This is a genomic window from Winogradskyella ouciana (assembly GCF_965284585.1).
Taxonomy (GTDB): Bacteria; Bacteroidota; Bacteroidia; order Flavobacteriales; family Flavobacteriaceae; genus Winogradskyella; species Winogradskyella ouciana.
In genome coordinates this window covers 3,229,598-3,344,940 of record NZ_OZ260095.1, presented here as the reverse complement: position 1 = coordinate 3,344,940, position 115,343 = coordinate 3,229,598, and the positions used below count along the sequence as shown (strand labels likewise).

Below are 115,343 nucleotides of genomic sequence, written 5' to 3'. Positions count from 1 at the left end.
CATCTTTTTCTAATAAATCATCAGGTACATAGAGTTTTTCAATTTTACCAATGAGTAAGATAGTGTTATTTGCCTTAATAGGGTACTCTTCAACATAACTCATTGCTAATTGCACAGGGCAACCTTTTACAAAAGGTGCTATAAAATTGTCTTTATATTCTTCTTCTAATGATGTTGCATCAAACTCTGAAATACCTGAATCGTACTTGGCAGAGGTGTGATGTGCATCTTCTAAAATACCATAGTGTATATGATTTAGAGTATATTTCCCTGTAGTTTTAATGTTATCATAGGTGTTTCTAATTACAGTTGTAGGTCGCAAAAAGAAACCTAAAAGCCCAGGATTAGAACCTAAATGTGTTATGGAACTGAATACGGCCACATTACTTACACCAGTATCATCTTTGGTACCAATGAGATTAGCCGATTTATAACCAGAGCAACTATTAATTAAATTAATGCGATACAAATGATGCATTTGGTTAATATCATCTAAGCTGAATTTAGCCATTTTAAAGGTTTGTAAAATTGTTGATTTTAATATTTTCAGCTTTAAGATCGAACATTAAATTATATAACCCAAAGAACGTTCTGTTGATGTAAATAAAGTGTTTAGAACCTCTGTTGCCATTCATATTTCTAAGCTCTGTGCTTTTTGAATATTTCTGACCCATTTCTGATACTTGATTAAAAAAATCAGGATTTGAAAAATCGAATATTTCTTTTTGAAATGGCTGAGTGAACAGGCTGAGTAACTCGTGAAACATTGCAGAAAAGAATTCGATTTCTTCTTTAGAATCATCAGACCTTAGTATTTCCAGCTGATACATTTTCTCAGAAAAAGCATCAGGATTATCGATACAAGCTTTATCTGCTAATTCAAAATAAGGTTTGTAAAATGTTTCAGGAATGGTTTTCATACACCCAAAATCGAGCGCAATTAAATGACCTTCTTTAGATATCAAAAAATTTCCGGGATGAGGATCTGCATGCACCTTTTTTAATTTATGAATTTGATACATATAGAAATCCCAAAGCGCTTGTCCGAGTTTATTGGATACTTCGTGATCTGTGTTGTGCGCCACAAATTCTGAAAGGTGTTCTCCTTTCATATAATCCATTGTTATAATGCGCTCTGAAGAAAATTCTTCGTAATAATTCGGGAATTTTAAATTAGGAATATGCTTACAAGCCTCTACAACGTCTTTACTTTGCTGTATTTCTAATAAATAGTTAGTTTCTTCTGTTAACTTGTTTTCTACTTCTTTAAAGTATTTATCCGAATCTTTACCTTTAATATTAAACATCTTAATAGCAATTGGCTTTACTAAAGCCAAATCTGATGCGATACTCTCCGCAACTCCAGGATATTGGATTTTCACAGCAAATTTTTTCCCATCCTTTTCTGCAATATGGACTTGTCCTATACTGGCAGCATTAACTGAAGTTGCGTTGAAAGTATCAAAAATGTCTTCGGGATGTTTACCGAAATATTTTTTAAACGTTTTTATAACTAATGGCGGCGATAATGGTGGTACTGAAAATTGAGATAAGGAAAATTTCTCAACGTAAGCTTGAGGCAAAATGCTTTTTTCCATACTCAGCATCTGAGCCACCTTAAGGGCGCTACCTTTTAATGTTTTTAGGCTATCATATATATCCTCTGCATTATTCTTATTAAGTCGTTCTTTGGCATCTTCTTTAGAATTTACCATTTTATCACCATAGTATTTTAAGTAGTTTACACCTACTTTGGCACCAGTGGAGACTAATTTACTCGCTCTAGAAATTTTGGTAATGGGTATACTGTCTATTGTCTTCATTTAGTTACTGTGCATTTTTTCTTTATACAAGAATTTACCAAAATCTATTAAACTCTTTAACGGAGTGGTATCAATAAGATCAAAACTTGCTCTTACTGATTTCTCAATAAACAAGTCTGTTTTTTCAAAAGAGGGTGAGGTGTCATCTAACCAAAATTTCATGGTAACTAGTAGTTGTAGCCAAGCTGATTCTTTTAAACCTCTGTTTTGAAGTTTTTCTAATTGCGCTTGCTTCAAATCTAAGGTCTTTATATTAAGATGCTCTATGTAATTTGAAAATCGCTGCTTTAATTTTGCTAAGGTCTTAAGTGACTTTAGCTGATTTTTGTTATGCTCTAAGGCATGCACAACGTAGCTTCTATTGGCGGTAAGAACTTCAAAAAAGGTGTAGTAGAAGCTAAGTAACTTATTTCTAGCATCGAAATTAATATAGTCTTCGCTTTTCTCTAATACTGCATGTGCACTATCAAAAAAGACTTTGAAAATACTTTGTTCTAAGGCATCAAACGAGCCAAAAAATTCGTAGAATTTTTGTTCTTCAAAATTATTATCCTTTGCAAAAGCATAAACAGACTTGGGCTGTTCATTATGAGTTAGTGCATAATCCATGTATAACTCAATGATTTTTGATTCTGTGATTGATTTTTTCTTTGTCATTGTATTTCATTTACAATGTAAAGATACATAATGTTTAACTATTTTAAATAAAAGTTAAACAAAGTTTAACAAGAATATATGAATTTGAAAAAAAAAGTGTTTAACAATTTTCGTCACAGCAATTATCATCTTTAACCAATTTGCAGCTCATAATGGCTAAAAAGGCTCCAATAATTGGTGCGGTCAAATACAACCACAGATGTTGAAGATTACCAGAAATTATAGCTGGTGCTAGTGATCTAGCAGGATTCATGGATGCCTTGGTCATTGGACCAGCAAACATAGCCTCCAATAAAATTACACCTCCTACAGCTATTGCTGCCATGGTGCCGATTTCTTTACTTCCTGTAGAAACATTTATAATAACAACCATTAAGAAGAATGTGAGCAACAGTTCGAGAATAAAAGCTTTATAGGGTTCGAATCCTTCTGCGGGATAAGTGTGCCCAAAGCTGTTGCTCTCAGGAAATAAAACCCATAAAATCGCAACGGCCATAAAAGCTCCCGCAACTTGAAAAAGGATATATTTTGGCACATTTTGCCAATTAAATCGATTGGCTACAGCAAAACCTATGGTTACAGCTGGATTAAAATGTGCACCAGAAATTTCACCAAAGGCATAAATCATGGCCATGACAATAAGTCCCCAGGTTATGGCTACGCCAACGTGTGTAATGCTTCCTCCTGTAATTTCGTTTACGGTCATAGCTCCACAGCCACAGAAAACCATAGCGAACGTTCCGATAAATTCAGACCAAAGTTTTTTATTTAATGGGTATGTATTTAAACTCATATATTCTTAATTATTGAGTTTTATGTTTGAGAAGACATATTTCACCTCGGTTGCAATTTGAAGACTACGCTCTAGGTATTTTTCAGCTTGCTGAGGTGTGCCGTCAAAAGCTTTTGGATCTTCATAGGTTATTGGGATGCGCTTTACAGCACCAGCAATGAACGGACAACCTTCATCGGCACTAGAACAGGTCATAATGGCTGCAAACTCAGATGACGGATTAAAATCTGCATCAAATGTTTTAGAAAACCCAATAACAGGATGAGCTGTTTCAGAATATTTTATGGCATACACAGGATTATCCTCATTGGATAGTTTTTCAATTTTAAATCCAGAGCTTTCCAAAGCTTCAGCAGCCGAAGGAAATAGAGCAGTGGCTTCGGTTCCGCCCGAATAGCAAAATACGTTTTTAATATTAAAATGGTGAGCCATGGCTTGTGCCCAAACTTGAGATAAATGGCTGCGACGCGAGTTGTGCGTACAGATAAAGTTTAGGTTTATTATAGCTTTAGTACCTGCTTTAGTCTTTATAAAATCAATAAAAGGTTGTAACGTTGTTATTCTTTCTTCTGAAATTGAAGTGGTATCTAAGCTTTCTATTTTTTCTGATAATTCTGAAAATATCATTGTGTGTTTATATTTTGATTAACAACAGTTGCCATCTGGTGAGCAACAAGGTTCATCAGATAAATCTGCTAATTGTAATTTTGGTTTAGATTGTTTTTCTGGTATTCCACAATTATCTTTTGCCAAACAATCGGTTTGTTTTGTAGTTAATAGAAAGTTAGTGCCATTAAAGTCTAAACCAAATTTACCAATGGTTTCTCCTTGGTATTCTACTTCGATTTCTAAATCATCAATATTCAAGGTTTTCTGGGATAATTCAATAATATGTAGCAATTTTTCAGGATGTAGTCTATGGTTGTAATCATTGGCTTCCCAAAGTTGAAAATTCACAACCTCTTCATGCCTTACGGTACCTCCACAATCAATAAAGTCTTTGGTGATTTTACCAACTTCGGTTACATGAAAGTGATTGGGAACCAATGTTCCGTTTGGCAATTGAAATGCTATTTTATCTAGTTCCTTTAATTTCGATTTTATTTCTGATAGTTTCATAATTCTAAATTTATTTAACAACAATTAGTATTCTCGTTTACATCTTGATTCAAAAAATCATTTATAATGGTTTTCATTTTAGACCAATTGGCCTTGTCAATGCAATAGCAAACACTTGTCCCTTCGATATTGCCCGAAATGAGACCAACATTCTTTAATTCCTTAAGATGTTGCGAAATGGTGGGTTGTGCCAATCCAATTTCATCTACCAAGTCTCCACATATACAAGAGTTGGTCTTAAACAAATGTTGTAATATGGCGACTCTGGCAGGATGCCCAAAGACTTTGGCAATGCTCGATATTTGATTTTGCGCTTCAGTAAAAATTTCGCTCTTAGTTAATCCCATAATATTTAATTATTATATTGCAATATTACGATTAATATGTTTATTAGAAAAGATTAGAGGGTTATAATTGTTGTTTTTAAGTCTTTCTTAACATATTTCGCTTTTCTTAAGTCGTAACTTTAAGCCACTTTAAACAAAACACTTAACACTATTAAAAAATGAAGAAATTATTACTATTTGCATTTGCGTTAACATTGATGTTTTCGGTAAATGCACAAATTGAAACGCCTGCGCCAAGCCCTTTGAGTAAGGTTGAGCAACAGGTTGGATTAACAGATGTAACCTTGGAATATTCTCGTCCAAGTATGAAAGGACGTAAAATCTTTGGTGATTTAGTGCCTTATGGTAAAATGTGGCGTGCAGGAGCCAACAAAAATACTACCATAACATTCAGCGATGATGTTACTATTGGAGGTAATGAAGTAAAAGCGGGTTCTTATGCTATTTTTATTACGCCTAATGAAAAATCTTGGGATGTATATTTTTATTCAGACACCAATAATTGGGGAACTCCTCAAGAATGGGATGATTCTAAAGTTGCGGCCAAAGTCAATGTAGAGACGTATCAGATGCCTATGGAGGTAGAGACCTGGACTATGACATTCGATAGTTTAACTAACAATTCTGCAGAACTTGGTTTTATATGGGAAAACACCTATGCTGGAGTAAAATTTGAAGTGCCAACGGCTGAAAAAGTATCTGCTTCAATCGCAAAAGTGATGAGTGGCCCTTCTGCTAATGATTATTATGCTGCTGCTGTCTATAACTTATCTGAAGGTAAAGACTTGGATAAAGCTATGATGTGGATTGATAAAGCTGTAGATTTAACTAAAGAACAGCCGCGTTTTTGGTACTTGAGACAACAGTCTTTAATCCATGCTGCAAATGGAGATAAAGACGGTGCGATCGCTGCGGCTAAAAAATCACTTGAAGGTGCACAAAAAGCCGGAAATGATGATTATGTTAAAATGAATAAAGAATCATTAAAAGAATGGGGTGCGATGTAATTGTAACTCAGAATAATTTAGAAATAAAGCGCATCTACTTTGGTTGCGCTTTTTTTGTTTTAGTTTTTAATTGCTTGATTCTTATTTATTAGCTGTAAAATATGTGCAATCAAAATCACCAATACGCAACCAAACAAGTTCAACCATAAATAAGGCATCCAATCCAGCCACCATCCGATAATAACAATAGCTTGTGTAATTAATGCTCCAGTAAAGACGGCATTACCTTTTATATATTTAAAGAAGAAGGCCAATAGAAAAATACCTAAGACGTTTCCATAGAAAATTGAACCGATGATGTTGACCAGTTGAATTAGATTTTCGGCAAGATCGGCAAAGCAGGCTATGATAATGGCTACAATTCCCCAGCCTAATGTAAACCACTTGGTCATTTTTACCATATGCTCTTCTCCTTTGTCCTCTTTTAGATTTCTGCCATATAAATCGATAGAAGTAATGGTCGCTAAAGCGTTGATTTCTGAAGCTGTAGACGACATGGCTGCCGATAGAATAACAGCAAGTAACAATCCTATTAGTCCAGTTGGGAGATGGTTCAATATAAACCGAATGAACATATAATCCCTGTCGTTGGTCTGTGTGTCCTTAGCGGCATCATTGTAAAGTGTCTTTAGCTCACTTTCCTTATTTATAAACTCATCACTAACAGGATTTGCTCTTAGACCTTCCAATTCATTTTGAAGCCTTGAGTAATTATTGGCATATTCATTATCAATAGCTTTCTTTATCAGGAATTTAGACTCTAGTCGATAGGTTTTTTCGATGCTGTCTAATTTAGAAAGTTGAACTCTGGTATGTTCACTTTCATTAGTAGATAGTTTCAGACTCAATTCCTGTTTCTGGGAAAATAGAGTTGTTTGTTTGTCTTGAAGTGCTCTGTATTCGTCACCATATTCCGAAGCTAAAACCGTTTGGGTCGATTTATCGATAAAGTTTAATGGTGCAGGATTAAACTGATAAAACACAAACACCATAACACCCACAAGCAGTATGAAAAACTGCATAGGAACTTTAAATAAACCATTAAAGAGAAGACCCATTTGCATCTCCTTCATGGATTTACCAGAAAGGTAACGTTGTACCTGACTTTGATCCGTGCCAAAATAGGATAACATTAAAAATGTTCCACCAATGAGGCCTGTCCAAACTGTGTAGCGATTTTCTAGATCAAAAGAAAAATCTAAAACCTGCATCTTGCCAGTAGCACCAGCAATATCAATAGCATCAGTAAAAGAAACTTCTTCAGGTATTAAGTTTATAATGATAATTAATGCTGCAACCATACCAGCAAAAATTACAAACATCTGTTGCTTTTGAGTTACCGTAACAGCTTTTGTACCACCAGAAACGGTGTAGATAATAACCAATACTCCAATAATAATATTGAGCGTTACAATATTCCAACCGAGTACAACCGAAAGAATGATGGCTGGTGCGAAGATTGTGATTCCGGCAGCCAAGCCACGTTGAATTAAAAACAGAATAGCTGTGAGGCTTCGGGTTTTAAGGTCGAATCGATTTTCGAGGAATTCGTAGGCTGTATAAACTTTTAGACGATGATAGAGTGGAATAAACACCAAGCAGATAATAACCATGGCAATTGGCAGTCCAAAATAAAATTGAACAAAGCCCATACCATCTGAAAACGCCTGACCAGTAGTAGAGAGAAAGGTAATTGCACTCGCTTGAGTTGCCATTACGGATAATCCAATGGTCCACCATTTTGAGGTGTTTCCTCCTCTTACATAATCCTGAACATTTTTACTACCTCTGGTTTTCCAAGTACCATAGCCCACAATTGTGGCCAGTGTGGCAATTAAAACCGTCCAGTCTATCCAATCTAAAGTTTGCACCATAAAGTTAAGCGAATGAAGCTGTTATAAAGTAAAAGAGAATGATGTACAAGGCATTGGCAATTAATACGATGGTGTACAATTTGTCCCATTTTTGTTTTGGTTGTGGTTGGTTGTTCATTAGTTTAGTTGTTAGTTGTTAGTTGTTAGTTGTTAGTTGTTAGTTGTTGGTTGTTGGTTGTTGGTTGTTGGTTGTTGGTTGTTGCTCTGTATATCTTTCTTAAGTTATCTCATATCTTATATCTTATATCTCATATCTCATATCTCATATCCAATATCTCAATTCTTCAACTTGGTTGCATCCTCTTTTCCTGCGGAAAGCAAATTAGCAAAAAGTCGGTAGGCTCCAGAAACTCCTGCTGGGAATTCCCTAAAGAAACTCAATCCTGTATAAATGTAATTGCCTTTTCCGTATTTAGCGACGAGCAAGCTCCCTTCTTTAGAACTTTCACCTTTGTCGTTCATTGCTAAGAGTGGTGTAAATTTTTCTGACCATTCACCTGGAAAATACAAACCACGCTCTTGTACCCAACCTTCAAAATCTTGTGTTGTGATTTTATTCGGGAAATTAAGAATGGGGTGATTTGGTTCTAAAATTCTCACTTCGGCATTTTCGTCTGTAACTCTGTCTCTGGATAATTGCAGTTCATAAGGAGCGATGTTATCGGTTTTTATACCTCTACTTGTGTTGTACTGCACAATCATGTTGCCGCCTTCTTTTACATAATCCAGCAAAAACTTTTGTTTGAATTTCATTTCATCCAAAATATTGTAGGCTCTAATACCAACTACTATGGCATCAAAATTAACGAGGTTGTCTGCTGAAATTTGTTCGGGTTTAATGATGGTGACATTATAGCCAATCTGTCGTAAACTTTCAGGAACCACATCACCAGCTCCTTCGATATAACCAATATTGTTGCCACGTTTTTCAATATCCAACCGTACCACTTTACTAATACTTGGCATCAATACAGTTTGGTAAGGGATGTGTGCGTAATCAATCTCAACCAATTCGTCGGTGTAGAATTCACCATTAAAATTGACCATTGGTGTGATTAAGCCTTCACTCTGATTTTTTGGAGGAATAACCGTAAACACTAATTTTTGAATATCCCCTTTATTGGCAATTTCAATTTTTTGTTTCTGCGGATAGACGCTCCAATCATTTGGGTAAGCCATTTGCACATAACCTTCAACTGCATCTCTACTAGCTTTTACGGTGACTTCAATTTCTTTTTGCTGATCGTTTTCAAAAATAAAAACCTTATCAGCGATGCTTGCAGAAACTGGAGGTACAATCTCAAAAGGTCTGTACAATTCCCCTTTGTCTGGTTTTGAATAACGATACACCACTGGTTTCGTAATGGTAATTGGCGTGCCTAAAATATTCAGGTTAAAATCCACAAAAACTGCTCTAGGTGTTTCTGGCAATCCAATCCACTCCGGATTTTCAACATGGTACATACCCAAGGTGCTTTTTTTGTTTAGCCAATACGGTGTTGTATAATGAATATCTTTTGGAATGGTAATACCTTCATCAAAATTTAGACGTTGATTTTCTGGCATTGCCATGTTTTTTGAAATTCCGTTTTCTAGTGTCGAAAGGTTATAGGATACCAATTCGATTTTTGCATCACTTCGGTTTAGGGCTTCAATACTTAAGCCTACAGTTGATTCTGGCGATGCATGAGGAGTATTGGCAGAAACTTCAAGATACAAGCCTGCACAAGCTTCAATTATCGTTTTTAGTTCTTTGGTTTTTATGGTTTTCCAGTGTTCGTTTTTTACATTTTGAAGCAATTTGTACGCTTCTAATAGTTGCGGTAGGTGAGTGGCTGGATTTACAAAATTAAAGTTGCTTTCAACTTTATTTAGAATATTACCAATGGCTCGTCCTCCTTCAACTCGGTTCCATGAGGTGTCAATGCCAGCGAACACGTCGTTGCTATCGTCTAAAGGCTCTCCTTTTAAAAACTCAATATATTCGTCTTGAGTGCCACGTGTCATTAAACGTCCAAAACCTTGGCAAAGGTGTTGACTGCTTGCTAATGAAGCTACCTCATTATTAGACATGCCTTTGGTTGGGTAATACACTCCAATATCAAAATTGAGCATATTGCTTTTGTCAATCTTATCAAATTCTTCCCTACTACCATATCGCCACCATGAGGTGTTGTAAAATAGTCGTTTTGGTTGCCATGTATCTGTTAGGTTTAATTGTGATGGATACTTTGTAGCATCATTCGCTAAATCAAAAGCCTCTATACTCAGCATTGCTGAACTGGTGTGGTGGCCATGCGTTCTTCCTGCTCTTCTATGGTCAAAGCGATTGATGATAATGTCTGGTTTAAATTCTCGGATGGCCCAAACGACGTCTGAAAGCACTTCGTCCTTATTCCAGATTTCCAAAGTTTCATCAGGATGTTTTGAGTAACCAAAATCATTAGCTCTTGTAAAACGCTGTTCGCCACCATCAACGCGTCTTGCTGCCAACAATTCTTGTGTTCTGATGACTCCAAGTAATTCTCTGATTTCTGGTCCGATGAGGTTTTGTCCACCATCTCCACGTGTTAAGGATAAATAGGCCGTACGTGCCTTAACTTCATTTGACATGTACGAAATTAGCCTCGTGTTTTCATCATCTGGATGCGCAGCGATATAGAGTACAGAACCCAAAACATTGAGTTTTTGTACGGCTTTGTATATTTCTGAGGAATTAAGTTTTTTGGGTTGTTGTGCTGGTAAGGAAATTACTGTGCCCAAAAGAAAGATGAGGCAAAGTTTAATCTGGCGCATAAGGTGAATAGTTAGTTACTCTTCAAATATAAAAAAGTTACGCGCTTATGCCTTGGTTTTAGGTTTTGTTTAACGGTTATTTATAACCAATTTTTACGCTTAAAATAAATCAATAGACCAATAAAGATTGTAAACATAACTCCTAAAAGGACAAAATAACCGTAGCGGTATTTGAGTTCTGGAATGTACTCGAAGTTCATGCCGTAGAGTCCTGCCAAGAATGATAAGGGTATAAAAATGGAAGACATTATCGTAAGGACTTTCATTACTTCATTCATCTTGTTGCTAATGGTGGTCATGTACATATCCATTAAACTCCAAATCATTTCGCGGTAAATATCGATATTTTCTGATACTTGAATTAAATGATCGTAAATATCTCTGTAATAAGTGATTGTGCGTTTGTAAATTAGTGGGTGATCACCTTTTTCTATACGGTTGATAATCTCACGTAATGGAAATATAGCACGACGTACTTTTAGGATTTCACGCTTAAGTTGCTGCACCTCAATATTGACATCTTCTCGTGCATGGCCAGTAAACAATTCGGTTTCTAAATCTTCAATCTTGTTGCCCAAAGTTTCTATGATGCTGAAATAATTATCTACCACAGCATCGATTAAGGCGTACAATAAGTAGTCTGATTTTAAACCTCTAATTCTTCCGTTGGCATAGCGTAAGCGTTCTCGGATAGTACCAAAAACGTCACCTTCTGCTTCTTGAAAAGTCAATACATAATTTTTTCCAAGCACAAAGCTTACTTGTTCAATAACAATTTCTTCATTGGCATCATAATAGAGCATTTTCAAAACGACGAAGAGGTAATCCTCGTATTCATCAATTTTGGGACGTTGTGTTGTGTTTACAATATCCTCTAAAACTAGTGGGTGCAAATCGTACTGCTTACCAATATCCTCAATTTTATCGATATGCTGAAGTCCATCAACATTAATCCAGGTGACTGAATCTGTGTCCTTATAATTTACGGCATCTTCGATATTGAGCAAAATAGTTTCCTCGATATCATCCTTGGTGTAATCAAAACATTCAACTTGAAAATCTTTATCCGATTTTTTACCAGTATAGACCAGAGTTCCTGGGACTTGTCCGATGTGTTTTTTGTGTTCTTGAGTACGTTTTTTATTTCTCTTTTTTAACATAAGCTACAGTATACTGCTATCGTCTAAAGCATCTTTCTCCATTAAAGTTACTGCTTTTTGAAGAATAAGGTTGTTGGGATAGGTTACCAAGTCACCATTGTCGTCCCTAAGAATTAACTGAAACGCCCTAATGTCTTCTATGATGGCTTCTACAGGATAATCCTTATCATGTATTTTTATTTTGTCTCCCACTTTATAAGGAAATGAAAAGAACATAATAATACCAGAGGTTATATTACTTAAAATAGACCAGATGGCAAAAAGAGCGATACCAATTACTGCAAAAACGGAAGAAAAAACTAGTGAGATTTGATTGATTTCAACACCCAGAATAAAGGCTTCAATCAATATGGCAATGAGTAATAATGTCACCGTAACATAGCGACCGATAAGATTTGCCCTAGCTTCTGTAGTACCACTTCTCCTGCCAATTTTTTTTACTGTAACCACTATAACAGCTCTAATAATGAGAAGTATTATGAGAAGTATTGCCGTTGTAATGATTTCAGATTGGTACGTATTAAAAAAGTTTGACATGTTAAGTAAGTTGGTACTTAACAAATATAACTTAGATTCCTTAAAAAGCTATTGCAATTTTAATTTTTCCCGAAGGCTTTCGTCTGCGTTATTGTTTTTATTCCAATAGGCAGATTTAATCGAGCTAAGTTTTGTGGCTTTAGTGGTTAAAGTCTTTGTAGAAGCACCAAAACCGCTTTCTGATGTTTCTTCCCAGCCTAAAATATCAAAAGGGAATTCATTGTTGAAATTAATCTTGAGTGCTCTGTTTAATTCAGGATACGAAAGTGTGTACATTCCATCGTCTAAACTGGCGATTGCATTATATGCTTTTATAGGTTGGTGTCGCAATCTTGTAAATTCTAATGAAGGAACAATTTTTAGTTCACCAGTTGGAAGACTTTGAGGATCTATTCTGAGTTTTGTCCATAGTTCGTTTTCCGTCCAGTTTTTTTCAATATTGAAATTTTGATCAGCCTCCCCTTGAAAGTATGAATGTGACATGATTTCAAAATCATCACGATTGTTAAGTTGCGCGTAGACTTGTCCACACCATTCCTGTACAGAAGCCGTAACTTTTATGGCATGTTGATTGTTTGCCACGGGATAAAATGTGCTCTGCATTATGGAATAAGGATAAATACCAGTGTTGAAATTTTTTGTGGCATTCAATTTTAAAACAGGAATGTTGGATTCATTATAATTGTCTGCTTTGACCTGTTGTTCTGGTAGAAAATCTTCAGTGACAAATACCATAACAGCTGTGCCTTCCCTAAGTTCTCCATAGCGTGCTTGTTCCAGCTTGTAGGAGGTGATTTCGGCTTCGCCATTGTACCAGTAGTCCTTAAATTCATTTGAAAGCTTTGTTTCGGGAGATTGCTTTTCTTCTTTGAGTTCTGATATGGCAATAGTATCTGAGGTTTCAGATTTGTTTTCTTTACAGGAATTTAGTACAAAAATTATTGAAACAAGTGATAGAATTTGTATTGTCTTCATAGGTAGAGATTTAAAGGTTATAAGACACTTCGACTGCGCTCAGTGTGACAATTTAATATGCCAGAAGATTGTGAACAACAAAGTTACAATCCTAACGACCTTCTGCAATGGCATTTAACGTTTCATAAAGTAAATGGGTTGGTAGTCCGACGACATTGTTGTAAGACCCTTCTATATTGGTTATGCCAATAGCACCAATCCATTCTTGTATACCATAAGCACCGGCTTTATCCAATGGTTTGTATGCCTCAACATAATAACGTATTTCCTCGTCAGATAAGGCTTTAAACGTTACTTTGGTAATAGTATTTACCAATCGTTGCTCAGAAGTTTGCGTAAAACAAATAGAGGTCATCACCTCATGTGTTTTAGCACTCAGCGATTTAATCATTCTGAAAGCATCGTCTTCATCCTTTGGTTTTTCAACGGCTTTTCCATCTAACCAAACAATGGTGTCGCTTGTAATTAGGATGTCCTTGGGTTGAAGCTCATTTATAAAAGCTTCAGCTTTTAATTTAGCTAAGTAATCGGTAATTTCAGTACCCTTTAGATGTCTTGGGTAGACTTCGTCAATGGGTTTTAACTTTACTTCAAAATCTATGTTCATAGATTTCAGAAAAGTATGCCGCCTTGGCGAAGCTGAAGCCAGAATAATGTTGTGATCTTTTAGTTTGTCGTTCAGCATTTATTTTAAAACATAAGAATAGAGTGCCATAGAAAGCATACCAGTTAACATCACTAACTTAAGTATAAGGCTTATATGTTTGTAGTGCGATTTGTGTTCTGCACTAAACAATTTGATTGTGACATAGATTAGAGGTGCAATGACCAATACCAAGAAATAACCTACAAGAAGTTGTTGCTTAAATAGGTTATCCACCACGTAATACACTACAGCAAACAAAGGGATAAGCGATAGCACAAATACTATTTTATTGGCACGTTCTCTACCCAAAACAATAGGAAGTGTTTGCATGCCAGCTTTATGGTCTCCGTCAATATCTTCAATGTCTTTTACCAATTCTCTTATGAAGTTAATTATGAAAGCAAAAATGGCGTAGTCTAAAATAAGTCTGAAAAAGAAAATCTGAATTTCCCTATTGCTGTCATTAATGACTGGCAACAATTCAAAAACCCCTACCAATAAAATACTTAGGGCAACGACCAATGAAACAATCACATTGCCAACCAAAAGTATTTGTTTTAAGAAAGACGAATAAATATAGAGTAGTGCAGAGGCTATAAAAAAGATGACGAAAAATCCTGACTTGCCAATGCCGTTAGATAAATAAAAACCAATCCCAACACCAATGACATTTAAAATTATAAAAAGACGCAATGCAATTTTTTCAGAAATATGTGTGTTGATTATAACTTTACTCGGCTTATTGATTTTATCTGCTTCAACATCATAAATGTCATTGATAACATAACCACCAGCAGCTATGCAAACGGTAGCTAATACCAAAAGGAAAAAAGCTAAAGGACTAAGCGTAGTTATGACTCCATGACTTTCATAAAAGGGTAGCAGTAGTGCATATTTAATTAAGATTTGCACAAGGGCAATCATTAAAAGGTTTTTCCAACGGATTAAATTGAGGAAGTGGGTCATTTAGGAATTTACGATTTTTGATTTACGGATAACGATTCAGTGAAAACTAGTCATATTTAGCACTAAAGTTGCCATTCCATTTATTCTGAACTTTCAATACCTGTTCAATCACATCTCTAACAGCGCCTTTTCCACCATTTTTATGCGATACATATTTTGAAATCGCTTTTATTTCTGGTGCAGCGTCTTGTGGGCAACATGGTAAGCCTACCAATTTCATTACAGGAAAATCAGGAATGTCATCTCCCATATATAACACATTGGTTTTATCAATATTGTTTTTGCTGATGTATTCGTTGAGTTGATCAATTTTATTGTGCGCACCAAGGAAGATATCTTTAATACCCAACCCTTCTAGACGCTTACGTACACCTTCGTTAGATCCTCCGGAAATGATGCAAATATTAAAACCGGTATCAACAGCGGTTTTAAGAGCAAAACCGTCCTTAATACTCATGGTGCGCAACATTTCACCATTGGTGGTTACATTGATGGTGCCATCGGTAAGTACACCATCCACATCAAAAATAAAGGTGGTAATATCTACTAAATATTCTTTGTAGCTTTTGTCGTCGTTCATTTATATTTTGCTATGCGTCACTTCGACTTCGCTCAGTGACCAGTTTCGTTTTTTGGTTTTTTATGGATGCTTTTAGTTTTTCGATGGGTCGTAACACCATGTGTTTTCTTTATTGAAGTCGTCAAAAGTTCGTATATCGCTTTGTGTTCTTCAGATTCTATTTGCTTTAAATGACGTTTAATCGTCTTTTTGTCATTGCGCTTTGCAGGTCCTGTTTGTGCCATGTATGGTGACATATCCTGAACCTTCTTAGCGGTTTCTAAAATCAGAGGCTTTAGAATATCAAAGTTAATGCTTTTGGCATCACTGATTTCATGCGCTATACGATACAACTGATTGGTGAAATTATTCACGAAAACAGCAGAGAGATGTAAGGTTTGCCGTTGTTCAGTGTTTATTTTATAAGGTTTACAATCTACTGCTGCAGCCAAATCCTTCATAAATTGAAGGTTGGGCTTTTCCGTAACTTCAATACAAATTGGTATTTCGCTAAAATTCAATTCGGCTTCTTTAGAAAAGGTCTGTAAGGGGTAAAAAACAGCACGTTGATTTTTTTTATCCATATCATGAATGGAAACACTGCCAGAGGTATGTGCTATCAATCGATTTTCAAAAGGTAAATCTTTAGAAAGCTGAGCAATGCTATCGTCACTAACAGCCATAATATAAATGTCAGCTTCATTTAAATCCGAAAGCTGGTCTGTAGTTTCAACTTCATTGGCATAAGATGATATGCTACTGTAAGAGCGATTATACCATTGTGTTACAGTGATACTTTCCGATGTTTTAAAAGCCCTATATAAATGTGTAGCTACGTTTCCCGCTCCAAGAAGTATTACTGATATCATGTTGTAAAAATACTAAGATTTCGCATTTTACAAGTATATGTTTTGGATTAAAAGAATAACTTTGAATTATGACCAAAACAGACATTAAAACTCGAGACGATATATTTTTGTTAGTTTCTGAATTTTATAAAAAAGTTAGGAGAGATAATGTTCTCGGCCCTTTTTTCAATGACACCATACAGGATTGGGATACACATCTTCAGCATCTTACGACGTTTTGGGAATCGAGTTTGTTTTTAAAGACGAAATATTATGGCAATCCGCTTGAAGCCCACGTTAAGGTGGATAAAGCCCATAATAATAGCATAACTGAGTTACATTTTGGTTTGTGGCTTAATCTATGGTTTGAAACCATTGACGAATTATTTGAAGGGGATTATGCCGAAAACGCTAAACGCAGAGCTCGTAAAATGGGAACTTTTTTATATTTGAAAATCTTTGAAGCAAGATCCATTGATTAATAAATCTGTCATACTTAAAAAAATAAGCTACTATACTTTTGGTGTTCTTTGTGTCAGTATCGGCCTCTATCCAATAATTTATTTTGTTATTGATAGAAAGTTTGGATTATTAGCATCAAAAACGGATACATTACTTTCTGATGTGCTATGGAATTTTGGATTTTATGGACATATTGTTTTTGGTGGTTTGGCGTTACTGATTGGCTGGTTGCAGTTTAGCAGGAAAATAAGGTTAAAAAATTTAAAAATTCATAAAAACATTGGTAAGGTTTATGTGGTTTCAGTTTTAATAAGCGGTACCTGTGGTTTGTATATTGCATCTCATGCTACAGGCGGATTAATTAGTAAAGTAGGCTTTGGCTCTTTAGCTATTGTCTGGTTAACTACTACATTTTTAGGATATCGTTTTGTGCTAGAAGGTAAGATAATTAGACATCAATATTTTATGATATATAGTTATGCGGCTTGTTTTTCGGCAGTAACTTTAAGAATTTGGTTACCTATACTTAGCGCGAGTTTTGGTGATTTTATTCCGGCTTACAGAATTGTTGCATGGTTATGTTGGATTCCTAATTTAATTGTGGCGTATTTAATTATTCAATACCTCAAAAAGAGAAACTTATCTTTATAAATTTTTGTCATTAAAATATAAATTAGACCTATGAAACTCCTAAAAGAATTTAAAGAATTCGCTGTAAAAGGCAATATGATGGATATGGCCATTGGTATCATCATTGGTGCAGCATTTAATAAAGTTATTGACGTGTTGGCAAAGCAAGTATTGTTGCCTCCGTTGTCACTCTTATCTGATGGCACAAATTTTGAAAACAAAAAAATTGTCCTCCGTGATGCTGTAACAAACGCTTCTGGTGAAGTCACCATTACTGAGGTCGCTATCGCTTACGGTAAGTTGTTTGAAGTATTTTTAGATTTTCTAATCATAGGGTTTACGGTTTTTATTGTTGTTAAAGCAATGAACCGTTTGCGAAGCAAGGCCAATGACACCAAAAATAAAACTGTTGCAACTCCTAAGGATATAGAGCTATTATCAGATTTAAAAGAACTGATGGAAGAACAGAATAAATTACTCAAGGCAAGTACTTCTACCTAAAACTTTTATTACATAAATTTTAACGCTTTTGATGATTGCAAAACGGGAGGGGAATCATCAAAAAGCCTTATCTTTGCACGAGCTTAAAATAAGCCTATTGCTATGCAAAAGAAAATCGCGAATTTCCTATTCTCTACAAGACTTACCGCTATTCTGTTTATTGTTTTTGCCGTTGCCATGGCAACCGGAACTATTTTAGATAGAAACATGGAGACCTCTCCAACGCCATATACCAGAACCTTGATATACAATGCATGGTGGTTTGAGACTATTATGGTGTTTTTCGTTATCAACTTTGTGGGTAATATTAAACGGTACAGGTTGCACAAAAAAGAAAAGTGGGCAACACTAATTCTTCACTTGGCTTGGATATTCATTATTGTTGGAGCTGGCGTTACACGATATATCGGTTACGAAGGAATGATGGCTATTAGGGAAGGAGCAACAGAAAGCGAATTCCGTTCCCAGAAGACTTACATCAGTGGACGTGTCCTTGGAGATTATAAAATTAATGGACAATTACAGCAGCGTAATATTATGGAAGAGGTGGATTTCTCACCTCGGTTAGATAATGATTTTGAAAGAACCTATGATTATGGTGATGCAGAAGTGAGTTTTAAACTAAAGAAATTCATCAAAGGGGCAGAAAAGGATATTGTGCCGAATGAAAATGGTGAAAGCTATCTTAAAATTGTAGAAGCTGGTGACGGAAGACCTCACAATCATTTTTTAAAAGAAGGTCAGGTCTCTAATTTGCATAATGTACTTATTTCCTTAAATAAAGATCAAGAAGGCGCTATAAACATCACAAATACCGAAGATGGGTTATTCATTAAATCTCCTTATGAAGGTGAATATATGACCATGGCAACGGGCCAAAGAGGTAAACTGGTTAAGGATAGCTTACAACGTTTGGCTCTGCGTTCGCGTTATGTGGTTGGCAACATGCAATTAGTGTTTCCTAAACCAGTAGTGAAAGGTGTTTTTGACATTGTAAAGAAACCAACAATTCTTAAAGGTGATGAAAGTGGAATTGTTTTAGATATCACGGCAAATGGTGAGACAAAAAGTATAAATCTTTTAGGTGGACCAGGTACTTATGACCAGCTAGAAGAGGTTAATGTTGGCGGATTGGATGTGGCTCTGCGTTATGGTTCAAGATTAGAACAGTTGCCATTTAAGGTGAAGCTAAATGATTTTATTGCCGAAAAATATCCAGGCACTGAAAATGCCTATTCTTCATATGAAAGTAAAGTCACTGTTTTGGATGAGGAGCAAGGAGATTTCGATTATCATATTTACATGAACCATATTTTGGATCACAGAGGATATCGTTTCTTTCAGGCGAGTTTCGATCCTGATGAAAAAGGTACTATACTTTCAGTAAACCACGATCGATGGGGAACGTATATCACTTATACGGGCTATATGTTGTTGTACTTTGGCTTAATGGCTATTTTGTTTGCCAGAAACACAAGATTTGATGATATAAGAAAGCGTCTCGATAAGTTGAAAAAGAAGAAAGCAAAAATAATGACTATGATTGCCTTGTTGTTAAGCTTCACGGGCTTTGCGCAAGAGCATTCTGAGAATGATGGTCATGATCATTCGCAAAATCAAAGACCAACCAAAGTACAGATAGACTCAATTCTAAGAGAAAACATTACGCCACAGGAGCAAGCCGATAAGTTTGCCAAAATGGTAATTCAGGATTACAGTGGACGTATGATGCCTATGCACACGTACGCCTCAGAAATGCTCAGAAAGCTTTCAAAAAAAGATACGTATGAAGGGTTTTCGGCAACACAAATATTTTTGTCTATCCAAGAAAGTCCGTTGTTGTGGTACAATGCTCCAGTAATATATCTTAAACCAAGAAAAGCGGATTCTATTCGTGCTATTATTGGTGTAGATTATGACAAAAAGTATGTAACCTTACTCGACTTTTTCACTCCAGACGGCAGAAATAAATTAGGGCCATATGTAGAGGAAGCTTATAAAGCACAGGTGCCAAATGGATTTCAAAAAGAGGTAAAAGAAGCCTATGGGAGATTGGGATTATTATCTGATGCAATTGAAGGTCGGTCTATTAAAATTTTCCCAGTACCAGATGATGAGAACAACACTTGGATTTCATCTTTAGAATTTCGAGAAGGTAATTATCGGGAAAAAATTAAGGATTCATTGTATGGGAATTTCATTAACAATGGCTTTAGTTCTTATTTAATTCGATTAAACAATGATAAGAAGACTGGTGATTTTTCGAGTTCTCAGGCATTATTGGAAGCCATAAAGAAAACACAGCAAAAATTCGGAGCAGAGATTATGCTCTCAGATGAAAAGGTAGAATCTGAAATTCTATACAATAAGTACGATATCTTCAAAAAGCTCTTTAGTTGGTATATGTATGCAGCGACAGTTCTGTTCATACTTATAATAGTTCAGATATTTAAGTATAAAAGTAGAGGGCTTAAGATAACTGTGAATACTATGGTTGGTGTTGTTGTACTGTTATTTGTTCTTCATACTTTAGGTTTAATTTGGCGTTGGTATTTATCTGGTCATGCACCTTGGAGTGATGCTTATGAGTCTATGATTTATGTAGCGTGGTCTGTGATGTTATTTGGTCTTTTATTGGGTAGGAAAAGTAATCTTACAGTAGCTGCATCAGCATTTGTAAGTTCCATGATTTTAATGGTAGCGCATTGGGCTTGGATGGATCCTGCAATTGCCAATCTTCAACCTGTATTGCAAGGCTATTGGTTAATGATTCATGTTTCTGTTATTGTAGCAAGTTATGGACCTTTTGCTATAGGAATGATTCTTGGTGTGGTCGCTCTGTTGTTGATGATTTTCACAAATAAAGAGAACAAAGCCCGAATGGATATTAACATCAAGGAACTGACCATTATCAATGAAATGGCATTGACTGTAGGTTTGGTGATGTTAACCATAGGCAACTTCCTGGGAGGCATGTGGGCAAACGAAAGTTGGGGACGTTATTGGGGCTGGGATCCAAAAGAAACTTGGGCATTAATCAGTATTATGATTTATGCTTTTGTTATCCATATGCGATTGGTGCCAGGCCTACGCGGAAAATGGATTTACAACCTTATGTCTGTGTTGGCTTTTGGTTCTATACTTATGACTTATTTCGGTGTTAATTTCTACCTATCAGGTTTACATGCTTATGCTAGTGGAGACCAGATATTAAGTTTTCAGTTCATAGCAATCACATTGGCTATTATTGCAATATTAGCTTTCTTGGCTTATAGAAAACATAAGTTATTCTACAAGTAAAATCTATTTTTTAATAGAAGACAAACAATAAATGAATTTTTCATAACTTGAGGGTTTAAACCAACTCTTTAAAATGAATTACTTCAAAAAATTAGGAACTGCAAATTTATTTATGCTATTCTTATGTGCAGTTATAGTTCTTGTTGCTGAATATTTGTTTCTAACCGGAGATCAAATGCATGGATTATTTGTTGGCCTTTGGGCACCAACATTATTAGGTGTTATGATTTATTTAAAACTTGTGGATCATGGCGGGAAATGATATTGTATTTTGGTTTTCTGTTATAGTTATAGTATTAGTTGCATTATGGGCTATTCTTATGATTCGTGCTTATAATAAAGCGAGTCGAAACGATTAAATTATTGAACACATAGTTTTTTAAAAAATAATGCGCATATTTGTGTCATTATGATTGCATAATAAACCCATCTCGGAAAAATTATCACTACTTCATGTGATGTCAGTTGTTAAACAAAACTTTTGTTTAGCTATGTCTTACTTTTTATGAAATAATTATGCAATCCAATAAAATTTCAATAAAACAATTTCTCAGGTATTTAAGAATCGCAGTTTCTGGCAAGGAACAAGATTTTACTTCTGGTAGTATTCGCAAAGCTGTATTTATGCTATCCATTCCAATGATTTTGGAAATGCTTATGGAGTCTATTTTTGCCATAGTAGATATTTTTTATGTCTCGCAAGTCAGTGTTAATGCTGTTGCTACAATTGGCCTAACCGAATCTGTAATTACATTGGTTTATGCCGTTGCCATTGGTTTAAGTATGGCAGCAACGGCAATTGTTGCAAGGCGCATTGGCGAAAAGGATAGGGAAGGAGCATCACAAGCTGCTGTTCAGGTCATTGGTCTTGGGATTTTTGTAGCTGCCATTATTAGTATAATAGGTATGTGTTACCCAAAGGAAATATTAGGACTTATGGGAGGTGAGGTTGACCTGATAGAAGAAGGTTACGGTTATACTCAGGTGTTATTGGGTGGAAACGTTACAATTATGCTTCTGTTCTTAATCAATGCCATTTTTAGAGGTGCTGGTGATGCCTCAATTGCCATGTGGGCATTGGTGTTGTCTAATGGATTGAACATCATTTTAGACCCAATGTTTATTTTTGGTTTTGGGCCAATCCCAGCTTACGGAGTTGAGGGTGCTGCTATAGCAACGACTATTGGTAGAGGAACAGCTGTTGTATTTCAGTTGTTAGTTCTATTTTATGGCTGGAGTAAAATTAAAGTCAGATTTAAGGATTTAGTGCTTCGAGTTGCTGTAATGTTCAATCTCATAAAAGTATCACTTGGTGGTATTGGTCAATTTTTAATTGGGACATCATCATGGGTGTTTTTAATGCGAATAATGAGTGAATTTGGCAGTGAAGTGCTTGCTGGCTATACCATAGCTATTCGTGTAATGATGTTTACCTTAATGCCTGCTTGGGGAATGAGCAATGCTGCCGCAACTTTGGTAGGTCAGAATTTAGGGGCTTTAAAACCACAACGTGCTGAGGATTCTGTTTGGAAAACTGGAAAGTACAGCGCCATTTTTATGGGCTTGGTTTCTGTTGTCTATCTCATATTTGCGCCAGAAATTATTTCGTGGTTTACACAAGAAATAGAGGTCATTAAAAATGGAGCACTCTGCCTCAGAATCATTGCTGCTGGATATGTGTTTTATGGTTACGGTATGGTAATCATTAATGCGTTCAATGGTGCTGGTGATACAAAAACACCAACATGGATAAACTTTATCTGTTTTTGGATGTTGCAATTGCCTTTTGCCTACCTCATGGCATTGACTTTTGATTTTGGACCAGTAGGTGTCTTTCTGGCGATAACTTTAGCTGAAGTCTTAATAACAGTCATTGGTATTCTCTGGTTTAAAAAAGGATATTGGAAAATGGTCAATGTCTAGAGTTATAAAAACCCTTCTTTGCACTCTAAATTATTGAAAATCAACCGTAAAAGGGTATTTTGGTAGTTTGTCGATTATATTGTTCTTTCATCTAAAATTAAGCTAATTTAGATGTATCCCCTGATTAGTAGCTAGAATAACATTTTTAATGGTTTAATTTTTAAAATTAAACCTGTAATCTTTCATTAATTTGGAAATGATATGGGTAAGCTACGTCTTGCAATTATTGTAATTGCAATTATGTTTTACGGAAACATAAATTTATATGCCCAATCAGGCATTTTTGAGAGCTTTGCTATCATAGATAGTGGTTTTGGTAATAACTACTATGATTTAAATCCACATACCCAGACACCCAATTTTGATTTTAATGGAACAAATCTTGGAACTTTTCAAAGTACAGACACCTTTATACTAAATGGTGGGCAAAATAATATTTTTAAGTGTGGCTCTGATGATGTTACTTCAGGTTGGTTACATTACAGAATTTATCCTTCAGGTAGTCCTTCAGGCACTTTTTTATCAATTGACTTAAGTTCAAATGTTCAGAATTTCCCTGGTGCTGCCTGTGGCGGAACTGGCGATAATCAATCTTGGAGTACTACAAATGCTAATATTAATGTTTTGTCAGGATTAACTTCAGGAGTTGATTATACAATTGAAGTTTATACTACTGCAGATTTTTCTGTTGGTGGAACACCTAATCCTTTTCCTCATACGGTTAATAATGGAGGTGCTAATTTTAGTGCTACATTTAGAGTGGATAATCCGCCCACAGCATCTTGTACAAATTATACTGCACAATTAGATAACTCTGGAAATGCTTCCATAACAGCTACAAACGTAGATGGTGGTAGTTCCGATGATTTCGGGATTACAAGTATGACGGTTTCGCCAAATACGTTTAATTGTTCGAATATAGGTTCTAATACAGTTACACTAACGGTTACGGATACAAACGGACAAACAGATACCTGCACCGCAACAGTTACTGTAGAAGACAATATTGACCCAACCACACCAACCTTGGCAGACGTCACGGGCGAATGCTTGGCCACGGCCACGGCACCGACCACAACGGACAACTGTTCGGGAACATTAACAGGAACCACGACGGATCCACTGACGTACAGCACACAGGGCACCTATGTCATCAATTGGACCTTTGACGATGGTAATGGTAACACCATAGTCGTCCCACAGACGGTCATCGTGGATGACGTCACCGATCCAACAACACCGACACTGGCAGATGTGACAGGCGAATGTTCGGCCACGGCTACGGCACCGACCACAACGGACAACTGTTCGGGAACACTAACAGGAACCACGACGGATCCACTGACGTACAGCACACAGGGCACCTATGTCATCAACTGGACCTTCGACGACGGCAATGGTAACACCATAGTCGTTCCACAGACGGTCATCGTGGATGACGTCACCGATCCAACCACACCAACTTTAGCGGACGTGACAGGTGAATGTTCGGCGACAGCTACAGCACCGACCACGACGGACAACTGTTCGGGAACATTAACAGGAACAACAACCGACCCACTAACGTACAGCACACAAGGCACCTATGTCATCAACTGGACTTTTGACGACGGCAATGGTAACACCATAGTCGTCCCACAGACGGTCATCGTGGATGACGTCACCGATCCAACCACACCAACTTTAGCGGACGTGACAGGTGAATGCTCGGCCACTGCCACGGCACCGACCACAACGGACAACTGTTCGGGAACATTGACGGGAACCACGACGGATCCACTGACCTACAACACACAGGGCACCTATGTCATCAACTGGACCTTTGACGATGGTAATGGTAACACCATAGTCGTCCCACAGAACGTGATCGTGGACGACGTTACCGATCCAACCACACCAACTTTAGCGGACGTGACAGGTGAATGTTCGGCGACAGCTACAGCACCGACCACGACGGACAACTGTTCGGGAACACTAACAGGAACCACGACGGATCCACTGACGTACAGCACACAGGGCACCTATGTCATCAACTGGACCTTCGACGACGGCAATGGTAACACCATAGTCGTTCCACAGACGGTCATCGTGGATGACGTCACCGATCCAACCACACCAACTTTAGCGGACGTGACAGGTGAATGTTCGGCGACAGCTACAGCACCGACCACGACGGACAACTGTTCGGGAACATTAACAGGAACAACAACCGACCCACTAACGTACAGCACACAAGGCACCTATGTCATCAACTGGACTTTTGACGACGGCAATGGTAACACCATAGTCGTCCCACAGACGGTCATCGTGGATGACGTCACCGATCCAACCACACCAACTTTAGCGGACGTGACAGGTGAATGCTCGGCCACTGCCACGGCACCGACCACAACGGACAACTGTTCGGGAACATTGACGGGAACCACGACGGATCCACTGACCTACAACACACAGGGCACCTATGTCATCAACTGGACCTTTGACGATGGTAATGGTAACACCATAGTCGTCCCACAGAACGTGATCGTGGACGACGTTACCGATCCAACCACACCAACTTTAGCGGACGTGACAGGTGAATGTTCGGCGACAGCTACAGCACCGACCACGACGGACAACTGTTCGGGAACATTAACAGGAACAACAACCGACCCACTAACGTACAGCACACAAGGCACCTATGTCATCAACTGGACCTTTGACGATGGTAATGGTAACACCATAGTCGTCCCACAGAACGTGATCGTGGACGACGTTACCGATCCAACCACACCAACTTTAGCGGACGTGACAGGTGAATGTTCGGCGACAGCTACAGCACCGACCACGACGGACAACTGTTCGGGAACATTAACAGGAACAACAACCGACCCACTAACGTACAGCACACAAGGCATCTATGTCATCAACTGGACCTTTGACGATGGCAACGGCAACAGTATCACAGTGCCACAGAATGTGATCGTGGACGATGTCACCGATCCAACCACACCGACACTGGCAGACGTGACAGGTGAATGCTCGGCCACTGCCACGGCACCGACCACAACGGACAACTGTTCGGGAACATTGACGGGAACCACGACAGATCCACTGACCTACAATACACAGGGCACCTATGTCATCAACTGGACCTTTGACGATGGTAATGGTAACACCATAGTCGTCCCACAGAACGTGATCGTGGACGATGTCACCGATCCAGCGACACCGACACTGGCAGATGTCACAGGCGAATGCTCGGCCACGGCCACGGCACCGACCACGACGGACAACTGTTCGGGAACATTGACGGGAACCACGACCGATCCATTAACCTACAGCACACAGGGCACCTTTGTCATCAACTGGACCTTCGACGACGGTAATGGTAACACCATAGTCGTCCCACAGAACGTGATCGTGGACGATGTTACCGATCCGACCACACCAACTTTAGCGGACGTGACAGGTGAATGCTCGGCCACGGCCACGGCACCGACCACCACGGACAACTGTTCGGGAACATTGACGGGAACCACGACCGATCCACTGACGTACAGCACACAGGGCACCTTTGTCATCAACTGGACCTTCGACGATGGCAATGGAAACACCATAGTCGTTCCACAGAACGTGATCGTGGACGATGTCACCGATCCAGCGACACCGACACTGGCAGATGTCACAGGCGAATGCTCGGCCACGGCCACGGCACCGACCACGTCGGACAACTGTTCGGGAACCCTAACGGGAACCACGACCGATCCACTGACCTACAGCACACAGGGAACCTATGTCATCAACTGGACCTTTGACGACGGCAATGGCAACAGTATCACAGTGCCACAGAACTTGATCGTGGACGATGTCACCGATCCAACCACACCAACTTTAGCGGACGTGACAGGTGAATGCTCGGCCACGGCCACGGCACCGACCACCACGGACAACTGTTCGGGAACCCTAACGGGAACCACGACCGATCCACTGACGTACAGCACACAGGGCACCTTTGTCATTAATTGGACCTTTGATGATGGCAACGGCAACAGTATCATAGTCCCACAGAACGTGATCGTGGATGACGTTACCGATCCAGCGACACCGACACTGGCAGATGTGACAGGCGAATGTTCGGCAACCGCCACGGCACCGACCACCACGGATAACTGTTCGGGAACCCTAATGGGAACCACGACCGATCCACTGACGTACAGCACACAGGGCACCTTTGTCATCAACTGGACCTTCGACGATGGCAATGGAAACACCATAGTCGTTCCACAGAACGTGATCGTGGACGATGTCACCGATCCAACCACACCAACCTTGGCAGATGTCACAGGCGAATGCTCGGCCACGGCCACGGCACCGACCACCACGGACAACTGTTCGGGAACCCTAACGGGAACCACGACCGATCCATTGACCTACAACACACAGGGAACCTATGTCATCAACTGGACCTTTGACGACGGCAATGGCAACAGTATCATAGTTCCGCAGAACGTGATCGTAGATGACGTTACCGATCCCGTAACACCTAACCTTCCAATAATTACTGGTCAATGTAGTGCTACAGTTCCAATACCAAGTACAACAGATGGATGTACAGGTACTATTACAGGAACAACCAGCGACCCGTTGACCTATAACACCCAAGGATCTTATGCTGTAAATTGGACATTCGATGATGGTAATGGAAATGTAACTAATGTGGTTCAAAATGTAGTAGTGGATGATACGATAGATCCAATAGCTGTGTGCCAAGACTTAACAATTCAATTAGATGATACGACTGGAACAGCTACGATAATTGGATCACAGTTAGATAATGGTTCTTCTGATAATTGTGGACTTGTAAATTTTTCACTATCACAAAGTATATTTGATTGCACTGATATAGGAACCAATATAGTAGTCTTAACTGTAGATGATGGCAACGGTAATACAGATACTTGCACTGCGACAGTGACAGTAACAAGCCCAAATATTGATGGAGGTACAGCTTTAGGATATTTAAATAATACCGAAACTGCTGCTGATTCGGATAATATTATAGAAGTTACGGCCTGTCCTGACGAACCACAAAATGCCACAATTAATTTATCAGGTCATTCAGGAAGTGTTGCTTTTTGGCAGACTTCAACTAATGGAGGTGTAATTTGGTCTGATGTTGCAAATACGACCACATCTTTTTACTATGCTAATATCTTGGAAACTACATTGGTAAGAGCTGTTGTTCAAATAGGTTCGTGCCAAGCCACATCATCGATAGTTGTTGTTGCAGTAGTCCCACCAGATGTTCCGCCTACTATTATTGGGCCATCGGAATATACTATTTGCTTAGGTGAGGCTATTACTGTAGAGGCAGAAAGTTCTTTTTCGGTCAATACAGAATTGAATAACGGAGGGCAATTTAATCAAGCCAATTTACCAGGATGGTTGGTAGATGGTGCAGACGGAGTTAGTGGCTGGAATGCTTCGGGTAGTAATACCAGTCCAACACCTTGGAGAGGTATAAGTAATGGTAACGGTAACAATAGTAGTAATATTACTGAAGGGGTACGTTATAAAAACCAAGGTGGAGGCAAATTTGCCATAACTTATGGTGATTTTAATGGCGCAGACCCATCACCTCCTGTAACAACTTTAGAAACTGCAGTATTCAATACCTTAGGATTGACAAATGCAAGTATTGATTTTCAATCTGCATACTATTTACAGTCTGGAGCATCAGGAATCGTTGAGCTGTCAGTTGATGGTGGGGCTACTTATCCTGTAACATTAATGAGTTTCAATGGACCAGGGGATTCAGGTGGGTTTGTTAATCAAGGTAACGGAGGAAATAATGTTCCAACAGTAAACTTACAGGATGGAATCCATTCGGTTTCATTAGACTTATCAGATTATGTTGGCCTTACGGATCTTCGTGTAAGATTCATATTTACCTCAACAGTAGGAAGTTCTTGGGCAATTGACGGAATTACCTTGCCACAAGCTCCAGTTGACGAAGTCATAGAATGGGAAGATGGCACTGGAACTGTGGTAACAACTGGCTCATCAACAACTATAACACCAGTAACGCCAGGTATTCAGACTTATGGTGTTACTTCGTTGATCAATGGCTGTAGAGCGGATGGTCCGGAGGGAACAGAATTTATTGATGTTAATGCGACATTGGCTTATGCAGGCGAGGACATTGCACAAATTATAGGAGAGTGTGGAGAAGATGTGGAATTAAATGCTTACGATAATAATTTAACTGCAGCTCAGAATATTGCTAATGGTGTTAGTAATGCAGCTGTCTTTACAACAGGTACTTACCCTGGTACTGCAGCAGCTGGCGTATGGTCTGCAAATCTCATATCAAGCTGTGGTGGTAATTATTCTTTTTCAGACTTAGGAAGTCCGAGTTCTAAATTCTCAGCAGATCCTGGTACTTATGAAGTGACATGGACAATACCTTCAATAAATTGTTCTGATACTATGATTGTAACCATTGAAAGTTGTCCGACAATAGACTTTGATGGTACTAACGATTATATAACTTTTAAGGACAATTACGACTTGTCAAACGAATTCAGTATTGAAGTTTGGGTTAAACCAGAATCAGTCACAGGTACCCAAACACTATTTTCTAAACGAGACGCTAATGATTTAACTTCTGGTTATGATTTAAGATTAACAGGAGCTACAGTGCAATTTAATTGGAATTCAACGGAAACAATTCAGTCTTCTTATCCAATTTCTATCGATAGATGGTATCACATTGCGGTTACTAATGATAGCGGTAATTATCGATTGTATATTGATGGTATAGAGGTGAGTTCTCCAGTTGCTGGTATAGCTCCAACAACCAATGCAATGGCTAGTATTGTTGGTGCAATGGATCAAAATAATAATCCACCAAATAAACCTGTAAATTATTACAACGGTTGGATGGATGAACTTAGAATTTGGAGCACAGCATTAACCCAGGACCAGATTAGACAAATGATGAACCAAGAAATAGATGATAATACTTTGGTACGAGGTGCTGTTGTTCCATTAGATATTACAGGTTTGCCTTGGGCAGACTTAGAAGGTTATTACCGTATGGATGTTCTTTGTGGTAAGTTAGTAGCTTATAAAGGTTTAACAGGTCTTCTTAGAAATATGGACTCAGCACAGCAGGAAACAGCGCCAATACCTTATACTTCTAGAGTTGATGGGCAAGAGTGGGCTACAGATAACACTTGGACAAATTTTAATGTTTGGGATGCGCCTAATAGTATAGGTGTGGATAACACAACACCTATTGATTGGAATATTGTAGAGACCTCTCATGATATATTTTCAGGTGATAAGGATATTACAGTTTTAGGCTTAATATCTGATACTGCAAATAAGGAACTTGAGATAAGAGATCCTTCAACACCAAATAACCAGACCAATGATGGGCAAATGTTAAGAGTGACCCATTACTTAGAACTTGATGGAAATATTAAGCTTGTTGGGCAATCACAATTGCTTCAAGATTTTGGTAGTGTACTTGCAACTACTAGTGCTGGTAGCTTAGAGCGACACCAACAGGGGACATTGAATGAAAATAATTATAATTACTTGTCAGCTCCTGTCGGTACTCTTAATACTTCTTCTAATAATGTGGCTTATACAGTGCCTTCTGTCCTTAGGGACGGAACAAATGCGAATAACATAAGCACTATAACCTTTAATGATGGAGCAATAGACCCATCAGGTACTGCAGGAAATCTTACGATGGCTGGATACTGGTTGTGGTACTATAACAACAGGAATGATGTTGAGGATGAACAAACAAATTACGATGCTTGGCAATATTTGGGTTCAAGTACACCTATTGATGTTGGCTTAGGCTATACAATGAAGGGCAGTGGTTTGGTAAGTGCTTTTGGCGAACAGAATTGGGCTTTTGTTGGTAAACCAAACAATGGAGATAATATTAATTTTAATATTAATGCAGATCATCAAACCTTATTAGGTAACCCTTATCCTTCGGCTTTAGATTCCCATAAATTTATTGACGATAATATACCAGGTTCTGGAACTGGTGCAATTGACGGGACATTATATTTCTGGGAACATTACCCAGAAAACCAAACGCACTTTTTAGAAGAGTATGAAGGTGGTTATGCTACGTTAACTAAGTTGGGTAGCGTACCTGCGGCTGTAATCTCATCGTTGATTTCTGGTAACACAACGGCAAACCCTAAACGTCCGGGAAGATATATACCTGTGGCACAAGGATTTTTTGTTCAAGCTCCAGAGTTTGGAAGTGGTGTCAGAACAATTAACTTTAATAACAGTCAGCGTATTTTTTACAGAGAAGGTGTTGATTTAGAAACACCAAGTGGAGATGATTCTGTATTCCTTAGGAATAATTCAGACACCGTTTCTGCATCAAGTAGTCAAAATGATAATGAACAAATTATTAGAAGTATAAGATTCTTCTTTAATTCTCAAGGATATTCAAGAGAGTTGTTATTAGGGTTTACAAGTGATAATGACGCTACCGATGGTGTAGATTTTGGTTATGATGCAGGACGTTATGATGTTATGTTAGATGATATATCTTGGAAGATTGAAGATAGAGATTTTGTTATACAAGGAGTAGGGGAATATGATAGCTCAAAAATTTACCCATTGTATATAACGGTTGCTAATGATGGTGAGATTGTTTTAGAAGCAAACGAAATAGAAAATTTTGAAAATGATATAGATGTGTTTTTATATGATAGTGTATTAAACTCTTATACCAGTATAAAAAATGTTGAGCATACATTTAATCTTAGTCCAGGTGAATATGTCGATCGCTTCTATATTGTATTTGAATCTCAAGCGCTGAACATAGAAGAAAATGATACAAAATCTTTAGGTTTATATTATTTAGAGAATACTAATGAGATTTATGTAAATTGGATCAATACAAATGATATTGTACAGATAGAGTTGTTCAATATATTAGGACAGTCGGTTAAACTTTGGGATGATATTTCATCGGAAAGTAATACGGAGTTAAGAATTCCTGTAATCGAAGTTCCTCATGGTGCGTATGTTGTAAAGCTGAAGTTAAAAAGCGGGTCTATAGTAAGTAGAAAAGTTATTATTAAGCAATAATATCTCAGTAATCACCTTATACAGAAGCGACCGATTAGGTCGCTTTTTTGTTGCATATCTGGCTTTAATTGTTAATAAAAAATGTATTTCGTCGATAAAATAATGTATTTCATAGATTTTATAACTTAGTTTGGTTATATTGGCCTCTTAAGATTTTTATCATTTAACCCAAATCAAATGAAAAAAACTACGTGCCTACTTGTATTAATTTGTGCAACCTTCTTTATTGATCTATCTGCACAAGATATACAGCGAATTTATTTGAATTTTGAAACCAGTACAGGGTTTCAACGGCAGCTATTGTTAGGATTTACCCCAGATAATGCTGCTACTGACGGTTACGATTACGGATACGATGGAGGTACTTTTAATAATTTTGCGGATGATTTTGGTTGGATAATAGAAGGCAATAGCTATGTTATACAAGGTGTAGGTGAATTTGATACCAATAAATATTACCCCTTGGGTATGTTTTTAACTAATTCTGGAGATGTTACAGTTTCCCTTGCTGAGCTAAATAATTTTGAAGAAGAAGTAGATGTATACCTTTATGATGTAGAATTAGACTCCTATGCGTTATTAAATGCTTCAAATTTTACTCAAAATTTACAAGCAGATAATTATATAGATCGATTTTACATTACCTTTTCGACTACTGCTCACTTAGATATTAATAGTAATCTTTTGTCTGTAGAAGATAATGAGATTTATCCTGTCAACATATGGTATTCAAAATCAAATAATGAGCTACACTTAAGTGGAAATTTTAACAACACTAACGCTTTACTTTCTTTATATAGCTTAGAAGGAAAGAAAATTATTAAAGAAAAAATGTCTACAGAAGAACATACTTTAAATACGTCAGAAATCTCTAACGGTATCTATATCGTAAAAATTGATTCCGACACATTTTCATATTCTACAAAAGTTTGTATTGCCAACTAAGTGAGTAGTTAAGCATTTTCATTAATTTTAGCACTTAAAAATTAATGGAATGTCGAAATCTAAATTAGGTTTAAATACCATTTGTACACACGTAGGAGAAATTAAGGACGAACAATTTAAAGGTTCTGTCTCACCAATATATTTAAGTTCGTCTTACGAATTTTTTGATGTAGATGTAAAACGTTATCCACGTTACTTTAATACACCAAATCAAGAATACTTATCAAAGAAAGTAGCTGCATTAGAACATACGGAATCCGCAATGATATTTGGGTCTGGTATGGCAGCAATTAGTACCATGTTCTTAGCATTTTTGCAAAAGGGAGACCATTTGGTGGTGCAGAATACGTTGTATGGAGGCACGGTAAACTTTATAAAGGAAGAATTTCCAAAGTATGGTATAGAATATACCTTTACCAATGGCTATAAAGTTGAAGATTTTGAAGCTGCTATTCAAAAAAACACAAAATTGATTCATATTGAAACGCCTTCAAATCCATTATTAACAATAACAGATATAAAAGCTGTTGCTAAGTTGGGTAAATCAAAAAATATATTAACCTCAATAGACAATACCTTTGCTTCCTCGGTGAATCAGAATCCGATTGATTTTGGGGTTGATATGGTGATGCATTCCGCAACGAAATATTTTGGAGGGCATAGTGATATTTGTGCTGGTGCGGTAGCGAGTTCCGCAGAACATATTGAACGTATTTGGAACGTAGGTAAAAATTTAGGCGGAAGCTTAAGTGACATGACGGTTTGGATGTTAGAGCGTAGTATGAAAACCTTAGGACTACGTGTAAAAGCACAAACTAAGAATGCCATGAAAATGGCTAAATGGTTAAATAAACATCCAAAAGTCAGTAAAGTTTATTATCCTGGATTAAAATCCCATCCTGAACATAAATTGGCAAAATCGCAAATGAAAGGTTTTGGTGCCATGCTTTCTTTTGAATTGACAGATGATTTGGATTCGAAACGATTTCAGGAGGAACTAAAATTGATTAAGTCCTCAATGAGTTTGGCAGGAATTGAAAGCACTATGCTGTCACCACACCTCACATCTCATGCACTATTGAGTCAAGATGAACGTGATCGAGTCGGTATCAGTGACCAGCTGATTCGTTTTTCTGTGGGAATAGAAGAGGTAAAGGATTTAAAGAGGGATATAAATAATGCTTTAGATAAAATTTAAATTGATGAAACTAGACATATTAGCTATTGGATCGCATCCTGATGATGTGGAATTGGGTTGCGGTGCAACACTGGCGAAAGAAGTTGCCAATGGAAAAAAAGTTGGCATTATAGATCTAACCAGAGGTGAATTAGGTACGCGTGGTACAGCAGAAACTCGTGACGAGGAAGCGTTTAATTCAGCGAAAATACTAGGTGTACATGCCAGAACCAATATGCGTTTTGCTGATGGATTCTTTAAAAATGATAAAGAGCATCAAATTGAAATGATTAAAATGATTCGTTTTTACCGACCTGAAATTGTAATCTGCAATGCTATTGATGACAGGCATATAGATCATGGAAAAGGTAGTCAATTAGTTAGTGATGCCTGTTTTTTAAGTGGCTTGAGAAAAATTGAGACCGTACACAAAGATGAAAGTTCTATACAGGAAGCTTGGAGACCAAAAACCGTATACCATTATATACAATGGAGAGATATTGAGCCAGATATTGTTGTAGATGTTTCGGGCTTTATGGATAAAAAAATGGAATCTGTTTTGGCATACAAGACTCAGTTCTTTGATCCTAAAAGTGGTGAGCCAGAAACACCCATTTCTAGTAAAAACTTTACGGATAGTATAGAATACAGAGCTCGAAACTTCGGTAGACTTGTCGGAGTTGAGCATGCAGAAGGCTTTACGGTTGAGCGCTACCCTGCAGTAGATAGTTTATTTGATTTAAAATAAGTTAATAAAACACTTTGTAGAAAAATGTAAATAATTTACATTTGCAGTCCTAATTAAAATGGTGGTTGTAGCTCAGCTGGTTAGAGCGTCGGTTTGTGGTACCGAAAGTCGCCGGTTCGAACCCGGTCTTCCACCCTAAATTAGTAAAGCCTTTCAGAAATGAAAGGCTTTTATTGTTCTATACCTTTTGAGTAAAACTTATTATAATAATAAAGGGAACAAATGATAAACATATTGTTCCCTTTACTTGTTAATGTATTCCATAGTTGGCATTATCCAACGAGTACTATGGGTCTTTTCTCAGCCGAAATGTATCAGCACCCCAATACAACTACGTAAATTTACATAAAAACTATAAAATATCAATATATTTTATAAAAATTTAACATTTAAACTGATAATATCGCAGTTTAAACGATTATTTGGTGCATTATTGCTGTTCTGCTTTGTCAGCTACAATTCTATCAGCTCTATTGGCAACTTCCCATGCTGTGTGGAATACCAATTTTGTTCTGTTTTCCAACAAATCGTATTCAATCTTATCTGGTGTGTCTGATGGTTTATGATAATCTTCATGCGTACCATTGAAATAGAATATCACAGGAATGTTGTTTTTAGCAAAATTATAATGATCAGACCTATAGTAAAAACGGTTTGGGTCATTTTCATCATTATAAGTATAATCAAGTTCTACATTTGTGTATTTGCTATTGACTTCTTCAGAAATATTATGCAAGTCAGTACTTAATTTATCACTTCCAATAAGATAAATATAATTTCTATCACCTTCAGTACGCTTGGGATCAGTTCTACCAATCATATCAATATTTAAGTCAGCAACAGTATTTTCTAATGGAAATATAGGGTCGTTGTCTGTGTAGTATCTAGAACCTAAAAGCCCTTTTTCTTCACCAGTAACATGAAGAAACAGAATAGAACGTTTTGGGCCATGACCAGCTTTTTCTGCCATTTTAAACGCTTCAGCAATTTCTAAAATGGCGATAGTGCCAGAGCCATCATCATCGGCACCATTATAAACTTCACCATTTTTAATACCTTCATGATCTAAGTGAGCTGAGATAACTACAATTTCATCAGGCTTTTCAGAACCTTTTATATAGGCCACGACATTTTCTGAAATGATTTCTTCAGATTTATTTTCAATGGATAAGGTCAATTTTGTATTGACTGTTTTAGATGTTTTGTCTTCAGAAATTGTATTATGTAATGCTTTTCCTAGATTTTCGGTAACCATAAGCATAAACATATCGTCATCATTACTTTTTAATGATAAGCGACCAGAAGCGCCAGCCATTGCTTGTCTTTGAAAAAATGGAGCATATCTTGTAAATAAGTTATTATCCATATAAATAAGTCCTTTTGCACCGTTGTTTGCTGCAGCATCTCTTTTACTAGACAAAGATTGGCGTCCATTGGTCCATTTAGTATCCTCAGTTGTTCCTGATGTAATGTAGTTTCCATCAGCATCTTTAGGCTCTCCTGATTTTGCTAAAACGATTTTACCCTTTACATCTATATTTTTATAGTCTGAATAGTTATCCGTGTCGATGCCATACCCAACATAAACAATTTCATCTGAAGAGATATCTACGTTTCCAGATGCTCTCAAAACAATATGGTCTTCAAAACTTTTAAAGTCAGTTCCATTAACTGAAAATTTAGCTTCTGAAACACTTTGCTTTTCTAATGGAACTTCCTGAAAATAGTCGTCATCACCCAATGGAGTGTTAACTCCCATAGCTTTGTATTGTGCCTTTAAATACTCAACAGCCAGTTTTTGTCCTTTCTCACCAGTTTCCCTTCCTTCAAATTCATCAGAGGCATACTTGTATAGCATTTCTTTTAATTCTTCCGTAGTAATTGTTGAGGCATACTCAGTTGGATCTGCTACTTTGGCCTCATTCATTTGTACAGACGACGAGTTACCTTTGGAAGAAGTACCGCAACTAAAAATTAATCCCATGGCACAGAAGACCAATAAAAACTTTTTCATATCAATAAAAATTAGATGTTAGTTGTTTAAAGCCAGATGGTTATTGACTTTAAATTGATTTTTTGTTAAAATTACGAAAATCGAAGGGTCAAAAGGTTTATGCTAAATTTCTTTTAACAAACTTTAACATTAGATAATCTCTGGATTTAACCGATCTGGAGAGTTCGCTAAATACCATGCTGTAGCGAATATTAATTTTGTGCGCTCTGCTAACAATTGGTAATTAATTTTGTCAGCTGTATCTGTTGGTTTTGTGTAGTCCTCATGTTCTCCGTTAAAAAAGAAAATCACAGGTATATCTTTTTGTGCAAAATTATAATGGTCCGACCTGTAGAAGTAGCGGTTTGGATCGCTATCGTCATTATACTTATAATCTAAACTTAAGCTTGTAAAATTAGAATTTGCTTCTTGTACTATAAAATGCAATTCTGTGCTCATTCTGTCCGAACCAATTACGTAGATATAATTTTCATCATCTTTGTGCCTTTCGTCCACACGACCAATCATATCAATATTTAGCGTGCTTATGGTATTTTCAATAGGAAAAACAGGGTTATTGGTGTAATATCGCGAACCATGCAAACCAACTTCTTCAGCAGTAACATGTAGGAATACAATACTGCGTTTTGGCTTATAGCCGTCTTCTGAAGCTTTTTTAAAAGCCTCAGCCATTTCAAATACAGCAGCAGTACCAGAACCATTGTCATCAGCACCAGGATATATTTCTCCATCAATGATACCTTCATGGTCAGAATGGGCAGCTATATAAATATATTCATCCGGAAATTCAGAACCTTCAATATATGCAATGACGTTTTGCGATTCATTTAACCCTTCTGGCAATACTTCTTTAGGTACTTTTTGATAGTAATCTGGATGAGATTCTGGAGCTTTTATATTTTGAGATTTGTAGTAATTCCGAATATAATCACAGACTTCATTATGACCTTTCTCACCAGTCATTCTTCCGTTATACTTCTCAGAGGATATTTCTTCTACATGGGTTTTTAGCTCTTCGGAATTGATTGTGTTTAGGTATTTTTCAACTATTTTCTTGTCGTCGTATGAAATACTATCCTTTAAATTCTCTATTTTTTCACTATGTCTAAGTGTAGAGCAAGAGCCAACAAGAATAAGCGCTGAGGCAACTAATACTTTCATGTAACTATTTGATTTCCGCAAAAATAAGTTAAATGAGCGAAATAATTTCTGACGTTAAGTCATAAAATTTAAAAATTTTCGTCAATTTCTATATCCTCAAGGATTTCCTTAGAGTCCTCTAGGTTTTCTTCATCCCTTTGCTCTAATTGTTCGGTGTCACCGATTTCTGTGGTTGAGAAAACGCCTTTATAAATAGTGAGTCCTAACGAAATGATTACCAAAATGAAAATGTATTGAATGGTTTTCGTTTTAGTGTTTTGTTTTTTAGAAATAAATAGTACTATTAACCCACAGATAAATGCCGCAACTATTGGTGCTATGGCTAAATTAGAAAGAGGAGTTACAGCTAGTATTACAGCTAAAATTGCTGAAATAAAACCTAAGATTATAAATAGTTTTTTCATTATTAAATTAATGTTTTAAACCTGTGGCAGAAACGATCTTAAGTTCACCGTTTCCAACAGGAATTTTAAACTTCGCATATACTGGTATCTTATTCGCATCTGCCGTAAGCCATAAAAGGTTTGCATTATTGCCTTTTAAAACATCACTATCTTTTACAGATATTGCGAGCTTATAACATTCTTTGCTCCCAATTTTAGTAGATATGGTTTCTTTGCCAATATATTTTATTGTTATGGTGGTTTCTTCATTGTCAAACAGTATTGTGAAATTTTGAGAATCACCAGGACTGGCTTTGTGGATGTCTAAATTTCTGATATGGTATAAGGTACTCACTAAGTCTTTGGTAGAAGCATTGATCTTAACCGTTTTATTTTCGTCCCAAGTTTTACCGTCTTTTCTCTTTTTACGCTTAAGGCTTTTTACGAGCTTGGCCTTATGGTTATACTTGTACTGCATGAATTTATAATAGCCGCCTTCGCTAATGTCTCTTTTATAGAGGTAAGGAGTTAAAGTTTTAGGATTGACATAACTCTCATATAAATCTCTTATTTTAAAGAAGTTATCCCATTTTTTGAAAGTTGTAGCTGTACACTTTAATCGCATTAGCGTACTTTTTGATGTCTTAACTTCACTGGTTTCCATTTTTACCTGAGCAATATCCGTTAATAGACCAGACATATTATAGGATGCGGTATAGACGAGTTTTTCACCTGCAGCAATAGTCTTGTTTTGTGCTATACTGCACAGGCTAATTAAAACTGTGAAAAAGAAAAAGTAATGCTTCATAAAGATTGATTTGAAATAATAACGTTGTAAACAACATATATTATGCCGAAAATACAATGCATAATTTATTGATGCTAATTTTTTTTCAAATCTAAAATCAAAATTTAATAAAAACTAGAAAAAATCTTTGACTACAAAAAAAAGGGTTTTATATTTGCACCCGCTATTGGAGAAATGGCAGAGTGGTCGAATGCACTGGTCTTGAAAACCAGCGAGGGTCACACCTCCGGGGGTTCGAATCCCTCTTTCTCCGCAAAAAAAGTGTTAAACTTTGAAATAAAACCACCAAGTCATCTTGTGTGGTTTTTTTATTTCACCAATTTTTTTCGCATTTAAACAATTAATTATCAAGTAATAAACTTAAAATAATACCTTCGACTTATTATTGCCCTGAATTTTTAGTGATACTTTATACCAAGTCATATTTCTAAAATATATTCAGTAGTTTAATTAAAATCTATGAAATTTGATGATATAATTATCATCATTGTTAAATTATAATTATGCACAAATCATTGTTAGAAATTAGAACAAACTCGCCATCTGATGCGTCAAATGAGATTCATGCTACTGCAATCTTGCATCGTGACGAAACAGAAAATTTAAGAAGACTTGCACCTAAACTTGTTGAGCACCTAAAAGAATCTGGACTGTTTAGAATGGGATTACCAAAATTTCTTGGTGGCTGGGAGGACAATCCTGTAGAGGTTCTAAAAGCTTATGAAATACTAAGTTGTAGCGAAGCTGCTGTCGGTTGGAGTGTATGGAACAACCATTTAGCTTGTACATTTGGTCGTTATCTTGATGAGGAAAGTATGAAAGAAGTTTATAAGGATCCATCTCATGTATATGCCAATTCAGCGCGCCCAGAAGGTGTCGCGGAAATTGTTGACGGAGGTTATAACGTTTCGGGACGATGGACTTTAGTTTCTGGGTGTGAAATATCAGACTGGTTTGTTCTGCGCTGTTTGGTAACAGGAGAAGGTTTGCCATCTACTTTGGGACCAGGTGCTAATTTAAAGTTGTTTTTTATTCCTAAAGAGGCGATTGAAGTTGTAGATACGTGGCATGTTGGTGGGCTAAAAGGTACGGGTAGTCATGATGTTGTAGTGGATAATCACTTTGTCAAAGAAGCATATGCAGTAGATTTTGATAGCCCTGTAGCTATAGATAATCCTTATAGCCGTTTGCCAATTGGTTGTTTAAATTCTGCTGGTAATGCCGCTATTGCTCTTGGGATATTTAAAGCAGCAATGGATGATCTTGTGAGAATATGCTTTGAAAGAGTTACTCCTGGTAAAAATCCTGATTTAAGAGACAGAGATAGAATACAGAGTGTTGTTGCAAAAAGCAAGACTACATTAAGTGCTTTACGTGGTCAATTGCATAATGCAGTATCAGTAATTTGGGAAGAAGCTAAAAAGGAAAATACTTATACAGATGAACAACTTGCAGATGTATGGTCGGCTTCTGTTCAGGCTGCCACTATAGCTAGAAGCATGGTAACTGAGATTTATGCAGCTGCGGGAACAGTTTCTTTATATACAGAAAACAGAATTGAACGTGCCCATAGAGATATACATGCAGTATTGCAGCACGGAATTATACAACCTCACTGGATGAATCAGGCGGGAATGGCGTATCTTGGTATAAAGCCTAAAGGCGCAATGTTTAGAATATAAAATTTAAATAACATTATAATCTTAAAACAATTATACAATTAGCTATTAAATGATTGAAGTCATAAAAGATAAGAAAGTTTGGAAGGAACAAATCGCTTTGGTTTCAAATTCAGACTTTTACCATACATACGATTATCATCAGTTGTCAAAAAGTAATGATGAATACCCTATCCTTATAAAATATGCGGATGGGCAGACATCTTTGTTAATTCCTTTGCTTCTTAGAGATATTGATAACTCTGACTATAAAGATGCTACCTCAGTATATGGTTATGCTGGTCCGTTAGTACAACATATTGATGAAAATTTTAACGTAGATGATTTTCAAGATGAGTTTAATCAATTTTTGCAAAAGAATAATATAGTATCTGTGTTTTCTAGGCTTCATCCTTACATTGAACATCAAGAAAGTATTCTAAAAGGGTTGGGTACAATTACGGCTTTAGGAAATGTTGTGAATATAGACTTAACCGACACCATAGAAAATCAAAGAGCAAAATTCAGCAGACGTTTAAAAACATATTTAAATAAATCGCGAAGGTCTTGTACTGTAATTAAAGGTAACATAGATGAGCATCTTGATGACTTTATACGTCTATACCACGAGAATATGAGGCGTGTTGACGCTGATGATAGCTATTTTTTTACTAATGAATATTATCGTCAAATATTGTCAAGCGAGGATTATGAGTCGGAGTTGTCTTTATGTGTACATACAGAATCTGAAGAAATAATAGGAGCTGCAATGTTTATGAAAAAAGGGGATATTGTACAATATCATTTGTCAGGTCTTAGCGAAGAGCATTTTGAACTCAATCCTATAAAGCTGGTTATAGATGAAATGCGAATCAAATCTACCGAAGAAGGTTATAAGTACTTTAACCTTGGTGGAGGTTTAGGAAGTAATGAAGACTCTCTTTTTAGATTTAAAAGTAGCTTCTCTAAGGATTTTAAGGAGTTTAAAATCTGGAAGTACATTGTTAATGAAAATGTATATAAAGAATTAGTTTCGCAAAAACTTGGTAACGATCATGCACCTGATATTCTCGAAGCAGATTATTTTCCAGCATATCGTGCAGTTAAGAAAGCCACAGAAGTTTAGCTATAGGTTTGTGTTATGCACTTAAATCTGTCTTTCGCTTATTAAACTCATTTATAAAAGGTTGTTTGGTTAGAACTTGTCCTGTAGCAGCTTTTATAGCATTTGCTAGCGCGCCACCAGCTGGAGGTAAACCCGGTTCCCCTAAACCAGTTGGTGATAATTCATTTTCAACAAAATGAGTTTCAACAATTGGAGTTTCTTTCATTCTGATTAAACGATAGGTGTTAAAGTTAACATCTTGTGGTTGTCCATTTTCAAAAGAAAAATCACCGTACATGGCATGGCCTATACCATCAATTACTCCACCTTCAATTTGATTTTTGGCACCAGTTGGATTTACAACAATTCCACAATCTACAGCAACGGTTACTTTTTCTACCATAGGATTTCCGTTTTTCATACTAATGTCAACTACCTCTGCAACATGCGTGTTATGACTGTAATAGGCTGCAAATCCTTGATAGATTCCATCTCTAGATTTTCCCCAATTACTTTTTTCTACAGCTAGATTAATTGTATCGGTCATACGTTTAGCTGAATATTCAATACTAGGGTCTTTACCCTCTTCAACATTGCTCAACAAATCTAACCGTAACCGCACTGGATCAATTTCTAACTCTTTAGCAAGTTCATCAAAAAAGCTCTGCTCGGCAAAAGCTAGAAAATTAGTGTAGGGAGCTCTCCATGCACCAGTTGTTATTTTACTTCTATAATTTCCGGTTTCAACTTTGTAATTTTCTATAGCACCAGCAGGGAAAAAATTAGGAATTAAGCCATACATGTTCGAATTTATCGCGGCTTCTTTTAAATGGTACCCCGTCACTTTTCCATCTTTTATAGAGGCTTTTATTCTATACTTTATTGCAGGTCTATATATACCTGCCGCCATATCATCCTCTCGGGAAAATATAACTTTAACAGGTTGTTTTGTGATATTTGAAATTTCTGCTGCTTCTAATGCAAAATCACCATATAGACGTCGCCCAAAACCACCACCCATTCTTGTCATTTCTAAATGAATATCATCTTCATTTCTATTAATAAGGTTGGCAATACGTCTTGCTGTACCAGCTGGTGTTTGAATTGGGCCAACTAAATGAACCTTATCATCTGTAACGTTAGCATAGAAATTCATAGGTTCCATACAGTTATGAGGTAGAAAAGGAGATTCGTAAGTGTGTTCTAAAACTTTATCGGCTTCGGCAAAAGCTTTTTTCACATTGCCATCTTCGCGTCTTACATCTAATTTGTTGCTGTTTAATATTTTATTTAATTCATGGTCATGATCAGATGTGTTTTCTAAATCATTATCATTGGTCCAATTGACTTTCAAGGCTTTTTTGCCTTTCATTGCAGCCCAAGTATTTGATGCTAAAACAGCTACCTTATCTCCAAATTGTACTACATCAATAACTCCTTTAACTGCTTTGGCTTCAGTAGCATCAAAAGAATCAATTTTTTGCCCAAAGGCAGGAGGACGAGCAACAGAAACATATTTCATACCTTCAGAAGTATAATCTAATCCGAATAATGGTTTTCCGGTTACAATAGCTTCCATATCTACATTAATGGCGTCCTTACCAATAATTTTATAATCTTTCGGTGATTTTAAGGTGACATTTTCGGGTACTTCCAATAATGCCGCTTCACTTACTACGTCACCATAACCTAAAGTATCACCATTGTTATTTGTGATAATACCATTTGAAGCTTTGCATGTTGAAGCATCGACTCCCCATTTTGCAGCAGCAGCATTAACTAACATTTGTTTTGCAGTTGCACCTGTTTGTCTTAAAGCATCCCATCCAAATCTAATGGATTGGCTGCCACCTGCCACTTGTCTCTGAAAATTTTCAGTATCCAGAACACCTTGTTGCACTGAGACATGCTCCCAAGGCACATCGAGCTCTTCAGCAATTATCATGGGCATAGATGTTTTTACACCTTGCCCAATTTCAGGGTTGGGAGAAAAAATAGTTACATAACCGTTATCTGCAATTTTTATAAAAGCATTAAAATCATTGAAGTTCAATTTTGAAATATCCACTGGTGGTTGAGCTGCCTCCTTGCAAGCTGTAAAAAAATTGAAACCTATTAAAAGTCCTCCGCTGGCTAATGCAGAAGTTTTTATGAAATTACGTCTACTAAATGCTACTTTATTTCGATTTTTCATCTCTAGAAGTTTTGCTATCACTTATCGCTAAGTAATATAATTATTTAGATTAGCAGTATCTATTTTTCTGCCAAATGCCCACCTGCCTGTCGGCAGGCAGGTTATGCTTTAAGACATTTTTTTGGCAGCTAAAGCCACTGCTTTTTCAATTCTATTATAACTTGCACAACGGCATAGATTACCATTCATGGCATTTCTAATATCTTCATTATTTGGACTTGGGTTTTGCTTTAAAAATGAAGTAGCTGTCATTATCTGACCTGCTTGGCAGTAACCACATTGCGGAACATCCAACTCTTTCCAAGCTTCTTGTACAGGGTGTAGTTTTTCTTTAGCAAGGCCTTCGATAGTTGTAATTTCAGAATCCGTTAAATTAGAAGCTGGTATGGAACAGCTTCTTATTGCAACACCATCAACATGTACGGTACAAGCGCCACACTGTGCAATTCCACAGCCGTACTTCGTACCTAATAAATTGAGTTCATCACGAAGCACCCAAAGCAAGGGCGTGTCATTGTCCACGTTAACAGTTTTGCTTTCTCCGTTTACTTTTAAGTTAAAAGTTGCCATAATGCCTAGAATATCAGTTCAGCTAAAGTTATAAAATATTTGCGTGATTTTTATCGATGTAAGTATTTAATAATCAACATATACAAAAATGACTTACGTGTTTTTTAAATAATTTAAATAATCTTCTCTTGTATCTATGTCTATAAGTTGATCTTTTGCTTCTACAGCTATGACCGTTTCTGAATTTGAATTCAGGAATATTTTTGCTCCTTTATCACCCTTTAATTGCAATAATTGATCGAAAAATTTACTTGGAAAAATAGCAGGAACACCATAATTGCCTGAATAATTTGATGCGATTATATGTTGTGAGTGCTTTTTTGAAGTGTCAATCAATGTGTTTATATACTCAGTATCAACATTTGGTTGGTCAGCTAATGTGATTAAAACGGCATTGAAGGAATAAGGTTTTATTGATTCAATTCCCTTAATAATACTAGAGCTGAGACCTTTTTCAAATTCAGAATTGAGAATAACTTTTACATTGTAGTCTGCTATGGATTTACTGATGTCTTCTGAATGGGCACCTAAAACACAAAAGACTTTATTAGCTTTAGAATTTAAGGCACGCTCAACTGTAAGGCCTAACATGGTATTGTTATCAATGGGTAGCAATTGCTTGGTTGCTTTCATTCTTGAAGAGCCTCCAGCCGCCAAAATTAGGATAGCGATATTCATTTGCAGAGAATTGGATATAAATTTATTCAAAATATTCCATCTTTGAATATAATTTCACCCTTGAGTTAATTATGTATTTTTACAAAAAATAAGAACATGATAATTGAGAAGTTAAAATGGCGCTACGCCACTAAAAAGTTCGATGTTAATAAACAACTACCTCAAGAAAAACTTAATGTTTTAAAAGAAGCTTTTAATTTAACAGCTTTGTCTTACGGTTTGCAAACTTTAAAGATGGTGGTGATTGAAGATCAGGAAGTTAGAGAGAAATTAGTTCCGCTTTCTTATGGACAGCGTCAAGTAGCAGAAGCCTCTCATTTGTTGATATTGTGCATACAGAATGAAATAGACGATAAAGATGTTGACCAACATTTTGATGCCGTTAAGGCTTTGAGAAATACGCCAGATGATATTTTAAACCCATTTAGAAAAGGTTTAAAAACCACGATTAACAATATGCCTTCAGACAAAAAATATAATTGGGCTACACGACAAGCATATATAGCTTTGGGAAATCTAATGACTGTTTGTGCGGTTGAGAATATAGACAGTTGCCCAATGGAAGGGTTTATACCTTCAGAATTGGACAAGGCTTTAGAGTTAGATAAGCATGGGCTCAGCTCGGTATTATTACTTCCTGTAGGTTATAGAGCTGAAGACGATATGTTCGCAAGCTTAAAAAAAGTAAGAAAACCTTTATCGGATACTATCATTGAATTGTAGTAATTTTAATATCAAAACTTTGGCAGAAACTTAAAATTGTTTTAATATTAAGACTTCAATTTTAAGATAATTTATGCCAGGATTTGAGTTATTCAGCGATTTAGAGCGCAAAGAAGTTAATGATGTTTTAGATAATGGAGTATTAATGCGCTATGGCTTTGATGGCATGCGCAAAGGTCATTGGAAAGCTAAAGAATTAGAAGCTGAACTTCGCTCAACCTTTCAATCAGATTATGTACAATTAGTATCGAGTGGTACTGCTGCAGTTTCAATAGCATTGGCTTCAGCTGGAGTGGGTGCAGGCGATGAAGTTATTATGCCAACATTTACTTTCGTTGCCAGTTTTGAAGCTATTATGATGTTGGGAGCAATCCCTGTACTGGTAGATATTGATGATACCTTAACGCTAGACCCAAAGGCTGTTGAAGAAGCGATCACAGCAAAAACAAAAGCCGTAATGGTAGTACAAATGTGTGGCAGCATGGCCAATATGGATGCTTTACGCACGGTTTGTGATAAACATAATTTAATTTTTGTTGAAGATGCATGCCAAGCCATTGGAGGTAGCTTTAAAGGAAAACCTCTTGGAAGCATCGCTGATTTAGGTTGCTTTTCTTTCGATTTTGTAAAAACAATTACTTGTGGAGAAGGTGGGGCAGTAGTCACAAATAACAAGGATTATTATACCAATGCAGATCATTATTCAGATCATGGGCACGACCATGTTGGTAATGATAGAGGTGCTGAAACCCATCCGTTTTTGGGTTATAACTTTAGAATATCAGAGTTAAATGCTGCAGTTGGACTGGCTCAAGTAAGGAGACTGCCAGAATTTATTTCAATTCAGAAAAGAAACTATACCATTATAAGAGAAGCTTTGTCCCATATTCCTGAAGTAACTTTTAGAACTGTACCAGATGGTGGAGAGGAAAGTTATGCGTTTTTAAACTTCTTTCTGCCAGATTTAGAGTCTGCAAGAAAAGTTTCCAAAGCATTTAAAGATAATGGTATTGATGCCTGTTTTCACTACTATGACAACAATTGGCATTATATAAGAAAATGGGACCATTTAACCAATTTAAAATCTTTATATCCAATTTCTAAAGAAGTAAAAGAAGGTTTGCAATATCTTCAAACCAAGTCTTTTGAACAATCCGACCATTACATCGGAAGAAATATTTCTTGTCTAATAAAACTCTCTTGGACAGAAGAAGAAGTAAAAACCAGGGCTAATAAAATGGCTCAAATTATTGAAACTATTAATTAAATATCTCAAATAAACCTATGAAGAAAGTTTACCTCTCCATTGCGGCAATTCTTTTTGTTGCATTTAATTGCCTGGCTCAAAGTAATCATGAAGAATTTTGGAACAAACTGTTGTCCAATGATAGAGCTGAAGCGGAAAAATTAATCAAGAAAAACAAAAGTTCTGATCTAGAATGGTTGCTTTCTAATGAAATTTTGAGAAATGAAAACGGCAAGATCATTACCAGTAAAAAGTTTTTGGATGAATTTTTGGCCAAAGACGAGTTTGAATATTATCTATTTGCCTTCTGGAACAAATCCTTTTTGTTTCAAGATTATTTAGATGAAGGTTTTAATAACCAGGTTTTTCAAACTATCGATGATATTAGTGATCATGGCATATCGCATGTAGATTTACAAGATGCTGTGTTATATCTCGAAGCCATAAAAGGGCGACACAAAAATGATTGGGATGCTTATTACAGCTTTAATGATAAAATTAATAGTGTAAAGGAATGGCAGTACTGCGGAAGTTTTGAGAATCTTAATAAAAGTGGACTGGACAAATTTTATGAAGCTGAAAACAATCCAAGTTCTGAGAGCATGTTTGATGCGAGAAGTAATGGCTATTTAGGTTGGTACAATGGTACCAATAGTAAAGAGGCTTATCAGTTTTTTACTAACCATAACGAATATGGTTCTGGCGTTAATTACGCTCAAACATTTGTGAATTCTAGTGAAGACCAAAGGATTTTTATCCGTATGGGAAGCGGGTCTGCTTTTAAGATTTTTTTAAATGATGTTGAGATTTTTAAAAATGATAAAGATGTATCAACAGACTTAAATGCCTACGGAGTAACCGTTAACTTACCAAAGGGTAATAACAGATTGTTGGTAAAAACTGCCGAAAGTAATTCTACGTCTTATTTCTTGTTGTCACTTTTTGATGAAAACAAGAAGCCTTTAGAAAACGTAACGATTTCTAGTAATCCGGTTAGTTATAATACTTCAAGTTTGGAAGCTTTAAACCCGGAAGAGCAAGAGAATGATTTCGAGGCCTTTTTTAAAGAGAAGATAGAAGCTAATCCAAATAACTTTCTGTACCATTATGCATTGTACGCAACTTATATAAGGAATTCAAAATATGAAGAAGCAAGAAATGTATTAATGCCACATTACAAAGACTACCCAAAAAGTTCTTTTCTTCGTAATGCTTTAATGCAAACTTATAATTTAGAAAACGATTATACCTCTGCTAATGAACTTAATGAGAATATTGAGCGCGACGACCCTGATTATTATCTTCCGATTTTAAATAAACTGTCTGAATATGGTGAGTTGTCTAGACTAACTATGGATGAGTTTGATGAGTATATCGTAAAACTTAAAAATGCCTTTGATTCTGAACTCATTAAGACTGGTGCCGATTTTATATCTTATGCAAGAAAAGAAGACATTAACGGTATTAAGAATACATTAGAAAACCTAAACACTCTAGCCGAAAAATATGGTAACGATAGTTTTAGACTTAAGTATGCACCATTCTATGATCAGATTTTTCAAGATCAAGACAAAACCATTTCTATTTTAGAGGATATCGTAGAGAACGGGTTCAGTATGGGCGCAGAAAATCAACTTATACAATATTACGAGGATAAAAACCAGAAGAAAAAGTCATTGGCTCTCGTTGTTAAAGATTACGAACATTTAACAAATGATAATACGTATCTAAAACGAATTGTCAATAATTATATGCGTCATCAAATGTATAAGAAAGCATTGCCTTATGCAGAGGAGATGCTTGCAAACTATCCTTATAGTTTTACAACCATGGAGCTAAAAGGGGATATTTTAAAACAATTGGGTAAAACCGATGAAGCTCTAAAATATTACGAAAAAGCGCTAACTCATAACAGTGGCGATTCCCAATTAAGAAATAAAATAAATGATATTTCAAAAAAGGAAAATCTCATTAATGACCTAGTTGTAGAAGAAGCTTATGATTATATAGAATCCAATAGAAACAAAATCACAACCAACAATTATGGGTTTAATATTCTAATGGATGATAGTAATATAGAAATTTTTGAAGAGGGTGGTTTTAAATACCGTTATGTTTATATCTACGAGGTCACCTCTAACAATGGTATTGAAACGTTTAAAGAATACAACTTAGGACTTGGAGGTTCTTATAAATTTTTAAAGTCTGAATTGGTAAAACCTAATGGTAATGTAGTTCCGGCAGATAGAAGAGGCTCTAATCTTGTGTTTAATGACATCAATATTGGTGATGTTGTATATATTGATTATGAAGGTATTGTGTCTACAACCGGAAGATTTTATAAAGATATCTCAGATAAAATACAAATGGCGTCTTTTCACCCAGCGGTAATGACTTCGGTAGAAATTTTAGTACCTCACTCGGTAAAATTACATCACAAATATATGAATGGGAATTTAGAACCTGAAGTAATAAAAAGGAAAGATCACAACTTATACAAATGGGAAATAAACAATCCTGAAACATTAATGTTTGCTGAGGATTATATGCCTAACTCTGTAGATCACGTTGAGTATTTGCATTTTAGTACCATTAGCGATTGGAATGATATATCTATTTGGTATTCGGATTTGGTGAGATCTAGGATTGAAATCAACACCAAAGTAGAAGAGGAGTTTAATAAGTTATTCCCTGATGGTTATAAGCAACTTAGCCAAGATGAACGCGCAAAGATTATTTACAACTATATTACATCAAACTTCAACTATAGTTATGTAAGCTTTAAACAAAGCGGATTTATTCCTCAAAAACCAGCAAAGACTATAAACACAAGTTTAGGTGACTGTAAAGATTTTTCTACGCTTTTTGTAACCTTAGCTAAAATGGCAGAATTAAAATCTAATTTGGTTTTGGTGCTGACATCAGATTACGGAAGAAACAATTTGGTTTTACCAAGCACGGACTTTAACCATTGTATTGTTAAGGTAATGATAGATGGCAAACCACAATTCTTAGAGCTTACGAGTAAATATTTACCATATAAAGCGTTGCCAACAAGTTTAAGGGGAGCAACAGCTTTAGAAATACCTTTAGCGTCGGAGAACTTAAATAAGACCTATGATTTAATTCATTTAGATGATGTCAATAGAGTTAAATCCCACGTTGAAAACGTCATTGTATTAAACGTTAATGATGATAATTTGAACCTAGATATCACAACAGAGGTAAAAGGACATAATGTTTCGTATTACAACGAAGTTTTTAGTGAACCAAATGCTGAAGTCATTAAAAATAACATGACAGACGATTATAAAGCAAAATTGATTGATGACTTTACATTAAATGAAATTTCAGATATTGAAAAGAAGGATGATAATACAGCAGTATCTTTTAAAACAGATTTAACTTTAAATAAAAAAATGAGCAGTATTGGTTCAATTAAAATAATGCAACTACCAATAATATCTCATCCCTACGAAAACTCTATAATTCAGTTGGAAGAGCGTAATTATATTATCGATTATATCCAATACGAAACTGTAGACACCTATAAAACAGAATATATTATAGAAATTAAAGAAGGTGAATCTTTTGTTGAAATACCAGAAAGCAAGAGCTTTAAATTCAAAAACCATGAATATTCAATTACTTATGAGGTATCAAAACCAAATAAGTTAAAAGTAACGATAGACTGCACAACGCCTTACGATAATATTAATCCAGAGGATTATGCAGAGTATAAGACTTATGTTAAAGGAATTTTAGATGCAGAAGCTGAATATGTTGGGTTTAAATAATAAAATGACCATCCAGTAAGAGTCAACGTTTACTTTATTAAAGTAACCTATACAAAAATGGTATTGTACTGTTTTTGTATAGGTTTCATGTTTTAATATAAAGTGATTGATTCATAACTTTACAAAAAAAAGCTATGAAGTTAAACTACATTATAACTACAATTACTCTTCTGTCAACGTGGTTTTTGTTCGCACAACAGATGCCTATCAATTTTTCAGATGGGTCGCATGCATTTGCTACTTTTGGAAATAGTGGATTTTCGTTCAATACGGATCCAGACGATGGTAGTGATCCTGTAGGTCAGTTTTTTAATGATGGTTCAGATCCATGGCAAGGGTTTTATTTGGATTTAGCTTCGCCTGTAGATTTAGATGCTGAACAGGTCATCACCTTATCTTTTTATCAGTTCGACCCTAATACACATAATATTATGGTAAAGTTAGAGAGTGGTGCCAATCCAGATGTAGAAGTTGTTATGAGCAACTCAGGTTGGGGATGGACAAATGATATATCTTTGAATTTTGCTAATGCTACCATCAGTGGAACTTCAACTCTAATGAACGCAACAGGCACATACTCTAGACTTACAATTTTTGTAGATGGAGGTAATACAACAACGGGTACTTATCTTATTGACGACATAAATGATGGATCTGAAGCCGTAGACCCTAACGAATTGGATGTTATATACAACGATTTGGTTTGGGCAGATGAGTTTGATGGCAACGGAAGTATAGATTCTAACAATTGGTTTCATCAAACCCAGTTACCTGCAGGTGGAAATTGGTTTAATGGAGAGGAGCAACATTATACCAACCGTATTGAAAATTCATATGTAGATAACGGATTTTTAAATATAGTTGCCATAAAAGAAAGTTTTACAGATCAAGGCGAAACCAAACAATATACCTCTGCAAGGTTAAATTCAAAGTTTGCCTTTACATACGGTAGAGTAGATGTAAGAGCTAAGTTACCTGAAGGGGATGGTACTTGGCCAGCAATCTGGACCTTAGGTAAAAACATAAACGAAGACGGAGCCTATTGGGATAACCAAGGCTTTGGAACTACTAATTGGCCAGCTTGTGGTGAGATAGATGTTATGGAGCATGGCTTGGGTGCTACAAATACTGTAAGCAGCGCTTTACATACTCCTTCTAGTTTTGGTGCCACTGAAAATTACCAATCCTATGCTTTAGATGATGTTGCCAATAATTTTCATGTGTACTCCATGAATTGGTCTCCAAATCAAATTACGTTTATGATTGATGGTGTTGGATTTTACACTTACAATCCTTCTGTTAAAAATGCAGACACATGGCCTTTTGATGAAGACCAATATTTACTGTTGAATATAGCGATGGGTGGCGTATCTGGTACAATTGATCCAAATTTTACGCAAAGTATTATGGTCATTGATTATGTGAGGGTCTATCAGAATACTTTAAGTGTCGATGAAAAATTTGAAAATAAGTTCAGTGCTTATCCAAATCCTGCTTCGAGTTATATCAATATAAAATCTAATTCAAACATTGAAAAATTAGAGCTTTACAATACCTCAGGTCAGTTGGTCATTAACTATAACCAAAGTACAAATAGAATAAATGTTAAAGGCTTAAAATCTGGTATTTATGTACTTAAAATATACTCTGAAGGTCGATCGGTTAGTAAAAAAGTTCTAATTAATAATTAACATACTCAACAATCTCTAAACCATAGCCAATCATACCAACACGTTTGGTCTGTAAAGCATTAGACATTAATTTGAGTTTGCTAATCTTAAGATCGTGAAGAATCTGTGCACCAATACCAAAATCCTTTGCATCCATAGGTATTCTAGGTGCTTTTACAACCTGTCCTTCAACTTGATTTTCCTTTAATATTTCCAAGCGAGAGAGTAGATTCATAGATTCTGCCTGTTGATTAATAAAGATAATTGCTCCTTTACCTTCTGAGTTAATGGAGTTAAACATATCATCTAACTTCTGGTCTGCATTGTTAGTTAATGTTCCTAATATGTCATTATTAACTAAAGTGGCATTAACACGCGTTAAAACGGGTTCGTCAGATTTCCAATTGCCTTTTGTTAAGGCAATATGAACTTGGTTATTTGTAGTTTGTAAATAGGCTCTTAATCTAAATTTTCCAAAACGCGTTTCTATATCAAAGTCTTCCTTTTTCTCAATCAAGGAATCGTATTCCATGCGATAAGCCACTAAATCTTCAATAGAAACAATTTTTAAGTCAAATTTGTTAGCCACTTCCATAAGTTGTGGCAAGCGCGCCATGGTACCATCTTCGTTCATTATTTCAACAATGACACCTGCAGGTTCAAATCCTGCTAAACGTGCAAAATCTATGGCAGCTTCCGTATGACCTGTACGTCTTAAAACACCACCTTCTTTTGCAACTAAAGGAAATATATGTCCAGGTCTTGCTAACTCAAATGCTTTGGTGTCGCTGTTAACCAATGCCTTTACTGTTTTAGCTCTATCATTTGCAGAAATACCAGTACTAACACCATTTCCTCTTAAATCTACTGAAACGGTAAACGCAGTTTCCATGGGATCTGTGTTGTTTCTCACCATCATGTTGAGCTCAAGTTCCTCGCAACGATGTTCTGTAAGTGGAGTGCAAATTAAACCTCTACCATGCATTGCCATAAAGTTGATCATCTTTGGCGTTACCATTTCTGCTGCAGCGACAAAATCACCTTCGTTTTCGCGATTTTCATCATCGACAACAATAATAACTTTCCCTTGACGGATATCCTCAATGGCTTCTTCTATAGTATTCAACTTAGTTTTTGTATTCATAGTGTTAACTGACATCACAACAAATTTAAAGCTGCTAAGATACGTTTATTTTATATTTTGGATGCAACTTCGGTAGAAGTCTAGTGTAATCTTGTTACGATGAATCAAATATTTAAAGGGGTAGAGCGGAAGCGTTAAAATGAAAATTATTGGATTAAAACGGTTCTTTTTTTGCCCAATCGTTTTGTAAAATTTAGAATAGACAACTGCATCTACAACAACATAAATAATAAAGAATACAAATGCAATAATACTAAGGCTAAGTGATGCTTCAGCGACTTCTGGCAGCTTATTGTTTTTACATATAAAATGTAAGCCCAATAAAACGCCACCAATGATAAAACTGACCAAACTAGTTGTGGAGTAGTCCTTGTAATCCTTCAAAAGGGTTCTTGCTTTAATAAGTTTATCATCTACCTCTAGACCTTCCTTTTTTAAGCTTTCTAAAGGAATATTTCTGTTCAATAAATTATGAAGGGCAATCTCCTTTGGTTTCTTATCTAAATCAAATTCATCTTGTTTCTTAATTATACCAACCAATTCCTCAACTGAATATTTTTTATAGTAGTTGTAAGATTTAGTTTCGCTTTCAGATAACTGCAATTTATTCTTTGGTGTAAATAAACGTTTTAGAGGCACCATTACAGCATCAAACTGAAAGACTCCTTTATCATTGGTTGCCCTAGTAGTTAAATAAATACTCAACGGCAACATTACCGCTGTAGATAGCCAAGACCCTATAATTGGACTAAAACTTCCTTTTTCGGCACTGTTTTTAGCAAAAATCCCAAAAAAATGATACGTTAAAAACAGTACTATGGCAATAACCATCGGTAAGCCCAATCCACCTTTTCTAATTAAAGCACCTAATGGAGCTCCAACAAAAAAGAGTATGATACAAGCAAAGGCCAGAACAAATTTATCGTGCAAAGCAATAATATGTTTGTTTAGAAATATTGCCTTGATTTCAAAATTATTCTTGTTAGAGTCTATAATCTGTCTTGTACTATTGGCTGAGTTGATGGCAAGATTAACTATCTGTACTTTTTGACCAGCACGGAAAAGATCTAAAATATCTCCTGTGAACAGCGAATCCTTGTCTTTTGTATTGATATTGAGGTTTAATGCAGAGTACGTTGTACGGCCGTAGAGTGTCTTTGAGAGCAATTTGTAATCTTCTTCTCGTTGATTTTGGAGACTGTCAATGGTATAATTTAATTGATCAATATTTTGCATTGAATGACGACCTCTATAATTCTTTTCGTCTAAATCTTCAGAATTAAGAATTTCGAGGTCAACATTTATAATATAATTGTCAAAGTAGCTTCTGGCATGTGGTTTATCCACATTTTTTCGTGCATCTCTATTGACGATTTCTTCATAATAATTACCATTGATCAGCTCTAGTTGAAGCACATTAGAATCTGGTGAGCTTTTCAGCTCCCCTTTTTCCGATACTATGACTTTATAATTTCCTTTTCTTGCAGAGCTTTTTTGATGTATCACAACACCTTCCAAAAACTGACCTCTATCTCCAGACTTTTTTTCAACTTTAATGTTAATGTCACCAATTTCATTAAACTGCCCTTCTGCAATGGCTAAGGCTGGCTTTACCTTAGCGATGTTTCGTCTTAGATTGTAAAAATTATACTCTCCCCAAGGAATAACATTATTGGCAAAAAAGAAACAGGCTATACCGAGTGCAACAATAAAAACACTTAGGCTTCGCATGGCACGCTGTAGAGAAATCCCAGTGGATTTCATTGCTGCAAACTCATAGTTCTCTGCAAAATTCCCGAATACCATAATAGATGATAGCAGAATGGTCAATGGCACTACCAGAGGAATAAGCTTCGGCATATAATACAAAATGAACTTTGCCGTAACAGAAATATCTAAATCCTTACCTGCTAGCTCAGCGATATAGAGCCAAACGCCTTGCAGAACAAAGATGAACATGAATATAATAAAGACGCTAAAAAACGTCCTTAAGAATGTGATAAGTATGTACCTATCTAATATTTTCATTGAGTTGCCGCAAAAGCGGTAATCTTTTTTATTAAACCTTAATCGATTCTATTGATAAAGTAATCACTGTATTTACTTTCGTCAAATGTAAATAAGGTTTTTGAGATAGGCTGATCGGTTTTAAAAGAATTAACAGTTAATGTTGTCTTTGTTCCGTTTTTACCCACTTCTATAAGGTTGTAGATGTGCTTTGTTGTGGCATCTATACCTAATAAAATATGCTTTATTTCAGAATTGGTATCGATAGGATTCAACTTTACATACTGAATCTTTCTACCTTTTACATTCTGAACAATATCCATCTTATAAGTATAACCATCTTCATAAAACGATAACATTTTACTAGGTGTAATAGTGCCTTCATCTTCTGTGTTGTCTGAAGAAATGGTAACTTCTTCGTCTTCTGGACTTATAGTATAAAGTGTTTTGCCGTCAAAGATTCTTGTAACGCCTAAGATGTTAAGTTTGTACTTCTCGCCCTCAATAACAACATCACCACGCGTTTCTTGCTTAATGTTTTCACTTACATTGTTTAGTTCGTATTTAAAGTCTAGGCTAATATTGTTGTATGCCTTAATTTTCTTACTAACCTCGGTTAATAATGCTTCAGCCTTGGTGTCGCTTTGAGCAAAGCCAGTAAGTCCAAGTGCTAAAAATGCTATAATAAATAATCTTTTCATGTCTTTTATAATTTAAATCTTATCTGTTAGTTTCAGTTTTTTTATCTAACAGCGAAGCGATCTTTTTATATATAATTTTTATTATTTCTCGTTTTCTAATAATTGATCCAAAGCTACTAAATCTGCCACTAATACTTGTCTCGCCTTACTACCCTCAAAAGAACCTACAATGCCTGCAGCTTCTAATTGATCTATAATTCTACCAGCTCTATTGTAACCTAATTTCAATTTTCGTTGTAAAAGAGACGCTGACCCTTGTTGCGCTGTAACAATGATTTCAGCAGCTTCACGGAACAATTTATCTCTGTCCGAGATATCTATATCAAGATTTGTGCCACCTTCTTCGCCAACATATTCTGGCAGTAAATGTGCATCTGGATAAGCTTTCTGAGCACCAATAAATTCCGTGATTCTTTCAACTTCTGGAGTGTCAACAAAAGCACACTGAAGGCGAATTAAATCATTGCCCTGTGTATAAAGCATATCACCTCGACCAATTAACTGATCAGCACCAGAACCATCTAAAATGGTACGCGAATCTATTTTACTCGTTACTCTAAAGGCGATACGTGCTGGGAAGTTCGCTTTAATAATACCTGTGATTACATTCACAGAAGGACGTTGCGTAGCAATGATTAAGTGAATACCAATAGCACGAGCCAGTTGCGCTAATCTTGCAATTGGTGTTTCTACTTCTTTGCCAGCAGTCATAATTAAATCGGCAAACTCGTCAACCACCAAGACGATGTATGGTAAAAATGCATGACCATCATTAGGATTAAGTTTTCGGGCTTTAAACTTGGCATTGTATTCTGCAATGTTTCTACAAAATGCATTCTTAAGCATTTCGTAACGGTTATCCATCTCAATACAAAGCGAATTCAACGTATTAATAACCTTGGTGTTATCAGTAATAATAGCATCTTCACTATCTGGAAGTTTCGCCAAATAATGACGCTCAATTTTATTGAATAGTGTTAATTCCACTTTTTTAGGATCGACTAAAACAAACTTTACTTCCGCAGGATGCTTTTTGTATAATAATGAGGTCAGTACCGCATTTAATCCAACCGACTTTCCTTGTCCTGTAGCACCAGCCATTAACAAGTGAGGCATTTTAGCTAAATCAACAACAAAGGTTTCGTTACTGATGGTTTTACCAAAAGCAATAGGTAGTTGCATTTTAGATTGCTGAAATTTCTGTGATGCAATAACCGATCGCATAGAAACAATCGTAGAATTTTTATTAGGCACCTCAATACCTATTGTACCTTTTCCAGGAATTGGCGCAATAATTCTAATGCCCAATGCTGCTAGTGAAAGCGCAATATCATCTTCAAGATTTTTAATTTTTGAAATTCTAATACCAGCATCAGGGACAATTTCGTATAAGGTTACCGTTGGGCCAATAGTGGCTTTAATGCTGCTGATACCAATTTTATAATTACTTAAGGTTTCAACAATTCTGTTTTTGTTTTCCTCAAGTTCTTCCTGGTCTATTGAAATCCCTTCGTTGTCATATTTTTTCAATAAATCTAAAGGAGGAAATTGATAGTTGCTTAACTCCAAAGTAGGGTCAAACTGCCCAAAATCTTCCACAAGTTTGTCAGCAAGGTTATCGGTTTCAGAAACTTCTTCCTTAGATGTTTCCACCTCCATCTTTAATTCAGGTTCTTCTATAGTCTCTTCTTTTGGCTTTTCGTCAACTTCGATTTTTAAGTCTTCTGATTTGCTATCTGGCTTGGAATGGTTGCCTATGGTAGGGTTTTTATCTTCAAGAGGAATTTCAAAAGCTGATTTTATGGCTTCTGCCTCTTCGGTTAAACTATTATCAACAACCACACTCGACTCTTCTTGGTCCATGCCTGAAGCTGTATTATCTTTAAGATCCTTTTTAGCACGATTGAAAAGTCCAACAAATGTATCACCTGTTACTTTAAATCGAATTGCCAAATAAGCTATAAGCCCAAAGAGGAGTAAAAGTATGGTTCCTATTTTACCAATATAATCCTGAAAGAAATGATTCATTTCAAAACCTATAGTACCACCAAGTAAATCGTATTTATGCGTAAAAAATCCTAAGAAAATAGACAGCCAAATAACAATTAAAGTTCCCCAAATCCAATGCTTTCTAAGTTTGGCTTTTTTCAAGTTAAGGGTAACATAGACTCCAGAAAGAAAAATTAATCCTGAAAAAATAAATGAAGGGATACCAAAGCCTTTGGTGATAAAAAGTTCACTTACCCAAGCTCCTAATTGACTTGCCCAATTTTTATAGTCTTCTGAACGGTCTGGAAAGTTACTTAATGCACTCTGGTCTTCTTTTCCTGTGAATATAAAGGACAGGAAAGAAATAAAAAGTAAGACACCAATGATGATCAGTAAACTACCAAAAATGAGTTTTTGCTGATTGGATAATTTAAACGAAGGTTTTTTAAGTTTTGCCTTTGGCTTAGCCTTTGCTTTGGTGGTTCGTTTCTTTTTGGTTGTTCTTTTCGTCATGCTTACTTCCCATGAAAATGGGAATCTATTTTATTTATATTGTTTTGCTTTTTCTGAAATACCATTAACATACTCCTCAATGATTAAAAGCACTTCCGCAAGCTCAGCGCCTTCAAATCCTGAGATGTCTTCGGTATTTATATTAGCATTGTAAAATTCTAAATAGTTACTTGCTAATGGTAAATAGGACCAATGCCATTTTTCGAGATTATAACCCGTTCTGCCATTGCTTTTGTCGGTATATACTTGGTAAAACCCAAAGCTGTTGGCATTTGCGGTTAACCATTCATATGCCTTTAATCCTTTTCCGCTGTTAAAATACGAATTATTTAAACTATTTAAATCTATATCTGTTCCCCAATGATGCCTCGAAGAACTTGGCATGGAACTGTACTCTAAAATTTTTAAAGCGCGCTCTTTAGGCTCTAATTGTTTATACTTTCGCCATTTGCGTTCCCAAATCACTTTTTGTTCTTCAAAATTACGTGTTCCAGAAACTATTTTTAAGTTGACACCATCTCCATTTGCTGCTTCTACCATTTGTAAAAAAGCATCATAAGCTTCTTTTTTTAGGTAGATGTCTTTAGAAGCGTGTTGTGCATCAACTTTTATAAAGGTAGAATCACTTTTATAATCAAATTTACCAAGAACAAAATCTTTGTTAATGTTAAGATCTGACTTTATAATAGTTTCTACCTCTGGAATTTCTATAACTTCAGTTTGAGCACTTGTTTTATCTCTCGAATTACAACTTAAAAGCAGAATGATAATGGAAAATGTTACAACGATGGATTTCATTTTAAGGCTTAGAAGTGTTTCTGGTTTTGGCTGGTACAAAAATACAAATATGTAACGCTTGTAATGGTTGTTTTGGTATGTATTAAAACTTAGGAAAATAAATAATGCCCGCAATTATAACCGCTACAATGGAAGCGATAAACACCGCACCTGCGGATATATCTTTTATCAGTCCAATTTTAGGATGATGGTCTGGATGTACAAAATCCGCGATATATTCAATAGCCGTGTTAACGCCTTCAATGCTCATCACTAAGCCAATCATAGCGATTTGCACCATCCATTCCGTGGTTGAAATATTATAATAAAATCCGGCAATGGTCACAACAGCAGCAATAAAAACCTGAATTTTTATACTCGACTCGGTTTTAATAAGAATAAGCATGCCCTTAAAGGCAAAGCCAACACTTTTTAGGCGATTAATAAGAAAGGATTCCTTTTTTTGCATCAAACCTATGCTAAACTCTTAATCGCAGCTTCGTAGTTTGGTTCGTCAGCAATTTCAGAAACTTGCTCAGTGTGTAATACTGTTCCATCTGTATCTATAACCACAATACAACGCGATAGTAAAGTTTCAAACGCTCCTGTTGTAAATGTAAGACCGTAATCTTTTCCAAATTTTCCTGTTTTGTAATCCGAAAGGCTAACCACATTTTCAATGCCTTCAGCACCACAGAAGCGTGCCATGGCAAATGGCAAATCTTTAGAAATGCAAAGTACTTTGGTGTTATCCAATTGACTTGCCTTTTCATTAAAAGTTCTAATGGATTGTGCGCATGTACCAGTATCTACACTAGGAAATACATTCAATACTAGTCTAGAGCCTTCAAAATCTGAATATGATTGATCTGATAAGTCTGTGTCAGTTAATTTAAAATCTGGAGCTTTGCTACCAACTGTTGGTAGGTTGCCTATTGTTTCTACTGGAGTGCCTCCTAAGGTTACATTTGCCATAATTATTGTGTTTTAGACTGTAAATTTAAAGATTATAAATGTTTTCAAATGCTAAATAAATACAAATGTTTCCTGTAGATTTTCGCTTCATGGAGATTTGATTAACAATTTGGTGATGTTAAATTAACATTTAATCGAAATAATAGGTTTTTTACATAAGTTTTTTAAGCACTGTTATTTTTAATTCTACCTTCGACGATAAGAGCTATTAATTAAATCAATATCTATAGACAAGTATCCCTAATTGTCTATTACAATCTTTATTTTTTATGAAATTTGAATTACGAAAATCAAAGGTTTTACGTGCTTTATTAATTGTAGTGCTGTTTCTTTTATTGGGTAATCTTTTTGCTGTGTATTTAAGATTCAATACCGAAGGGATGGACAGTAAAGTTACAAGGCTAATGATAAAGCTATTCGACTTTAACCTTGAAGCCAATTTACCAACGTATTTTTCTTCTTTAACATTAATGTTTAATGGGTTTCTATTGGCGCTTATTGGATTTACGCATAAGAAGTTAGGTCAAAAATTCTGGCATTGGTTGGGCTTATCTGCCATATTTATCTTTTTGGCATTTGATGAAATGATACAGATCCATGAGCAACTTCGTGCTCCGATGGAGGCGTTGTTCAATACCTCTGGACTTTTATATTTTGCATGGTTTATTCCTTACTTAGCAGTTACCATATTAATATTCATCGCATACTTTAAATTTATGATGCGTTTGCCAAAACGCGTCTTAAAACTATTCATTATCGCAGGTGTTTTATACGTAGGTGGTGCCGTTGGTATGGAGATGTTGGGAGGTTGGCACGCGGAAATCCATACGGAATATACATTCACTTACGCTATGATGTATTCTTTTGAAGAGTTATTGGAAATGTCTGGTGCCGTTGTATTCCTCTATGCGTTGTTAGTGTATATCACAACAGCATTTAAGAATTTAAAAGTGAGATTTAAGCCAAAAAAGAATAAAAAGAAGAAAGCTGTAGAAGCCTAATATAAAGAAAGCCTTAACTGAAGAGTTAAGGCTTTTTTGTTGTTATTATCTTAATTCTGCACCAAGCTTACTCTCAAAGTTAGATTGCAACTTGTTCATAATCTTATCAATCTGCTTATCGGTAAGCGTTTTGTTTTCATCCTGAAGTGTAAAACTCACCGCATAACTTTTCTTGCCAGCAGGTAAATTTTTGCCTTCATACACATCAAACAAATTCACGTTTTTAAGCAATTGCTTTTCGGTTTGCTTGGCGATGGTGTGAATATCTTCAAAACTTATACTGTTATCTAGAAGTAAAGCGAAATCACGACGGACTTCAGGATATTTAGGGATAGCTGTGAACTTTATTTTGTTATGCTGAGCCATATCCAGAACGTTATCCCAATTAAAATCAGCAAACAATACGTTTTGTGAAATTCCGAAATGCTTCAATACTGATTTTTTGACCAGACCAAAATCAACAAGCTTCTTTTTACCGAGCGATAGGCTCATGCCTTCACTTAAAATATCAGACTTAGTTGGTGCCGATTTTATACGATTTAATCCCAGGCGTTGTAAAATCGCTTCAACCGTTCCTTTTAAATAAAAGAAATCACTTGGGCTCGCAACGGAATTCCAGCGTTCTTCAGTTTTATTTCCTGTGACAAATAAGGATAGATGCTTGTTTTCTTCTCGTTCTTCTGAATACTGATGATAGGTTTTACCAAATTCAAACAACTTTAAATCGTTGCGTTTTCTATTGATGTTATGAGACACAGCCTCTAAACCAGAAAACAATAAGGATTGACGCATCACTTCCAAATCGTTACTCAACGGATTCAACATATGTACGCTATGATCTGCATTTAAATCATCACTCAATTCCACATACTTAGGAGAGGTAAGTGAATTCGCCATAATCTCAAAAAAGCCTTGGGAAGCCAATTGATTCCCAATCACATTCTGAACTTTATAATCTTCAAAACGTGACGAGTTTGAAATAGAGGCATTCAGTTTTTCCGTAGTGCCAACATTGTTGTAACCATAAACACGAAGGATTTCCTCGATAATATCAGCTTCGCGCTGTACATCATTTCTGTAAGCAGGAACGGTTAATCCCAAACCAGCTTCAGTAACGTTATTGACTTTTATGTCTAAAGAGGTTAAAATGCTTTTTATAGTTTCTCTCGGAATTTCCTCTCCAATCAACTTCTTGGCATTATCAAAACTCAAGCGTACTTGAAAATCCTCAATTTTATTTGGGTAGGCATCCGAAATATCACTACTTATTTCGCCACCAGCAATATCTGTAATCATTAAAGCAGCACGCTTTAAGGCATACTCTGTAATGTTCGGGTCGATACCTCTTTCAAATCTAAAGGACGCATCAGTCTTCAGTGCATGACGTTTTGCTGTTTTTCTAACACTTACAGGATCAAAATAAGCACTCTCCAAGAAAATGTTGGTAGTACTTTCCGTAACACCAGAATCAATACCTCCAAAAACACCAGCAATACACATCGGTTTTTCGGCATCGCAAATCATAAGATCGTCTTCGTGCAATTCCCTCACCACTTCATCTAGAGTAGTGAATTTGGTACCTGCTTTACAGGTTTTTACTTCAATTTTATTTTTTGAAATCTTATGTGCGTCAAAGGCATGCAAGGGTTGCCCAAGTTCATGCAACACATAGTTAGTAATATCTACAATATTGTTGATAGGTGATAAGCCAATGGACTTTAAGCGATGCTGTATCCAATCGGGAGAGGGCTCAACTTTAACGCCAGAAATGGTAACACCACAATAACGCGGACATTTTTCTTTGTCTTTTACCTCTACATCGATTTTAAGCGATCTGGCATCAACATGAAAAGAACTTACCGAAGGTGTAATTAACTCCACGGCAATTTCTTGTTGTAATAGTCCTGCTTTTACATCGCGCGCCACACCATAATGACTCATGGCATCAGCACGGTTTGGGGTTAACCCGATTTCAAAAACATCGTCATTTTCAATATTAAAGATGTCTGCTGCAGCAGTGCCAACTTTAATTTTAGGATCCAATACCATAATACCATCGTGCGATTCGCCAAGACCCAATTCGTCTTCAGCGCAAATCATACCATGACTTTCCTCACCACGAATCTTACCTTTTTTAATCTTCCAGGCTTCACCTTCAGCAGTATGTAGAGTCGTTCCTATGGTGGCCACAGGGACTTTTTGCCCAGCTGCTACATTGGGTGCGCCACAAACAATTTGTAATGGTGCATCATCACCAATGTTTACGGTAGTGATTTTAAGTCGGTCTGCATTTGGGTGCTGTTCGCAGGTTAAGACTTCGCCAACAACGATACCTTCCAATCCGCCTTTTACGGATTCGTAGCGTTCAATACCTTCAATTTCCAAGCCGAGATCGGTGAGTAGTTCTCCCGTTTTCTCCGCGTCCCAATTTATCTTTATAAACTGTTTTAACCAGTTGTACGATATCTTCATAGTCTTAATTCAATGAAGCCACAAAGATAGCAATACTTGAATGTTAATGAAATTGTACTTTGTTTTTTTATCTAAGGACATTGTTATAATTTCGGACTTTATAGAAAACGCATTGTTATGAAAAAATTAATGGTATTGCTTTTGGTCGTTTTACTTTGGAATTGCGAAGAACAGAAAACACCAAAATATTTAGAAACAGGAACCTATAGAGCGGTGTTGGATGTTCAGGATAGTGAGGAATTGCCCTTTATTTTTGAAGTGGAATCCAAAGACAAATTGAAAATCTTTAATGCCGAAGAAACCATTGAAGTCGATGAAGTTGAATACAGAAACGATTCAGTTTTTATTAAAGCACCAGTGTTTGAAGGCTATATCGCTGCGACGTTTGAAGATAAAAACCTAAAAGGCAGTTTTATAAAGGAAAGTTTAGATCGTGTCGTACCATTTTCTGCAGAATATGATAATGACAATCGATTTGAAACCACTCAAGAACCATCTCAAGACGTCACAGGAACTTGGGAAACCGTTTTCAGTAAAGACATAGAAGATGATGAGTACATTGCCAAAGGCATCTTTAAACAAGATACTTCGACAGGCTCAGCACAAGGCGGCAAAGTCACAGGAACATTCAGAACCACAACAGGCGATTATCGTTTTCTCGAAGGTGTCATGGATGGCAACACCATGAAACTCTCAACTTTTGATGGTGCACATGCCTTTTTATTTACGGCTAAAGTCTCGGACTCTACTATGGAAGGCACCTTCTATTCTGGTAACCATTGGAAAGAACCGTTTGTGGCCAAACGTAATGACGATTTTGAATTGCCGAGTGCCAACGACTTAACCTTTTTAAAGGAAGGCTATGAGAGTTTGGATTTTTCATTCCCAGACGAAGATGGCAATATGGTGTCGTTGAGCGATGAGCGTTTTAATAATAAAGTAGTCATTGTACAGATTATGGGAACTTGGTGTCCTAACTGTTTGGATGAAAGTAAATACTACACCAAATACTATCAGGCCAATGCCGAACGTGGTTTGGAAATTGTAGCCTTGGCTTTTGAATATGCCAAAACAGAGGACAAAGCCTTTGCTAGCATCAAGCGTTTACGAGACAAGTTGGACATTGCCTATCCCATTTTGTTAGCACAATATGGCACTTCTGATAAGGCCAAAGCACAAGAAAAATTACCGATGCTCAACCATGTGCTGTCATACCCAACTTCAATTTTTATTGATAAAACAGGTAAGGTGCGTAAAATTCATACAGGATTTAACGGTCCTGCAACTGGTAAAAAGTATGAGGAATTTAAAACAGAGTTTAAAAGTTTTGTTGGTGGGTTGTTGGTGGAAAAAGATTAAAGTAGTTATGGGTTCTGCCATTTTAGCCATATTTCACTTAAATCAACACCAGTAGAATTAGATAATATAGTCTCGATTTCGTGGTATTCAAATGCGCGATCATTTTCTTTGGTCCAATTTAAAAGTCCAATTAGAGCATCCTTAAATGTCTTTTCGTTGTTAGTTGCTTTTTTAATTTCAACATCCATTTCATATGCCATCAATGCTCCTCTGGAGAATAAGTTTCTACCTATATTAAAATCCCCTGAATATTGACTAGACCCAAGTTGAGATAATTCTTTTAAAGATTTCTCTTTTATATAAATAGGTGCGTGCTCAATAATTTGCTTAAAAAAATCAATGGTCTTTGGTGAGTTGGTGACAATTGAAGAGACATACCAAATAAAGCCTTCATTCAGCCAAATGGTTTCTATTATTGGTGCCGAACCCCAATCAAAAGGACGATACCCTTTACCGTAAGACCTTAAAGGGATCCAGGAATGACCCATATGATGAACCATACTAAAAATATTGGCTTTTGGGTCGTATGTGGTTATGGCTGAAGCCATTGTTGCACTTGCCGTCATACTATTCATATGCTCCATTAAAAAACCGTAAGTATGTTCTTCGCTGTAGGGTTTTAAAAATTCATAGCACATGGTGTAATGTGGCATTGGTATATACCCAAAATAATTAGAAAGCCCTTGGAGGCTAAATAAACCTCTACGGCCAATTTCTTCTAGGTTAATTTCACCTTCTGCATAGGCTGCTACATAAAGTGGAATTTCTGCATCTTTTACTTTTAAAATCTTAACATCATTCCCAAAAAGATATTGAGCATCAGCTAATTCCGCATAATTTGAAACCAGAAGAGTGATTTCACTTTCCATGCTAGTTGATGGTTTTAGAGTGGTAAAAATAGGCCATTGCGCATCACTTTTCAAGGTCAAATGAATGGGTTTGTCCTCGTAACCTACGATGGTTGCAAAAACAGAATATCCCAATAGGCCCAAATAGTTTTCTCTAATTTTTGAACTAGCAAAACCACCTTTTAATTCAGCTTCCATTTTAGTGATGTTAACATCATATGAAACTTGGGTAATCTTTGCTTCCTTTCTAAAAAATATAATTGACCCACGACCTCTTTGCCCTTTTATTGTTGAGCCATTTGTGGTTACAGCTTCAATATTTTCAATAAAACTCGGATAATCCGTTATTTCATAAGTTCCGGGAGCACTACGCGGAATTAAAAGGTAATGATCTCTAGTGTTAATAGCATCTAACAGAATGGTTACGGTTACATTTTTTGTCTGCTTATTATGAAGTAGTGTATATTTTAAAATATCATTTTGGGCTTCTGAAATTAACCCTATAAAAGTGAATAAAAAGGATAGTAAACATTTCATGAAGCTGACGGTTTAGGCAATGGTTTCGTTACGGAATGATTCACACGGTTTATTCCGCTGTAACCATAAATTTAGCAAAAAGGTTTGAAATTCCGATTAGGAATTTGAGCTGTAATGAACTATAGCCGTTGTTACCTATAGTACTTTTTTATTTTCTCATTTCCGAAACTAATTGATTTGTTGCACTACGTACAAATTCAATTAACGTATCTTCTTCGACAGCTTCATATGGTTTAGTTTCCTCAAGTTCTCTTTTTGTTGGTCGACTTGCTGGTCTAAATTCACAACCATTCACACAAGGGACATAATTAAATTTATAAATTCCAGCAAATTCATTTGTGTTAATCATTATTACCTTGAATTCAATTGTCGCACCATAATAGTTTCTATTTTCCAAAATAGAAGAAGTTTTCTCTTCTCCATTATTGTCATAGTATTTGTTTGTTTGATAAACAATACTTCTGTCCAAATTAGTTAATTCAATAATTAAGTCAGTATCTGATTTTTCTTTAAGATTAACATAATTATTGTTATTGTCGGTGTTTGTTATGATTTTTTCAAATAATTGTCGGTCTCGAACGATAAATCCACTTTTTAGAAATTCACTTTCAATTGTATTGTATAGGTAATTATTTTGTTCTTTTTCTGTTACATTATCAGTATTCAATCTTGAGCTTGTCCGCAATACAATTTTTGGATTTGGATTATTTGCTAAATATTGTTTAAGAGATGGTGTGGTCGTAATTTCATCATTTTTTGGACTGAACTTTACCGTTCTCATTGTTGATAATGGTGTTCCGCAGGCAAATGTCAAAAGTGAAATTCCAAGTGCGATTAGTAATGTTTTTTTCATATTTAATTTTTCAATTTGCGTTTTTTTGTATTGTAGGCAACTCGTATATAACTCTGTATATACGTTTCTATTACCGAATATAAGAATTATTTCAAAACCCTTGGAGATTAAGCCCTAATTCAAAATTGCCTATAATATTTGGTATAACATTTTTACTGATTTAGTATGGTTTACAGCGGCACATAACTCACCATCAAACTCTGTATCACAAACAACACCACAAAAGGAATAAACAAATACCCAATCACATCTCTGGCCTGTATTTTTATGCCTTTGCCCATTACAGGGAAAACAATCAGCAAAAAGAAGGGTTGTAACAAATTGCTCAGACTTTCACCATAAGCCACAGACATGGAGGCTCTGGCAATCATGGCTGTTACTTCGGTAGGCGAGAGGTTAGCGCCAAGTTCTTGTACCATGTTAATAATACTTGGGCCAATCACGGCAAACTCACCACCTGCTGAGGGAATCGCAAAATTAATCACGCCACCTGTCAGATAGGATATAAACGCATAGGATTCTGGCGTAGCTATAGAAACCAAAACATTAGAGATTTTTTCGCCCAAACCAGAGGCCATCATAATACCCATTATACCTGCATAAAATGGATATTGAAACAAGATGCCAGAGATATTGGAGCTGGCGCGTTTCATGGCAATGCTGTAGCGCATCGGTGTCATATGTAAAAGCATGCCAACAATCAAGAATATAAAAATCATGATGTTAAAGTTGAGGTCAAAACCCTTGGTCGCAAAATGATAGACAATATAAATCACTCCCAAAAGTGCCACGCTAATCTGTAACCAACCAGCATTGTTAAGTGCGTCAGAAACCGCTTTAAATGGTAATTTATAAGATAAGGCTTCCGCTTTTACTGAACTTTCTTTATCATCCAAAGACGTTTGCAAGTCCTTGAGTTCTTTGCCTTCAAAGGATTTTGGAATTAATAGCCAAATCAAAATGGGAGCGACGACCACAAATAACACAATCATGGCAAGGTTGAGACTTGAGCCTAAACTATAACCCGTTGAAATGGTATCGTTAAGGACTCCGCTTTCAATTAAAAAATTATTTTCCGTATTCAGCAACAGCGCAATAGAACTCGACAATCCACAAACCCAGCCATTAAAAGAAAAATATACACAAGCCACTAAAAAAGGGTAGTGGATGCCCTTAATACGCAAAGCTAATTCACGTCCTAAAATAGCAGTGACGACCACCATACCAAAACTAATTAACGACAGTAGCGAGCCAAGCGCAATAATGATAAGATAGACTTGAGTTGGTGTATTAATCCATTTAGACAATTGGTCAATGCCTTTTTTTACTAAAGGTGATTGTGCAATACAATAGGCTGTTATAATAATTAAAACAATTTGCATCCCAAAGGACAGTAAGTCCCAGAAGCCGTTGTACCAACCTTCTAGAACTTGTATGGGCTTACTCTCTGTAAATAGTAAAGCAAAAATACCAGTCAATAAAGTTAAGATCAGCGCAAAAACATAAGCGCTGGGCATGTACTTGGTAAAGCCGTCGGTAAATTTTTGGCCGAGTTTGATGAGCATAGTGACGTTGGTTATTGGACTAAAATAAAATTTTGTTATGACGTAGCAAACACATCGATTAATTAATATGAGTTAAGATTTAATCCTTTATGATTAAGCGATGCTTTAGTTGTCAGTTATATTTGGAATGAACCAAAATAAAAACAATGTCATTATTAACAATTATCCTAAATATATTATTACCACCATTAGCCGTATTTCTTAAGCATGGTTTAGGAACCACATTTTTAATCAGCGTGCTACTCACCTTATTGGCTTGGTTGCCAGGTGTGATTCATGCATTTATAGTTAACGGATAATTATGGAGAACGTATTAGTAGCAGGTGCCAATGGTACTACAGGAAAACAAGTCGTTAAACTTTTAAAGTCCTCTCAATATTTCAATCCCATCGCTATGGTGAGAAAGAAAGACCAGCAGGAGCAATTTAAGAAAGACGGAGTGGATACTGTTCTGGCGGATTTAACCGAGAATTTAACGCATGCCGTCAACAACGTCGATAAAGTTGTATTTGCAGCAGGCTCTGGAGGAAAAAACGTCGTTGAAGTAGATCAAGAAGGTGCTAAGCGCTTAATGGCAGTTTCAAAAATGGCGAACGTCAACCGATTTGTGATGTTGAGTTCTATGGGAGCCGACAATCCTGAAGCGGCTGAAGATTTAAAGGATTACCTTAAAGCTAAACAAAATGCCGATGAGCATTTAAGGGACAGTGGTCTAAAATATACCATCGTACGACCAGGAACTTTAAATAATTCCAACGGAAAGGGAAAAATTGAACTGAAAGAAAAATTAAATAAAGACGGTGAAATCAGTAGGGCAGATGTAGCTCAAACTTTAGTTAAAGCCTTACATGATGATGCTCCCTATAATGTGACTTTCGAAATTCTAGAAGGTGATACAGGTATTGGTGATGCCATGAATAATCTAAATGCAAATGTCAACTAGGTTTGCCCTATATGTGAATGTTGAATGACAAATGAAGACCTAAAACGAATAACGAATTTAAAAACAGAAAACAAAATGGAAAATTTAAATAAAAAAACAGTTGCCATATTAGCAACAAACGGATTTGAAGAAAGTGAATTAAGAGAACCAAAAAAAGCCTTGGAAGAAGCGGGAGCCGATGTACATATTGTATCATTGGAGTCTGGGGAAATCAAAGGTTGGAACGACGGCAATTGGAGCAACTCATATAAAGTCGATAAAACTTTAAGTGAAGTGAACCAAAAAGATTACAATGCTTTGGTGTTGCCAGGCGGACAGATTAATCCAGATGTATTGCGTAAAGATAAAAACGCAGTAGCTTTTGTAAGATCATTCTTTGAAGCGCATAAACCTGTTGCGGCTATTTGCCACGCACCTTGGTTATTGGTTGAAGCTGGAGTCATAGAAGGAAGAAAAGTAACCTCTTATGATTCTATAAAAACAGACTTAATTAACGCAGGTGCCAATTGGGTTGATGAAGAAGTTGTTGTCGATGAAGGATTGGTAACCAGTAGAAATCCTGATGATTTACCAGCATTCAATGCTAAATTGGTAGAAGAAGTCTACGAAGGTAAACACGAAGAACAAACCGCGTAATTACGCATGATTAATAGCTTTAAAAAGGTGCTTTCTAGCACCTTTTTTTATGTCTTAACAATACGTTAATTAACAAAATATCAGTACGCTTTAACAACTCTCTAACAAGCTCGCTTTTATTATGGGAGTAATTTGTGGTGTACAAAATTTGTATTTCATCAATAAAAACATGTACAGTTATGTTTTAAAGGTCTGGTCGTTGTTGGTGCCAGGCCTTTTTTTCTTGTCCTAAACTCGTTTAAGATTATTTTGTGTCATCCTGAACTCGTTTCAGGATCTAGCTTAAGATTGGAACTAACTAATATAATTCCAAATATTACGATACTTGCTCATTTGCCTATACGTATTCAAAATCACCTTATGTTCTGGCAACGCAAAACTTGGATCTAACTTTAAAACCGTTTTAGCATAATATCGAGCCTGCTCTAAAATGTCCTTGTCTTTTACTATATCTGCAATCCGAAGATTTAAAACACCACTTTGTTGTGTGCCCATTATATCGCCAGGACCACGCAATTTTAAATCCACTTCGGCAATTTCAAAACCGTCACTACTGCGTACCATGGTTTCTAATCGTGTTTTACTATCCTGACTCAGTTTATGGCTGGTCATTAAAATACAATAACTTTGTTCTGCACCACGACCTACACGACCACGCAATTGGTGCAGCTGCGACAAACCGAAACGTTCGGCACTTTCAATCACCATTACCGAAGCATTAGGAACATTTACGCCAACCTCTATAACCGTTGTGGCAACCATAATGTTGGTTTTACCATCAGCAAAGCGTTGCATCTCATAATCCTTATCAGCCGCTTTCATTTTTCCATGTACAATGGAAATTTGATAATCTGGCATCGGAAATTCGCGCGAAATACTTTCATAGCCATCCATCAGATCTTTATAATCCAATGCCTCACTTTCTTGAATTAATGGATAGACCACATAAATCTGTCTGCCTTTGGCGATTTCATCCTTCATGAATTTAAAAACCTTCAGTCGATTGTTGTCATAACGATGAACGGTTTTTATTGGTTTTCTACCTGCAGGTAATTCGTCAATTACCGAGATGTCCAAATCGCCATAAACTGACATGGCCAAAGTTCTTGGAATTGGAGTTGCGGTCATCACAAGAACATTCGGAGGCAATTCATTTTTGTGCCACAATTTTGATCTTTGCTTAACTCCAAATCGATGTTGTTCGTCGATAATGGCGAGGCCTAAATTCTTGAATTTTACCTTATCTTCGAGTAGGGCATGAGTGCCAACTAGGATCTGTAAATTGCCATTTTCGAGATTTTCGTGGATTTCTCGTCGTTCTGAAGTTTTACTTGAACCAGTTAATAATGAAATACTGATATTCAATTTATTACACCACTCTTGTAAACCGTTGTAGTGCTGGACTGACAAAATTTCAGTTGGCGCCATTAGACAACATTGAAAACCGTTGTCAAGTCCCATGAGCATTGACATAAATGCAACTATGGTTTTTCCGGAACCTACGTCTCCCTGTAAAAGTCGGTTCATTTGTGCATTGCTGCCTAAATCAGATCGAATTTCTTTCAAAACACGTTTCTGTGCATTGGTCAGTTCGAAGGGTAAATGGTCATTGTAAAAGGTGTTGAAGTAATCTCCGACTTTGTCAAAAATCAGACCTTTAATTTTGGATTTATGGATGAGATTTTTCAGAATTAATTGCAGTTGAATGTAAAATAATTCTTCAAATTTCAATCGAAATTGTGCTCTCGAAAGTAGCTCTGGAGACTTCGGAAAATGCACATTAAAAAGTGCGTCGGATTTTGATAATAATTTCATTTCGCCTCTAATGGAATCGGATAAGGTTTCCGCAAATTTGCCCTTCGTTTCCAAAAACAATTGTTGCATAATTTTTGAAACGACTCTGTTGCTAATGCCTTTATTGGATAATTTTTCGGCCGAAGGATAAATAGCCTGCATGGCTGACCGTAGATTGCTTTCGTGTTCGGATTGCAATTCAATCTCAGGATGCGGCATGCTATATTTACCACTAAACCAGTTTGTTTTTCCGAAAATCACATAGGGTTGACCAACTTTTAAGCTTTCCCTAATCCATTTTTGTCCGCGAAACCAAACGAGTTCCATGGTTCCGGTATCGTCCCTGAAATCCGCTACCAAACGCTTGCCTCGTTTCTGTGCCACTTCTCTAAACCCAGTAATAGTACCAATAACCTGAACTTCGGCATTGTTGCGCTGCAACTGGTTAATTTTATAATATTTAGTGCGATCAATATACCGATTAGGAAAAAGATTGATAAGATCTTGATAGGTGTGAATACCCAACTCTGAGCGCAATAAATCTGCTCGGTTTGGGCCAACGCCTTTGAGGTAATCGATAGGTGTTTGGAGGTTCACACTCATAATTGCGAATTTAATTAATTCCTGCGAAGGCAGGAATCTCTCTAAATAAAGAATTTGGTTTTTGTAATTTGGGATTTGAATTGCTTATTTTGGTCTTATTCTTGCTTACATCTAAATATGAAAAGATTTTTTGTTGTTTTATTGTTTTTCTCAATGCTTGTATCCTTTGCCCAACAAACCGATAGCGTTGACTTTAAAAGGGTTGAAGCCTTAATTGTATTTAACCAGTTAGCTGTAGATAGTACAACCTATAATGCTTATGAAGTCGATTTTAAAATCCTTAAACAGACGGATTCGATTTATTTAGATGCCGTTAATATGGAATTTAAGCATGTAGCGCTAAATAATACTGCAACTGATTTTAAGAATGATGGCAAAAAGCTTATTGTTTACAATGATTTTATAGCAAATGAAACTTATAAACTGAGCTTTATTTTCAATAATGCACCAAAAAAGGCGATGTACTTTTTAGGTTGGGAAAATGAGGGTAGAAACCAAATCTGGACTCAAGGCCAAGGTAAATACACCAGTAACTGGTTGCCAAGTATAGATGATACTAATGATAAAATAGAATTCGATTTAAAATTTGTTGCACCTAAGCAATACGAGGTGATTTCTAATGGTAAGTTAAAGTCTAAATCCGATAATCTTGGTAATATTCTTTGGGAATATGACATGAAAGACCAAATATCTAGTTACTTAGTTGCCGTTGCATTAGGCAAATACAACAAAATAACTGAAACTTCAAAAAGCGGTATTCCCTTAGAATATTACTACTATCCAGAAGATTCGCTTAAAGTAGAGCCAACCTATCGTTACTCTAAGCAGATGTTTGATTTCTTGGAAGAGGAAATCGACTTTGCCTATCCTTGGCAGAACTATAAACAAGTGCCAGTGCACGATTTTCTCTATGCTGGTATGGAAAACACGAGTTGTACAATTTTCTCTGATGCTTTTGTGGTGGATTCTATTGGGTTTAACGACAGAAACTATATTAATGTTAATGCACACGAGCTTGCGCACCAATGGTTTGGGAATTTGGTAACCGCAACGTCTGGTGAGCACCATTGGCTGCAAGAAGGTTTTGCCACCTATTATGCCTTGTTGGCGGAACGCGATATTTTTGATGATAACCATTTTTACTTCCAACTCTTAAATTCTGCCATAGATTTGGGTCAACAAGATATTGCTGGTAGTGGGACTTCGCTTTTAAATCCTAAATCGAGCAGTCTCACCTTTTATCAGCGTGGTGCTTGGGTCTTGCATGCCTTAAGAAGTAAAGTAGGTGATGAGGTGTTTAGGCAAGCGGTAAAAAACTATCTGGAAAAACATCAATTTGACAATGTAAAAACTTCAGATTTCATTTCTGAAGTTGAGCGTTTGTATGGTAAATCGCTATCAGGTTTTGTGAATCAGTGGATCAAACAAAAAGACTTTCCTGTGGATGCAGCTTTTGATCTTTTAAAAAATCAATCTACTTATATCAATGAATATTTAATGGTAGATTGTCAGACGAAATCTTCGAAGTGTGCTGAGTATCTTAAATATTATATTTCAGATGAAGCTAAGGTGAAAATCATTTCCCAGGCACCAGAACTGGTGACCTCAGATACGTTTAAGCATGGTTTAAAGGTGCGTCAGGCGATTTCAAAATACGTGACTCAGATTCCAAAGGAATTAAAGGAAGATTATGAAACATTGCTCGGTGATAAATCCTATATCACCATAGAAAATGCACTCTACAACCTTTGGACTAATTTCCCTGAAGAACGTGCTAAATATCTGTCTAAGACAAGAAATATTGACGGCTTTAGCGATAAGAATGTTAGACTATTATGGTTGGTTCTAAATCTAAACACACCGTTTTACCAAGCAGATAATAAGCAGGGGATTTATGAAGAATTGGTCAGCTATACGGACGAGAAACACAATGCTGATTTACGAATCAATGCTTTTCAGTATTTGGATTTGATAAAATCGTGCAATGACAAATGCCTTTCAAATTTAGAGCAAGCAAAATCACATCATAATTGGAGATTGGTTAAGTTTGCAAAACAAATGTCTGAACAACTTCAACAAAATAAAAATTAATGCGAGCACTAGTTATATCTGGAGGCGGAAGTAAGGGCTCTTTCGCTGGTGGAGTAGCGCAGTTTCTTATGGAGCGCGAAAAGCGTGAATACGATATGTTTTTAGGAACATCTACAGGAAGCTTGCTCGTTCCGCATTTGGCAGTCAATGATATATCTAAACTCTATGATATTTTCACAAATGTTCGGCAACAAGATATCTTTAGTGTGAGTCCTTTTGTGCAGCGCAAAAAAGGAGATAGAGAGTTTGTGTCTATTGATTTTGTGAATTCCATGTGGCAATTCATTAGAATGAAACGGACTTTTGGTGAGAGTAAAGCATTGCGACGAAATATTAGGGCAAACTTTACCAGGGAAGAGTATGAAAAGATAAAAGCAACAAAGCACGATGTGGTCGTTACGGTCTCTAATCTTTCCATGAATAGGGTAGAGTATAAGTCCATCCAAGACTGTACTTACGAGGAATTTTGTAACTGGATTTGGATTTCGTGCAACTATATCCCTTTTATGTCTTTGGCCAAAGTGGATGGTTATGAATATGCAGACGGAGGATTAGGTTGTGTAATACCGATTAGGGAAGCTATCCAGAGAGGAGCTACTGAAGTTGATGCCGTGGTATTGGAAGCTGAAAACATGGGAAAGCAACGCGTATTGGGTAAAAATCCGTTTTCATTAATGATGAATTTATTCGGGCACCTGCTCGATCAGGTAGAGCGCAATGACATTCTTATTGGAAAGTTGGCGGCAAAGAATAAAAATGTAAAACTTAATTTATACTACACGCCCACAAGCTTAACGGAAAACTCGTTAATCTTTAGTAAGCGACTGATGGAAAAATGGTGGCAACAAGGTTATGATTATGCCGAGAAACGACATGGTAAGTGATCTGAATTATTGTGTTAGCTTTTAATTGCTTCGTCAATTGGTTTATTTGTGTATTTGTTTGATAACCTTCCTAACATCTAACTACCACAACTCTCCAACTTCCTCTTTAATAAATGAAAGTGCTGCTTTACTAGGTGAAGATTTGTCCATAAGTTCGGTTAAAATAACTTCACGCAACTTGTTTGCTGTATCTGTTTTATCGTTCATTGTTGACTTTCTAATCAACTGAATAGTGGCATTTTTTGCAGCTATGATAATGTTCCAGCATTGGTCACTTACATAGATTTGTTGGGATAAATTGTGTTCAAATTCTTGTTCAATGGTTGCTATAAGTAAGTTTTCATAATCCTCTTTATTTGAAGATGTTGGATTAACTCTAGTCAGTAATTTTGAAGGTGCAATACGCTCTAAGAAAAGTGACATGCGTTCATAAGCCTGAAGTCGAATCGGAAAGGCTTCTTTCTGCAAATCTTTAGTGATTAAAAAGTTACGACGATTGTTTTCATTCTCTGTATGTTCTTTAAAAAACATATAAGCAATGGCTCCCGTTACCAAAGCAGGAATAGTGTACATTAAAAGGTCTATAAGTTGTTGTTCCATTGTATAATTTCGTTTATTCGTTTATTCGTTTATTCGTTTATTCGTTTATTCGTTTATTCGTTTGGTTTTTCCCTATTCTTGTTTACAGCCTACTGCCTACTGCTTACTGCTTACTGCTTACTGAAGACTGAATACTACTCTTTCCGCCAAGATACTCACAATCCTTTAAATGTTGCATGGATTTAAATGGCACTGGTGTTTTTTTGTATTTATAAGTATGACTTAGTTCTTCTGAGAGATTATGATCATCGACATTGACATCAATATCATCCATGGTGAATTGGCAAGGGTGCTCATAACCTGAAGCATGTGTGATCTCAATCAGTTCCTTTCTAAACGTCTTAAAATATTGCGCTAGCCGTTCAGATTTTAAAGGAATGTCAATACCACGTTGCAGCCATTTGCTTTGTGTAGCGACACCACTTGGACAGCGATTGGTATGGCAAATCTGAGCCTGAATACAACCAATACTCATCATAGCTTCTCGTGCCACATTCACGCAATCTGCTCCCATAGCAAAAGCCATGGCTGCTTTTGCTGGGAAACCGAGCTTTCCACTCCCGATAAAAACGATACGCTCCGTTAGTCCTTTTTTCTGAAATAAACTATACAAATCGCCAAACCCATAGACCCAAGGCAAGGATACATGGTCGGCAAAACTCGGAGGTGCTGCACCTGTACCGCCTTCACCACCATCTACGGAAATAAAGTCTGGTCCTTTTCCTGTTCTAATCATGGTATCAGCAAGTTCTTCCCATTGTTCTAGTTTACCGATAGCGGCTTTTATGCCTACAGGCAAGCCTGTTTCTTCTGCTATGGCTTCGATAAAATCCACCATTTCATTTACAGTTGAAAACGCACTATGGTTTGGTGGTGACAATACGGTTTTACCAACTTCTACACCACGTATATCTGCAATTTCTTGGCTGATTTTTGCACCTGGTAAAACACCACCTTTACCAGGTTTTGCACCTTGAGATAATTTAATCTCTATAGCACGAACATAAGGATGATCTTCAACCAGTTTCTTCATTTTTTCCATGGAAAAACTTCCATCTTTTGCTCTAACTCCAAAATAACCTGTTCCAAAATGAAAGACGACATCGCCTCCATGGCAATGGTAAGGTGAGAGTCCGCCTTCTCCCGTGTTGTGGTAGGCTCCTGCGAGCTTTACGCCTTTGTTCATAGATTCTACAGCTCTTGCAGATAATGATCCAAAGCTCATAGCAGATACATTTATAATAGATGCTGGGCGATAAGGCTTACGTCTTTTGTTGAATTCTCCCATGATCTTGGCACATGGCAAAAAGGTTTTGTCTATAGAGTTAGGGTGGTCGGCTTCAATCTTAAAAGGAAACATAGCATTGTTGACAAAAATATGCTGGTGTGCATAGATATCTCTATCCGTTCCGAAGCCTTCGTAATTATTTTCGTTTTTGGAAGACGCATACACCCAACTACGTTCTATACGGTTAAATGGTAATTCCTCTCTGTTATTAGCTACAAAATATTGACGGATTTCTGGACCAATACCTTCAAATAAATAACGAATACGACCGATGACAGGAAAGTTATGTCGGATGGTGTGCTTTCGTTGTAAAATATCTTGAATTGCAATGATTGCTATGATGATAAGTATCCAAGCCCACCAAGGAATTGTGCCTAAAAAATCTAAAATGGAATCCATTGAAATATTTAAAAAAGTAAAGATATTTAAAAATAATTGTTACCAAAACAATGAAACTTTATCTTTATAAGATGAAGCGTAATCACAAAAAGAAAATAATTATCATAAGTGTCATAGTGGTTTTGGCTATAGCATTGCCATTTATTGGTAATCTCATAATAGAAAACAAAATCACAACACTAATAAATAACTTACCAAAACATATCAATGTAGAATACTCTGATATTGACGCAAGCATGCTGTCGGGTAATTTAGAATTAAAGTCACCTCAGATAATGGTCAAGGGAGAAACGACGGATAGCATAATCTTCTCTGTAGAACTGGATAAATTTGAAATAAACAATCTTAGCTATTGGGATTATATTTTTGACGATGAGCTCTCCATTGGTGCTATCAATATTGAAAATGCGATTATTAAGTACAGCTATAATCCTTTGATTGAAAATCAGAGCTATAGCTCTAATGTCTTCGATAAAATTAAAAATAACATAAAGGTTGAAAGAATTTCTGTTGTAAACTCTGATGTATTGGTCACAAATTTTAAAACAGATTCAACCATTTTAAGTTTACCACAATTTAATTTCGAATTTAAAGGTTTTGGTGTCAATCCTGAGAGCGAAAAAAAGCGAGTTCCTTTTACGTATAAAAGTTTTGATCTTGAAGGGAAAAATCTAAAATGGGCTGTTAATGACTATGAAAACTTAACCATAGGATCTTTGAATGTCGCAGACTCTAGTGCTGTTTTTAAAGACTTTGGGTTAAAAACTAAATATTCTAAGCAGCAGTTGTCAGATATATTAAAGGATGAAAGGGATCATTTTGATGTCAAAATAAAACAACTGAATTTGCAACATCTCGATTTCGGTTATAATGCTGAAGACAATTTTTATTGTATTTCAGAAAAGGTAAAGGTCATTCAGCCTAACGCAGAAATCTATAGAGACAAGCTTGTTGCTGATGACCTTACTGAAAAGCCTTTATACAGTAAAATGCTCAGAAATTTAAATTTCAATTTAGGGTTGGATGAAGTGGTGCTAGAAAATGGATATTTGAAGTATTCAGAAAAAATGAATGCCGATAGCAAAGCAGGAACTTTGGAATTTAAAGATCTACAGGCATCCATAACAAATTTAGGGAATACCTATGGTGAAAAAGATACAAGGATTAATGTGAATTCATTATTCATGGAAACATCACCTATGGAGGTGGATTGGAACTTTAAGGTTCAGGATACTACAGATCGATTTGTTTTTAAAACGGATTTAGGCAGAATCCAAGCCGAAGAAATGAACCAGTTTACTGGACCTAATCTAAATACACAGTTTGAAGGTGTTTTAGAACAAACCTATTTTACTATAAACGGAAACCCTTATACTTCAATTGTTGACCTTAAGGTGAGATACGACGATTTTAAGGTCATAGCTTTAAAAGAGAATGGTAAAGACAAAAAAACACTTTTATCTGGCATCATAAACCTACTTGTGTCTAATGACAGTGAAAACAAATCAAATGATTTTAGGAATAGTGATACAGAACAAGTAGAGCGCGATGTCACCAAATCTATTTTCAATTTCGTTTGGCTGAATATTCAGGATGGTTTAAAATCTGCGATGGTAGGCGACGGCAAACGAGAAAAGGACTATTGATTATTTAAATAATCCAAAGTCAATTGTGTAAATGCTTTTACGCCAAGCAACATACCGCTTTCATCAATCTTAAAATCAGGTGTATGGTGCGGAAAAGCACCTTTTGATTCTTCGCTTGGTGTCATACCTCCTAAAAAGAAATATATGCCAGGAACCACTTCTTGGAAATAAGAAAAATCTTCACCACCAGTTGTGGCTTTCATGAGTTTTACATTGTCACTTCCAGCAACTTCTTGCAATGACGGTAACATTTTATCTGTCAACTCAGGGTCGTTGTAGGTGATTGATGTTTGGTTTCTAAAAGAAATGGTTGCCTCGCCACCATAAGCTTTAGCGATGGTTTCTGTCATTTCTTTCATACGTCTTTCAATCATTGAGCGCATTTCTGGATCCAAGGTTCTTACAGTACCGATTAATTCTGCGGTTTCAGGTATAATGTTAAAACGTGTACCCGCAGTAATCTTGCCAACAGTAATCACAGCTGCTTCTTCAGTAAGTTTAGCTTCTCTACTTATAATGGTTTGAAGCCCATCGATAATCTTTGCCGAAATCATAATCGGATCCACACCAGACCAAGGTTGAGAACCATGGGTTTGTTTTCCTTTTACGTTAATCACAAAGCGCTCTACGGAAGCCATAATACCGCCTTTTTTGTATTTTATGGTTCCGACTGGAGTACCTGCATTTATATGCAGACCAAAAATGGCATCTACTTTAGGGTTTTCGAGCACGCCTTCCTTTATCATCAATTTAGCTCCGCCTTCTTCACCAGGAGGTGGTCCTTCTTCTGCAGGTTGAAAAATAAATTTTACAGTCCCTTTTATTTTGTCTTTATGTTTAGACAAGACTTCCGCAGTAGCCATTAAAATAGCAATATGTGTATCGTGTCCGCAAGCATGCATCACTCCAGTTTCAGTACCTAAAAAAGTGGTTTTTACTTCAGATCTAAATGGTAAATCGTTGCGCTCCGTTACAGGAAGTGCATCAATATCTGCTCTAAGTGCTACCACTTTGCCAGGTAGGTCTCCTTTTAATAAACCCACAACACCAGTGATTGCTACTCCTGTTTCAACTTCTAAACCCAAGGATTTAAGATGTACGGCAATTTTTTCTGCCGTCTTAAATTCTTGATTTGATAATTCTGGATTTTGATGGAAATGACGACGCCATTCAATAAGTTTGTCTTCAATGTTGGTAATATCTTGGTCTATAGTATTTTGGGCGAAAGAGAAAGAGCATGCAAATAGCACTAATGCTAAAAAGGTTTTCATAAATTGAATTTTGCACTAAGATATTGAAATTTAGTTAAACAAAATTCTTGATATATTGTTTATAATTATTGATTCTAAAACATAGAAAAACCTATGACTATGCGTATTTTCACGGTTTGAAAAATTTAGTTTTGGAAAAGTACCTCAGTCAACTTAACGACGCTCAATTAGCACCAACATTACAGAAAGATGGCCCAATGATAATCATTGCTGGCGCAGGTTCTGGTAAAACGCGTGTTCTTACCTATCGTATTGCCTATTTGATGAGCCAAGGCGTAGATGCCTTCAATATTTTGGCGTTAACTTTTACCAATAAGGCGGCTCGCGAGATGAAAGGCAGAATTGCTGATATCGTCGGAGACAGCGAAGCCAAAAATCTTTGGATGGGAACTTTCCATTCCGTTTTTGCCAAGATTTTACGTTTTGAAGGCCATCACCTTGGCTTTCCCAACAACTTCACTATTTACGATACACAAGATTCCCAAAAACTTTTAGGTTCCATTATCAAGGAAATGGGATTGGATAAGGATATTTATAAAACCAAACAGGTTTACAGCAGAATTTCTTCCTATAAAAACAGTTTGATTACGGTTAAGGCTTATTTCAACAATCCAGAATTAATGGAAGCTGATGCTATGGCTCGTCGCCCAAGAACGGGAGATATTTACAAGGAATATGTAGATCGCTGCTTTAAGGCAGGAGCTATGGATTTTGATGATTTGCTATTGAGAACCAATGAGTTGTTGACGCGTTTCCCGAATGTGTTGGCGCAATATCAGAACAAGTTCCGTTACATTTTGGTAGATGAGTATCAAGATACAAACCATTCGCAATACTTAATCGTTAGAGCGTTATCTGACCGTTTTCAAAATATATGCGTAGTAGGTGATGATGCACAGAGTATTTACGCTTTCCGTGGTGCGAACATTAATAATATTCTAAACTTTCAAAAAGATTATGACGATGTTAAAGTTTATCGGTTAGAACAGAATTATCGTTCTACAAAAAACATTGTGGGAGCTGCAAACTCAGTTATTGAACACAACAAAACCAAGCTCGATAAAATAGTTTGGACCGCTAATGTAGAAGGTGAAAAAGTTATTGTTCACCGTACTATGACTGATGGTGACGAAGGTCGTTATGTGGCGAGCACCATTTGGGAAACTAAGATGAACGAGCAATTGCCCAATAGTGATTTTGCGGTTCTGTATCGTACCAACGCACAATCGCGTGCTATTGAAGATGCCTTAAGGAAACGTGATATTCCGTATAGAATTTATGGTGGATTATCATTCTATCAACGCAAGGAAATTAAAGACATAACGGCTTACTTGCGTCTTATTTTAAATTCGGCTGATGAAGAAGCCTTAAAACGTGTCATTAACTATCCGGCAAGAGGAATAGGACAGACGACGGTAGATCGACTTGTTGTTGCTGCAAATGCTACAGGAAAGACTATTTACGAGGTGATGCAGAATATTGACACAGTTTCCATTAATATCAATAATGGAACAAAGAATAAGTTGAAGGATTTTGTGACGCTTATTGAAAGTTACAAGGTGATGAACCAAAACGCCAATGCTTTTGAATTGGCAGAGCATGTGACGAAGTCCAGTGGTTTAATCAGGGAATTGAACAAAGACGGTACACCAGAAGGTGTCACCAAAATGGACAACGTACAGGAATTATTGAACGGTATTAAGGATTTTGTTGAAGGTCAGGTTGAAGTTGCCGATAGTACAGGGTCATTAGCTGAATTTTTAGAGGATGTAGCTTTGGCAACCGATTTGGATGGTGATAAAGGCGACCCAAACCATGTGGCATTAATGACCATTCACTTAGCGAAAGGATTGGAGTTCCCTCATGTGTTTATTGTTGGTATGGAAGAGGATTTGTTCCCAAGTGCCATGAGCATGAATACACGAAGCGAACTGGAAGAAGAACGACGTTTATTCTACGTGGCGTTAACCAGAGCTGAAAAACAAGCTTATCTTACTTATACGGTTTCGCGTTATCGTTGGGGAAAATTGATCGATGCAGAGCCTAGCCGATTTATTGAAGAAATTGATGACAAGTTTGTTAACAATACAACACCAATGAAAGAGCAACGGTTTAACCCAATGCTCGATGCTTCAATCTTTGGTGATATTGAACCTAATAAAATCAGGTTTGCAAAACCAAAGTCTCCAAAGTTTAAGAAAAAGGATTCTAAAAAGAAGCCTGAAAACTTTAAAATCAGTACTCCAAAGAAATTGAAACCTGTGAGTCAATCCAACGGAGCTTCAAATTTGTTTGATACTAAGCTTACCGTAGGTAACAAGGTAAACCATCAACGTTTTGGTAGAGGTGAAGTTCTAAAAATTGAAGGTGCTGGTGGCGACCTAAAAGCTGAGATTAAGTTTGAAAATGGCACTACCAAGAAACTGCTTTTACGATTTGCTAAGTTGGAGATTATTGGGTAATTTTCATAATCTTATAAAAAACAGTTAGATACAAACAATTTTACATCATGAAAAAATTAATCCTTTTACTAGTGTTCTTACAAATAGGTGTTTGTTTTGCTCAACGCCCTAATGGAGGACGTAGAGGTAATCCCAATGCAGGACAAGCCACTGCTGGTAGAGAAATGCCAAAGTTTGAATCTGAAAAAGCGGCTGGTATTCTTGAGTATGATGCTAAAAAAGTAGCTAAAAAACTAAAGATTAAAAAAAATGATTCTATAGCGGACGATGTAAGAGCCCATATTGAAACATATAATTCAAAAATCGATAAGATAAAAACTGAAAACAAAGATCTCTTTGAAGGTTTGGATATTGTTGTTAACCAAAATATGGAAGCGGCAACTAAGAATAGAAATAGGGAGTTAATGCAGGAAACAAGAAAGATGATTGAGGAAAAACTCAAACCTATCAGAGACGACATAAAAACACATCAAGATAACTTAGATACCTCATTAGAAACTGTTTTATCAGAAGAGCAGTACTCAAAATGGTTAGATTACAAGGAGTCTGAATTAAAAAAATTAATGCCTAAACGAAGAGGTAATGATGCCAGAAACCGACCAGATAATTTAAACGGACGCTCTGGGAGAAGACGCGGTTAGTTACTTTACCATACACACCGAATTGATGTTACCGTCGTAATCGTACTCTTTTACACTGTTTGCTGGATCGGTAATCCATTTGCCATCCACAATGAATTTGTAATGGTATTTTCCACCAGATAGCTTTTGGTCAAATACCCAACAGTCATCTACTTTTTTCATTTTTAACTTGTTCTCAGACCAATTGTTAAAGTCTGCGCTTAAAATTACGGTCTCAGCATCCTGATAGTCACAAAGTCTAAAAGTTACGTTCTTTTGAACGTCAATAACAGAGTTATAACCATCGTATTCATTTTCAACTTTTGAAGGGTTATGCGGATCAGTAATCCAATGTCCATCTACAATAAACTTATACTGATATATATCTGGACGCAATTGCAAGGTAACTTGCCAGCCATCATCCGTAGGTTTCATCTTAAAACCTGTTTCGTCCCATCTATTAAATGTCCCACTGAGAATGACCTTTTCGGCATCTTTGTAGCCCTTTAATTTAAACGAGACATTACCATAGTCTGTGGCAAAAGTGCTATATAGCTTCAGGTTGTATGCACCATAATACCAACCATCGTCGGATTTTGCATCTGTAATATTATTAAATGCTCTAGAGGGTTCAGCCCAGTGTTTGCTGTTGACGATAAACTTAAATTCCCAATCAAAGTCTGAGGTAAAGTCAGATAGGTCTTTTTTTAGTGTATAAATGGAATCGTTTACCTTGTTCATTTTCCACTGGTCTTTTGCCCAATTGTTGAATTCGCCAGAAACAAAAACATCATCTATGGTATCACCATTATTTTCAATATTGGGATAATCCTTTACATTAAAAATAAAAGTAACCACCTTTCCTTGTATGTCATAACCTTTCTTGGTATTGTTCTGCGCAACGATACCCAAAGCGGACATTAGAAAAACAAAATAAACGATATGTTGTTTTATTAATTTCAAGGTTTTATAACGGGATATTTTATAAAATAAAGCTTCCTTTTTTTATAGTTGATAATTGTTCTTTTCTGGGCAAAAAATTCAAACCCTAATACACCATCCAGTTGTATGCCAAATGCGCTTTTCATATGTTTTAGGTCTGTAAGTACGGTTTTCATTGGGCCAAAGTAAATGGAATCGTTCAATTTTACTCTGTACAATTTCCCTGCCAAAACCTTAGCTTTTTTTCCACTGGCACCTGTAAGTTTCAATTCTTTGCCAGGATAAAAATAGTCTAAAATTTCTGAATCCAAATTTTTGTTAAGCTGGTTGTATTCGGCAGCCGTATCTAGGCCAAACTTTACTTTTTTATCTGCAACATAGGCGTCAATGACAATAGTATGCTGCTTTAATTTAAAATCAATACTATCATTAATGGTTTCTGCATAAACTTTATCCGAAAGCCGATTTCCTTGTTTATCAGTTTTAGTTAGTGTAATCTGATTTAAGTGTAAATCAATAAAGACTTCAAAATCTTTTAATACACTATAGCCAATGATGCCTAACAGTTCAATTTTTTTGGTTTTTTCAATGTGCGAAAGATCAATAACATCAGCATTGAGTTGTTCTAAGCTCAAATCTTTAATACTCAGTTCATCAAGGTGCTTTTCTTTTACATTTTCGATAGTGTTATGTACTCCACTTTTAGACTTTCCATCATCTCTGTATTTTCTGGTAGGTTTAAAATGAACGCTGTTGAGTATCAATGTTTCCGAACCTGTATCAATAATAAAATTGCCTTCTTGATCGAGCAATTCCACCTCCACTATAATAAGCTGGTCAATAACCTTAAAGGGAATACGTGTTGTTGAAGCATTGATGATTTCAGCTTTTGAAAAAATAATGGGAGGTTTTGCTTCTGGAGGAACATTTTCAGTAGCAAAAAGATTCACTGTGATGAGCAGTGAAATTATGATTTTGATTGATTGATGATACATACTATATAGACTGATAAACTAGCCTATATGTTACAGAAATTTAAGGTTTTAACATTTTACATATGCGTTTCAATAAAGTTGTGAAGTTTAAGTGTGGTGTCCAATAAATTGAAACCAATCCAGCCATGTCCTTCATTAGGATATAAGGTAAACTCGTGGGTTACATTAAGCGCTTCAAGTTTATCGCGCATATCAGTACCTTGTGTTGTTGGTATTAATGGATCTTGTCCACCATAAAACAATATGGTTGGTGGAGCAGAAGATGTTACTCTGTGATATGGGCTTACGTCTTCCAAAAATTCAGTTGTGGCATCAATACCAAAGGCATCTAATATCTCTTGAAGTACGGGATTGTTATTGTTTAAATACGCAGGATCTGTAAAATTAGTCGGCCCAACAACGCTACATACCATTTCTACTTGGCTATCATCATCAAAAGCATAACTCCAAAGCAATGATAAATGTGCACCAGCACTTGCACCAATAAATCCTATTTTGTCAGAAATGCTGTAGTAATTTTCATTGGCCTCTAAATAATCTACAACCGTAGTAATATCATTTATTTGCATTGGGTAGGGTGGGTTGTTTTCATCTGCAAGCCTGTAATTCATATTCACAATGGCATAATCCGTCATTTGTGTTTTTATATAGTCTTTAAAGGCGTTCATGTCTGCTTTGTCACCAGCTGTCCAACCACCACCATGGACAAGAATCACTGTTTTGGTATTAGAACTTCGGTTAGCTGGAAGGTATAAATCAAAAACCTGATCACTATCATTTCCGTAGGAAATATTGAATTCTTCATAGGCAACAAGGGGATTTAAGGCTTCTGGATCATTATTATTGTTTGAATCGTCAGAACTACAGGATAAAAACCCTATGATAGTAAATAAATAAACGAACAAATATTTAGGTCTTTTCATATTGAAAAATTATTTACATTGTAAACGTCTTTTGTAAGATACATATTATGGCAGAATTTATTAGAATATATCCTGAAAATCCGAATCCAAAAGAAATTCAAAAAGCGGTGAAAATCTTAAAGAATGGTGGTTTGGTCATTTACCCAACCGACACCGTTTATGGGTTGGGTTGCGATATTACCAAGATGAAGGCTTTAGAACGTATTGCCCTAATTAAAGGAGTAAAGCTCGAGAAGTCGAATTTTTCATTTGTATGTGAGGATTTAAGCAACCTTAGTGACTATGTAAAACAAATTGATACAACCACATTCAAGATTTTAAAGCGCGCCTTGCCAGGACCCTATACTTTTATTTTGCCTGGTTCTAAAAATTTGCCCAATCCGTTTAAAAAACGAAAGACCGTAGGTATAAGAGTGCCAGATAATTCTATAGCTTTGGCTTTGGTCAATGCGCTAGGAAATCCTATAGTTTCTACATCCATTAGAGATGAAGATGATGTAATTGAATACACCACGGACCCAGAATTAATTCTTGAGAAATGGGACAAATTGGTCGATTTGGTCATTGACGGAGGCTATGGAGATAATGAAGCATCTACGGTTATTGATTTGTCAGTTGAGCCTCCTGAAGTTATTAGGGAAGGCAAGGGAAGCCTCGAAATTTTCTAAGCTGCTTTTAAAACGCTTGATGTTTTTCTAGCATTCACATAAAACAGAGTTATTGAAATCACTCCACAGACGAGAAATCCTATAAATAAAGGAGTCACAGTGTCCTCGACAAAACTTCCGATATAATTAGCAATAGGTACAGCCATTACGGTAGAAATAAAACCATTTAAGGCAGAACCGATACCTGCGATATGCCCTAATGGTTCCATTGCCAAGGCTCTTAGATTTCCGAATAAAAATCCGATAGTAAAAAATTGAATGGCAAAGAATGTAATCAGTATTTCAATGCTTGGATTGTTGCCAGAATGAAATATGAGTATGAATATCAAAGAGGTGATGATAAAGCTCCACATAGAGATATGTACAATGCGCTTCATACCAAATCTTACGACCAATTGACTGTTCATAAAGGTTGCCAAGCCCACTGATATGGCGAGACTTGCAAATATAAGCGGGAATTCCTCAGCCAAATCATATTGCTTTTCAAAGATGAGTTGTGATGTACTGAGATACACCATAAAGGAACCCGTTATAAATCCTGAAAGTAAAGTGTAAATTACTGCAGGTCTTATTTTGAAAAATTGAATGGTTCCTGTTTTAAATATAGAAAGTCGATATGGGATTTTGTACTTGTCTTTTAAGGTTTCAGGCTGTCTTAACCAAAACCAAATCATAACCAAAACACCAAAGGCTAGTGTAAAAGTGAAAATGAATTTCCATCCATAATAATTCATTAGGAATTGTCCCAAAGTAGGTGCAACCACGGGCACTAAAATGAAAACCATAACCACAATCGACAGAATTTTTGCCATATAGTCACCATCGTAAGAATCTCTTACCATAGCTATAGACATTGTTCTTGGTGCAGCTAAACCTACACCTTGCAAAACCCTTCCCAAAAGCATAATTTCAAAACTTCTGGTAGTCACACAGATGATGGAGGCAATAATAAATATGGCAAAACCAATGTAAACAATAGGTTTGCGACCAAGACTATCGGATAACGGTCCTAAAATCAACTGACCAAAACCCAGTCCCAAAAAAATAGAGGTAATCAGTTTTGGATTGTTACTTGGGTCACTAACACTCAAATAATCACCAATCATGGGTAAAGCTGGCAATACCGCATCAATGGATAAGGCTACGATAGACATTAACGCAGCCATTAAGACTACAAATTCTAATTGGGATCGCTGTTGGTTTTGCATGGTGCAAAAATAAGTCAATTAATGCCTATTTTTGAGAAGTAAGAATACAATAACGGAACATTAACATTCACAAAAACAATAGTATGTCCACAGACACTTTAATAAAGCTATTTAAGAGAGATTTAAGTAAATTAAAAGAAGAAATAAATGCCTATAAAGTTGAATCTAATCTCTGGTTAATACCAGGGGAAATAACAAATTCAGCAGGAAACCTAGGACTTCATTTGGTTGGAAATTTGAATCATTTTATTGGTGCTGCATTAGGAAATACAGGTTATGTAAGACAGCGCGATTTGGAATTTTCACTTAAAGATGTGCCAAGGATAGAATTAATAAAACAAATTGACGATACTATGGTCATTGTTGAAAATACGTTGACAAAACTTACAGCACAGGATTTAGAACAAGAATACAAGCATCGTGTGTTTGAAAAACCGACATCTACAGAATATTTTCTAGTGCATTTAGCAATGCATTTGGCTTATCATTTGGGACAGATTAATTATCATAGGCGGTTGTTGGAAAATTAAAGCGGAATATTCCCATGCTTACGCTGAGGTTTAACCACTTCCTTATTCTCAAGCATTGCAAACGCTTTAATGAGTTTACGTCTCGTATTATGAGGTAGAATCACTTCATCTATAAAACCGCGTTCGGCAGCACTGTACGGATTGGCAAATAACTCAGCATATTCAGCTTCTTTTTCTTTCCATTTGGCTTCTTTGTCATCTGCAGCAGAGATTTCACGCTTAAAAATAATTTCGGCAGCACCTTTTGCTCCCATTACAGCAATTTCGGCATTTGGCCATGCAAAATTCATGTCTGCCCCTATGTGTTTAGAGTTCATGACGTCATAGGCTCCACCATAAGCTTTTCTGGTAATAACGGTCACTCTTGGTACGGTTGCTTCGCTAAAAGCATAGAGTAGTTTTGCACCATTTGTGATAATCGCATTCCACTCTTGATCTGTTCCAGGTAAAAATCCTGGAACATCTTCTAAAACCAATAAAGGAATATTAAAGCAATCGCAAAAACGTACAAAACGAGCTGCTTTTGTTGAACTATCAACGTCTAATACACCAGCTAAAAACATAGGCTGATTGGCAACAATACCAATAGATTTACCACCCAAACGCGCAAAACCTACGATGATGTTTTCAGCAAAGTCTTTATGTATTTCGTAAAATGAGTCTTCATCGATAATGCCTTCAATCACCTGATGCATATCGTAAGGTTTATTAGCATTTTCCGGAACGATTGTGTCTAAAGCCTCTCTGACTTCTTCTTTAATTTCAAAAGGAATATCTAAAGGTTTTTCTTTATTGCTCTGCGGTAAATAACTCAATAATTGTTTGACATCTTCTAAACATTCCACATCATTAGATGAGGTTTTGTGAGCAACACCAGATTTTGAAGCATGTACACTTGCACCACCTAGTTCCTCACTTGTTACTTCCTCGTTAGTTACTGTTTTTACCACATTTGGTCCAGTAACAAACATATAACTGGTGTCTTGTACCATAAGCGTGAAGTCTGTCATAGCAGGAGAATAAACTGCTCCACCAGCACATGGTCCCATTATTGCTGAAATCTGAGGAATCACACCGGAAGCCTGAACATTTCGATAAAAAATATCAGCATAACCACCTAAAGAACGTACACCTTCTTGAATACGTGCTCCACCAGAATCATTTAAACCAATAACAGGAGCACCAACATTAACAGCCATATCCATAATTTTACAGATTTTTTCAGCATGTGTTTCCGAAAGAGAGCCTCCAAATACGGTGAAGTCTTGCGCAAACACATAAACTAATCTACCATTTACGGTCCCATAACCAGTAACGACTCCATCTCCATAGAATTTTTGGTTTACCATTCCGAAATCCTTGGTTCGGTGTGTGACTAAGGCGCCAATTTCTTCAAATGAACCTTCATCTAAAAGATACATCACACGCTCTCTTGCGGTTAGTTTTTTCTTTTGATGTTGTTTGTCTATTCGTTTTTGTCCGCCTCCTAATTTGGCTTGTTCAAGTTTGTCGTTTAGTGTTTTTATTTTGTCTTCCATGCTATTCTTGTTTCTCGCAAAGGCGCTAAACCTGTCTGCCGACAGGCAGGGGCGCAAAGCTGGATATGTTTTTAATTTTATTTTTGCTTACTGCTTACTGCTTACTGCTTACTGCTTACTGCTTGCTGAATTCGGTACTCTCAATAACTTCTGATCTTCTAAATAACGCTTCAATGCAATCTTTGCTGCTATCTCAGCTTCCTTTTTATGTTGCTCTTCTAAAAGGCTAGGTGAGTAGTATTTTTTAACAAAATGGGTGTCAAAATTTCCACTTCTAAAAGCCTCGTGCTCACAAACGAAACGTCCGAAAGCTAATGTGGTTTCTACGCCTTTTATATGATAATTGTCAATAGCTTTTATCATTAATTCTATGGCTTCTTCTCTTGTTTCACCATAAGTAATCAATTTAGAAAGCATTGGGTCATAATAGATTGGGATATCCATGCCTTCTTCAAAACCATTATCTACTCTAATATTTTTTCCTTCAGGAAGTTGATACACTTCTAAATTACCAACACTTGGTAAAAAGTCATTCATAGGATCTTCTGCATAAACACGAAGCTCTAAAGCATGACCATTAATTTTCAAATCCTCCTGTTTAATATCTAATTTTTCGCCTCTGGCAACTTTAATCTGAAGTTCTACCAAATCCACACCAGCGATCCATTCAGAAACTGGGTGCTCTACTTGTAGCCTAGTATTCATTTCCAAGAAATAAAAATTCAGATTTTCATCGAGAAGAAACTCAACGGTACCAGCACCGATGTAATCACAAGAGCGTGCTACATTGATAGCAGCTTGCCCCATTCTTTCCCTCAATTCTGGTGTTAACACGGCTGAAGGTGCTTCTTCAACGACTTTTTGATGACGTCGCTGTACGGAACACTCACGCTCAAAGAAATGCAGATAATTACCATGCATATCTGCCATCACTTGAATTTCGATATGTCTTGGAGAAGCCACATACTTTTCTATAAAAACAGAACCATCGCCAAAAGCATTTTTTGCTTCACTGATTGCTCTATCCATTTGCGATTCGAATTCAGCAGCATTCTCAACAATACGCATCCCTTTTCCGCCACCACCAGCAGAGGCTTTAATGAGAATAGGAAAGCCTATCTCATTCGCGATTTTTTTAGCTTCAGGAATATCTGTAATCGCTTCGTCTGTACCAGGAACCATCGGAATATCATAAGCTTTTACAGTGTCTTTAGCCGCTAACTTGCTTCCCATAACTTTAATAGCATGGGATTTAGGACCGATGAATATGATCTTATTTTTCTCGCATAACTCAGCAAAGTCTGCATTTTCACTTAAGAAACCATAACCAGGATGTATGCCATCAACATTCAATGATTTAGCAACGTCTATAATTTTATTTCCTTTTAAATAGGATTCATTTGACGGAGCAGGACCAATACAAACAGCTTCATCAGCATATTTTACGTGTGGTGAATTTCTATCAACTTCAGAAAAAACAGCAACGGTTTTGATGCCCATTTTTTTCGCCGTTCGCATGACGCGAATGGCAATTTCACCTCTGTTTGCGACTAATATTTTTTTCATACTATTCAAACTCAATTAAAAGTGCATTTTTATCTACTGTTTCTCCTTGCTTCACGCTTATGGATTTAATCACTCCATCTCTTGGCGAGTTAATTACATTTTCCATTTTCATAGCTTCAAGAATTAACAAGGCATCGTTTTCTTTAACCTCTTGTGCCTCCTTAACACTAATCTCTAAAATTAACCCTGGCATCGGAGCTTTAATGTCATTGACTTGTTTTGATGCACCTATTTCAAAACCTAGAGCCTCAATTTGCTGGTCTAAAGCATCATTGATAGAAACTTCATAGATATTGTTGTTAACCTTTACGGAGTAAAACTTCTTATTGAAATCTGAATTTACTATTGAAGCTTTAATGGTGGTATTATCTTGTATAACATGATAATGATTAGACGTTGTTTCTATAGCGTCTAGGGTTTCCATAGCGTCTTTAGAGATATCGAAACTATGAGAACTGTTAACTTTTATTTTGTACATAATTGTGGAATTATATTGCAAATTTAGCTCTAAAGCGATGCCTAAAATATGAAATTAATCATGGTTTAGAAAGTCTTGAGGTGGTTTAAAATTTGAAGCTTCCTGATGACGCTTAATGGCTTTTCTTGAAAGTATGATAGCCACGATTAAAGAAATGAACGCTCCAATTGAAATCCCTGGAATAAATCCAATAAATAGAAAGAAATCATAGGCTCCATGAAAAATTACTGCCAATAACAGACCAGTCATATTGAGTTGAAATCTATTGCCAGAGAATTTAGCCTTGCCCATATAATATCCCATTAAAATCCCGAACGTGGCATGAGCTGGCACTGCAGTAAATGCTCTTAAAACGGCAGTTTCAAAACCATCTTGTAATACATACATAATATTTTCTGTACAGGCAAAGCCCATTGAGACCATAACAGCATACATGATACCGTCAAAAGGTTCATTAAAAGCTTTTCTTGGTTGGGCAAAATATTTTACGATCACGTACTTACTAAATTCTTCCGAAAGAGCAACAACAATAAAGGCCTGGATAAACTGTTGCCATACACTATATTCATCTGTAATTGGTATAAAACGTCCAGTGAATAGGTAGAGTAAAGTCACTATTATAATACTTACAATACCACCAAACAGAAAACTGGACAAAAGCAGGCCAATGGGTTCTTTTTCGTATTTATCTTGAAAGTATATGTATATAATAATCACCATTACTGGTGCAACTGCCATGAGCAATAAATTCATAAGCCTAGTTTTTCTTTTATAGAGTTCAGCACAAAAGTATAGTAAGATTTGTTAGATGGAATAAAGTGATGATTGGTCTCGCTATGTTTTAAAAGCTTTTCAAATTCATCAAATGAAACTAATTTTAAAGCCTCAACTTCGTCTTCTTGTGGTTGTAGTTTATTTAAACCAACTTTTAATTCAGCAATAAAAACTTGATGAAACTCATTATCTTGGATTTCACCATAACTAGTTTCATGTAGAAAAGTGCCTATTTTATGAAGATTATCTGGCTTTAATGCCAATCCAATTTCTTCTTTAGTTTCTCTCAGAGCAGCATCTATAAAAGATTCGCCAGCATCAATATGGCCAGCAGCAGAAACATCCCAAAGCAAAGGGTGTATATTTTTTTTATGTGAACGTTGTTGTAAAAGAATTTCACCTTTTTTGGTGTACAACCACAGATGAATTGTATTGTGATACCAGCCATTTTTATGCGCTTCAGATTTTAAAGCGGTTTTACCTGTAGGTTGCCCTTCATTAGTGACTATGTCAATGTATTCATCCAAATTCTTAAACTTATAGGTGAGAGGCTAAACACTTAATTAAGGGTTTAAAATCTTCAGCAGTGTTATATAAATGACAAGAAATTCTAATATAATTCCCTCTAAACGATACAAATATATTTTTGCTAAAGAGGTCCTTTTTTAAGGCATGCAAATCAATATTTTCAGGTAATTCAATACCAAAGAGGTGATGAGATCTGTAGTTGTCGTCTTCAATTTTACAGCCTAAGGCTTTTAGTTCTTTTACGGCTTCTTCAGAAATTGCTTTACAATAGTCTTGGATTGCTTTTGGAGTCCACTCAATAACTTGTTTAAGTGCCTCAATTTGCATTTTTACGTAAATAAAGTTGCCACTTTCACCAACACAATATCTATTGGCTTTACTTTTATAGTTGTCTTGGTAGTTAGTCAATCCGGTAAAATCTTCGCTATGTAATCGGTTGGACCAGTTTTCTTCAATTGGGTTTCCGTTATTAAAGTAAGGTCCAAAATAACCATAAGCACAGCCATAAGGTCCAAATAGCCATTTGTAGCCTGCACAAATTAAAGCATCTGGTTGAATGTCTTTTACAGAAAAAGGTAGAGCTCCAACACTTTGGCTACCATCGATTATTAACAATGAATTATTAGTCTTTGCCTTTACACTAATGGCTTTTAAGTTAAATAGGCTACCGTTAGACCAATGAATGTTTCCCATGGCCACTAAAGCAGTTTTTTCATTAATGGCGGTAAGAACATCTTCATTCCATTGCTGTACAGTTTCAGGAGCTTCAATCACAACCAATTTAGCATTGTACTTTTTTGCAAGTTTTCTCCAGGAATACATATTGCTTGGAAACTGCTCGTCTATGACCAAAATTTCATCACCTTCATTTAAGACAATATTATTGGCAACTGTTGCCATACCATAAGATACTGATGGTATAGTGGCAATACGATTGTAATCATCTGCATCTATAAGCTCAGCAAACAATTTTTTAAGTTCTATTACAGGTTCAAAATAGTCTGCAATTTTAATTGTGTGCGGATGACTTTTTTGTTTTAGTCCTTCTAGTCCAGCGGCGTAAATAGTTTTAAAAGCAGGTGATTGACTTGCAATATTTAAATAAGTGATATCTTCTGGGATATCAAATAGATGTTTTTGATTTTTTAAAGCCATTACCGAGTTATATATAATTTATAAGATATTTAAAAAGCCTCAAAAAATGAGGCTTATGTTTTATTTAAAATAACTAAACGTCTCTCCGTCTTTTATCTTTAATAGTGTTTCGTATATCAACTTAATAACGTTTTCCACATCATCTTTATGAACCATTTCTACGGTTGTATGCATATAACGTAAAGGAAGCGAAATTAAGGCAGAAGCAACGCCACCATTACTGTAAGCAAAAGCATCTGTGTCTGTTCCTGTGGCTCTAGATAACGCTGCACGTTGAAACGGAATCTTTTTAGCCTCAGCAGTATCGGTAATCAAATCTCTCAGTTTTTGCTGCACAGCAGGAGCATAAGCGATTACAGGCCCTTTACCAATTTCTGCCAAGCCTTGCTTCTTTGGTTCTATCATTGGAGTTGTGGTATCGTGAGTCACATCAGTTACAATGGCTACGTCTGGTTTTATGGTTTCGGTAATCATTTGAGCACCTCTCAATCCGATTTCTTCTTGAACTGAATTCGTAATATAAAGTCCAAAAGGGAGTTTCTTTTTGTTTTCATGAAGTAAACGCGCTACTTCTGCAATCATAAAACCACCCATTCTATTATCTAATGCACGACAGACAAATTTGTCTTTATTTAGAATATGAAATCCATCAGGATAGGTAATAACACAACCTACATGCACTCCCATTTTTTCCACTTCATTTTTGTCTTTGGCACCTATATCAATACAAATATTGTCAGGCTTTGGCGGTTCTTCTTTTGATTTATTTCTGGTATGGATGGCAGGCCAACCAAATACACCTTTTACAATGCCGTTTTTGGTATGGATATTTACAATTTTACTCGGAGCAATCTGGTGGTCGCTTCCTCCATTGCGTACAACGTAGAGTAAGCCTTTGTCAGAAATATAATTTACGTACCAAGAAATTTCATCCGCATGGCCTTCAATAACGACTTTATATTTAGCTTTTGGATTTATCACAGCAACAGCACTACCATAAGTGTCGGTAATGAACTCATCGACGTAAGGTTTAAGGTAATCCATCCATATTTTTTGTCCCTCCCACTCGTAGCCAGTCGGTGATGCGTTATTTAAATATTTTTCTAAAAAGTCCATAGACTTTTTGTTCAGTAATTGTTGTTTAGCCATTCTTGTAAAATTTTTCCCTAAAATAATAATATTAATACGAATTTAAGGTTAGTGGTAGTATTAATTCTTAATTTTGAAAATAAGATGAATTGTTCTTTGGAACGGTTTTGGAAGTGATATTAAACATGAAACATATTACCTACATAATGTTGTTGTTCTCTGCTTTGGTTTTCGCTCAGGAAGATCCTGTAAAGCAAGATTCAACAATAGTCCATTACATGATTATTGAAGGAGACTCCATACCTGTAACTGAGGTAGAATTGGATGAAGTTTTAATGCTTCCAAACTTAAGTTTTAAAGATAGGGATGCACGTATACGATATATCATACTAAGACGAAAAACCCTAAAGGTATATCCTTATGCCAAATTGGCTGCAGACCGCTTGGAAACTTTACAAAAACGCCTGGATCAGTTAGAGCGTAAACGTGATAAAAAGAAGTATGCAAAGGTGATTCAGAAATATATTGAAGACGAATTCTCTGCAGAACTTAAGAAATTGACTAAAACAGAAGGGCAAATTTTGGTAAAGTTGATACATCGGCAAACCGGTAAAACTACCTTTGAACTTATTAAGGAATTACGAAGTGGTTGGCGTGCCTTTTGGTTTAACAACACAGCAAGCCTATTTAATATTTCGCTTAAAAAAGAATTTAGTCCTATTAACGAAGAAGAAGACTATTTAATAGAGGATATTTTACAGCGTGCATTTCAGAATATGCAATTAGAAAGGCAGAAACCTGCATTTGATATCGACTTTTATGCCTGTGTAAATAAGTGGTCTCAATCAGAAAAGAAACTCAATAAAGCTCAACAGTAAGTGCGTACCCAATCTAAACTCGAAGAACAATTAAATTCTTGGTCGCATGGTATAGGTGCAGTGTTAGGAATAGTAGCATTGATACTACTTATCGTTTACGCAGATGACACTACAAAGCCATGGAGTCTTTTTAGTGTTATTTTTTATGGTATTTCCATTATTGTATTGTTTTTGGCATCTACTTTTTATCATGCTGTAGAAGGGGAGAGGCGTAAGCATTATTTTAGGATTGTAGACCATATTAGCATTTATTTATTAATCGCAGGCACATATACTCCTGTTTTGTTGATTTTGCTGAGGGATAGTTTGGGCTGGCCATTATTTTGGACCGTTTGGGGAATTGCGGCTTTTGGTGTGGTCTTAAAGCTCTTTTTTACAGGTCGTTTTGAAATTTTCTCCACACTTTTATATTTGGTGATGGGCTGGCTTATCGTTTTTGATTATACAAACACAGCTGAAGCGCTTGGGCCTGATGGTGTATTTTGGTTAATGGCGGGCGGTCTATTTTATACCGTTGGTATTGTGTTTTATGTTTTTGAAAAAATACCTTACAACCATGTCATTTGGCATTTATTTGTTTTGGCAGGAGCTATTTGCCACTTCTTTATGATTTTTTGGTATGTGATTTAAAATAAAATAATCAGTTGATTTTAGAAACCAATTTCTTAACAATAGCAATTTGTCCTAAGTGATAATGGGTATGTTCAATTATGCCTACTAAATTTCTAAAGTAAGTGCCATATTTTTCTTCAGCTAAAAAGGTTTCGAGTGTATGATCATCTAGTTTTTCTATAAGTGAAATGAATTCCTTGGCCTCTTCCCACATCGTACTTTTAAAAGTTTGCCACTCATCTTCAGTTTTAATATTGGGATGGTCAAAGCTATATTTATCTCTAATCGTTAAATCTCCACCCTTTAAAACAGCCATTGTACCTTTTAGGTAATAGTGAATATGAAAACTTAAAGCAAGAATGGTGTTCAAACCTTTAATTGGTTTGGTTGCCATTTCTAATGTAATGTCTTCTAAATGGTCTTTAAGGTTTGAAGCCGTCCAATTACCACCAAAATATACTTGGTGTAGGTGTGTGGCTAGTTGTTGTGTTGGTTTCATAATAAATTCATTAATAGCTGCTTATGCAAATCGTCGCAATTGGATTGTTGTTGAGACAGTTCAAATGTGCAATCCCTTAAACCATGTATGCACAGATAATATACTTTCTCATATATTAGTAAGTTTAATAATAACCAAGCTGAGTTTTAACATTTTCTCGATATTTTCTACCTACAGGTATTTTGAATTTTTTTATTTCTATCTCAACTGGTGAAAAAGAGTCAATATGGTCTATTGATATAATATAGGATCTATGTACTCTTATGAATTTATGTTTAGGTAGTGAATCATAAATTTCAGATATTTTTTTATGAGCAATAACTTCTCTATCAGTAATTTTTACCTTTATGTAATTATTTGAGCTTTCGATATATAGAATATCTTTTAAAAAGATTTTCTGTAATTTTTTTTCTGTTTTAAGGTAAATAAAGTCCTCTGATTGGTTAGAATGTTTATTATCTATAGTTACAGGGTAGTCAATATGCTTAAACACTCTACTGATCGCCTTTAAAAATCTCGTAAATTCAATAGGCTTTACTAAATAGTCTATAGCGCCTAAATCGTAGGATTTAGCCGCATAGTCTAGATGTGCCGTTGTAAATATGACTGCTGGTGACTGATTAAGCTCCCTTAAAAAATCAATTCCATTTATTTCTGGCATATGTACATCTAAAAAAATTAAATCTATTTTATGCTTCTGAAGACTATTAAAAGCTTCATAAACATTTTTACAAGATGCTATTAAGTTAACGCTTTCAACTCTCAAAATATAATTTTCAATTACATCTCTGGCTAAAGGTTCGTCATCTACGATAATGCAATTTATCTTTTTCATAAATTGTTTTAATTAAGATTTAATTTTAAAATTATTTCATATTGAGAGTCGGTTTCTCTTTTTTCTAAACTGTATTTGTCTTTATATAACAAACCTAATCGTTTTTTTACATTTTCTAGTCCAACACCGTTATCTTCATCATCTTTTATTCTTTTATCATTCACTGTATGCAGTGTAAGGGTGTTGTTTTTTGCAATTATAGAAATAGAGGGTTCATTGTTGCGATGGTCTATAACACCATGTTTAAAAACGTTTTCAATAAAAGGTATTAAAATAAAAGGGGCTATCTTATATTCTCTATCAATCTTGCTTGTAAAGTTGATATTATTACTTTCTTCTAATCGAAGTTTTTCTAATGAGATATAGTTTTCTAAATAGTTAATTTCTTTGTTTAACTCTACTTTAGTTGGGTTTGTTTCGTATAGCATATACCTCATTAAATCAGAAAGTTTTAAAATAGCACCTTCTGCCTTATCAGACTTTTTAAGAATTAGTGAATATAAATTGTTTAGGGTATTGAATAAAAAATGTGGATGTATTTGATTTTTAAGCTGGGTTAACTCAGATTTTAACTTGTCCTTTTCTAATATCAAAAGTTTTTTCTGATTGGTATAATATATTCTGTAAAACGCCACAATTAAAGGGATGATGGCAGCACGATTTATATCAAAAAGTGTATTTGCTACACTGATAACGGACAAATAATCTTCTTCTTTCCAATCAATGAGGTAGTAGGGTCTTACAACATACCAAAGAATAGGTTTTTGAATAAAAATCGTAATGAAAACTAAAAGGACGCAATAGGAAATTAAGAAAGAAACTATTTTTTTCTTTAAAACGAGTTTTGGAATGAGGTAATAAAGTGTCATATAAACAAGTAAAATTCTTGAAGGTAGTAATGACAATTCTATAATAATCGATTTAGAAAAATTACCATCATAAGTTCCCCAAATAAAACCAAAGAATAAATTAAACGCCACCCAATAAAGAACATGTCTAAATATTCTATTTTTCAATAGGCCATTATCAATTAAATAATTCATATGATGTATTTAATAGTAAAACTCTAAATTTAATCAATGAATGAAAACAATAAGGACAAACAACATTTTAAATTAAGAATAAAGCACTTTGTAGTGTGTAAAACGTCTAAAATGAAAGGTATGCCTTTTAATTGCGTATTAACTGTTGTCTGTCCTATTGTTAAGTTATTTGATTGTTTGTTTTTTGAATAGCGCTTAATTTTTTATAGGATTGTATTAGAGTTACATCAATGTTCTAAATAAAAACTAGTTATCATGAAATATAAATTTCTCGTTGTTTCTATTCTATTTTGTTTAATTGCTCGTTCACAAGAAGCCAATTACCATAAAGAAATAAAATATCTTCAGGATAACGGTTTAGAACCATCAGAATACATTATCAATAAGTTTAGAGATAAAAGTTTAATTCTTTTAGGTGAAGACCATGTAGTTAAAAACAATTTGAATTTTGTTGCCCAGATAATTCCAAAATTATATAAAGCCGGAGTTTACAACATAGGTATGGAATTTGGAGCCTATGAGAAGCAAAAAGAATTAGACAACTTAATATTAGGAGAAAATTTTGACGCTCAGGTATCAAGAGATTTAATGTTTTTCTATAACGTAGGATGGCCTTACCAAGAGTATCAGGACATATTAAAAGCTGCCTGGGCATTTAATAAAACCTTGCCAGAAAACTCAAAAAAATTTAGAATAGTGAATATAAGCTATCAATATGATTGGACTGCTTATAATGGTTCTAGGGAATATATGTCTGGTGTTTTTCATAAAGGAGAAGTCAATCAGTTTAGAAAAGAAGTTATTATCAATGAAATTTTAGAGAAAGGTGAAAAAGGTCTGATATTATGCGGACTCCCTCATGCTTTTACAAATTATTCACAAGGTGTTACAGACGCTAAGGGTCATTGTACCTATAGAAGCGTAAGCTTAGGTAACTTACTTTTAGATAAGTATAAAGATCAAGTTTTTTCTATTTTTTTACATGGACCTATATATAATTTTCCCAATGAAACGCCTTTCTTTTTATCTCCGGCAAATGGTGAGATTGAAAATGTTTTTAAACTAATGTCTAACGAACCCTTGGGTTTCGATTTAGGAAAAAGCCCAATAGGTAAGTTAAAAGAAGATAGTTGGTTTAGTAATTGCTATAATGATTTTACAATAGGAGATTTGTTTGATGGATATATTTTTTTAGTTCCGTTTCATAAAATGGAAGATTGCTCAATCGATGAAGATTTTTTTAAAAATAAATCGTGGAATGAAATAAAAAAGCAAATACCAGACCCATATTGGCATGAACCTTATGACACAAAAAAACAATATTGGGAAGCTACAATATCGAAAATAAAACTTAAAGAACGTTACAAGGACATAACTAGAATTCCCAACTTAACGGTAACCTATGGTAAAATAGATAGAGTAAAAAACTTTCAATCCAATTATGTTGACTCTAGAAATATAGATGTTTGGTTACCTCCAAATTATAATGATTCTGAAAGATATGCTGTTTTATATATGCACGATGGACAAATGCTTTTTGATTCTACCAGAACATGGAATAATCAAGAATGGAAAGTGGACGAAACTATAGCAAGATTAATCTTTGACGGAAAAATAAGAAATACAATAGTAGTAGGTGTTTGGAATAATGGAGCGTATAGGCATTCAGAATATTTTCCCCAAAAACCAATCAACTATCTTGATAGGGAATTAAAGGACAATCTTATTAAAACAGACTTGAAAGGAAAGCAACAAGCTGATAATTATTTAAAATTTTTAGTAGAAGAGCTAAAACCATACATAGACAAAAATTATTCAACCCATACAAATATGCAAAATACATTTATTGCAGGTTCTAGTATGGGAGGGTTAATATCTATGTACGCCATATCCGAATATCCAGATGTGTATGGTGGAGCAGCTTGTATATCTACACATTGGGTTGGAGATGTAAATGTAAAGGGAGATAAGATTCCATTAGCGTTCAATCAATACTTAATTAACAATTTGCCAGAACCAAAGAATCATAAATTTTATTTTGATTATGGTACTGTAGGGCTTGATAGTTTGTATAAACCATATCAAACTAAAATAGACAAGACTATGAATAAGAAGGGTTACACAATTAAAAATTGGATTACAAAAGAATTTAAAGGAGATGACCATTCTGAAGCATCATGGAGTAGACGATTATATATTCCTTTAGAATTTTTACTAGCTAATAATAACAACTAAATATGAAAGCTAAAATAACCTGTTTGTTTTTATTAGTAGTAAGTTACACGTTTGGTCAAAAAAACAATGATAATAAATTAAAAATAGGCACAGAATACAGTATAAGCTCTAAGATTTTAAATGAAAAAAGAAGTTATATCGTAGCCTTACCAAAGACCTATAGTGAATCATCAACAAAATATCCTGTATTAGTATTAACTGATGGAGATTATAGGTTTTTATACACCTCTGGAATTATAGAATTTTTAAGCAAGCAGAATGAAATACCAGAAACCATTATTGTAGCTATACCCAATATAGATAGAACAAGAGATTTAACTCCAACTTCTATAACCTTTAATAATATGGATGGTGGCGATGGAGCAAACTTTTTAAAGTTTATAGAAAACGAACTGTTACCAGAAGTAGAGAGTAAATTTAGAACAAACTCCTATAATGTACTAGCAGGACATTCTTTGGGAGGTCTTTTTGCAGGATATAGTTACATAACTAATAGTTCATTTAGTGGATTTATAGCTTCAGACCCAAGTTTTTGGTGGGATAATCAATATGTCGTAAATGAAATTAATAGTGATGTGGTACAACAAATTAAAAACAAAAAAATATACATTTCAAGTGCAGATAATTATGAAAGAAATGAGGGCATGGTCACTTTTATGCGAAATGCACAAGAATTGTTCTATGCACGTTTAAAACAACTTGGTGTTGCAAACTCAAATATTAAGTTAGACTATTTTGAAAATGAGAACCATGGCACATCTGCTTATATGAGCTGGTATAACGGTATCAAATTTGTTTTTAAAGATTTTATGCTCGATAACATCTACAACAAAACATCAGACGAAATTACAGATCATTACAGCCGGTTATCAATAAAAAAAGGAAAAGAGATTTTACCACCCGATCAATTAATACAGAAAATTGCAGAATACAAGTTAAATCTAGGTAATGATAATAATGGCGCTATCTCCCTTTTAGAAATGAATACCTTAAATTACCCTTCATCTATTAATTATGAAAAGTTAAGTGAGGCGTATAAAGCGTTGGGTAATGATAACTTTGCAGAAATAAATTATAAAAAGGCACTAGAGCTAAGGACTTCAGAATCAAATAGTATTAATGAAAACATAAGTAAGCAAAACGAAATAGATATATTTTTACCTACAATTAAACACACTATAAAATCTGAAAAATTAAAAGAAATAAGATCGTTTACAGTAGGCTTACCTCCATCTTATAATAGAGCAAAGAATGATTACCCAATAATGCTAATTCTTGATGGTAACTATCACTTACACCATGCAATGACTACAATAGAAGTAATGAGTAGAGAAGGGCAAATACCAGAAATGATTGTTGTTGCCGTAAATACAGATAAAAATAGAACAAGAGATTTATCACCAACAAAATCTCTTGTTGGCTATAATGGTAAGGATAACTCCCAATGGCAAGAAACGAGTGGTGGAGGAAAATTATTTTTAAAATTCCTAGAACAAGAAGTATTGCCTGAGGTTAAAATAAACTATAGGACAAAAGATTATGCTATGTTAGTTGGCCACTCATTAGGCGGATTGATGGCTGCAGAGGCTTATTTGAATAATAGCGTTTTTAAATCGTACATAGCAATGGATCCCAGTTTTTGGTGGGACGAGCATTACATAGTAAAAAAAATAGACACCGTATTATCCAAGAATATAAAAAATAAAAAATTCTATTTTTCTGGTGCTAATAGTTATGAGAAAACTAAGGGAATGATAGCTAATATGAGAAATAGTCAAGAACTATTTATATCATCACTCAAAAACGCTGGCATTTCTTATAAAAACGTAAAGTTTGATGTTTATAAAGATGAAAACCACAATAGCATACCGCTTATAAGCCTCTATTATGGCTTGCTATTTATTTTTCAAGACTATGTTTTAGAAGATATAACAACCAAAACTATGGCTGAAATAAAACAGCATTATAAAGATTTGTCAAGTAGCTTAGGTGTTAGTTTTTTACCACCAGAAAATGTCATCAATAGGGTTGCTTGGGCAAAATTTAATAATAATCAACGAGAAGAAGCATATACTTTGTTTCAATTAAATATTAATAATTACCCAACATCAAATACAGTTTACGAAATGTTAGCTTATGCATATAGCAATGCTGGCAAGTCTCAAGAAGCAATAAAATACTTCAAAAAATCGTTGGAATTTAATTCAAATGAAATTGAAATTAGACGCATCAAACAATTGATATTAGATCTGGAGAAGTGATAATAACGTTTCCGTAGTTATTAATTCTTTATTAACTGCTTATGCGAACCGTCACAATTTGCTTTCGTTTACAAAGACTACAAGCTGACATTAACCTTATAAAGCCTCAACTTTATCTCTCGAAGCAACGGTGTCGTAAATGATCTTCAATGTTTTGATTTTATTTTGAGAATCAAATTCAATGATATCAACAACGTCAAATTCTACTTTGTCATTATTTTTTAGAGTCCATTTGTAGCTGAAGTAAAGTGCTAGGTTATTGGAGTCTTGTTGTTCAAATATACCTTTAAGATTGAGTTCAGAACGCTTTGTGTCGTTATTTAACTGTTGGTAGAATTCATCCGCCTTTTTAATACCGTAAATCGGAGAATCCACAATGCCATCTGCACTAAATAATTCAACCACTTTGTGGATGTCACCTTGCTGTAAATAGTCTAAATATTTAAGTGCTATTTCTTTTTTGGTCATTACTATTTAATTAAAATTCAGTTGCCAAGACACACCAAATTGGTCTATGACCCAACCAAATTTCTGACTAAAACCATAATTGTTCAAAGGCATGGTCACTTCTCCGTTTTCGGACAGTTTTGAGAATAACCGTTTAAGTTCACTTTCATCCTTGCAATCAATGTAATTGGAAACCGCAGGCGTAAAACCCCATTTATGTATTGGCGGACTGTCACTGCACATAAAAAGGCTTTCGTTTAGACTAAACGTGGCATGCATAATTTTCCCCTCCTCAACAGGGCCATTTTTTTCCCAACGTTGCACATTTATGATCTTGGAATTATCGAACAAGTCCACATAAAAATTCATAGCGTTTTCTGCATTGTTATCCTGAAAGGTTAAAAACGTCGCAATTTGCCCTTTGGTGACGTTTGACGATTCTGCTTTTAAGCTATCGAGTTCTGCTCTTAATGCGATTAATTCTTCATTAGCCTCATTGTTGTGCTTAACGTCAGAACAATTGCATATAAGTAGTGTAATGATTAGTAAGGATGTAATTCTTTTCATTTCTTGGGTTTTTGGTTTACAGCGTTTCTTACAAGTTGAATTTTTCGAAATTATCTGAATTAAAAGTCTGAAAAAAATCGCGAAAACACACTAAGTTAAAAATTCCGCGAGGATTTTCAGAAGAAGTAGGCGAGAACGCCATTATTAGCCTTAGTTATTTGTTCAATTCTTTCTCTATTTTAATAATAGCATTATCCTGACTTTCCTTAATCATTCTTGAAACTGCTAAAATATCAGCTGTACAAATTCTTCTTAATTCCAAAGTGTTTTCAAATTCAATATTTTCGAAAATAGAGCTGTAGTCGTGTTTGGGAGTTTGCTCACGATATTTTCCAAAACTGGTCAATCTACCGCCCAAGATATCTTTCATCAAATAGCCTTCATCATCAATTATTTTATGAAGTCTGTTAAATGTAACATCTTCAACCCTTCTAGAAGTCATTTTATAAAGCGGTAGTAACCCAATGGTGTTTGAAATAGCAATTTTTAAGGAATCGTTTTTAATCAAATCGTATTTACCTGTACTGATTGCTAAATTATAAACACTCTCAGATGGATAGTATTCAGGTACATATAGAATGCCGCCCATCAATGAATCAAGTGTTCTTCGTGGTATTTCGTTAAGTTGTTCTCCATAATTTCCAATCAAGTAATCTGCAGAATCATAAACCCATATGTAATCTGATATTAAGCCTTCAAGTTGGCTTTGGTTTAATTTGAATTCTGTTAATAGAGATCTTAATATCTTATCTCCCTCAGAATCTTGTTTTTTCTGTTCATAAATTTCGTTGACTTGAATTGCAATAAAAATCCCGATGACAACCAATAAGATTTCACCAATAGCATAGCCAAGATACTTTGATAATTTAGAATTTTTTAAGGACTTATATCTCAGTTTTCTTAAGAATTTCATAATTAAGGCTAGCGCGTTTGTATATGGCTTGTTAGATGTTTAAGCAACTAATTTAATAAACAATAACGAACGCGAGAAAATTCCGAAGGAATTTTCCAAATAAGCAACGACCAAAGCAATTAATTTTACACGTCTTAAGTTTACAATTGATTAAATTAGGTTAAAATTGCTTGTTTTTTACCACAGTACTTTGTTGTGCATAGTGCTTTTCACATTCAGCTTGGTTTTCCGATGTTTGTTGTTTAGTTAAGATGTGAGCGTTGGCAAGACATACTCTTTTACAGTTTTGGCGAGTTTGGATGATGCGACTGTAAATGTGTATGGCTAAAGCGTTGGCATTTCGGTTATCGATTTTTCAAGTTTGTAGCAAATTTTTCCGCAATGTTACTCAATCCCAATTCATTTTTTGTAATCGGACTGCGTTTAATATTGCCAACAATGCCACACCAACATCTGCGAAAACTGCTTCCCACATTGTGGCCAATCCACCTGCTCCTAAAATCAATACAATGACTTTAACACCAAAAGCTAAAATGATATTCTGCCAAACAATTTTTCGTGTAGAACGACTTATTTTAATGGCTCTAACAACTTTTGAAGGTTGGTCTGTTTGAATTATGACATCTGCTGTTTCAATAGCAACATCACTACCTAAACCACCCATTGCAATACCAACATTACTTGCTGCTAAAACAGGTGCATCGTTTATACCATCACCTATAAAGGCTATTTTGTTTTCAGGGTTTTTCTTTAAAATTTCAACTTCGTTTAATTTATCTTCTGGTAATAAGCCACCTTTAGCATTTTCAATATTTAGTTCTTTAGCGACTTGTTGAGTAATGGAATCTTTATCACCAGAAAGCATCATAATATTTTTAATGCCTACTTTATGTAAATTAGTAATTGTTTCTTTTGCATCTTCCTTTAATTCATCTGCTATTACTACATAACCTGCAAATTGATTATCGATTGCTACTAAAACAATAGATTCTACAATAGATTCCGTTTCCGCTGGAACATTAATATTATTCGCAGTCATTAAGGCTTTATTTCCTACTAAAACTGTTTTGCCATTTACAATGCCTTTTAAACCTTTACCTGCAATTTCAGACACTTCAGTAGCTTCAAAATCTTCTCCTTCTGCTTTATACTCTAAAATGGCTTTAGCAATTGGATGCGTGGATTGTTCTTCCATCGCCATTAAGTATTGCATAAATTCGGTTTCATTCCAACCAATTGCTTTTACTTCTTTGATTTTAAAAACACCTTTGGTAACGGTTCCTGTTTTGTCCATTACCAAAGTATTTATTTTAGTCATAGCATCTAAAAATGAAGCACCTTTAAATAATATTCCATTTTTTGAAGCTGCTCCCAATCCTCCGAAATATCCTAATGGAATTGAAATCACTAACGCACAAGGACAAGATATTACCAAGAAAATTAATGCTCTGTATAACCAATCTCTAAATACATAATCATCTACAAAAAAGTAAGGAATGAATGTCACGCCAATAGCCAAAAACACAACAATTGGTGTGTAGATACGAGCAAACTGTCTGATGAATAATTCTGTTTTAGACTTACGAGCTGTAGCATTTTGAACCAAGTCTAATATTCTCGCAATAGAACTATCTTCAAAGGTGTTGGTTACCTCAACTTCAATAACACTTTCTAAATTGATACTACCTGCGTAAACCTTTGCATCTTTCTGAATAGAATCTGGTTTGCTTTCGCCTGTTAGAGCTGCGGTGTTTAGAGATGCTTTTTCGGATAATAAAATCCCATCTAACGGTATTTTTTCACCTACTCTTATTTGAATCTTCTCTCCTATATTCACATCTTCGGGCGATACACTTATATAGTCACCATCACGAAACACATTAGCCTCTTTTGGTCGAACATCTAATAAGGCTTTAATGTTTCCTTTTGCTCTATTTACCGCTGCGTTTTGAAATAATTCTCCTACTGCATAAAATAACATTACTGCAACACCTTCGGGATATTCACCAATAATAAACGCACCAATTGTGGCAATAGACATCAAAAAGAACTCGGTAAAAACATCGCCTTTTATAAGGCTTTTCCATCCTTCTTTAATTACAGGAAACCCAACTGGAATATATGCTAAAGTGTACCAAACTACTCGAATCCATCCTTCAAATTGAGGAATCGCATCAAAATAATCTACAGCGATACCTACAATTAACATAACAAAACTTATAATAGCAGGAATGTATGTTTTGAATGCACTTCCATCTCCGTGGTCGTGACCATCATCGTGAGAATGTTGTTCTTCTGAATTTGGTTTTAAATCTCTTAAATTGACTTTCTTTTTTTTCATCAAGTAGTGTTTTAACAACAACTTTTGTTTTCTTGTATTGGTGGACAGGGAACTGTTCCATAAGAACAATACACACAACAATCACCTTCGTTTGGTTTTAGTACCGTTTTACAATTCTCGCACTCGTAGAAGAATTGACAAGCGTTTGTAGGCATATCTTCTACTTTTTTATGTCCGCAGTTAGGGCAAGTGATTTCCGATTTTAATATGGTTTTCATTAATTTTCTTTTTTGTTAGTTACTTTATAACCTGTTGCGTTAATTGCTTTCTCAATCTCCAATTCATTGGTTTTAGTTTCGTCAAACTCAATGATTGCGTTACCATTTTCGTATGATATTTTTGAGTTTACAATTCCGTTAAGTTTATTTACTTCGTGGTTAACGTGTGCTTCACAACTGGCACAAGTCATTCCACTTATTTTATACTCTGTTGTTTTGATATTTGATTCATCAACTATTATGATTTGTTTTTCGGTTTTTGGATATAACATACTTGAGTAGTATGGGAAAGCCATCATCACAATTGCAAATGCTGTTACAATGCCTAAAAAGGTTTTTGACTGCATAAATTTTGGTTTTTCATCCGTTTCACATTCACAGTCTATTTCTTTTTCTGGTTTTAATTTTTGATACCAAGCAAACAGAAGAACTACTATTGTTAGTCCAATTAAGTAAGGTCTAAATGGTTCTATCCAAGCAAAAGTTGAAGCTACACCACTTGTTCCTGCAATTAATGCCAAAACAGGTGTGATGCAACACAATGAAGCTGTGATTGCTGTTAAAATACCAACTCCAAGAAATTTATTACTCTTTTCCATATTGTTATCAAGGTTTGAAGAAAATCAGTTTGTTGCCAAAAGGGTCTGTTAAACATAGTTCCTGTTTAGCCCAAGGCGCTTTGTTAATACCTGGATTTAAATACTTATCTTTTTAGCTTTCAATTCTTTGTGATATACTTTAACATTATCACATTCTATTCTGATTTTAGTACCAGGTGTTCCGTCACCGTGATGCTCTGAAAGATGTAATACACAACCGCTTCTCGAAATTTGAAAATATAGTGGCATACCGTCTTCAAAGCGATGCTCCCAATCTATAGTAAAGCCTAAATATTGACAGTAAAAGTCTTTTGCTTTAACCTCGTCAAAAATCCTCAATATTGTCGTGGCTTGTTTTAACTCCATAATCTTTAATTAAAGGATAAAATTAGTTTAATAATTGATGCAATGGAAGTGCAATTATTAGCCACTACACTTATCGCAAATACCTTTTACCACCAAATTTACATTCTCTGACACAAAACCATCAGGCACTTTAATTTGCGGTATTTTATGTTCTGTTAGGCAAATGGTTTCATTACAATTGTTACAATGGAAATGTAAATGCAAATCGTTTTTTATATCACAATTGCAACCTTCTTCGCATAATGCATATTTCGTAATTCCTGTACCATCGTCTATTTGATGCACAATAACATTCTCTTCAAAGGTTTTGATAGTCCTGTACAAGGTAGTTCTATCTGCTTTTTCAAATGCATTTTCTATATCACTCAAAGTTACTGCTATTTCCTTTTCAGCAAGAAACTTATAAATTAATAAACGCATTGCGGTAACACGTATATTTTTTGACTCTAATAATTGTTCTATTGTTTTCATAACTAATCGTCGTCTACGTTACCAAAAGGTTTAATAATAAGTCCTACACTAAATATAAAACCATCTGTAGGTGCATAAATCTCTGGAAAAACAGGATTGTCGTGTGGTGGTAAAACTAAAGGTGAAAACCTGCTTTGTCTTCTATCTGTAAAGTTTTCAAAATTGACAAATAAACTTCCTAATTTAAAGTTACGCATCACCAATAAACCCATAGTTACAAAGTCTGTAGTTTCAGTTCCATTGGATAAGAATTGTTTTCCTGTATAATAAGTTTCATAACCAATACGCCATTTTTCAGATTCGTACATTAACACACTACCAGCATTATGCTTTGCGGTTAATGGCTTCTGTGGATTACCAGGTAAATAATTTAGTTTAGTATCAATAAGCGCATAGTTTAAAAACCATCTAAAGTCTTTGTAAGTAAATTTTATATTTGTTTCTGCTCCTTTGCTAAAGATTTCATCTGGTGCATTTTCAAACTGAAATAAACCGTTATCTGTAGAATTTAAAAGCAGTCCATCATTAATAGCAGTCACATAGAATAATTGGTTTATGGAAAAACCAATCTCATCCGATAATCGTGTTTGATAGTTTACATCAAAATTAACACCATAAGAACGTTCTGCATCTATTGTAGATTTATCTATAGCAAGCACATTTTCAAAATTGATATATTCTGCTTCCTCGGTAAAAATATCTGGAATCTTATATCCTAAACCTCCACCAATTCTACTTGAAAATCCACTATCATTTTTGTAGAGTAATGAAATTCTTGGAAGTGGAAAGAAACCGAAATCCGTATTATAATCTGCTCTTAATCCTGTTTCTAATATCCAATTATCTGATAAATCATAAATATTATTTGCAAATGCGCCAAAGGTTACATCTTTTTGGTCTCTCTGTAGTGGTGCGTTATCATTTTCATCGAAATTTGAGGTATAAAGATTAGCTCCAACTATCCAATCCGTTTTTTCTGATGCTGTATTATATGAGATTTCAGTAAAAGTGTTTGTTTGCTTTCCATCAAAATTAAAATCTGGAACGGTTAAATTCCTATCGAAAAAAGAGACACTATTTTTAAACTCTAATGAACTAACGGAATCTAATTGTGTTTGATATACCAATTGACTACTTAATCGTTTTGAATTGTTCTCTTCTGTATATTGATGAATACCTTCTTCACCACTTTCAATTTTGGTCATATCTCCACCAAGTCTATCATCATACGTTCCGTTTAATCCAAACCAAAGTGTTGTTTTCTCTGATGGGTAATAAAACAATTTAGGATTAAATGAAATTGATGTTGTTTTTGGTAGGTTGCTAAAACCATCATCTTCTGGGTCGTATGCTTTTTGGAAATGACCAGAGCCATAAAGTGAAACACCGAATTTTTCATTTCGTTTGCTATAAAATACATTGGCCGTGCTTCCTAACGCTTGGGTTTGTGTAAGCATTATATCTAATGCAGGTTCTTCGTCTGGTGTTTTAGATACCATATTTACCAATCCTGCAATAGCACCTCCACCGTAAAGTGTTGACGAACTTCCTTTTATAATTTCAAATTGTTGTAAGTCTAAAGGTGGGATTTGTAAAATACTCAAACCACTTGAGAAACCACCGTATAATGGAAACCCATCTCTTAAAAGTTGTGTGTACCTACCATCTAATCCTTGAATACGAATATTGGTACTCCCACTACTTAATGATGTTTGTTGCATCTGTATTCCTGTACTTTCTCGAAGCACCATAGAAATATTAGTAGGATTCATTATAGCTTTTTCTCCTAATTCCTCTGCACCTATAAACTCTATACGTGTCGGTATTTTTCTTACGGTTCTTGTACTTCTTGAAGATTGCAGTACTACAGCATCTAATTGATTGTCACCTTCTTTTAATTTAAAGACTAACGCTGTATTACTTGGAATTTGAATTGTTGTCTCAAATGTTTCAAAACCTAAAAAGGAAATTATTATTTGATGCTGACCATCTGGTATTTCTGTAAAAGTTGCAATACCGTCAAAATCGGTTACTGCGCCTTTTTCTAATGCTTCAAAATAAACCGTAGCACCCAATAAAGGCTCGTTTTCAGCTTCTGTTAGGACTTTTATTTGTATGTCTGATGTTTGTGCCTGTAACGATAGGCAAAGTATTAATATGAGCTTTATGCTCAATAGGTATTTATTCATTGAATTGTATTTGTAATTAACTAAATAATTGATTTAAAATCGATTTGTTTTAGCTGATTACTTGTGGCGGATGCCAAATATTGGAAAGGAAATTAAACCCGTAAATAGGTTGATATGTAGAAATTAACTCCGTTGAGATTTCAATATTAAGTTTTAAATCAAATGTCTTGATGGGTTCGTAAGTAATTGTCATACCGCAACAATTACAAATACAAGTTACAGGACAAGAATCGTCGCTATCTTCTTGGTGGTTGTGATTAACACTTATCTCGTCTTGATGCTGCTGGTCTTCTATATTTTGACCATCAGAACAAGGCTTTGCTGAAAGCAATAGTATTATTAAGGATAATATGATTGTTACAAATTTCACAATTACAAAGATAAAAATTTAATGATGCAATGGTTGTGCAAAGTTTTTTATTCCTATTGTCAAGAACGGAATTAGCGTTGGCAAAGAAACAGCTCTTTTATTTTTTTAAGCGTTGGCTTTTCGCGTTGGCAAAAAAATAAATGTGCTGTTTGCGCGTTGGCTTTTTTAGTTCAAACTTTCAATTTCAGAATGATTTTTCGCATTATGCACAACGGTTTTGTGTATGGTTAGTTGCGTGTTTCAGCAACTAATTTAGTAAACAAAAACGAACGCGAGAAAATTCTGAAGGAATTTTCCAAGTAGGCAACGACCAAAGCAATTAATTATACACGGCTTAAGTTTACAATTGATTAAATTAGGTTAATAAATCAGAAAGAACAAAAGAGAGGATTAAGGTTATTATACACGTAGAAGCCTAGACTTCGTCAACATTGAAAATCCCCTCTCTTTTCTACACAGATTTCGTACAGTTCTATGAGGCCTTTAGGACCTCGATTTTAAGTCGTTGAAACTCGCGTAGTTTGTCCTTTCAAAAAAACATTTTCTTATGAATAAAGGTATTAAATATTTTGGTATCGACATCAGCCATTTGGTATTTGACGTTACGGATTCTGATGGCAATTACCATCAGTTCAAGAACAACGAATTTGGTTTTAAGAAGTTCGCAAAACTTTTAGATGGCAAGAGCCATTGCGTTATGGAAGCTACGGGCTATTACCATTACCAGCTAGCTTACCATTTGCTGGAGTCCGGTATAAAAGTATCGGTAGAAAACCCATTATCAGTGAAACGTTTTATACAGATGGGACTATCCAAGATCAAGACCGACAAGAGCGATTCAAGACTTATCTGTGCATACGCACAACAGGTAGAATTAAAGCTATGGAAAGGAAATTCTAAGGAAGAAACAGAATGTCTTCAGATCGTCAGAGCCCTTTCTGTATATACAAAACAAAGCACTATGCTAAAAAACAAATTGCATGGGGAAGCTATTTTAGGTGAGCCAAGTAAATTGGTTGTAAGGTCATTAAAACGAAGTTTAAAACAGTTGGAGAAAGAGATAAAAACCTTAGAGGACAGGCTTCTGTTATTAGTAAAACAAGTCCATCAAGATTTATTGTCACGATTAGAAACCATACCAGGAATTGGTAGAAAAACAGCGCTGATGTTAGTGGTCTTGACAGGTGGTTTTGAGCGTTTTTCTAGT

The 115,343-nt window shown here is 35.7% G+C and carries 94 protein-coding genes, 2 tRNA genes and 2 pseudogenes (2 of these 98 running past the window's edge); 36 read left to right on the top strand and 62 right to left on the bottom strand.

Annotation, left to right across the window (positions count from 1 at the left end):
* The 7 genes from ACQ65V_RS14840 to ACQ65V_RS14810 all read right to left on the bottom strand — a co-directional run.
* Positions 1–511, bottom strand: partial view of a flavin reductase family protein gene (locus ACQ65V_RS14840; protein ID WP_430468531.1) — the 5' portion only. It extends 128 nt beyond the left edge of the window; only the first 511 of its 639 coding nucleotides appear in the window; its start codon is at positions 509–511; its stop codon lies off the left edge, out of view.
* A gap of 1 nt (position 512) precedes the next feature.
* Positions 513–1,823 carry an ABC1 kinase family protein gene (locus ACQ65V_RS14835; protein WP_430468530.1) on the bottom strand — a complete coding sequence of 437 codons (1,311 nt, stop codon included), beginning with the start codon at positions 1,821–1,823 and terminating at the stop codon, positions 513–515.
* Entirely contained in the window at positions 1,824–2,480 is a 657-nt protein-coding gene (locus ACQ65V_RS14830) for a TetR family transcriptional regulator C-terminal domain-containing protein (RefSeq protein WP_430468529.1), read from the bottom strand.
* A 100-nt stretch (positions 2,481–2,580) separates the two neighbouring features.
* On the bottom strand, positions 2,581–3,273 hold the full coding sequence (locus tag ACQ65V_RS14825; RefSeq protein WP_430468528.1) for an MIP/aquaporin family protein: 693 nt from the start codon (positions 3,271–3,273) through the stop codon (positions 2,581–2,583).
* Positions 3,274–3,279: 6 nt separating this feature from the next.
* The gene (locus tag ACQ65V_RS14820) at positions 3,280–3,900 is read right to left on the bottom strand and encodes a low molecular weight phosphatase family protein (protein WP_430468527.1); all 621 of its coding nucleotides are present in this window, start codon (positions 3,898–3,900) and stop codon (positions 3,280–3,282) included.
* Positions 3,901–3,918: 18 nt separating this feature from the next.
* The gene (locus ACQ65V_RS14815; protein ID WP_430468526.1) at positions 3,919–4,392 is read right to left on the bottom strand and encodes a DUF6428 family protein; all 474 of its coding nucleotides are present in this window, start codon (positions 4,390–4,392) and stop codon (positions 3,919–3,921) included.
* 14 nt (positions 4,393–4,406) lie between these two features.
* On the bottom strand, positions 4,407–4,739 hold the full coding sequence (locus ACQ65V_RS14810) for an ArsR/SmtB family transcription factor (RefSeq protein ID WP_155089608.1): 333 nt from the start codon (positions 4,737–4,739) through the stop codon (positions 4,407–4,409).
* Between the two features lie 158 nt (positions 4,740–4,897).
* Between ACQ65V_RS14810 and ACQ65V_RS14805 the strand changes: the two genes are divergently transcribed.
* Complete coding sequence (locus tag ACQ65V_RS14805) at positions 4,898–5,746, top strand: DUF2911 domain-containing protein (RefSeq protein ID WP_273289440.1); 849 nt, start codon at positions 4,898–4,900, stop codon at positions 5,744–5,746.
* Between the two features lie 59 nt (positions 5,747–5,805).
* Here the strand turns inward: ACQ65V_RS14805 and ACQ65V_RS14800 are convergent, their stop codons facing one another.
* From ACQ65V_RS14800 to ACQ65V_RS14760, 9 genes are all read right to left on the bottom strand, one after another.
* Positions 5,806–7,620, bottom strand: coding sequence for a sodium:solute symporter (locus ACQ65V_RS14800; protein WP_430468525.1), 1,815 nt, complete (start codon positions 7,618–7,620; stop codon positions 5,806–5,808).
* 276 nt (positions 7,621–7,896) lie between these two features.
* On the bottom strand, positions 7,897–10,416 hold the full coding sequence (locus ACQ65V_RS14795) for a PIG-L family deacetylase (protein WP_430468524.1): 2,520 nt from the start codon (positions 10,414–10,416) through the stop codon (positions 7,897–7,899).
* 80 nt (positions 10,417–10,496) lie between these two features.
* A complete protein-coding gene (gene corA / locus ACQ65V_RS14790) occupies positions 10,497–11,576 on the bottom strand; it encodes a magnesium/cobalt transporter CorA (protein ID WP_430468523.1) in 1,080 nt (359 codons plus the stop codon).
* Positions 11,577–11,579: 3 nt separating this feature from the next.
* Positions 11,580–12,113, bottom strand: a complete 534-nt coding sequence (locus tag ACQ65V_RS14785) for a mechanosensitive ion channel domain-containing protein (RefSeq protein ID WP_155089613.1) — start codon at positions 12,111–12,113, stop codon at positions 11,580–11,582.
* A gap of 48 nt (positions 12,114–12,161) precedes the next feature.
* Positions 12,162–13,088, bottom strand: a complete 927-nt coding sequence (locus ACQ65V_RS14780; protein ID WP_430468522.1) for a septum formation inhibitor Maf — start codon at positions 13,086–13,088, stop codon at positions 12,162–12,164.
* Between the two features lie 91 nt (positions 13,089–13,179).
* Positions 13,180–13,773, bottom strand: coding sequence for a Maf-like protein (locus ACQ65V_RS14775; protein ID WP_430468521.1), 594 nt, complete (start codon positions 13,771–13,773; stop codon positions 13,180–13,182).
* Positions 13,774–14,700, bottom strand: a complete 927-nt coding sequence (locus ACQ65V_RS14770; protein ID WP_430468520.1) for a geranylgeranylglycerol-phosphate geranylgeranyltransferase — start codon at positions 14,698–14,700, stop codon at positions 13,774–13,776.
* A gap of 46 nt (positions 14,701–14,746) precedes the next feature.
* Positions 14,747–15,280 (bottom strand): KdsC family phosphatase, encoded by a 534-nt coding sequence (locus tag ACQ65V_RS14765; RefSeq protein ID WP_430468519.1) that lies wholly within the window; start codon positions 15,278–15,280, stop codon positions 14,747–14,749.
* A gap of 32 nt (positions 15,281–15,312) precedes the next feature.
* Complete coding sequence (locus tag ACQ65V_RS14760) at positions 15,313–16,128, bottom strand: Rossmann-like and DUF2520 domain-containing protein (protein ID WP_430468518.1); 816 nt, start codon at positions 16,126–16,128, stop codon at positions 15,313–15,315.
* A gap of 68 nt (positions 16,129–16,196) precedes the next feature.
* On the opposite strand from ACQ65V_RS14760, the gene ACQ65V_RS14755 reads away from it, so the two are divergent.
* The 11 genes from ACQ65V_RS14755 (at position 16,197) to ACQ65V_RS14705 (ending at position 35,049) form a co-directional block, all read left to right on the top strand.
* Positions 16,197–16,589, top strand: coding sequence for a group III truncated hemoglobin (locus tag ACQ65V_RS14755; RefSeq protein WP_430468517.1), 393 nt, complete (start codon positions 16,197–16,199; stop codon positions 16,587–16,589).
* Complete coding sequence (locus ACQ65V_RS14750) at positions 16,567–17,220, top strand: DUF2306 domain-containing protein (protein ID WP_430468516.1); 654 nt, start codon at positions 16,567–16,569, stop codon at positions 17,218–17,220. The genes ACQ65V_RS14755 and ACQ65V_RS14750 overlap by 23 nt, the downstream gene beginning before the upstream one ends.
* A gap of 30 nt (positions 17,221–17,250) precedes the next feature.
* Positions 17,251–17,700 (top strand): large conductance mechanosensitive channel protein MscL, encoded by a 450-nt coding sequence (mscL, locus tag ACQ65V_RS14745; RefSeq protein WP_430468515.1) that lies wholly within the window; start codon positions 17,251–17,253, stop codon positions 17,698–17,700.
* Positions 17,701–17,802: 102 nt separating this feature from the next.
* Positions 17,803–21,000, top strand: coding sequence for a cytochrome c biogenesis protein CcsA (ccsA, locus tag ACQ65V_RS14740; RefSeq protein ID WP_430468514.1), 3,198 nt, complete (start codon positions 17,803–17,805; stop codon positions 20,998–21,000).
* 73 nt (positions 21,001–21,073) lie between these two features.
* Positions 21,074–21,262 carry a hypothetical protein gene (locus ACQ65V_RS14735; RefSeq protein ID WP_155089622.1) on the top strand — a complete coding sequence of 63 codons (189 nt, stop codon included), beginning with the start codon at positions 21,074–21,076 and terminating at the stop codon, positions 21,260–21,262.
* A 254-nt stretch (positions 21,263–21,516) separates the two neighbouring features.
* A complete protein-coding gene (locus tag ACQ65V_RS14730) occupies positions 21,517–22,923 on the top strand; it encodes an MATE family efflux transporter (RefSeq protein ID WP_430468513.1) in 1,407 nt (468 codons plus the stop codon).
* A gap of 201 nt (positions 22,924–23,124) precedes the next feature.
* A complete protein-coding gene (locus ACQ65V_RS14725) occupies positions 23,125–32,043 on the top strand; it encodes a LamG-like jellyroll fold domain-containing protein (protein ID WP_430468512.1) in 8,919 nt (2,972 codons plus the stop codon).
* Positions 32,044–32,220: 177 nt separating this feature from the next.
* Complete coding sequence (locus ACQ65V_RS14720; RefSeq protein ID WP_430468511.1) at positions 32,221–32,988, top strand: T9SS type A sorting domain-containing protein; 768 nt, start codon at positions 32,221–32,223, stop codon at positions 32,986–32,988.
* 49 nt (positions 32,989–33,037) lie between these two features.
* Complete coding sequence (locus ACQ65V_RS14715) at positions 33,038–34,186, top strand: trans-sulfuration enzyme family protein (protein WP_412560470.1); 1,149 nt, start codon at positions 33,038–33,040, stop codon at positions 34,184–34,186.
* A gap of 4 nt (positions 34,187–34,190) precedes the next feature.
* Entirely contained in the window at positions 34,191–34,913 is a 723-nt protein-coding gene (gene bshB1 / locus ACQ65V_RS14710; RefSeq protein ID WP_430468510.1) for a bacillithiol biosynthesis deacetylase BshB1, read from the top strand.
* 60 nt (positions 34,914–34,973) lie between these two features.
* A tRNA-His gene (locus tag ACQ65V_RS14705) sits at positions 34,974–35,049 on the top strand.
* Between the two features lie 294 nt (positions 35,050–35,343).
* Here ACQ65V_RS14705 and ACQ65V_RS14700 read toward each other — a convergent pair.
* The 4 genes from ACQ65V_RS14700 to ACQ65V_RS14685 all read right to left on the bottom strand — a co-directional run bounded on the left by ACQ65V_RS14700 (position 35,344) and on the right by ACQ65V_RS14685 (position 39,279).
* Entirely contained in the window at positions 35,344–36,927 is a 1,584-nt protein-coding gene (locus ACQ65V_RS14700) for a M28 family metallopeptidase (RefSeq protein ID WP_430468509.1), read from the bottom strand.
* A gap of 129 nt (positions 36,928–37,056) precedes the next feature.
* Positions 37,057–38,088 carry a M28 family metallopeptidase gene (locus tag ACQ65V_RS14695; RefSeq protein ID WP_430468508.1) on the bottom strand — a complete coding sequence of 344 codons (1,032 nt, stop codon included), beginning with the start codon at positions 38,086–38,088 and terminating at the stop codon, positions 37,057–37,059.
* A gap of 68 nt (positions 38,089–38,156) precedes the next feature.
* Entirely contained in the window at positions 38,157–38,492 is a 336-nt protein-coding gene (locus ACQ65V_RS14690; protein WP_155087918.1) for a DUF4149 domain-containing protein, read from the bottom strand.
* A gap of 7 nt (positions 38,493–38,499) precedes the next feature.
* Positions 38,500–39,279: a DUF3108 domain-containing protein gene (locus ACQ65V_RS14685; RefSeq protein WP_430468507.1), complete on the bottom strand. Its 780-nt coding sequence runs from the start codon at positions 39,277–39,279 to the stop codon at positions 38,500–38,502.
* Positions 39,280–39,447: 168 nt separating this feature from the next.
* Between ACQ65V_RS14685 and ACQ65V_RS14680 the strand changes: the two genes are divergently transcribed.
* The 3 genes from ACQ65V_RS14680 to ACQ65V_RS14670 all read left to right on the top strand — a co-directional run bounded on the left by ACQ65V_RS14680 (position 39,448) and on the right by ACQ65V_RS14670 (position 42,063).
* A tRNA-Ser gene (locus tag ACQ65V_RS14680) sits at positions 39,448–39,532 on the top strand.
* 250 nt (positions 39,533–39,782) lie between these two features.
* Complete coding sequence (locus tag ACQ65V_RS14675) at positions 39,783–40,961, top strand: hypothetical protein (protein ID WP_155087916.1); 1,179 nt, start codon at positions 39,783–39,785, stop codon at positions 40,959–40,961.
* 49 nt (positions 40,962–41,010) lie between these two features.
* Positions 41,011–42,063, top strand: coding sequence for a GNAT family N-acetyltransferase (locus tag ACQ65V_RS14670; protein WP_430468506.1), 1,053 nt, complete (start codon positions 41,011–41,013; stop codon positions 42,061–42,063).
* Between the two features lie 13 nt (positions 42,064–42,076).
* Here ACQ65V_RS14670 and ACQ65V_RS14665 read toward each other — a convergent pair whose 3' ends face one another.
* From ACQ65V_RS14665 to ACQ65V_RS14655, 3 genes are all read right to left on the bottom strand, one after another.
* Entirely contained in the window at positions 42,077–44,236 is a 2,160-nt protein-coding gene (locus tag ACQ65V_RS14665) for a molybdopterin cofactor-binding domain-containing protein (protein ID WP_430468505.1), read from the bottom strand.
* A gap of 108 nt (positions 44,237–44,344) precedes the next feature.
* Positions 44,345–44,806, bottom strand: a complete 462-nt coding sequence (locus tag ACQ65V_RS14660; protein WP_430468504.1) for a (2Fe-2S)-binding protein — start codon at positions 44,804–44,806, stop codon at positions 44,345–44,347.
* 93 nt (positions 44,807–44,899) lie between these two features.
* A complete protein-coding gene (locus ACQ65V_RS14655; RefSeq protein ID WP_430468503.1) occupies positions 44,900–45,484 on the bottom strand; it encodes a nucleotidyltransferase family protein in 585 nt (194 codons plus the stop codon).
* A gap of 96 nt (positions 45,485–45,580) precedes the next feature.
* On the opposite strand from ACQ65V_RS14655, the gene ACQ65V_RS14650 reads away from it, so the two are divergent.
* The 4 genes from ACQ65V_RS14650 to ACQ65V_RS14635 all read left to right on the top strand — a co-directional run bounded on the left by ACQ65V_RS14650 (position 45,581) and on the right by ACQ65V_RS14635 (position 52,941).
* Positions 45,581–46,207, top strand: coding sequence for an NAD(P)H-dependent oxidoreductase (locus ACQ65V_RS14650; protein ID WP_430468502.1), 627 nt, complete (start codon positions 45,581–45,583; stop codon positions 46,205–46,207).
* Between the two features lie 73 nt (positions 46,208–46,280).
* Positions 46,281–47,474 carry a DegT/DnrJ/EryC1/StrS family aminotransferase gene (locus ACQ65V_RS14645; protein WP_430468501.1) on the top strand — a complete coding sequence of 398 codons (1,194 nt, stop codon included), beginning with the start codon at positions 46,281–46,283 and terminating at the stop codon, positions 47,472–47,474.
* A 17-nt stretch (positions 47,475–47,491) separates the two neighbouring features.
* Entirely contained in the window at positions 47,492–51,250 is a 3,759-nt protein-coding gene (locus tag ACQ65V_RS14640; protein ID WP_430468500.1) for a transglutaminase domain-containing protein, read from the top strand.
* A gap of 134 nt (positions 51,251–51,384) precedes the next feature.
* Positions 51,385–52,941 (top strand): family 16 glycosylhydrolase, encoded by a 1,557-nt coding sequence (locus ACQ65V_RS14635; RefSeq protein ID WP_430468499.1) that lies wholly within the window; start codon positions 51,385–51,387, stop codon positions 52,939–52,941.
* On the opposite strand, the gene ribB is transcribed toward ACQ65V_RS14635, so the two are convergent.
* The 7 genes from ribB to tpx form a co-directional block, all read right to left on the bottom strand.
* Positions 52,931–54,079, bottom strand: a complete 1,149-nt coding sequence (ribB, locus tag ACQ65V_RS14630) for a 3,4-dihydroxy-2-butanone-4-phosphate synthase (protein WP_273292246.1) — start codon at positions 54,077–54,079, stop codon at positions 52,931–52,933. The genes ACQ65V_RS14635 and ribB overlap by 11 nt on opposite strands.
* 30 nt (positions 54,080–54,109) lie before the next feature.
* Complete coding sequence (locus ACQ65V_RS14625; protein ID WP_430468498.1) at positions 54,110–56,092, bottom strand: LptF/LptG family permease; 1,983 nt, start codon at positions 56,090–56,092, stop codon at positions 54,110–54,112.
* Between the two features lie 38 nt (positions 56,093–56,130).
* Positions 56,131–56,772, bottom strand: coding sequence for a LolA family protein (locus ACQ65V_RS14620; protein ID WP_430468497.1), 642 nt, complete (start codon positions 56,770–56,772; stop codon positions 56,131–56,133).
* Positions 56,773–56,853: 81 nt separating this feature from the next.
* Positions 56,854–59,274: a DNA translocase FtsK 4TM domain-containing protein gene (locus ACQ65V_RS14615; RefSeq protein WP_430468496.1), complete on the bottom strand. Its 2,421-nt coding sequence runs from the start codon at positions 59,272–59,274 to the stop codon at positions 56,854–56,856.
* 30 nt (positions 59,275–59,304) lie between these two features.
* Entirely contained in the window at positions 59,305–60,111 is an 807-nt protein-coding gene (locus ACQ65V_RS14610) for a M15 family metallopeptidase (protein WP_412560488.1), read from the bottom strand.
* A 43-nt stretch (positions 60,112–60,154) separates the two neighbouring features.
* Complete coding sequence (locus ACQ65V_RS14605; RefSeq protein ID WP_412560489.1) at positions 60,155–60,520, bottom strand: diacylglycerol kinase family protein; 366 nt, start codon at positions 60,518–60,520, stop codon at positions 60,155–60,157.
* A 5-nt stretch (positions 60,521–60,525) separates the two neighbouring features.
* A complete protein-coding gene (gene tpx / locus ACQ65V_RS14600) occupies positions 60,526–61,026 on the bottom strand; it encodes a thiol peroxidase (RefSeq protein WP_412560490.1) in 501 nt (166 codons plus the stop codon).
* A 269-nt stretch (positions 61,027–61,295) separates the two neighbouring features.
* On the opposite strand from tpx, the gene ACQ65V_RS14595 reads away from it, so the two are divergent.
* Positions 61,296–62,027, top strand: coding sequence for a hypothetical protein (locus ACQ65V_RS14595; protein WP_412560491.1), 732 nt, complete (start codon positions 61,296–61,298; stop codon positions 62,025–62,027).
* Between the two features lie 45 nt (positions 62,028–62,072).
* On the opposite strand, the gene pheT is transcribed toward ACQ65V_RS14595, so the two are convergent.
* Positions 62,073–64,499: a phenylalanine--tRNA ligase subunit beta gene (gene pheT / locus ACQ65V_RS14590; protein WP_430468495.1), complete on the bottom strand. Its 2,427-nt coding sequence runs from the start codon at positions 64,497–64,499 to the stop codon at positions 62,073–62,075.
* 117 nt (positions 64,500–64,616) lie between these two features.
* Between pheT and ACQ65V_RS14585 the strand changes: the two genes are divergently transcribed.
* Positions 64,617–65,858: a peroxiredoxin family protein gene (locus tag ACQ65V_RS14585; protein ID WP_430468494.1), complete on the top strand. Its 1,242-nt coding sequence runs from the start codon at positions 64,617–64,619 to the stop codon at positions 65,856–65,858.
* Positions 65,859–65,863: 5 nt separating this feature from the next.
* Here ACQ65V_RS14585 and ACQ65V_RS14580 read toward each other — a convergent pair whose 3' ends face one another.
* The 3 genes from ACQ65V_RS14580 to ACQ65V_RS14570 all read right to left on the bottom strand — a co-directional run bounded on the left by ACQ65V_RS14580 (position 65,864) and on the right by ACQ65V_RS14570 (position 69,661).
* The gene (locus ACQ65V_RS14580; RefSeq protein ID WP_430468493.1) at positions 65,864–67,243 is read right to left on the bottom strand and encodes a hypothetical protein; all 1,380 of its coding nucleotides are present in this window, start codon (positions 67,241–67,243) and stop codon (positions 65,864–65,866) included.
* 148 nt (positions 67,244–67,391) lie between these two features.
* Positions 67,392–68,096, bottom strand: coding sequence for a hypothetical protein (locus ACQ65V_RS14575; protein WP_430468492.1), 705 nt, complete (start codon positions 68,094–68,096; stop codon positions 67,392–67,394).
* Positions 68,097–68,266: 170 nt separating this feature from the next.
* Positions 68,267–69,661, bottom strand: coding sequence for a short-chain fatty acid transporter (locus tag ACQ65V_RS14570; protein WP_430468491.1), 1,395 nt, complete (start codon positions 69,659–69,661; stop codon positions 68,267–68,269).
* A gap of 146 nt (positions 69,662–69,807) precedes the next feature.
* Between ACQ65V_RS14570 and ACQ65V_RS14565 the strand changes: the two genes are divergently transcribed.
* The 3 genes from ACQ65V_RS14565 to ACQ65V_RS14555 all read left to right on the top strand — a co-directional run bounded on the left by ACQ65V_RS14565 (position 69,808) and on the right by ACQ65V_RS14555 (position 71,240).
* Positions 69,808–69,960 (top strand): YqaE/Pmp3 family membrane protein, encoded by a 153-nt coding sequence (locus tag ACQ65V_RS14565; RefSeq protein WP_155087881.1) that lies wholly within the window; start codon positions 69,808–69,810, stop codon positions 69,958–69,960.
* 2 nt (positions 69,961–69,962) lie between these two features.
* Complete coding sequence (locus ACQ65V_RS14560; RefSeq protein ID WP_430468490.1) at positions 69,963–70,604, top strand: SDR family oxidoreductase; 642 nt, start codon at positions 69,963–69,965, stop codon at positions 70,602–70,604.
* Between the two features lie 75 nt (positions 70,605–70,679).
* Positions 70,680–71,240, top strand: a complete 561-nt coding sequence (locus ACQ65V_RS14555; protein ID WP_430468489.1) for a type 1 glutamine amidotransferase domain-containing protein — start codon at positions 70,680–70,682, stop codon at positions 71,238–71,240.
* A 294-nt stretch (positions 71,241–71,534) separates the two neighbouring features.
* On the opposite strand, the gene recG is transcribed toward ACQ65V_RS14555, so the two are convergent.
* A complete protein-coding gene (gene recG / locus ACQ65V_RS14550; protein WP_430468488.1) occupies positions 71,535–73,637 on the bottom strand; it encodes an ATP-dependent DNA helicase RecG in 2,103 nt (700 codons plus the stop codon).
* Between the two features lie 117 nt (positions 73,638–73,754).
* Here recG and ACQ65V_RS14545 point away from each other — a divergent pair, with 117 nt between their 5' ends.
* On the top strand, positions 73,755–75,728 hold the full coding sequence (locus ACQ65V_RS14545; protein ID WP_430468487.1) for a M1 family metallopeptidase: 1,974 nt from the start codon (positions 73,755–73,757) through the stop codon (positions 75,726–75,728).
* Positions 75,728–76,612, top strand: a complete 885-nt coding sequence (locus tag ACQ65V_RS14540) for a patatin-like phospholipase family protein (RefSeq protein WP_430468486.1) — start codon at positions 75,728–75,730, stop codon at positions 76,610–76,612. Before ACQ65V_RS14545 ends, ACQ65V_RS14540 begins: the two co-directional genes overlap by 1 nt.
* Positions 76,613–76,693: 81 nt before the next feature.
* Here ACQ65V_RS14540 and ACQ65V_RS14535 read toward each other — a convergent pair whose 3' ends face one another.
* Positions 76,694–77,212, bottom strand: a complete 519-nt coding sequence (locus tag ACQ65V_RS14535) for a hypothetical protein (protein ID WP_155087875.1) — start codon at positions 77,210–77,212, stop codon at positions 76,694–76,696.
* A 103-nt stretch (positions 77,213–77,315) separates the two neighbouring features.
* Complete coding sequence (locus ACQ65V_RS14530; RefSeq protein WP_430468485.1) at positions 77,316–78,899, bottom strand: FMN-binding glutamate synthase family protein; 1,584 nt, start codon at positions 78,897–78,899, stop codon at positions 77,316–77,318.
* Positions 78,900–78,949: 50 nt separating this feature from the next.
* Here ACQ65V_RS14530 and ACQ65V_RS14525 point away from each other — a divergent pair, with 50 nt between their 5' ends.
* Positions 78,950–80,545: a hypothetical protein gene (locus ACQ65V_RS14525; protein WP_430468484.1), complete on the top strand. Its 1,596-nt coding sequence runs from the start codon at positions 78,950–78,952 to the stop codon at positions 80,543–80,545.
* On the opposite strand, the gene ACQ65V_RS14520 is transcribed toward ACQ65V_RS14525, so the two are convergent.
* Positions 80,539–81,816: a M20 family metallopeptidase gene (locus tag ACQ65V_RS14520; RefSeq protein WP_430468483.1), complete on the bottom strand. Its 1,278-nt coding sequence runs from the start codon at positions 81,814–81,816 to the stop codon at positions 80,539–80,541. The genes ACQ65V_RS14525 and ACQ65V_RS14520 overlap by 7 nt on opposite strands.
* 131 nt (positions 81,817–81,947) lie before the next feature.
* On the opposite strand from ACQ65V_RS14520, the gene ACQ65V_RS14515 reads away from it, so the two are divergent.
* Together ACQ65V_RS14515 and ACQ65V_RS14510 are read left to right on the top strand one after the other, a co-directional pair.
* On the top strand, positions 81,948–84,278 hold the full coding sequence (locus ACQ65V_RS14515; protein WP_430468482.1) for an ATP-dependent helicase: 2,331 nt from the start codon (positions 81,948–81,950) through the stop codon (positions 84,276–84,278).
* A gap of 47 nt (positions 84,279–84,325) precedes the next feature.
* Positions 84,326–84,919, top strand: coding sequence for a hypothetical protein (locus tag ACQ65V_RS14510; RefSeq protein ID WP_430468481.1), 594 nt, complete (start codon positions 84,326–84,328; stop codon positions 84,917–84,919).
* Here ACQ65V_RS14510 and ACQ65V_RS14505 read toward each other — a convergent pair whose 3' ends face one another.
* Genes ACQ65V_RS14505 through ACQ65V_RS14495 form a run of 3 tightly spaced genes read right to left on the bottom strand, consistent with a single transcriptional unit; the run spans position 84,920 to position 87,758 of the window.
* Entirely contained in the window at positions 84,920–85,861 is a 942-nt protein-coding gene (locus ACQ65V_RS14505; protein WP_430468480.1) for a hypothetical protein, read from the bottom strand.
* A complete protein-coding gene (locus ACQ65V_RS14500) occupies positions 85,858–86,835 on the bottom strand; it encodes an aspartyl protease family protein (protein ID WP_273292880.1) in 978 nt (325 codons plus the stop codon). Before ACQ65V_RS14500 ends, ACQ65V_RS14505 begins: the two co-directional genes overlap by 4 nt.
* A gap of 56 nt (positions 86,836–86,891) precedes the next feature.
* Positions 86,892–87,758 (bottom strand): alpha/beta hydrolase fold domain-containing protein, encoded by an 867-nt coding sequence (locus ACQ65V_RS14495; protein ID WP_430468479.1) that lies wholly within the window; start codon positions 87,756–87,758, stop codon positions 86,892–86,894.
* A 47-nt stretch (positions 87,759–87,805) separates the two neighbouring features.
* On the opposite strand from ACQ65V_RS14495, the gene ACQ65V_RS14490 reads away from it, so the two are divergent.
* A complete protein-coding gene (locus ACQ65V_RS14490; RefSeq protein WP_155087866.1) occupies positions 87,806–88,426 on the top strand; it encodes an L-threonylcarbamoyladenylate synthase in 621 nt (206 codons plus the stop codon).
* Here ACQ65V_RS14490 and ACQ65V_RS14485 read toward each other — a convergent pair.
* Complete coding sequence (locus ACQ65V_RS14485) at positions 88,423–89,634, bottom strand: multidrug effflux MFS transporter (protein ID WP_430468478.1); 1,212 nt, start codon at positions 89,632–89,634, stop codon at positions 88,423–88,425. The genes ACQ65V_RS14490 and ACQ65V_RS14485 overlap by 4 nt on opposite strands.
* A gap of 83 nt (positions 89,635–89,717) precedes the next feature.
* Between ACQ65V_RS14485 and ACQ65V_RS14480 the strand changes: the two genes are divergently transcribed.
* Positions 89,718–90,164 (top strand): DUF1572 family protein, encoded by a 447-nt coding sequence (locus ACQ65V_RS14480; RefSeq protein ID WP_430468477.1) that lies wholly within the window; start codon positions 89,718–89,720, stop codon positions 90,162–90,164.
* Here the strand turns inward: ACQ65V_RS14480 and ACQ65V_RS14475 are convergent.
* From ACQ65V_RS14475 to ACQ65V_RS14445, 7 genes are all read right to left on the bottom strand, one after another.
* Entirely contained in the window at positions 90,161–91,702 is a 1,542-nt protein-coding gene (locus ACQ65V_RS14475) for an acyl-CoA carboxylase subunit beta (RefSeq protein ID WP_430468476.1), read from the bottom strand. The genes ACQ65V_RS14480 and ACQ65V_RS14475 overlap by 4 nt on opposite strands.
* 108 nt (positions 91,703–91,810) lie before the next feature.
* The gene (accC, locus tag ACQ65V_RS14470) at positions 91,811–93,268 is read right to left on the bottom strand and encodes an acetyl-CoA carboxylase biotin carboxylase subunit (protein WP_430468475.1); all 1,458 of its coding nucleotides are present in this window, start codon (positions 93,266–93,268) and stop codon (positions 91,811–91,813) included.
* 1 nt (position 93,269) lies between these two features.
* A complete protein-coding gene (locus ACQ65V_RS14465) occupies positions 93,270–93,746 on the bottom strand; it encodes an acetyl-CoA carboxylase biotin carboxyl carrier protein subunit (protein ID WP_430468474.1) in 477 nt (158 codons plus the stop codon).
* Positions 93,747–93,800: 54 nt separating this feature from the next.
* Positions 93,801–94,499: a PrsW family intramembrane metalloprotease gene (locus ACQ65V_RS14460; protein ID WP_430468473.1), complete on the bottom strand. Its 699-nt coding sequence runs from the start codon at positions 94,497–94,499 to the stop codon at positions 93,801–93,803.
* A complete protein-coding gene (locus ACQ65V_RS14455; RefSeq protein ID WP_430468472.1) occupies positions 94,496–95,047 on the bottom strand; it encodes an NUDIX hydrolase in 552 nt (183 codons plus the stop codon). The genes ACQ65V_RS14460 and ACQ65V_RS14455 overlap by 4 nt, the downstream gene beginning before the upstream one ends.
* Before the next feature lie 10 nt (positions 95,048–95,057).
* The gene (locus ACQ65V_RS14450; protein ID WP_430468471.1) at positions 95,058–96,203 is read right to left on the bottom strand and encodes an aminotransferase class V-fold PLP-dependent enzyme; all 1,146 of its coding nucleotides are present in this window, start codon (positions 96,201–96,203) and stop codon (positions 95,058–95,060) included.
* Positions 96,204–96,263: 60 nt separating this feature from the next.
* Positions 96,264–97,352 carry a M42 family metallopeptidase gene (locus tag ACQ65V_RS14445; RefSeq protein ID WP_430468470.1) on the bottom strand — a complete coding sequence of 363 codons (1,089 nt, stop codon included), beginning with the start codon at positions 97,350–97,352 and terminating at the stop codon, positions 96,264–96,266.
* A 125-nt stretch (positions 97,353–97,477) separates the two neighbouring features.
* Here ACQ65V_RS14445 and ACQ65V_RS14440 point away from each other — a divergent pair, with 125 nt between their 5' ends.
* Together ACQ65V_RS14440 and trhA are read left to right on the top strand one after the other, a co-directional pair.
* On the top strand, positions 97,478–98,170 hold the full coding sequence (locus ACQ65V_RS14440; protein ID WP_155087854.1) for a DUF4294 domain-containing protein: 693 nt from the start codon (positions 97,478–97,480) through the stop codon (positions 98,168–98,170).
* Entirely contained in the window at positions 98,171–98,800 is a 630-nt protein-coding gene (gene trhA / locus ACQ65V_RS14435; protein ID WP_430468469.1) for a PAQR family membrane homeostasis protein TrhA, read from the top strand.
* 10 nt (positions 98,801–98,810) lie between these two features.
* Here the strand turns inward: trhA and ACQ65V_RS14430 are convergent, their stop codons facing one another.
* From ACQ65V_RS14430 to ACQ65V_RS14420, 3 genes are all read right to left on the bottom strand, one after another.
* On the bottom strand, positions 98,811–99,281 hold the full coding sequence (locus tag ACQ65V_RS14430) for a DinB family protein (protein WP_430468468.1): 471 nt from the start codon (positions 99,279–99,281) through the stop codon (positions 98,811–98,813).
* A gap of 124 nt (positions 99,282–99,405) precedes the next feature.
* Positions 99,406–100,116 (bottom strand): LytR/AlgR family response regulator transcription factor, encoded by a 711-nt coding sequence (locus tag ACQ65V_RS14425; protein ID WP_155087852.1) that lies wholly within the window; start codon positions 100,114–100,116, stop codon positions 99,406–99,408.
* An 8-nt stretch (positions 100,117–100,124) separates the two neighbouring features.
* Positions 100,125–101,159 carry a sensor histidine kinase gene (locus ACQ65V_RS14420; RefSeq protein WP_430468467.1) on the bottom strand — a complete coding sequence of 345 codons (1,035 nt, stop codon included), beginning with the start codon at positions 101,157–101,159 and terminating at the stop codon, positions 100,125–100,127.
* Positions 101,160–101,414: 255 nt separating this feature from the next.
* Here ACQ65V_RS14420 and ACQ65V_RS14415 point away from each other — a divergent pair, with 255 nt between their 5' ends.
* A complete protein-coding gene (locus ACQ65V_RS14415) occupies positions 101,415–103,394 on the top strand; it encodes an alpha/beta hydrolase (protein WP_430468466.1) in 1,980 nt (659 codons plus the stop codon).
* A 2-nt stretch (positions 103,395–103,396) separates the two neighbouring features.
* A complete protein-coding gene (locus ACQ65V_RS14410; protein ID WP_430468465.1) occupies positions 103,397–105,655 on the top strand; it encodes an alpha/beta hydrolase-fold protein in 2,259 nt (752 codons plus the stop codon).
* A 96-nt stretch (positions 105,656–105,751) separates the two neighbouring features.
* On the opposite strand, the gene ACQ65V_RS14405 is transcribed toward ACQ65V_RS14410, so the two are convergent.
* The 10 genes and pseudogenes from ACQ65V_RS14405 to ACQ65V_RS14360 all read right to left on the bottom strand — a co-directional run bounded on the left by ACQ65V_RS14405 (position 105,752) and on the right by ACQ65V_RS14360 (position 114,136).
* The gene (locus ACQ65V_RS14405; protein ID WP_430468464.1) at positions 105,752–106,123 is read right to left on the bottom strand and encodes a nuclear transport factor 2 family protein; all 372 of its coding nucleotides are present in this window, start codon (positions 106,121–106,123) and stop codon (positions 105,752–105,754) included.
* 6 nt (positions 106,124–106,129) lie between these two features.
* Positions 106,130–106,669: a VOC family protein gene (locus ACQ65V_RS14400; RefSeq protein WP_430468463.1), complete on the bottom strand. Its 540-nt coding sequence runs from the start codon at positions 106,667–106,669 to the stop codon at positions 106,130–106,132.
* 154 nt (positions 106,670–106,823) lie between these two features.
* Positions 106,824–107,582 (bottom strand): hypothetical protein, encoded by a 759-nt coding sequence (locus tag ACQ65V_RS14395; RefSeq protein ID WP_430468462.1) that lies wholly within the window; start codon positions 107,580–107,582, stop codon positions 106,824–106,826.
* A gap of 388 nt (positions 107,583–107,970) precedes the next feature.
* Positions 107,971–109,923: a heavy metal translocating P-type ATPase gene (locus ACQ65V_RS14390; RefSeq protein ID WP_430468461.1), complete on the bottom strand. Its 1,953-nt coding sequence runs from the start codon at positions 109,921–109,923 to the stop codon at positions 107,971–107,973.
* Positions 109,924–109,934: 11 nt separating this feature from the next.
* A complete protein-coding gene (locus ACQ65V_RS14385; protein WP_430468460.1) occupies positions 109,935–110,141 on the bottom strand; it encodes a GDCCVxC domain-containing (seleno)protein in 207 nt (68 codons plus the stop codon).
* A complete protein-coding gene (gene merTP / locus ACQ65V_RS14380) occupies positions 110,141–110,740 on the bottom strand; it encodes a mercuric transport protein MerTP (RefSeq protein ID WP_430468459.1) in 600 nt (199 codons plus the stop codon). Before merTP ends, ACQ65V_RS14385 begins: the two co-directional genes overlap by 1 nt.
* A 7-nt stretch (positions 110,741–110,747) precedes the next feature.
* A pseudogene (locus tag ACQ65V_RS14375) lies at positions 110,748–111,106 on the bottom strand (glyoxalase superfamily protein).
* A gap of 57 nt (positions 111,107–111,163) precedes the next feature.
* Complete coding sequence (locus tag ACQ65V_RS14370) at positions 111,164–111,577, bottom strand: Fur family transcriptional regulator (protein ID WP_430468458.1); 414 nt, start codon at positions 111,575–111,577, stop codon at positions 111,164–111,166.
* A 2-nt stretch (positions 111,578–111,579) separates the two neighbouring features.
* Positions 111,580–113,766 carry a TonB-dependent receptor gene (locus ACQ65V_RS14365; protein WP_430468457.1) on the bottom strand — a complete coding sequence of 729 codons (2,187 nt, stop codon included), beginning with the start codon at positions 113,764–113,766 and terminating at the stop codon, positions 111,580–111,582.
* 49 nt (positions 113,767–113,815) lie between these two features.
* The gene (locus ACQ65V_RS14360; protein WP_430468456.1) at positions 113,816–114,136 is read right to left on the bottom strand and encodes a DUF6660 family protein; all 321 of its coding nucleotides are present in this window, start codon (positions 114,134–114,136) and stop codon (positions 113,816–113,818) included.
* Between the two features lie 547 nt (positions 114,137–114,683).
* Between ACQ65V_RS14360 and ACQ65V_RS14355 the strand changes: the two are divergent.
* A pseudogene (locus ACQ65V_RS14355) lies at positions 114,684–115,343 on the top strand (IS110 family transposase); it runs 311 nt beyond the window's last position.

Bases quoted from the DNA above. Each gene is read 5' to 3' on its own strand.
- ACQ65V_RS14835 (WP_430468530.1), bottom strand. From the start codon at position 1,823: ATGAAGACAATAGACAGTATACCCATTACCAAAATTTCTAGAGCGAGT.
- ACQ65V_RS14830 (WP_430468529.1), bottom strand. From the start codon at position 2,480: ATGACAAAGAAAAAATCAATCACAGAATCAAAAATCATTGAGTTATAC.
- ACQ65V_RS14825 (WP_430468528.1), bottom strand. From the start codon at position 3,273: ATGAGTTTAAATACATACCCATTAAATAAAAAACTTTGGTCTGAATTT.
- ACQ65V_RS14820 (WP_430468527.1), bottom strand. From the start codon at position 3,900: ATGATATTTTCAGAATTATCAGAAAAAATAGAAAGCTTAGATACCACT.
- ACQ65V_RS14815 (WP_430468526.1), bottom strand. From the start codon at position 4,392: ATGAAACTATCAGAAATAAAATCGAAATTAAAGGAACTAGATAAAATA.
- ACQ65V_RS14810 (WP_155089608.1), bottom strand. From the start codon at position 4,739: ATGGGATTAACTAAGAGCGAAATTTTTACTGAAGCGCAAAATCAAATA.
- ACQ65V_RS14805 (WP_273289440.1), top strand. From the start codon at position 4,898: ATGAAGAAATTATTACTATTTGCATTTGCGTTAACATTGATGTTTTCG.
- ACQ65V_RS14800 (WP_430468525.1), bottom strand. From the start codon at position 7,620: ATGGTGCAAACTTTAGATTGGATAGACTGGACGGTTTTAATTGCCACA.
- ACQ65V_RS14795 (WP_430468524.1), bottom strand. From the start codon at position 10,416: ATGCGCCAGATTAAACTTTGCCTCATCTTTCTTTTGGGCACAGTAATT.
- corA (WP_430468523.1), bottom strand. From the start codon at position 11,576: ATGTTAAAAAAGAGAAATAAAAAACGTACTCAAGAACACAAAAAACAC.
- ACQ65V_RS14785 (WP_155089613.1), bottom strand. From the start codon at position 12,113: ATGTCAAACTTTTTTAATACGTACCAATCTGAAATCATTACAACGGCA.
- ACQ65V_RS14780 (WP_430468522.1), bottom strand. From the start codon at position 13,088: ATGAAGACAATACAAATTCTATCACTTGTTTCAATAATTTTTGTACTA.
- ACQ65V_RS14775 (WP_430468521.1), bottom strand. From the start codon at position 13,773: ATGCTGAACGACAAACTAAAAGATCACAACATTATTCTGGCTTCAGCT.
- ACQ65V_RS14770 (WP_430468520.1), bottom strand. From the start codon at position 14,700: ATGACCCACTTCCTCAATTTAATCCGTTGGAAAAACCTTTTAATGATT.
- ACQ65V_RS14765 (WP_430468519.1), bottom strand. From the start codon at position 15,280: ATGAACGACGACAAAAGCTACAAAGAATATTTAGTAGATATTACCACC.
- ACQ65V_RS14760 (WP_430468518.1), bottom strand. From the start codon at position 16,128: ATGATATCAGTAATACTTCTTGGAGCGGGAAACGTAGCTACACATTTA.
- ACQ65V_RS14755 (WP_430468517.1), top strand. From the start codon at position 16,197: ATGACCAAAACAGACATTAAAACTCGAGACGATATATTTTTGTTAGTT.
- mscL (WP_430468515.1), top strand. From the start codon at position 17,251: ATGAAACTCCTAAAAGAATTTAAAGAATTCGCTGTAAAAGGCAATATG.
- ccsA (WP_430468514.1), top strand. From the start codon at position 17,803: ATGCAAAAGAAAATCGCGAATTTCCTATTCTCTACAAGACTTACCGCT.
- ACQ65V_RS14735 (WP_155089622.1), top strand. From the start codon at position 21,074: ATGAATTACTTCAAAAAATTAGGAACTGCAAATTTATTTATGCTATTC.
- ACQ65V_RS14730 (WP_430468513.1), top strand. From the start codon at position 21,517: ATGCAATCCAATAAAATTTCAATAAAACAATTTCTCAGGTATTTAAGA.
- ACQ65V_RS14725 (WP_430468512.1), top strand. From the start codon at position 23,125: ATGGGTAAGCTACGTCTTGCAATTATTGTAATTGCAATTATGTTTTAC.
- ACQ65V_RS14720 (WP_430468511.1), top strand. From the start codon at position 32,221: ATGAAAAAAACTACGTGCCTACTTGTATTAATTTGTGCAACCTTCTTT.
- ACQ65V_RS14715 (WP_412560470.1), top strand. From the start codon at position 33,038: ATGTCGAAATCTAAATTAGGTTTAAATACCATTTGTACACACGTAGGA.
- bshB1 (WP_430468510.1), top strand. From the start codon at position 34,191: ATGAAACTAGACATATTAGCTATTGGATCGCATCCTGATGATGTGGAA.
- ACQ65V_RS14700 (WP_430468509.1), bottom strand. From the start codon at position 36,927: ATGAAAAAGTTTTTATTGGTCTTCTGTGCCATGGGATTAATTTTTAGT.
- ACQ65V_RS14695 (WP_430468508.1), bottom strand. From the start codon at position 38,088: ATGAAAGTATTAGTTGCCTCAGCGCTTATTCTTGTTGGCTCTTGCTCT.
- ACQ65V_RS14690 (WP_155087918.1), bottom strand. From the start codon at position 38,492: ATGAAAAAACTATTTATAATCTTAGGTTTTATTTCAGCAATTTTAGCT.
- ACQ65V_RS14685 (WP_430468507.1), bottom strand. From the start codon at position 39,279: ATGAAGCATTACTTTTTCTTTTTCACAGTTTTAATTAGCCTGTGCAGT.
- ACQ65V_RS14675 (WP_155087916.1), top strand. From the start codon at position 39,783: ATGCACAAATCATTGTTAGAAATTAGAACAAACTCGCCATCTGATGCG.
- ACQ65V_RS14670 (WP_430468506.1), top strand. From the start codon at position 41,011: ATGATTGAAGTCATAAAAGATAAGAAAGTTTGGAAGGAACAAATCGCT.
- ACQ65V_RS14665 (WP_430468505.1), bottom strand. From the start codon at position 44,236: ATGAAAAATCGAAATAAAGTAGCATTTAGTAGACGTAATTTCATAAAA.
- ACQ65V_RS14660 (WP_430468504.1), bottom strand. From the start codon at position 44,806: ATGGCAACTTTTAACTTAAAAGTAAACGGAGAAAGCAAAACTGTTAAC.
- ACQ65V_RS14655 (WP_430468503.1), bottom strand. From the start codon at position 45,484: ATGAATATCGCTATCCTAATTTTGGCGGCTGGAGGCTCTTCAAGAATG.
- ACQ65V_RS14650 (WP_430468502.1), top strand. From the start codon at position 45,581: ATGATAATTGAGAAGTTAAAATGGCGCTACGCCACTAAAAAGTTCGAT.
- ACQ65V_RS14645 (WP_430468501.1), top strand. From the start codon at position 46,281: ATGCCAGGATTTGAGTTATTCAGCGATTTAGAGCGCAAAGAAGTTAAT.
- ACQ65V_RS14640 (WP_430468500.1), top strand. From the start codon at position 47,492: ATGAAGAAAGTTTACCTCTCCATTGCGGCAATTCTTTTTGTTGCATTT.
- ACQ65V_RS14635 (WP_430468499.1), top strand. From the start codon at position 51,385: ATGAAGTTAAACTACATTATAACTACAATTACTCTTCTGTCAACGTGG.
- ribB (WP_273292246.1), bottom strand. From the start codon at position 54,079: ATGTCAGTTAACACTATGAATACAAAAACTAAGTTGAATACTATAGAA.
- ACQ65V_RS14625 (WP_430468498.1), bottom strand. From the start codon at position 56,092: ATGAAAATATTAGATAGGTACATACTTATCACATTCTTAAGGACGTTT.
- ACQ65V_RS14620 (WP_430468497.1), bottom strand. From the start codon at position 56,772: ATGAAAAGATTATTTATTATAGCATTTTTAGCACTTGGACTTACTGGC.
- ACQ65V_RS14615 (WP_430468496.1), bottom strand. From the start codon at position 59,274: ATGACGAAAAGAACAACCAAAAAGAAACGAACCACCAAAGCAAAGGCT.
- ACQ65V_RS14605 (WP_412560489.1), bottom strand. From the start codon at position 60,520: ATGCAAAAAAAGGAATCCTTTCTTATTAATCGCCTAAAAAGTGTTGGC.
- tpx (WP_412560490.1), bottom strand. From the start codon at position 61,026: ATGGCAAATGTAACCTTAGGAGGCACTCCAGTAGAAACAATAGGCAAC.
- ACQ65V_RS14595 (WP_412560491.1), top strand. From the start codon at position 61,296: ATGAAATTTGAATTACGAAAATCAAAGGTTTTACGTGCTTTATTAATT.
- pheT (WP_430468495.1), bottom strand. From the start codon at position 64,499: ATGAAGATATCGTACAACTGGTTAAAACAGTTTATAAAGATAAATTGG.
- ACQ65V_RS14585 (WP_430468494.1), top strand. From the start codon at position 64,617: ATGAAAAAATTAATGGTATTGCTTTTGGTCGTTTTACTTTGGAATTGC.
- ACQ65V_RS14580 (WP_430468493.1), bottom strand. From the start codon at position 67,243: ATGAAATGTTTACTATCCTTTTTATTCACTTTTATAGGGTTAATTTCA.
- ACQ65V_RS14575 (WP_430468492.1), bottom strand. From the start codon at position 68,096: ATGAAAAAAACATTACTAATCGCACTTGGAATTTCACTTTTGACATTT.
- ACQ65V_RS14570 (WP_430468491.1), bottom strand. From the start codon at position 69,661: ATGCTCATCAAACTCGGCCAAAAATTTACCGACGGCTTTACCAAGTAC.
- ACQ65V_RS14565 (WP_155087881.1), top strand. From the start codon at position 69,808: ATGTCATTATTAACAATTATCCTAAATATATTATTACCACCATTAGCC.
- ACQ65V_RS14560 (WP_430468490.1), top strand. From the start codon at position 69,963: ATGGAGAACGTATTAGTAGCAGGTGCCAATGGTACTACAGGAAAACAA.
- ACQ65V_RS14555 (WP_430468489.1), top strand. From the start codon at position 70,680: ATGGAAAATTTAAATAAAAAAACAGTTGCCATATTAGCAACAAACGGA.
- recG (WP_430468488.1), bottom strand. From the start codon at position 73,637: ATGAGTGTGAACCTCCAAACACCTATCGATTACCTCAAAGGCGTTGGC.
- ACQ65V_RS14545 (WP_430468487.1), top strand. From the start codon at position 73,755: ATGAAAAGATTTTTTGTTGTTTTATTGTTTTTCTCAATGCTTGTATCC.
- ACQ65V_RS14540 (WP_430468486.1), top strand. From the start codon at position 75,728: ATGCGAGCACTAGTTATATCTGGAGGCGGAAGTAAGGGCTCTTTCGCT.
- ACQ65V_RS14535 (WP_155087875.1), bottom strand. From the start codon at position 77,212: ATGGAACAACAACTTATAGACCTTTTAATGTACACTATTCCTGCTTTG.
- ACQ65V_RS14530 (WP_430468485.1), bottom strand. From the start codon at position 78,899: ATGGATTCCATTTTAGATTTTTTAGGCACAATTCCTTGGTGGGCTTGG.
- ACQ65V_RS14525 (WP_430468484.1), top strand. From the start codon at position 78,950: ATGAAACTTTATCTTTATAAGATGAAGCGTAATCACAAAAAGAAAATA.
- ACQ65V_RS14520 (WP_430468483.1), bottom strand. From the start codon at position 81,816: ATGAAAACCTTTTTAGCATTAGTGCTATTTGCATGCTCTTTCTCTTTC.
- ACQ65V_RS14510 (WP_430468481.1), top strand. From the start codon at position 84,326: ATGAAAAAATTAATCCTTTTACTAGTGTTCTTACAAATAGGTGTTTGT.
- ACQ65V_RS14500 (WP_273292880.1), bottom strand. From the start codon at position 86,835: ATGTATCATCAATCAATCAAAATCATAATTTCACTGCTCATCACAGTG.
- ACQ65V_RS14495 (WP_430468479.1), bottom strand. From the start codon at position 87,758: ATGAAAAGACCTAAATATTTGTTCGTTTATTTATTTACTATCATAGGG.
- ACQ65V_RS14490 (WP_155087866.1), top strand. From the start codon at position 87,806: ATGGCAGAATTTATTAGAATATATCCTGAAAATCCGAATCCAAAAGAA.
- ACQ65V_RS14485 (WP_430468478.1), bottom strand. From the start codon at position 89,634: ATGCAAAACCAACAGCGATCCCAATTAGAATTTGTAGTCTTAATGGCT.
- ACQ65V_RS14480 (WP_430468477.1), top strand. From the start codon at position 89,718: ATGTCCACAGACACTTTAATAAAGCTATTTAAGAGAGATTTAAGTAAA.
- ACQ65V_RS14475 (WP_430468476.1), bottom strand. From the start codon at position 91,702: ATGGAAGACAAAATAAAAACACTAAACGACAAACTTGAACAAGCCAAA.
- accC (WP_430468475.1), bottom strand. From the start codon at position 93,268: ATGAAAAAAATATTAGTCGCAAACAGAGGTGAAATTGCCATTCGCGTC.
- ACQ65V_RS14465 (WP_430468474.1), bottom strand. From the start codon at position 93,746: ATGTACAAAATAAAAGTTAACAGTTCTCATAGTTTCGATATCTCTAAA.
- ACQ65V_RS14460 (WP_430468473.1), bottom strand. From the start codon at position 94,499: ATGAATTTATTGCTCATGGCAGTTGCACCAGTAATGGTGATTATTATA.
- ACQ65V_RS14450 (WP_430468471.1), bottom strand. From the start codon at position 96,203: ATGGCTTTAAAAAATCAAAAACATCTATTTGATATCCCAGAAGATATC.
- ACQ65V_RS14445 (WP_430468470.1), bottom strand. From the start codon at position 97,352: ATGGCTAAACAACAATTACTGAACAAAAAGTCTATGGACTTTTTAGAA.
- ACQ65V_RS14440 (WP_155087854.1), top strand. From the start codon at position 97,478: ATGAAACATATTACCTACATAATGTTGTTGTTCTCTGCTTTGGTTTTC.
- ACQ65V_RS14430 (WP_430468468.1), bottom strand. From the start codon at position 99,281: ATGAAACCAACACAACAACTAGCCACACACCTACACCAAGTATATTTT.
- ACQ65V_RS14425 (WP_155087852.1), bottom strand. From the start codon at position 100,116: ATGAAAAAGATAAATTGCATTATCGTAGATGACGAACCTTTAGCCAGA.
- ACQ65V_RS14420 (WP_430468467.1), bottom strand. From the start codon at position 101,159: ATGAATTATTTAATTGATAATGGCCTATTGAAAAATAGAATATTTAGA.
- ACQ65V_RS14415 (WP_430468466.1), top strand. From the start codon at position 101,415: ATGAAATATAAATTTCTCGTTGTTTCTATTCTATTTTGTTTAATTGCT.
- ACQ65V_RS14410 (WP_430468465.1), top strand. From the start codon at position 103,397: ATGAAAGCTAAAATAACCTGTTTGTTTTTATTAGTAGTAAGTTACACG.
- ACQ65V_RS14405 (WP_430468464.1), bottom strand. From the start codon at position 106,123: ATGACCAAAAAAGAAATAGCACTTAAATATTTAGACTATTTACAGCAA.
- ACQ65V_RS14400 (WP_430468463.1), bottom strand. From the start codon at position 106,669: ATGAAAAGAATTACATCCTTACTAATCATTACACTACTTATATGCAAT.
- ACQ65V_RS14395 (WP_430468462.1), bottom strand. From the start codon at position 107,582: ATGAAATTCTTAAGAAAACTGAGATATAAGTCCTTAAAAAATTCTAAA.
- ACQ65V_RS14390 (WP_430468461.1), bottom strand. From the start codon at position 109,923: ATGAAAAAAAAGAAAGTCAATTTAAGAGATTTAAAACCAAATTCAGAA.
- ACQ65V_RS14385 (WP_430468460.1), bottom strand. From the start codon at position 110,141: ATGAAAACCATATTAAAATCGGAAATCACTTGCCCTAACTGCGGACAT.
- merTP (WP_430468459.1), bottom strand. From the start codon at position 110,740: ATGGAAAAGAGTAATAAATTTCTTGGAGTTGGTATTTTAACAGCAATC.
- ACQ65V_RS14370 (WP_430468458.1), bottom strand. From the start codon at position 111,577: ATGAAAACAATAGAACAATTATTAGAGTCAAAAAATATACGTGTTACC.
- ACQ65V_RS14365 (WP_430468457.1), bottom strand. From the start codon at position 113,766: ATGAATAAATACCTATTGAGCATAAAGCTCATATTAATACTTTGCCTA.